At 34.9% G+C, this 115,343-nt stretch carries 99 protein-coding genes, 1 riboswitch and 1 other annotated feature (1 of these 101 running past the window's edge); of the genes, 27 read left to right on the forward strand and 72 right to left on the reverse strand.

Going from position 1 to position 115,343, the window contains the following annotated elements; translation table 11 throughout:
* The 3 genes from BLP68_RS07160 to BLP68_RS07170 all read right to left on the reverse strand — a co-directional run.
* The coding region (locus BLP68_RS07160) for a DUF4347 domain-containing protein (protein WP_143003068.1) at nt 1–2,274 on the reverse strand (2,274 nt) is incomplete at its 3' end.
* A gap of 95 nt (nt 2,275–2,369) precedes the next feature.
* On the reverse strand, nt 2,370–3,641 hold the full coding sequence (locus tag BLP68_RS07165) for a hypothetical protein (RefSeq protein ID WP_091541776.1): 1,272 nt from the start codon (nt 3,639–3,641) through the stop codon (nt 2,370–2,372).
* Nucleotides 3,642–3,753: 112 nt separating this feature from the next.
* Entirely contained in the window at nt 3,754–5,289 is a 1,536-nt protein-coding gene (locus BLP68_RS07170; protein WP_091541778.1) for a DEAD/DEAH box helicase, read from the reverse strand.
* Nucleotides 5,290–5,525: 236 nt separating this feature from the next.
* Here BLP68_RS07170 and BLP68_RS07175 point away from each other — a divergent pair, with 236 nt between their 5' ends.
* Nucleotides 5,526–6,146 carry a glycerol-3-phosphate acyltransferase gene (locus tag BLP68_RS07175; RefSeq protein WP_091541780.1) on the forward strand — a complete coding sequence of 207 codons (621 nt, stop codon included), beginning with the start codon at nt 5,526–5,528 and terminating at the stop codon, nt 6,144–6,146.
* A 64-nt stretch (nt 6,147–6,210) separates the two neighbouring features.
* On the opposite strand, the gene kynU is transcribed toward BLP68_RS07175, so the two are convergent.
* Complete coding sequence (kynU, locus tag BLP68_RS07180; RefSeq protein WP_091541782.1) at nt 6,211–7,494, reverse strand: kynureninase; 1,284 nt, start codon at nt 7,492–7,494, stop codon at nt 6,211–6,213.
* 139 nt (nt 7,495–7,633) lie between these two features.
* Between kynU and BLP68_RS07185 the strand changes: the two genes are divergently transcribed.
* Together BLP68_RS07185 and BLP68_RS07190 are read left to right on the forward strand one after the other, a co-directional pair.
* Nucleotides 7,634–7,897 (forward strand): YciI family protein, encoded by a 264-nt coding sequence (locus BLP68_RS07185; protein ID WP_091541785.1) that lies wholly within the window; start codon nt 7,634–7,636, stop codon nt 7,895–7,897.
* A gap of 153 nt (nt 7,898–8,050) precedes the next feature.
* Nucleotides 8,051–8,665: a hypothetical protein gene (locus BLP68_RS07190; RefSeq protein WP_176758906.1), complete on the forward strand. Its 615-nt coding sequence runs from the start codon at nt 8,051–8,053 to the stop codon at nt 8,663–8,665.
* A gap of 39 nt (nt 8,666–8,704) precedes the next feature.
* Here the strand turns inward: BLP68_RS07190 and BLP68_RS07195 are convergent, their stop codons facing one another.
* The 11 genes from BLP68_RS07195 to gltB all read right to left on the reverse strand — a co-directional run bounded on the left by BLP68_RS07195 (nt 8,705) and on the right by gltB (nt 24,278).
* On the reverse strand, nt 8,705–10,243 hold the full coding sequence (locus BLP68_RS07195) for a bifunctional GNAT family N-acetyltransferase/carbon-nitrogen hydrolase family protein (RefSeq protein WP_091541788.1): 1,539 nt from the start codon (nt 10,241–10,243) through the stop codon (nt 8,705–8,707).
* Between the two features lie 134 nt (nt 10,244–10,377).
* Nucleotides 10,378–11,007 (reverse strand): thiamine phosphate synthase, encoded by a 630-nt coding sequence (gene thiE / locus BLP68_RS07200; protein WP_091541791.1) that lies wholly within the window; start codon nt 11,005–11,007, stop codon nt 10,378–10,380.
* The gene (gene thiM, locus BLP68_RS07205; RefSeq protein WP_091541793.1) at nt 10,997–11,809 is read right to left on the reverse strand and encodes a hydroxyethylthiazole kinase; all 813 of its coding nucleotides are present in this window, start codon (nt 11,807–11,809) and stop codon (nt 10,997–10,999) included. Before thiM ends, thiE begins: the two co-directional genes overlap by 11 nt.
* Before the next feature lie 23 nt (nt 11,810–11,832).
* Complete coding sequence (gene thiD / locus BLP68_RS07210; protein ID WP_091541795.1) at nt 11,833–12,636, reverse strand: bifunctional hydroxymethylpyrimidine kinase/phosphomethylpyrimidine kinase; 804 nt, start codon at nt 12,634–12,636, stop codon at nt 11,833–11,835.
* An 11-nt stretch (nt 12,637–12,647) separates the two neighbouring features.
* Complete coding sequence (thiW, locus tag BLP68_RS07215; protein WP_330389106.1) at nt 12,648–13,145, reverse strand: energy coupling factor transporter S component ThiW; 498 nt, start codon at nt 13,143–13,145, stop codon at nt 12,648–12,650.
* A gap of 90 nt (nt 13,146–13,235) precedes the next feature.
* Nucleotides 13,236–13,349: riboswitch (TPP riboswitch) on the reverse strand.
* A 49-nt stretch (nt 13,350–13,398) separates the two neighbouring features.
* Nucleotides 13,399–16,200, reverse strand: coding sequence for an MSEP-CTERM sorting domain-containing protein (locus BLP68_RS07220; protein WP_091541798.1), 2,802 nt, complete (start codon nt 16,198–16,200; stop codon nt 13,399–13,401).
* Entirely contained in the window at nt 16,184–16,705 is a 522-nt protein-coding gene (gene xrtK / locus BLP68_RS07225; protein WP_091541800.1) for an exosortase K, read from the reverse strand. The genes BLP68_RS07220 and xrtK overlap by 17 nt, the downstream gene beginning before the upstream one ends.
* Nucleotides 16,706–16,943: 238 nt before the next feature.
* The gene (locus BLP68_RS07230) at nt 16,944–17,558 is read right to left on the reverse strand and encodes a DUF3298 and DUF4163 domain-containing protein (protein ID WP_091541802.1); all 615 of its coding nucleotides are present in this window, start codon (nt 17,556–17,558) and stop codon (nt 16,944–16,946) included.
* 67 nt (nt 17,559–17,625) lie between these two features.
* Complete coding sequence (gene trpB, locus BLP68_RS07235) at nt 17,626–18,801, reverse strand: tryptophan synthase subunit beta (protein ID WP_091541804.1); 1,176 nt, start codon at nt 18,799–18,801, stop codon at nt 17,626–17,628.
* Nucleotides 18,802–18,916: 115 nt separating this feature from the next.
* Nucleotides 18,917–19,149: a binding site (T-box leader), on the reverse strand.
* Between the two features lie 99 nt (nt 19,150–19,248).
* Entirely contained in the window at nt 19,249–19,404 is a 156-nt protein-coding gene (locus BLP68_RS21675; RefSeq protein WP_176758907.1) for a hypothetical protein, read from the reverse strand.
* A gap of 383 nt (nt 19,405–19,787) precedes the next feature.
* A complete protein-coding gene (gene gltB, locus BLP68_RS07240; protein WP_091541806.1) occupies nt 19,788–24,278 on the reverse strand; it encodes a glutamate synthase large subunit in 4,491 nt (1,496 codons plus the stop codon).
* 450 nt (nt 24,279–24,728) lie between these two features.
* Here gltB and BLP68_RS07245 point away from each other — a divergent pair, with 450 nt between their 5' ends.
* From BLP68_RS07245 to ptsP, 8 genes are all read left to right on the forward strand, one after another.
* Nucleotides 24,729–25,820 carry a glucosaminidase domain-containing protein gene (locus BLP68_RS07245; RefSeq protein WP_091541808.1) on the forward strand — a complete coding sequence of 364 codons (1,092 nt, stop codon included), beginning with the start codon at nt 24,729–24,731 and terminating at the stop codon, nt 25,818–25,820.
* Between the two features lie 88 nt (nt 25,821–25,908).
* Nucleotides 25,909–26,070: an HPr family phosphocarrier protein gene (locus BLP68_RS22250; RefSeq protein ID WP_143003069.1), complete on the forward strand. Its 162-nt coding sequence runs from the start codon at nt 25,909–25,911 to the stop codon at nt 26,068–26,070.
* A complete protein-coding gene (locus BLP68_RS07250; protein WP_207647891.1) occupies nt 26,070–27,950 on the forward strand; it encodes a sigma 54-interacting transcriptional regulator in 1,881 nt (626 codons plus the stop codon). The genes BLP68_RS22250 and BLP68_RS07250 overlap by 1 nt, the downstream gene beginning before the upstream one ends.
* A gap of 380 nt (nt 27,951–28,330) precedes the next feature.
* Entirely contained in the window at nt 28,331–29,326 is a 996-nt protein-coding gene (gene dhaK / locus BLP68_RS07255) for a dihydroxyacetone kinase subunit DhaK (RefSeq protein ID WP_091541812.1), read from the forward strand.
* Nucleotides 29,327–29,381: 55 nt separating this feature from the next.
* The gene (gene dhaL / locus BLP68_RS07260; protein ID WP_207647892.1) at nt 29,382–30,017 is read left to right on the forward strand and encodes a dihydroxyacetone kinase subunit DhaL; all 636 of its coding nucleotides are present in this window, start codon (nt 29,382–29,384) and stop codon (nt 30,015–30,017) included.
* 4 nt (nt 30,018–30,021) lie between these two features.
* On the forward strand, nt 30,022–30,417 hold the full coding sequence (dhaM, locus tag BLP68_RS07265) for a dihydroxyacetone kinase phosphoryl donor subunit DhaM (protein ID WP_091541817.1): 396 nt from the start codon (nt 30,022–30,024) through the stop codon (nt 30,415–30,417).
* Nucleotides 30,418–30,444: 27 nt separating this feature from the next.
* Nucleotides 30,445–30,705, forward strand: a complete 261-nt coding sequence (locus BLP68_RS07270; RefSeq protein ID WP_091541819.1) for an HPr family phosphocarrier protein — start codon at nt 30,445–30,447, stop codon at nt 30,703–30,705.
* A gap of 12 nt (nt 30,706–30,717) precedes the next feature.
* Nucleotides 30,718–32,451 carry a phosphoenolpyruvate--protein phosphotransferase gene (gene ptsP, locus BLP68_RS07275; RefSeq protein WP_091541821.1) on the forward strand — a complete coding sequence of 578 codons (1,734 nt, stop codon included), beginning with the start codon at nt 30,718–30,720 and terminating at the stop codon, nt 32,449–32,451.
* Between the two features lie 38 nt (nt 32,452–32,489).
* Here the strand turns inward: ptsP and BLP68_RS07280 are convergent, their stop codons facing one another.
* The 9 genes from BLP68_RS07280 to BLP68_RS07320 form a co-directional block, all read right to left on the reverse strand.
* Nucleotides 32,490–33,410 (reverse strand): helix-turn-helix transcriptional regulator, encoded by a 921-nt coding sequence (locus BLP68_RS07280; RefSeq protein WP_091541823.1) that lies wholly within the window; start codon nt 33,408–33,410, stop codon nt 32,490–32,492.
* 56 nt (nt 33,411–33,466) lie between these two features.
* Nucleotides 33,467–34,228, reverse strand: coding sequence for an exodeoxyribonuclease III (locus BLP68_RS07285; RefSeq protein WP_091541826.1), 762 nt, complete (start codon nt 34,226–34,228; stop codon nt 33,467–33,469).
* A 118-nt stretch (nt 34,229–34,346) separates the two neighbouring features.
* Nucleotides 34,347–34,730: a RidA family protein gene (locus BLP68_RS07290; protein WP_176758908.1), complete on the reverse strand. Its 384-nt coding sequence runs from the start codon at nt 34,728–34,730 to the stop codon at nt 34,347–34,349.
* Nucleotides 34,731–35,005: 275 nt separating this feature from the next.
* Complete coding sequence (locus BLP68_RS07295; RefSeq protein WP_091541831.1) at nt 35,006–35,860, reverse strand: DUF2785 domain-containing protein; 855 nt, start codon at nt 35,858–35,860, stop codon at nt 35,006–35,008.
* A 52-nt stretch (nt 35,861–35,912) separates the two neighbouring features.
* Nucleotides 35,913–36,767 carry a nitroreductase family protein gene (locus tag BLP68_RS07300; protein ID WP_242876930.1) on the reverse strand — a complete coding sequence of 285 codons (855 nt, stop codon included), beginning with the start codon at nt 36,765–36,767 and terminating at the stop codon, nt 35,913–35,915.
* A gap of 18 nt (nt 36,768–36,785) precedes the next feature.
* Complete coding sequence (locus BLP68_RS07305) at nt 36,786–37,538, reverse strand: MBL fold metallo-hydrolase (RefSeq protein ID WP_091541834.1); 753 nt, start codon at nt 37,536–37,538, stop codon at nt 36,786–36,788.
* Between the two features lie 92 nt (nt 37,539–37,630).
* Nucleotides 37,631–38,536, reverse strand: coding sequence for an NAD(P)-dependent oxidoreductase (locus BLP68_RS07310; protein WP_091541836.1), 906 nt, complete (start codon nt 38,534–38,536; stop codon nt 37,631–37,633).
* A 186-nt stretch (nt 38,537–38,722) separates the two neighbouring features.
* The gene (locus BLP68_RS07315; protein ID WP_091541839.1) at nt 38,723–39,598 is read right to left on the reverse strand and encodes a DMT family transporter; all 876 of its coding nucleotides are present in this window, start codon (nt 39,596–39,598) and stop codon (nt 38,723–38,725) included.
* The gene (locus BLP68_RS07320; protein ID WP_091541840.1) at nt 39,595–40,794 is read right to left on the reverse strand and encodes an aminotransferase class III-fold pyridoxal phosphate-dependent enzyme; all 1,200 of its coding nucleotides are present in this window, start codon (nt 40,792–40,794) and stop codon (nt 39,595–39,597) included. The genes BLP68_RS07315 and BLP68_RS07320 overlap by 4 nt, the downstream gene beginning before the upstream one ends.
* Nucleotides 40,795–40,949: 155 nt before the next feature.
* Here BLP68_RS07320 and BLP68_RS07325 point away from each other — a divergent pair, with 155 nt between their 5' ends.
* Nucleotides 40,950–42,311, forward strand: a complete 1,362-nt coding sequence (locus BLP68_RS07325; protein WP_091541843.1) for an aminotransferase-like domain-containing protein — start codon at nt 40,950–40,952, stop codon at nt 42,309–42,311.
* A 61-nt stretch (nt 42,312–42,372) separates the two neighbouring features.
* Here BLP68_RS07325 and BLP68_RS07330 read toward each other — a convergent pair whose 3' ends face one another.
* The 5 genes from BLP68_RS07330 to BLP68_RS21680 all read right to left on the reverse strand — a co-directional run bounded on the left by BLP68_RS07330 (nt 42,373) and on the right by BLP68_RS21680 (nt 48,021).
* On the reverse strand, nt 42,373–43,596 hold the full coding sequence (locus BLP68_RS07330) for an MFS transporter (RefSeq protein WP_143003070.1): 1,224 nt from the start codon (nt 43,594–43,596) through the stop codon (nt 42,373–42,375).
* 23 nt (nt 43,597–43,619) lie between these two features.
* A complete protein-coding gene (locus BLP68_RS07335) occupies nt 43,620–44,069 on the reverse strand; it encodes a GNAT family N-acetyltransferase (protein WP_091541847.1) in 450 nt (149 codons plus the stop codon).
* Nucleotides 44,070–44,313: 244 nt separating this feature from the next.
* On the reverse strand, nt 44,314–46,938 hold the full coding sequence (locus tag BLP68_RS07340; protein WP_091541849.1) for an efflux RND transporter permease subunit: 2,625 nt from the start codon (nt 46,936–46,938) through the stop codon (nt 44,314–44,316).
* Between the two features lie 86 nt (nt 46,939–47,024).
* Nucleotides 47,025–47,606: a TetR/AcrR family transcriptional regulator gene (locus BLP68_RS07345; RefSeq protein WP_091541851.1), complete on the reverse strand. Its 582-nt coding sequence runs from the start codon at nt 47,604–47,606 to the stop codon at nt 47,025–47,027.
* A 238-nt stretch (nt 47,607–47,844) separates the two neighbouring features.
* Complete coding sequence (locus tag BLP68_RS21680; protein ID WP_176758909.1) at nt 47,845–48,021, reverse strand: hypothetical protein; 177 nt, start codon at nt 48,019–48,021, stop codon at nt 47,845–47,847.
* Between the two features lie 167 nt (nt 48,022–48,188).
* On the opposite strand from BLP68_RS21680, the gene BLP68_RS07350 reads away from it, so the two are divergent.
* The gene (locus tag BLP68_RS07350; RefSeq protein ID WP_091541854.1) at nt 48,189–49,379 is read left to right on the forward strand and encodes a coenzyme F420-0:L-glutamate ligase; all 1,191 of its coding nucleotides are present in this window, start codon (nt 48,189–48,191) and stop codon (nt 49,377–49,379) included.
* 64 nt (nt 49,380–49,443) lie between these two features.
* Here BLP68_RS07350 and BLP68_RS07355 read toward each other — a convergent pair whose 3' ends face one another.
* The 12 genes from BLP68_RS07355 to BLP68_RS07410 all read right to left on the reverse strand — a co-directional run bounded on the left by BLP68_RS07355 (nt 49,444) and on the right by BLP68_RS07410 (nt 64,195).
* Entirely contained in the window at nt 49,444–51,549 is a 2,106-nt protein-coding gene (locus tag BLP68_RS07355) for a sensor histidine kinase (RefSeq protein ID WP_242876931.1), read from the reverse strand.
* The gene (locus BLP68_RS07360; RefSeq protein ID WP_091541857.1) at nt 51,527–52,213 is read right to left on the reverse strand and encodes a response regulator transcription factor; all 687 of its coding nucleotides are present in this window, start codon (nt 52,211–52,213) and stop codon (nt 51,527–51,529) included. The genes BLP68_RS07355 and BLP68_RS07360 overlap by 23 nt, the downstream gene beginning before the upstream one ends.
* 811 nt (nt 52,214–53,024) lie before the next feature.
* Nucleotides 53,025–53,828 (reverse strand): TPM domain-containing protein, encoded by an 804-nt coding sequence (locus BLP68_RS07365; RefSeq protein ID WP_091541859.1) that lies wholly within the window; start codon nt 53,826–53,828, stop codon nt 53,025–53,027.
* Nucleotides 53,825–54,889, reverse strand: a complete 1,065-nt coding sequence (locus tag BLP68_RS07370) for a TFIIB-type zinc ribbon-containing protein (protein WP_091541862.1) — start codon at nt 54,887–54,889, stop codon at nt 53,825–53,827. Before BLP68_RS07370 ends, BLP68_RS07365 begins: the two co-directional genes overlap by 4 nt.
* Before the next feature lie 19 nt (nt 54,890–54,908).
* Nucleotides 54,909–56,246 (reverse strand): SPFH domain-containing protein, encoded by a 1,338-nt coding sequence (locus tag BLP68_RS07375; RefSeq protein WP_091541864.1) that lies wholly within the window; start codon nt 56,244–56,246, stop codon nt 54,909–54,911.
* Between the two features lie 21 nt (nt 56,247–56,267).
* Complete coding sequence (locus BLP68_RS07380) at nt 56,268–57,014, reverse strand: hypothetical protein (protein ID WP_091541867.1); 747 nt, start codon at nt 57,012–57,014, stop codon at nt 56,268–56,270.
* A gap of 465 nt (nt 57,015–57,479) precedes the next feature.
* The gene (locus BLP68_RS07385; protein WP_091541868.1) at nt 57,480–58,469 is read right to left on the reverse strand and encodes an N-acetylglucosamine kinase; all 990 of its coding nucleotides are present in this window, start codon (nt 58,467–58,469) and stop codon (nt 57,480–57,482) included.
* 41 nt (nt 58,470–58,510) lie between these two features.
* On the reverse strand, nt 58,511–59,773 hold the full coding sequence (locus BLP68_RS07390; RefSeq protein ID WP_091541871.1) for a Gfo/Idh/MocA family protein: 1,263 nt from the start codon (nt 59,771–59,773) through the stop codon (nt 58,511–58,513).
* Nucleotides 59,774–59,801: 28 nt separating this feature from the next.
* Complete coding sequence (locus BLP68_RS07395) at nt 59,802–60,635, reverse strand: carbohydrate ABC transporter permease (protein WP_091541873.1); 834 nt, start codon at nt 60,633–60,635, stop codon at nt 59,802–59,804.
* A 14-nt stretch (nt 60,636–60,649) separates the two neighbouring features.
* Nucleotides 60,650–61,621: a carbohydrate ABC transporter permease gene (locus BLP68_RS07400; RefSeq protein ID WP_091541876.1), complete on the reverse strand. Its 972-nt coding sequence runs from the start codon at nt 61,619–61,621 to the stop codon at nt 60,650–60,652.
* A gap of 68 nt (nt 61,622–61,689) precedes the next feature.
* Entirely contained in the window at nt 61,690–62,967 is a 1,278-nt protein-coding gene (locus tag BLP68_RS07405) for an ABC transporter substrate-binding protein (protein ID WP_091541878.1), read from the reverse strand.
* A 28-nt stretch (nt 62,968–62,995) separates the two neighbouring features.
* The gene (locus tag BLP68_RS07410; RefSeq protein ID WP_091541880.1) at nt 62,996–64,195 is read right to left on the reverse strand and encodes an SIS domain-containing protein; all 1,200 of its coding nucleotides are present in this window, start codon (nt 64,193–64,195) and stop codon (nt 62,996–62,998) included.
* 408 nt (nt 64,196–64,603) lie between these two features.
* On the opposite strand from BLP68_RS07410, the gene BLP68_RS07415 reads away from it, so the two are divergent.
* The 5 genes from BLP68_RS07415 to BLP68_RS07435 all read left to right on the forward strand — a co-directional run bounded on the left by BLP68_RS07415 (nt 64,604) and on the right by BLP68_RS07435 (nt 69,746).
* Nucleotides 64,604–65,332 carry a GntR family transcriptional regulator gene (locus tag BLP68_RS07415; protein WP_091541883.1) on the forward strand — a complete coding sequence of 243 codons (729 nt, stop codon included), beginning with the start codon at nt 64,604–64,606 and terminating at the stop codon, nt 65,330–65,332.
* Nucleotides 65,333–65,408: 76 nt separating this feature from the next.
* Nucleotides 65,409–66,563: an N-acetylglucosamine-6-phosphate deacetylase gene (gene nagA, locus BLP68_RS07420; RefSeq protein ID WP_091541885.1), complete on the forward strand. Its 1,155-nt coding sequence runs from the start codon at nt 65,409–65,411 to the stop codon at nt 66,561–66,563.
* A gap of 76 nt (nt 66,564–66,639) precedes the next feature.
* On the forward strand, nt 66,640–67,494 hold the full coding sequence (gene fba / locus BLP68_RS07425) for a class II fructose-1,6-bisphosphate aldolase (RefSeq protein ID WP_091541887.1): 855 nt from the start codon (nt 66,640–66,642) through the stop codon (nt 67,492–67,494).
* Between the two features lie 17 nt (nt 67,495–67,511).
* Complete coding sequence (locus tag BLP68_RS07430) at nt 67,512–68,438, forward strand: 1-phosphofructokinase family hexose kinase (protein ID WP_091541890.1); 927 nt, start codon at nt 67,512–67,514, stop codon at nt 68,436–68,438.
* A 345-nt stretch (nt 68,439–68,783) separates the two neighbouring features.
* Entirely contained in the window at nt 68,784–69,746 is a 963-nt protein-coding gene (locus BLP68_RS07435; RefSeq protein ID WP_091541891.1) for a M15 family metallopeptidase, read from the forward strand.
* A 795-nt stretch (nt 69,747–70,541) separates the two neighbouring features.
* Here BLP68_RS07435 and BLP68_RS07440 read toward each other — a convergent pair.
* From BLP68_RS07440 to BLP68_RS07470, 7 genes are all read right to left on the reverse strand, one after another.
* Nucleotides 70,542–71,318: a TIGR03943 family putative permease subunit gene (locus BLP68_RS07440; protein ID WP_091541894.1), complete on the reverse strand. Its 777-nt coding sequence runs from the start codon at nt 71,316–71,318 to the stop codon at nt 70,542–70,544.
* 11 nt (nt 71,319–71,329) lie between these two features.
* Nucleotides 71,330–72,541 carry a permease gene (locus tag BLP68_RS07445; RefSeq protein ID WP_242876932.1) on the reverse strand — a complete coding sequence of 404 codons (1,212 nt, stop codon included), beginning with the start codon at nt 72,539–72,541 and terminating at the stop codon, nt 71,330–71,332.
* A 197-nt stretch (nt 72,542–72,738) separates the two neighbouring features.
* Complete coding sequence (locus BLP68_RS07450; RefSeq protein ID WP_091541898.1) at nt 72,739–73,863, reverse strand: S-layer homology domain-containing protein; 1,125 nt, start codon at nt 73,861–73,863, stop codon at nt 72,739–72,741.
* 202 nt (nt 73,864–74,065) lie between these two features.
* Complete coding sequence (locus tag BLP68_RS07455) at nt 74,066–75,358, reverse strand: acyl-CoA reductase (RefSeq protein WP_091541900.1); 1,293 nt, start codon at nt 75,356–75,358, stop codon at nt 74,066–74,068.
* A gap of 1 nt (nt 75,359) precedes the next feature.
* Nucleotides 75,360–76,478 carry a LuxE/PaaK family acyltransferase gene (locus BLP68_RS07460; RefSeq protein WP_091541902.1) on the reverse strand — a complete coding sequence of 373 codons (1,119 nt, stop codon included), beginning with the start codon at nt 76,476–76,478 and terminating at the stop codon, nt 75,360–75,362.
* A 178-nt stretch (nt 76,479–76,656) separates the two neighbouring features.
* Nucleotides 76,657–79,053, reverse strand: coding sequence for an accessory Sec system translocase SecA2 (gene secA2, locus BLP68_RS07465; protein ID WP_091541904.1), 2,397 nt, complete (start codon nt 79,051–79,053; stop codon nt 76,657–76,659).
* A gap of 73 nt (nt 79,054–79,126) precedes the next feature.
* A complete protein-coding gene (locus tag BLP68_RS07470; protein ID WP_091541907.1) occupies nt 79,127–79,453 on the reverse strand; it encodes a hypothetical protein in 327 nt (108 codons plus the stop codon).
* Nucleotides 79,454–79,741: 288 nt separating this feature from the next.
* On the opposite strand from BLP68_RS07470, the gene BLP68_RS07475 reads away from it, so the two are divergent.
* Nucleotides 79,742–80,242, forward strand: coding sequence for a hypothetical protein (locus tag BLP68_RS07475; protein WP_091541909.1), 501 nt, complete (start codon nt 79,742–79,744; stop codon nt 80,240–80,242).
* 167 nt (nt 80,243–80,409) lie between these two features.
* On the opposite strand, the gene BLP68_RS07480 is transcribed toward BLP68_RS07475, so the two are convergent.
* The 9 genes from BLP68_RS07480 to BLP68_RS07520 all read right to left on the reverse strand — a co-directional run bounded on the left by BLP68_RS07480 (nt 80,410) and on the right by BLP68_RS07520 (nt 90,372).
* Nucleotides 80,410–81,330: a ribokinase gene (locus BLP68_RS07480; protein WP_091541912.1), complete on the reverse strand. Its 921-nt coding sequence runs from the start codon at nt 81,328–81,330 to the stop codon at nt 80,410–80,412.
* Between the two features lie 40 nt (nt 81,331–81,370).
* A complete protein-coding gene (locus tag BLP68_RS07485) occupies nt 81,371–82,354 on the reverse strand; it encodes an ADP-ribosylglycohydrolase family protein (protein WP_091541914.1) in 984 nt (327 codons plus the stop codon).
* A gap of 16 nt (nt 82,355–82,370) precedes the next feature.
* Nucleotides 82,371–84,467 carry an ADP-ribosylglycohydrolase family protein gene (locus BLP68_RS07490; RefSeq protein WP_091541916.1) on the reverse strand — a complete coding sequence of 699 codons (2,097 nt, stop codon included), beginning with the start codon at nt 84,465–84,467 and terminating at the stop codon, nt 82,371–82,373.
* A gap of 80 nt (nt 84,468–84,547) precedes the next feature.
* Nucleotides 84,548–86,035 carry an extracellular solute-binding protein gene (locus BLP68_RS07495; RefSeq protein ID WP_091541918.1) on the reverse strand — a complete coding sequence of 496 codons (1,488 nt, stop codon included), beginning with the start codon at nt 86,033–86,035 and terminating at the stop codon, nt 84,548–84,550.
* Between the two features lie 44 nt (nt 86,036–86,079).
* A complete protein-coding gene (locus BLP68_RS07500) occupies nt 86,080–86,967 on the reverse strand; it encodes a carbohydrate ABC transporter permease (protein WP_242876933.1) in 888 nt (295 codons plus the stop codon).
* Nucleotides 86,968–86,969: 2 nt separating this feature from the next.
* Nucleotides 86,970–87,965, reverse strand: a complete 996-nt coding sequence (locus tag BLP68_RS07505) for an ABC transporter permease (RefSeq protein ID WP_091541920.1) — start codon at nt 87,963–87,965, stop codon at nt 86,970–86,972.
* Nucleotides 87,966–87,979: 14 nt separating this feature from the next.
* Nucleotides 87,980–88,291 (reverse strand): DUF4387 domain-containing protein, encoded by a 312-nt coding sequence (locus tag BLP68_RS07510; RefSeq protein ID WP_091541922.1) that lies wholly within the window; start codon nt 88,289–88,291, stop codon nt 87,980–87,982.
* 11 nt (nt 88,292–88,302) lie between these two features.
* Nucleotides 88,303–89,667 (reverse strand): acyclic terpene utilization AtuA family protein, encoded by a 1,365-nt coding sequence (locus tag BLP68_RS07515; RefSeq protein ID WP_091541924.1) that lies wholly within the window; start codon nt 89,665–89,667, stop codon nt 88,303–88,305.
* A gap of 18 nt (nt 89,668–89,685) precedes the next feature.
* The gene (locus BLP68_RS07520; RefSeq protein ID WP_091541926.1) at nt 89,686–90,372 is read right to left on the reverse strand and encodes a FadR/GntR family transcriptional regulator; all 687 of its coding nucleotides are present in this window, start codon (nt 90,370–90,372) and stop codon (nt 89,686–89,688) included.
* 264 nt (nt 90,373–90,636) lie between these two features.
* Here BLP68_RS07520 and BLP68_RS07525 point away from each other — a divergent pair, with 264 nt between their 5' ends.
* The 5 genes from BLP68_RS07525 (at nt 90,637) to BLP68_RS07545 (ending at nt 95,431) form a co-directional block, all read left to right on the forward strand.
* Nucleotides 90,637–91,551 (forward strand): ABC transporter ATP-binding protein, encoded by a 915-nt coding sequence (locus BLP68_RS07525; RefSeq protein WP_091541929.1) that lies wholly within the window; start codon nt 90,637–90,639, stop codon nt 91,549–91,551.
* Nucleotides 91,551–93,155, forward strand: a complete 1,605-nt coding sequence (locus BLP68_RS07530; protein WP_091541931.1) for an ABC transporter permease — start codon at nt 91,551–91,553, stop codon at nt 93,153–93,155. The genes BLP68_RS07525 and BLP68_RS07530 overlap by 1 nt, the downstream gene beginning before the upstream one ends.
* A gap of 366 nt (nt 93,156–93,521) precedes the next feature.
* Entirely contained in the window at nt 93,522–94,400 is an 879-nt protein-coding gene (locus tag BLP68_RS07535; RefSeq protein ID WP_091541933.1) for an aldose 1-epimerase family protein, read from the forward strand.
* 175 nt (nt 94,401–94,575) lie between these two features.
* Complete coding sequence (locus tag BLP68_RS07540; protein WP_242876934.1) at nt 94,576–94,950, forward strand: hypothetical protein; 375 nt, start codon at nt 94,576–94,578, stop codon at nt 94,948–94,950.
* A gap of 55 nt (nt 94,951–95,005) precedes the next feature.
* A complete protein-coding gene (locus BLP68_RS07545; RefSeq protein ID WP_091541935.1) occupies nt 95,006–95,431 on the forward strand; it encodes a hypothetical protein in 426 nt (141 codons plus the stop codon).
* 126 nt (nt 95,432–95,557) lie between these two features.
* Here BLP68_RS07545 and BLP68_RS07550 read toward each other — a convergent pair whose 3' ends face one another.
* From BLP68_RS07550 to BLP68_RS21685, 4 genes are all read right to left on the reverse strand, one after another.
* Entirely contained in the window at nt 95,558–96,874 is a 1,317-nt protein-coding gene (locus BLP68_RS07550; RefSeq protein WP_091541937.1) for an L-cysteine desulfidase family protein, read from the reverse strand.
* 151 nt (nt 96,875–97,025) lie between these two features.
* A complete protein-coding gene (locus BLP68_RS07555; RefSeq protein ID WP_091541940.1) occupies nt 97,026–98,807 on the reverse strand; it encodes a sigma-54-dependent Fis family transcriptional regulator in 1,782 nt (593 codons plus the stop codon).
* Between the two features lie 214 nt (nt 98,808–99,021).
* Nucleotides 99,022–99,780, reverse strand: coding sequence for a phosphatase PAP2 family protein (locus BLP68_RS07560; RefSeq protein WP_176758910.1), 759 nt, complete (start codon nt 99,778–99,780; stop codon nt 99,022–99,024).
* A gap of 32 nt (nt 99,781–99,812) precedes the next feature.
* The gene (locus tag BLP68_RS21685; RefSeq protein ID WP_176758911.1) at nt 99,813–99,977 is read right to left on the reverse strand and encodes a hypothetical protein; all 165 of its coding nucleotides are present in this window, start codon (nt 99,975–99,977) and stop codon (nt 99,813–99,815) included.
* 248 nt (nt 99,978–100,225) lie between these two features.
* Here BLP68_RS21685 and BLP68_RS07565 point away from each other — a divergent pair, with 248 nt between their 5' ends.
* A complete protein-coding gene (locus tag BLP68_RS07565) occupies nt 100,226–100,441 on the forward strand; it encodes a DUF1657 domain-containing protein (RefSeq protein ID WP_242876935.1) in 216 nt (71 codons plus the stop codon).
* Between the two features lie 39 nt (nt 100,442–100,480).
* On the forward strand, nt 100,481–101,782 hold the full coding sequence (locus BLP68_RS07570) for a voltage-gated chloride channel family protein (RefSeq protein ID WP_091541947.1): 1,302 nt from the start codon (nt 100,481–100,483) through the stop codon (nt 101,780–101,782).
* 52 nt (nt 101,783–101,834) lie between these two features.
* Here BLP68_RS07570 and BLP68_RS07575 read toward each other — a convergent pair whose 3' ends face one another.
* From BLP68_RS07575 to ppsA, 9 genes are all read right to left on the reverse strand, one after another.
* Entirely contained in the window at nt 101,835–102,548 is a 714-nt protein-coding gene (locus BLP68_RS07575) for a YetF domain-containing protein (protein WP_091541949.1), read from the reverse strand.
* 179 nt (nt 102,549–102,727) lie between these two features.
* Nucleotides 102,728–103,789 carry a YfjL-like protein gene (locus BLP68_RS07580; protein ID WP_091541951.1) on the reverse strand — a complete coding sequence of 354 codons (1,062 nt, stop codon included), beginning with the start codon at nt 103,787–103,789 and terminating at the stop codon, nt 102,728–102,730.
* A 431-nt stretch (nt 103,790–104,220) separates the two neighbouring features.
* A complete protein-coding gene (locus tag BLP68_RS07585; protein ID WP_091541954.1) occupies nt 104,221–105,486 on the reverse strand; it encodes an ABC transporter permease in 1,266 nt (421 codons plus the stop codon).
* A gap of 12 nt (nt 105,487–105,498) precedes the next feature.
* Entirely contained in the window at nt 105,499–106,215 is a 717-nt protein-coding gene (locus BLP68_RS07590) for an ABC transporter ATP-binding protein (RefSeq protein WP_091541956.1), read from the reverse strand.
* 77 nt (nt 106,216–106,292) lie between these two features.
* On the reverse strand, nt 106,293–107,492 hold the full coding sequence (locus BLP68_RS07595) for an ABC transporter permease (protein WP_091541958.1): 1,200 nt from the start codon (nt 107,490–107,492) through the stop codon (nt 106,293–106,295).
* A 15-nt stretch (nt 107,493–107,507) separates the two neighbouring features.
* Nucleotides 107,508–107,828 carry a hypothetical protein gene (locus BLP68_RS07600; protein WP_091541961.1) on the reverse strand — a complete coding sequence of 107 codons (321 nt, stop codon included), beginning with the start codon at nt 107,826–107,828 and terminating at the stop codon, nt 107,508–107,510.
* A 33-nt stretch (nt 107,829–107,861) separates the two neighbouring features.
* Complete coding sequence (locus BLP68_RS07605) at nt 107,862–108,443, reverse strand: Fe-S-containing protein (RefSeq protein WP_091541963.1); 582 nt, start codon at nt 108,441–108,443, stop codon at nt 107,862–107,864.
* Nucleotides 108,444–108,832: 389 nt separating this feature from the next.
* Nucleotides 108,833–110,098, reverse strand: a complete 1,266-nt coding sequence (locus BLP68_RS07610; RefSeq protein ID WP_091541964.1) for an MFS transporter — start codon at nt 110,096–110,098, stop codon at nt 108,833–108,835.
* Between the two features lie 66 nt (nt 110,099–110,164).
* The gene (gene ppsA / locus BLP68_RS07615) at nt 110,165–112,786 is read right to left on the reverse strand and encodes a phosphoenolpyruvate synthase (protein WP_091541967.1); all 2,622 of its coding nucleotides are present in this window, start codon (nt 112,784–112,786) and stop codon (nt 110,165–110,167) included.
* Between the two features lie 146 nt (nt 112,787–112,932).
* On the opposite strand from ppsA, the gene BLP68_RS07620 reads away from it, so the two are divergent.
* Nucleotides 112,933–113,538: a TetR/AcrR family transcriptional regulator gene (locus tag BLP68_RS07620; RefSeq protein WP_091541970.1), complete on the forward strand. Its 606-nt coding sequence runs from the start codon at nt 112,933–112,935 to the stop codon at nt 113,536–113,538.
* A gap of 129 nt (nt 113,539–113,667) precedes the next feature.
* Here BLP68_RS07620 and BLP68_RS07625 read toward each other — a convergent pair whose 3' ends face one another.
* Nucleotides 113,668–114,882 (reverse strand): glycosyltransferase family 2 protein, encoded by a 1,215-nt coding sequence (locus BLP68_RS07625; protein WP_091541973.1) that lies wholly within the window; start codon nt 114,880–114,882, stop codon nt 113,668–113,670.
* A protein-coding gene (locus BLP68_RS07630; protein WP_091541975.1) for a hypothetical protein crosses the window boundary here: on the reverse strand, nt 114,879–115,343 show its 3' portion. It continues 291 nt past the right edge of the window; only the last 465 of its 756 coding nucleotides appear in the window; the start codon falls outside the window, past its right edge; its stop codon occupies nt 114,879–114,881. The genes BLP68_RS07625 and BLP68_RS07630 overlap by 4 nt, the downstream gene beginning before the upstream one ends.

Here is a 115,343-nt window from a genome sequence, read left to right on the forward strand (position 1 = left end):
CCTTGTGGCTGTTACTATTGCTGAACTGTTGTTTGTGCAGAGGTTACCATAGGTATCTCTTAGTTCTAGTATTGGCTGTTGGGCAAATTGTCCTCCGTTTACTGCTGGTGCTGTGATGTTTTGTGTAATGCTGATGTTTGTTGCTGTTCCATGGGTTGGAGTGATGGTTAATGTGTTGGTGTCTGGGGTGGTTACTCCGTCTATGCTAAGGCCTATGGTTTGCACTGATGCTCTGTTTAGTGCAAGGTTGGCTTGCGCTACTCCATCTGTAAAGGTTACTGATATTATTTGTCCTGCTCCTCCACTATTAGCATCTAATGGCGTGCCGTTAAAGGTTCCGTAACTGCCCTCTGGTGCTGCCTGTACTCCTGTGATGGTGACATCTTTTGCTCCGTTAAAATCAGTGTCTATAGAATCGTCGGATTTTTTTACCGTTAAAGTTATTTCATTATTTACTCCTGCTAATGGTGTTGTTGTGCTTGCACCAGCTGTTGCCGTGTGATTTCCTGCTGGGGCTGATACACTTAAACCAAAATCGTCACTTGTTCCAGTCAAGCTACTAATTTTCCTTAAATTACCATGTAATGTTACAATCATAAAATTGCCGGATGAATCAACAATAAATTTCTTTTCATCTATATTACCCTCAGCTAAAGCAGGAATAATAGTTTCAGTACCTGTAATCCATCCGCTTCCGTAATTTGCCATAGCGAAAAAATAGCTTTCTGACCAGTCTGCCGCCCATGAATCCATTAATAAATATATATTTGAGTTAACAACATATACACCTACTGGAGCAGTATCTCTCACATTATCAATATATACTTGTTCCCGCTGCCAACTTCCTGACTTATTTGTATGAAGATAAGAAGTAGCGGATATGAACTCCCAGGTATCTGGGTCTTCAAGCAGTTCATAATAAGTAAAGTATAAGACACCGGATCCATCACCCACCAAAGGAGAATAATAGTAGCTTTTTCCTTCTGCAACAGCGTCAACCAGCTTTTGTGCCAGAGGGAAGGAAGCATCCGCTATGCTCTTATGTGTATAATAATAATTGCCATAATAATCATTTTGGTTGTCTTCCCTGACATAAGAAACATGAACTATATCACTTCCATCGATGACAATACGAGGGTCGTGGATTTCATCCGTACCACCCATTGCATCCGATACGATAGAATTAATAACCCAAGAACCAGAATAATTAGTTGCATAATTTAAATAATTGCCTGTAGAATCCACATATTTATATACCATATGCACAGCACCAGTAGAATCTACAGCAATTGCTGGATCATCAAAGTTTCTAGCTCCACTAGGATGGCTATAGGCTTCTATTTCTGTATATTGCCAGCTTATACCATTATATACACCATATTTTATACCTCTATGACTGGTTACCCCTGAACCTTGATAATGCCTAAAAACTATATGTAGTTTATTATCCGAACTAACTACTAAATCAAGATCGTCAGAAAAACCTGTATCGCCAGTAGCAGCTGTCGTTATACCGGGCAAAGAGACCCAGTTTATACCGTCCCATTGTTTTACACCTATTTCTGTGCTACTTATCTTATGTGTAAGATAAATAGTCCCATCGGTGCCAACAGCCAGTCTGTTAAAAGCCCAAGTATTACTAGAATATGTATGGATTAAAGTTTCCTTTAAGTCTAAAAGAAATGGGTATGTATCTAAATTAGAAAACAACATGGTTCTTGTATCTATTATTTCAGACTGATATTCTAATATCCAATTCCCACCCCGTACTGCTGAACCTGTTGCATCCTCAGAAGCAGCAATATCTGCTCCTGTGATTCGTGCTACCTCTTCTACAAACTGTTTACCTGATTCCTCTTGTGCCACATTACAGCCATATAAAAGAATATCCCCCGTTTCTTTCAAGCTTTGTCCGATAGTCTCAAGTTCTTCTGAGTAGCTTTCCAAGGTTTTGGAACTCAATACAGCAGTTCCAACACGAATCTCACCGACATCTCCATGGGAAATAATGTGAATAGCATCTAAATCCCTCTTATTTTGCAGATACTCTGACATTTGTTCTATTCCATCCTTTTTGGCATCCAGTACCACAGCTTGAATCCCTTTAGGAATGGAATCCCTCAATATTTCGTAGTCCTGAAGTGCACCATCTATAAAGGCAATTTCGTCTGCAAAGCTACCATAGACAGTAATGGTACCAGTTGTCATTAAAGCAATTAACATGAGTATACAGAATGTTAATTTAAGTAAGATTTTTTTATTACAAATATCCATCTTATCAACTCCTCTTAAAGTGTAGATATAGCTTAAAACTTCTTGTTGCAAGTTATCTTTACTGTGAAAATATAATCTTTCTTTCCTCCGCAGAATCAGAAAGCCTTCTGCTTCTCTTCAATATTTCTACTTAGTGCAAGGCAGATATTCAAAATATCCTCCGAAGAAAAATTTTGCTGGAGTTTTTTCTTTAGCTTTTTATAGTATGAAAACCTAAGCATTGAATATTCTTCGATTTCTTTTATATATTTCTTGCTAAACATTTTTCTATTCTTTGAAATAGCTTCGAATATCATTATAAGACAGCTATCATGTATAACACCCTTTAATCTTTCTGCGTCACCTGTTGAAAAAATGTCCGAATCCATTAATATTTCTTCTATAAACCAAAATAATTTATTAGTAAGCTTATCTAAGGTAAATTTATTTACTAATTGACTGAAAATTGTAGAATGTTGATTTTCATAATCAGCCTTCATATCCTGTAAATCGTCAATAATTTGTAGGAAAACTCCATACCCGAATAGAAATTTTGCTTCCTTTTTCGAAAGCTGACCCTTTACCAAATAGCCATCAGCCAAAACTGAGGTTCCACCCTTTTCAAAGGTAGTACCTAAGATATCTCTTTCATAAGGGGTAGTCTCAGCTCTTTGCTGGCTTAAACTTTTTTCTTGAGCAGAATGAATTGACACAAGACTATCAAAAACCTGTTGATAATCTAATCTAGGAAATTGGCCTTCTATTTTTTTAACTAACTGGTATATACGCTCTTGGTTTTTACTTATAGCCCTTTCATTTTCGCCAGATAACCAACCTTTAAATTTCTTATTAAAGCTATGCTTATCATTAATGTGTACATCAGGATCATCTAAGTAATTATCACTGTATGGATATAACATACTATAGGCAAATACTGATGGAGTTAAATCAACCTCAATGTCAAACAAAATCTGCAAACTATTCATTATCCATACATTCCTAATGGCTTGAAAAACGTCATGAACATCTAGCTCTGGATCAAAGCTCCTTACTTCTCTAATAAATAAGTCTGTAATATTAGAGTAGCCTTTACTGGTAAAGAATTCTATTGTTTTATTCTCATAGCCAGCAACATTAAGCTCCAATTCATTTATTAAGGTGGTTATTCTATTGCTCCATGCATTTAATTGTCCTTCTTCCTTTGGCATTTCCTTTAATACCTTGAATAATTCTTTTCTGAAAACCTCTATTTTCTTTTCATTGTCCAGCTTATCTCTTAAACTAATTCGTTGTTGAAAAATTGGAAAATCCGACTTGGTTTCCCACCAAATAGATAAGTATTCCTGCTTCAAATCCCTTACTAGCTCTTTAATATCAAGACTTTCCATTCTATCACCATCCAATTGCCCTATATAGTTTTATGTAGTATTTTGTCTGCAATTAACCTACATTTTCTGATAATATTCTACATCTCTAAAGGAACTCCTCTATATAAAGGCTTTATTTTCTCTTTGTATTGGTCCTTCTTCCATTCTTTCGATTATCAAAGGGTTTTTTCTTTCCTTTGTCACCTTCAGAGTAAAATCCTTTATCCTTAGATGGCTTTCCTTGTTTTTCATATTTTTCTCCGCCATATTGCTTATCTCTTTTATCCTTAGAAGATTTATCAAAGCCTCTATTTTTATCTCTACTGGTTTTAAAATCTTTTTTATCGCTTTTATCCTCTTTATAGGGTTTTCTAAAGTCCTTTTTATCACCTTTATCCTCTTTATAGGGTTTTCTAAAGTCCTTTTTACCACTTTTGTCTTCTTTATAGGGCTTTTTATAATCTTTTTTTCCACCTTTACTGTCTCTGGTTGGCTTCTTATACTCGCCTTTATCTCTTTTGCTTACTGGTTTATTAAACTCTTCATTATCTACTGCATCTCCGAAACGCCGGCGTTTAATAGTCATACGTATTCCTTTTTCTATTTCCCCTAAGGTACCTCTGTCTTTTGGAGTTATAAAGGTAACTGCAACACCCACCTGTCCAGCACGACCTGTTCGTCCTATGCGATGTATATAGCTTTCAGTATCCTGTGCTATGTCATAGTTAAAGACATGGGTAACTCCCTCTATATCAAGTCCACGGGCAGCTACATCTGTTGCAATTAAAAGCTGTATTTTAGCTTTTCTAAAGGAATTCATTACCTTCTCTCGCTTCGCCTGGGTTAAGTCTCCATGTAGTTCATCACACTTATAGCCAAGATTATATAAGGCTTCATTTAAAGCTTTAGCTCTTCGCTTAGTACGACAAAAAATAATAGCCAGAAATGGTTCATACTCATCCAATACACTACATAAAGCATCCTGCTTTGATCTATCGGTAGTCTCTATTACTTCTTGCCTAATTTCCTTTAAGGTTATATTTTTACCCTCCACAGATACCTGAGTTGGATTATTCATATATTTATTGGCTAGTTTCCTAATTTCCTGTGGCATTGTTGCTGAGAAAAAAGCTGTTTGTCGCTCTTTTGGGGTGTGAAATACTATTTGTTCTACATCCTGTAAAAATCCCATATGAAGCATTTGATCTGCCTCATCTAATATAAGTATTTTTAATTTACTAAGATTAATACTTTTTCGTCTTATATGATCTAGTAACCTCCCAGGGGTACCTACTACTAAATGTGTACTTCCCTTTAATCTTCTTAATTGTTTTTCCACATCCTGCCCCCCATAAGCTGCCAGTAGATTTAATCCTTTTACAGAAGATAATTTCTTTGCTTCAGAGGTAATTTGTATTGCTAGCTCACGGGTGGGGGTAACTATAAGGGCTTGGACGTTATGATCATTTCGATCTATCATTTCCATAATTGGTAACAGAAAAGCAAGGGTTTTACCGGTTCCAGTTTGGGCTTGAGCTATTACATCTCTTCCAGATAATAATATCGGAATTGTTTGGGTCTGAATTGAGGTTGGTTCAGTTATACCATTTTCTATCAACTGTGTTTCATGCTCTTCACTAACTCCCAGTTTTGCAAATTTATTAGTCATATGCCTAACTCCTTTATTTTTTATTTTTCTTTCGTTTCAGTAGATTATGTATCTATATAAGATGTTTATTAACTTTAAATATTATTTAAAATTTTACCATTCTTATTTAGTATGCATTTTTTATTATATCCTAATGATACGTAATTTGATATAATTAAGACACCTGTGCCACAAAATTATCTTTGCTTATTATGATTGCTTACAAATGATATTTTACAAAAGTGAGGGATAATTTAATGTTTATCTATATTATCACAATTTTAGCAGGTTATATTCTGGGTTGCTTTCAATCCTCCTTCATTCTAAGCAAGGGTCTAAAGCAGGTAGATATCAGAAACTTAGGAAATGGTAATGCTGGTGCTTCAAATGCAGTTATTTCTTTAGGCTGGAAATTCGGTTTACTTGTAGCTCTACTGGATATTTTAAAAGCAATTATATCTTTATATCTAATCAAATATCTTTATTATGGGAATGTACCTTCTTCTCAGCTTACTTTTTTACTTTACTTAAATGGATTATTCGTTATTTTAGGTCATAACTATCCCTTTTTTATGGGATTTAAGGGCGGTAAAGGTACAGCCTCTTTAATAGGTATGCTTATGATGATAAATTTTTCTGTTGCTATAATATGTATTTTTATTATTTTTATAATTACGATTATTACCAATTATATAGCCCTCGGCACCATTGGACTGGTCATCTTTTTTGTTTTTTTAACCATCTATTTAGATTATGGTATTCCTTCGATAATTATATCTATTTTGATTGCAGCCATGAGTATTTATAAGCATCTTCCTAATGTGAAAAGGATTAGAGAGGGAAAAGAAATAGGCTTAAGGAAGGCCATGAAAAAATAATACTTTTTTATCAACTAAAAACAGCCAATTCAATTATAACCGTTGAATTGGCTGTAGGTGTTTTCTAAGCAATTACTCCCCTTTTATTTGAGTAGTTTTTATAAATCTCTTTGTCCATAACTTCCTTTATTACTGATACAACCTTCCATACCTCTTTATAGGATACATATAATGCCACTGGGGCTAATCTTATTATATTAGGATATCTAAAATCAGGCACTATCCCTAAATCCTTTAAGGCCTCATTAATTCTAATGGCCTCCTCATGCTCTAGGGCAACGTGTCCTCCTCTTTTGTTGTTTTCCCTTGGAGTCCCAATTTTAAATCCATATTTGTATAATTCATTATCTATTAGATACATAAGGTATCCAGTAAGATTAAGGGATTTTTCTCTTATCCTTTCTATCCCTATCTCGTTAAACATTTTTAATGAGCCCTCTAAAGGCGCCATACTTAAAATGTGCGAGGTTCCTATTTGCCAACCCCCAACATTGTTTGCTGACTCAAAATTATTAGATAAGTCAAATTGCTTTTCTTTAAAATAACCATACCAACCTGCCAGACCTGGTTCTTTATCAAAGTGACAACTGTTTATATACATGCTGGCAGCTCCACCAGGTCCATTGTTTACATATTTATAATTACACCAGAAAGCAAAGTCTACTCCCCATTCAGATAATTTATGGGGTATTGCACCAACAGAATGACAGCAGTCGAATCCAATAATGATTCCTCTTTTATGTGCCTCCTTAGTTAGATACTCCATATCTAAAAGCTGTCCACTTCTATACAATACTGAAGGAAGCATAATTAATGCAATTTCTTCACTCATGTTATTAACAATTTCATCCTCATCTATTGTTTTTTCATCCTTGCTTTCAACAATTACAAGGTACTCATTTGGGTCTAATCCCTTAAGCTTTAGCTGGCTTTCAATGGCATATCTATCTGATGGAAAGGTTAGTGAATCCATCAAAATTTTATTTCTTTTACCACTTGGTTGAAAGAAGGTAGATACTAGAGAATGGAGATTTACAGTTGTAGATGAATGAATTATTACCTCATCTTGGCGGGCTCCAACTAGTGCTGCCTGCAATTTACCTAGCTCTTCTGGGTAGTAAATCCATGGGATTTCAGCTTTAGACCAACCATTAATCCCGAAATTTTTCCACTCATCCATCACCCTCAATAGGGTTTTTTCAGCATCCTTTGACATTAACCCCAGTGAATTTCCATCCATGTATATTTCGTCTTTATTTAAGTAGAACCGATTTCTTGTATCCTTTAATGGATCTAAGCTATCTAATTTGTTAGCATATTCTTCCCCCAGCTCATATTTAAGCACCATCAGCAATTCCTCCATTCTAAAGAAGTTTTCTTCTTAAATAGATTATATACTAATAAACTTTTTCAATGCAAATACGTACTAATTTAATATAGCAAGAAAGTATAATACCATATATAATTAAAGAATAGGAGGTGAAATAATGATACTATATGCTGCAATTCTTGAAACTATCGACCCTGCAAAGGATGCTGAGTTACTTACTGTACACAAAGCATACTTACAAAAATATATTGATGATGGGAAAATTTATGCAAAGGGCCCCTTTACCGACCATTCAGGTGGTTTAGTTATATATAAGGTAGCTTCCTTTGATGAAGCAAAAACCCTGGCAGAAAACGATCCTGCTGTATTACACAAATCTCGCAAATTGACACTCCGGGAATGGCGAAGTAATATTGAGTAATAATGGCTAACTTACAATAAGTTACTTTATCCCCTCTATTTACTATCCTTGTAACTTAGAAAAGACTTTCATTAATTTAAATAATGAATTATAATTATAAAGCAGTGTATATTACAAGCTAGTGTTTACTTCAAGGAGTTGAAATATGAATATATGAGCACAAAATATATTTACCTAATATTTTCGAAAACTGGAACATGGCTTTCTAAGACCATTCATGCAGTTGATAAAACTAAATATGTTCATTCCTCCATTTCCTTTGATTGTAATTTTAATAGGATGTATTCCTTTGGAAGAACAAATCCAAGCAACCCATTTTCTGGTGGATTCGTGGAGGAAAGTCTTTTCGATGGTGTTTACAAGAGGTTTCCCTTTAGTAATTGTTTAATCTATCGAATTCCAGTAACAGAAGATCAGTATAATCTTATGTTAAATGAGGTTGAAGGCTTTATGAGGGAAAAGAAGAAATATAGATATAATTTTTTAGGCTTATTTGCCGTTTTGCTTAACAAGCCTTTTAAGAGAAAATATCATTATTTCTGTTCTCAATTTGTATCGGAGTTATTAATAAAAGGCAACATTTATAATTCAAATAGACCTCCAGAGCTTATAAAGACAAATGACTTGTTTTTCGTTGATAATGCAGAGGTTTTTTACGAAGGCTTTGTTTATGAATGTAAAAAGTTTAATGAAATATATCCTTTATCTGATAATTTTACTGCCGACGCAATAAACCTTACAACCCACGAAATACCTATTTCGATTTAAAATGCAAAACGTCGTTAACAGTTGTCAACGACGTTTTTTTTATTTTTCCTTAACCTTAATTTCATATAAGTCGGTTCTTCTATTTTTAAGTAGGGTTACCGTACCGGACCTTCTTGATCGTCTTAAAATCTCTAGATCTAGATCTCCCACAACTACCATCTCTATATTAGGACTACATTCTCCCATTATTCCATCCCTAGGAAAAGCAAAGTCTGAGGGGGTAAATATGGCTGATTGAGCATATTGTATATCCATATTTTCTACCTGTGTAAGATTCCCCACCGTTCCGGCAATAACAGTATACACCTGATTCTCAACAGCTCTAGCCTGTGCACAGTAGCGCACTCTTAAATACCCTTGTCTTTCATCAGTACAGAATGGGGTAAATATTATATTGGCACCCTTTTCAACCACCAACCTAGAAAGCTCAGGAAATTCAATGTCGTAGCATATAAGTATGGCAATTTTGCCACAATCAGTGTCAAACACACTAATCTCATTTCCTGGAGAAATCCCCCACCATTTTTTCTCATTTGGAGTTATATGGAGCTTATATTGTTTTTCAATTGTGCCATCTCTTCTAAAAAGATATGCTATATTATAAACTTCACCATCCTCCTCTACAAAATGAGAGCCTCCAATTATATTTACATTATACATTACAGCAAAATCAGTAAAAATTTGAATATAATCCTCTGTATAATCAGTAAGTCTTCTTATGGCAAGGCTAGGACTATCCTCTTCTAAAAACGAAAGTAGTTGAGTAGTAAAGATTTCCGGAAATACAACAAAATCTGATTTGTAATTGGAGGCAACATCTACGAAATACTCACATTGATTTTTAAATTCCTGAAAGGAATTTATTTTTTTCATCATATACTGAATGACACAGGTTCTCACTGGAAAGGCTGTTTTAAAGTGGCGTTTTGTAGTCGGCTGATAATCGATATTATTCCATTCCATTAAGGTAGCATATTGAAGAGAAGCCTTATCATCTGGTAGGTATTTTCTATTAATTCTCTTTAGTATAAATCCATTCCTTGCTTGAAAAGTAATAATGGGATCATAAATATTATGATTAATAACCTCCTTTACATATTCTTTAGGTGTCATATCCTTTGAATACTTATGATAATTGGGTATTCTTCCACCAATTATAATGCTTTTTAGATTTAATTTTTGGGCTAATTCCTTCCTAGCTTCATATAGCCTTCTTCCAATTTTCATATCTCTGTATTCTGGATGAACCATTACTTCAATTCCATATAGGTTATAGCCTTCATGGTCATGGTTTGTTATGTATCCTTTATCAGTTATCTCATCCCAAGTATGTTGGTCATCATACTCATCAAAATTTACAATAAGACTTGAACTTGAGCCTATTATTTTTCCATCATACTCTACACAAAATTGTCCCTCTGGAAAAATATCAACGTGGCTTTGTAGCTGCTCTATTTCCCAGGGTTTCATATTGGGAAAGCATAGTTTTTGCATATTTATGATATCTTCAAAATCTGCTTTTTCGATATTTCTAACTACTATTTTTTTTTCGAATTTTGATAAATCTAGATCAGACATTTCTTCACCCCTGTCCTTATATTTAAAAACCTCCTCCAACAAAGGATGAGGTTTCTTCACATGTATATATTTTTAAATACCCAAATTGTACCTGTTTAATAGATTTATTTTAGTATTCCCAACAAAAATATAACTTAAGCAAATCTTTTTCGTAGGCTTCTGGCAGACTCCATAATATTATTTTGACTTAAGATTGCCGATACAACAGCTACGCCATCTATTCCCGTAGACTTTACAGCATCAATATTTTCTTCGTTAATTCCACCTATTCCAACAACAGGTACTGCAATGGATTCTTTTATCCGCTTAATCTCCTCCAATGTTACCCTTCTAGTGTTTTCTTTTGTATCAGTTGGGAAAAGAGCACCAACTCCTATATAATCTGCCCCTTCCTTCTCTGCTATTTTTGCTTCCTCTATGGTTGCAGCCGAGACTCCAATAATTTTATTATCTCCCAATATGCTTCTAGCCACCCTTGGTGGTAAATCCTTCTGCCCTAAATGGATCCCATCGGCATCAACAGCCAAAGCTATGTCCATCCTATCATTTATAATTAAAGGAAGTTCATATTTCAATACAAGTTTTTTAACTTCTAAAGCTATTTCATAGAACTCTAGTGAAGAAGTATTTTTTTCCCTTAGCTGTATTAGAGTGACACCACCTAGTATTGCCTCCTCTATACTATCAATTAATAATCTTCCATTTAGTGCTATTCTATCAGTTACAAGATATAGTCCATAGTTAACCGTTTTTTTATCCTTCATATATTTTTTCTCCTTCATTTATTTGTTGGACAGAAAAATTGCCTATAGCATCCATTAACTTAACTCTGTAGCTACCAACACCCTCATCCACATTTTCTTCATAGGCCCTTTCTCCTGCTGCTCCCATAACCACAATTCCCAGCATAGCACCATATATAGGAATTTCCTTTGTTCCACAGCAAAGACCAATCAATGATGTAGTCATACAGCCAGTACCCGTAACTCTTGCCAGCATTTCATGTCCATGCTGGATGTAATAAACCTTTGTGCCATCAGAAACAATATCAGTAGCTCCAGTAATAGCTACTACACAACCTAACCTCTTTGAAAGTGATTGAGCAACTTCTCTTCCACCTGCCATAGTGTCATCTGTAGAATCAACACCTCGAGTTATAGCTTTAGTACCATTAATATTCATTATTTCAGACATATTCCCCCGTAAAACTGTTAGTTTAACCTCATCTATTATCCGTTTAACGGTTTCTGTTCTGAGGGTAGTGGCTCCCACCCCAACAGGATCTAAAATTACAGGAATATCTAGTGTGTTTGCCTTTTTCCCCGCTAAAATAAAGGATTCTATTGTTCTATTATTTAGTGTTCCGGTGTTTAATACAAGTGAAGATGCAATAGATACCATTTCCTCCACTTCTCTAGGATCGTCTGCCATAACAGGTGCCCCACCTATGGCCAAAACAGCATTTGCACAGTCATTTACCGTAACATAATTTGTAATGTGATGTACCAGGGGCTTATCAGATTTAATTTTTTCTAATATATGTGCAAAATTATGGATTAAGTTCATTTCATTACCTCCTCGCTTTACTATTAATCTATTAACCCGACTTTACTATATAGCTCATGAAAATGATGAGTTGGCCCTACCCCTTTACCAATAGAAAATGAATTTTGAATTGCTATGGTTATATACTCCTTAGCCTTTTCTATTGCTAAATTTATTGATAACCCTCTAGCAAGATTTGAAGCTATTGCAGAGGATAGTGTGCATCCGGTACCATGGGTGTTTTTTGTCTGTATTCTAGGAGAAGGATAATAATAAAAGTCGTCACCATCATATAGTAAATCTGTTGCTTCATCCTCCAAATGTCCCCCCTTAATCAGTATATATTGGGGACCCATTTTATGTATTAATAGAGCTGCCTTTTTCATATTCTCTATATTTTTAATCTCAACACCAGTTATAACCTCAGCCTCCATCAAGTTAGGTGTTACCACTGTAGCCAAGGGTAATAGATTATTTATTAATGCAGTTTTTGCTTCTGGTTGTAATAGATGATATCCACTTTTAGAAATCATTACGGGATCAACCACAATATTCTTTACGTAATATCTTTGTAGTGTCTCAGAAATAGTAGTTATAGTTTCGATTTTAGAAACCATCCCAATTTTAACTGCATCAACCTTAATATCATCGTATATAGCTTCAATTTGCTTTTTTATTAATTCTGCCGATATGTCTTCAACCGCAAAAACTCCTTGGGTATTTTGTGCTGTTACAGCAGTTATAACACTCATTCCATAAACACCATGGGCGGAAAAGGTTTTTAAATCGGCTTGAATTCCAGCTCCTCCACAGCTATCTGAGCCAGCAATAGTTAATACATTTTTCATATTCTTCCTCCCTAAATCTTATTATTAAAGAGACTTAATCTACTAATGAATTTAAAAATAACATAGCCTATAGCTACTCCTGCTATAGAGCTCATGACGAAGGGGCCTACAAAGAAAAATAATGCTGCTTCTCTTCCCAATAGATATTTTGCCACTGGATATGAAACTAATCCTCCAATAAGGCCCGTCCCCACTACTTCACCTGCTGCAGCCAGGGATATTTTTTTAGTTCTTTTATATAGTATTCCTGCCAATAATGCCCCTATCATACTTCCTGGAAAAGCCAGCAATGATCCAGTCCCTAGCAAATTCCTTAATAATGAAATAGTAAAGGCTACTGCAACAGCATATCCCGGACCAAATAGGGTAGCTGCCAATAAATTAATACCATGCTGTACAGGGAAAACCCTGGAAACCCCCACAGGTATATAAATCACATGTGCACTTGCAACACCTAAAGCCGTCAATAGGGCAGCACTAGTTAATCTTTTTATATTGATAATAATCACTCCTTCTAAAATACTTGTATATTTTTGTAGTTAAACATAAGCAAAAAAACACACATCCAAAGTAGGATATGTGTTTATGTCAAATCTTAAAATCATACATGTACACTTCCCTACGCTGGTATTATCCAGATCAGGTTAATAGGGATCAAAGACTTCTATGGGTCTTTATCTCAGTTGGCCTTTCCAACCCTCCCAGTGTTCTTTTAACTATTTAGTTTTAATCTATTGTATCAATATATTAACACAAATATGCTTAATAATCAATTTCTTTTGTTTTGTACCTCTTATAGAGAAGCATGGTCACAAGCATTAAAAATGCTATGATTATAATGGAAGGTTCATCCATTTCAGTTACATCGCCTATATCAATTGGCTTATCTGTAGCCAGTAATTGCTTTTGTTTTTCAAGCATTGCCTTTTCCTGAGCCTCAGTCTCAAGTACAATGAAGGAGGTCAACGGACTCATAACCTCACTTATTAAACTGCTCTTTACAATGGCTAATGTGTTCTCTGCATTCATTTCTGGTTTTAGAATTGACTGCATATACATGGCTTTTAACAGCACTCCATTTTCCCAGTCAGAGTTATTGGCAATATCTCCTGAAATTATTTCATCATGCTTTAGAATAATAATACTATCCTGAGAATCATCAGCTATGTAAAAGCTACCTTTATTATTTCCCCAAGTCAGGACTGGTGCCTCATGAATTCTATTTATCCCTTCTGCATAATCCATATCTGTGCTTAATAGTGAGTACCTATTAAGATTAACATTGCCATCTAATTGATAGTAATAGGCTCCCTCAGGTGCTGTAAACATAAAGTTTTCAAAATCCTTTGGTAAAATTGCCCTTGTCATTTGATCTGTAACTACTATAATAATAGGGTAGCTGTCACTATTGTTTATATAGTTTTCATAGAATATCCTCTTTACTGAATAATCTAAATGTAGCCCACCATTAACCCTTAAGCTTTTTAGATTATCCTCCCATCCTGCTCCATATGGAGTTTTTATCTCTTTATAATTAACTCCTATTATTTCTTTAACTGAATCTGATATATCAGCTTCAGTTATATAATTATTTACCCTACTAAAATATTCTTCCATCATGTTTTCATTTCCTCTTGAATAATCTATGAGGAAATAGTATTCAGGTATTCTTGTTATTTGTGTCATCTTTGCCTTGGCTTCTTTAGTAATATAAGCAAAGCTTTGATGTAAATCCATATCAAAAGGCATATCTTCTCTACTATAGTTAATATCATCTAATTCAACCAAATAACCATTTATATCTAGTTGAATGGGGTGCCTGTGGGTAATTTCTATACCAGTCTTCCTTCTTTCATTCCCTTCAAAGGGAAATACTTTAAATTCTATTAGGTTATCTCCTACATATGTTAATAGACCTGGGTCTTGTCTTACTGCTCTTACCTGCTGATACACCCAATTGGCAGCTCTTTTGTCGGCAATTAGTCCATACTTTTTTTCATCAAAGACATATAGGTAATAATCACTTATATAACTTCCTTCTGGAAGCTGAAATAAAGTAATATATTCACTTTGATCATTAGATAAATTTTGAAGCTCTAGGTGAACCCAGCTTTTATATGCCCCCTCCTCTACATCATAAAAGGTTTCTCCCTCTGCCTTTTGTAAAAGCACATTACCCGGCCATGCTCTAAAACCATTCTCCTGTAAAGTATTCTCTTCATATTCACCATAAAATATAGCTTCTAGCCTGTTTAATTTTTCATTGGATATTGATAAATTATCAAGTACATAGCTGTTATATATAGCCGATAAATAGGGGATACTTCTTCTCTGGCTAAATAGGCTAAAATCATTTTCATTCTGATACTTAATGTTATCTATTGCTCTTCTTATTCCATTTAAATTTAAATTTATCTCCGTAGTCTCATCATAGCTTCTCTGATAAACATAGCTTAGAGCATTATCGAGATGCTGTTTATCCTGGCTTATGGCTAAACCAAAAATACTAGGTATAACCATCATACCTACTAAAAAAAGTGTAATTAACATTCCATCCTTATACTTATTCCTTAAGTAATTATAATCATTCCACAGGGACCGCACATGCAGGAACATAAGCAATATTGGAACCAGCATCAGTACCCCTAAGCCAAAAAAGATTATCCCTATAATGGATACTGGTAAATAAGGTAAAAAAACTATAAAGAAATAACAGCTATAAACAATGGTGATGCTTTTCGCTATAAATATACCAATGCCAGCTTTACTATACTTCTCTGCAGGTAATCCTGTTAATACTCCTGTAACTACAGCTAAAACATAAAAGCTATAATGGGAGAAATCTCCAAACATATTATAGGTTCCTTGATTAAGCATTAGACCCAATACTCCACCAACAATAACAACAATAGATAGGTAGCTTTGCCAAGCTTGAAATTTATTTAGTAATATAAAATATAGTATTCGTATTAGCATAAAGAAAAAAATAACAATAGATACAGTAAAAATAATGTAAAATAAAGTTTCTATCCCCTGAAAAAATGAAGTAGTCCACATAATTCTAATAATTATATTAAAGAATATGTACCACCCAACAGGAATTCCAATTAATAATGCTATTTCTTTAGATAGATTATTCACTTTGTATTTTTCAGAAGTCCAATGTACTAGAATCAGCATCCCATAGCCTATACAGGGTGTAATTAATGTAAGAATAGTTAAGTATGGTGAAACACCAAAAAGCATCCAATTAGGTACTGAAGAAGGTACTAAGTCTAAATCATTAAAGAAATAACCAAATAAAAATACAAGATATGTTGCAAGCATTATAACAGCACTATAGTGATGTATGTCTTTTTTCCTATACCAGTTAATTAAACCATACATAGTGAAGGAGGCACCAGCTATTATCAAATACGCCGCCATAAGGATCCAAGTATTCATGGCTTGGGTGGTTAATTCTGTGCTAATAATGTTAAAAATTCTTGAAAAGGTTAATAGTAAAACTATATGAGGTATAGTAATAACAAAAAAAATCAGATAAGGCCTATATAATTTCTTCATATGTCTCCCCCAATTTCTTAATTAACTTTGTATAAATTATATGTGTAAGCAATAAAAAACCCAGATAAAAAAATACCCCTAAGGTTTGATGAACTATTGCTTCATATCTTGCCGGAAAAACTCCTAAATTCATAACAAAAACTGTAACTATTATCCTTGATCCATTTACGAATATAGTTAATAAATAAGAAAAAACTAAAAAATCAATTAGAGCGAGCCATTTAAGCTTAACTCCTTTAAGTTTAGATATAAATGAGAATACAAGCATCAAGAATGTCATTGAAAAGAAATTTACCCCGGAGCATGCTTTACTAATATTTATATGTAAATCGGGGCTAATAAAGCCAATCCCTTCATAATAAGTGAAGGTGGTGCTTAAAAACAATTCAAGGAATGCCACCACTGGTCTTAAGATAAAAAAAAGCCCTTCTACATTTCCAAACATTTGTAAAGCTTGGATTGCCAAAACAATTATTACTGTAACTATATAGAATAGAATATTCATAACCACAACTCCCACTACACTATTTACGCTTATATGTTACTATGGATTAGCAATTCAATACCTTATATTTTTTTATAATAATACCTTGCTATATATATATTTTATCAAATGTATAAGCTAAAGTATACTTATAAACTCTTTGTCTATAATTTGTTGAATATAGAGTTGAATAGTATAAAATGTAAAATGCTGAAGCTAATAAATATGAGCTTCAGCATTTTTTATTAGCTATAAAATTTTATAAATAATATAACATCCTATCTAAAATACTATCTTTTATTATAATATCACTAATATTATAAATTGGTATTGAAAAATAAGGCAAACCCACATAGTATGGTGATATTTCATAAAGCTGAAAGTATATTATAAGAGTCTTATCGGCAATGTAGTAATCCTGATCCATCCTTACACCTTTAAACTCACCCAGTAGTGGTATTTCTCTTTCTTTTATTTGTTTGTATACCATCTCTGAAAGCTTCTCTATGTAATGGCTATTGGGCTTAAATAGCTGATATAGCTTATAATAATCCCCTGTTTTCACATCAAAGCTAACTGATCTTACTACAGTAAAAGGATGTGCCCCTCCGAAATCGCCCAAAGCACTTAAGGTTATACTTAAGACGTTCCTTTCATTGGTTTTTATTTCATAAAACCCTGTTACATAGGTGGTACTATAGGGATTAATAACCTCAGATACCACCTGCAGCATTAAACTAGTTATTTTATAATTTATCTTTTGCTGTATAATTAAATCACTTAAACCGTACACCATTGGATAATAAAAGCTAATATTCGGAGTGACATAGTGTAATGTATGTACACTTACTGGCTTTTTAAATTCTGCTGACATATTCTTACCCATCCCTTCTTACCTTTTTTCTATAGTCTATTCGGTAAAAACGAGATGGTGCTATATCTTACCCCATCAGCTTCTTAACCTGCTCAACGTCCTTATCTCCTCTTCCAGATAGGTTAACGATTATTATTTCTTGCTTTGTAAGCTCCTTTGCCAGCTTTATTGCATAGGCAATAGCATGGGCACTTTCTAAGGCTGGAATAATTCCCTCTGTTTTTGATAGTTGGAAAAAAGCCTTTAATGCCTCTTTATCAGTTATTGATACATATTCCCCACGGCCAATTTCATTGTAATAGCTATGCTCTGGCCCTACCCCTGGATAATCAAGTCCTGCTGCTATGGAATGCACAGGAAGGGGCTCCCCGTATTTATCCTGTAGTGTATAGCATTTGAAGCCATGTATAACTCCTATTGATCCCATAGAGATAGAAGCAGCATGTTCTCCTGTTTCCAGTCCTTTTCCTGCTGGCTCAACCCCAATTATTTTAACCTTCTCATCATTTATAAATGGATGGAATAACCCGATCGCATTGCTTCCTCCTCCCACACAGGCTACAAGATAATCTGGTAATCTACCTTCTGCTTCTAAAATTTGTCGTCTTGCTTCTTGTCCGATTATACTTTGAAATTCCCTCACCATTGTAGGATAGGGATGCGGACCCACAGCAGAGCCCAATAGATAAAATGTATCAGATGCATTACAAATATAATCCTGCAATGCTGCATCAACAGCATCCTTTAAGGTTCTGGTTCCACCTTTAACTGGCACTACCTTTGCTCCTAGCATCTCCATCCTAAATACATTCAGTGCCTGTCTTTCGGTATCTATTTCACCCATATAAATGGTGCACTCAATATCAAATAACGCACACACTGTAGCCGTAGCTACCCCATGCTGTCCTGCCCCTGTCTCTGCAATAATTCTTCTTTTATTCATTCTCTTCGCCAGCAATACCTGCCCAATTGCATTATTGATTTTGTGAGCTCCTGTATGATTTAAATCTTCACGCTTTAAGTAGATTTTGGCACCATCTATTTCTTTACTTAATCTTTCTGCAAAGTAAAGAGGGTTTTCCCTGCCAATGTATTGTTTTTGATAGTATGCAAGCTCGGCTAAAAAGTCCTGGTCCTCAATATGTTTATAAAAGCTTTCCTCAACCTCCCCCAACGCCACCTTTAGTCCCTCCGGCACATATGCTCCTCCAAAGCTTCCAAAATACCCATCTCTTCTTTTCATTACAATTACCTCCTAGTTTAATTTAATAACAACAAACGAAAGACGCAGAGTGAGTAGAAGCTTTCATATAATGATCTCCAAAAACAAAAAATCCTCTACACATATATAAATATGTATAGAGGACGGATTTCCGCGTTGCCACCTCAATTGGTCATAGACCCACTCCTTCAGATACGGGCATACAACGCCGATATCCTATCTCTATAACGGGAGAAACCCGGGTTACCTACTATAACTTCAGCTTCCACTCATAAGTCCATTCAGTATACCTGCTGATATCGGGTTCTCACCATTGCCGATTCTCTGTAATCTTTCAGTAAACCTACTACTCTTATTCAACGCTTTCAAATTTATTGATTTACAAAAGTTTATAAAATAAAAACACTTTTGTCAATATATTTTTTAAATATTCTTAAAATACATCAAAAAAAATATACAAAACAGTTTCTAGTCATCTTCTATAGAAGTATTTTCTAAAACAAATGTCATTAATTCATTATTAAAAGGCAGGTTCTTATTAACAAAAATACTATAGCCTTCAACATTGTATATGTTATATTTGCCTACTTCAATTGGCTTTCCCACCCGAACCGATGGTTGCATGTAGAAAACTCAGCAGTTTTTTTTATTTTCTATATCAATTGTCAAGCTATTTTCTGATCTTTTGGACAAGAGTTTATGTAGCTTGCTGGAAATCATATTCATTCCCCTTTCTATTCAAGATTAATTCTACTCGCCCCATACATTATAATAATAAAGGGTGGAATGTGTGCTATTATTTTTTACAAAATACTTTGCTCCTGCTGTTGGCATCACTAAATTGGTTTGTATTATATGATATTGAATTGCATTCCATATTATTACATTGCTGGTATTTTATTAAAATATTTCGTATTAATAATGAGAATGCTTTTTTTCTAATGTATAAAAAATAATGTTGTTCACTGAAAACAACATTATTTTTATTTTACTATGAAGTTTTACAGCTAACCAATACACTCCATCTCACTTGAATAAAATGGGGAGCATATCTTTAAAAATTTATTTCCATAAAAATTCCAATTATTCAATATGTCTTTAGCTTTATTACTCTGTGTGTTTACATAATGTTTTGTAATTAGTTTTTGTAATGATTTTATTTCTTCCCTATTATTTAGACATTCAACTTCTATCATTTCATTATTAAACTTATCTTTAAAATCATTATCCTCATTTAACACATAGGCCACTCCACCACTCATTCCAGCTCCAAAATTCTTTCCAATTGATCCTAGAACAACAGCTATACCTCCCGTCATATATTCACAACCATGGTCCCCTATTCCCTCTACAATAGCAATTGCACCACTGTTACGAACGCAAAATCTTTGTCCCACTCTTCCTGCAATATATGACTCTCCTCCTGTTGCACCATAAAGTAAAGTATTTCCTGCAATTATATTTTCGCTAGAGTCATATGTGGCCATTTTAGGTGGAATAACTATAATTTTTCCACCTGAGAGTCCTTTACCCAAATAGTCATTTGCATCCCCCTCAAGTACAAGTGTTAGCCCTTTGATGGCAAAGGCACCAAAGCTTTGCCCCGCAGAGCCTTCTAAAAATATCTTAATTGTATCATCTGGCAAGCCTGCATCTCCATATCTAAGGGCAATTTCTCCGCTTAGCATGCTTCCAAAGGAACGATCTGTATTTCTTATTTTCAGCATATGTTCAATGCTCTTTCCAGATTTTAATGTCTCCTTTGAATCACATATAATCTTTCTGTCCAATATACTTTCTATATTATGTCTTTGATTTATTGTACACCTTCCTTCAATTCGTGAAGGTAGTTCAGGTTTATAAAGTATAGCTGACAAATCATAATCTATATGTGTGTCTTTATCCAGATGCTGTACCTCTAACACATCAACTCTTCCTATCATTTCTTCGATTGTCTTGAATCCAAGCTCTGCCATTATAGTACGGATCTCCATGGCAACAAAGTAAAAATAATTAATTAGATCTTCTGGCTTACCATCGAATTTTTGACGGAGGGCATACTCCTGAGTTGCGATACCTGCAGGGCACATATTCAAATGACATTGTCTACACATTTTACATCCACATGCTATTAATGGAGTAGTGGCAAATCCATATTCCTCAGCACCTAAGAGGGCTGCAATTATAACGTCCCGCCCGGTTTTCATTTTACCATCCACCTGTAGTTTTATCCTGCTTCTTAAATTATTTAGTAATAGAGTCTGTTGGGCTTCAGCTATCCCTAATTCCCACGGAAGTCCTACATATTTCATCGAGCTAAGTGGAGCTGCTCCAGTGCCACCGTCATGTCCACTAACCATAACAAAATCTGCATAGGCTTTTGCAACTCCAGCTACAACGGTTCCAACACCAATTTGAGATACTAATTTCACCCCTATCTTAGCCTTTGGATTTACATTCTTAAGGTCAAAGATTAGTTGGGATAAATCTTCTATTGAATATATATCATGGTGGGGTGGTGGTGATATTAAATCTATTCCAGGTGCTGAATGTCGTACCCTTGCGATTTCAGCAGTTACTTTATCTCCGGGCAAATGACCTCCTTCTCCTGGTTTAGCACCCTGAGCCATTTTAATTTCAATTTCATTACAATTTATTAGATAGTTGGTAGTAACTCCAAATCTACCTGAAGCAACCTGTTTTACTTTACTTTTTAGGTTTTTATCTAGCTGCATATCATATCTACTTGGGTCTTCACCGCCTTCTCCACAATTGGTTGCTAAACCAATCCTATTTCCTGCTATAGCTAAGGTTTCATGGGCTTCTGTACTTAATGAACCAAATGACATTGCCGAGATTCTGAATCGTTTAATAATGCTTTCAACTGTCTCTACCTCTTCTATAGATATGCTATTTCTTTTTTTGAAGTTTAATAATCCCCTGATTGTTGCAGTTTTTTCTGCCTCATTATTGACCATATCAGCATATTCGTTGTAGATTTTTAGGCTTTTATTTTTACTAGCTCCTCTTAATTTTTTAACCACCTCTGGATTAAGGGTATGAAATTCTCCTTCTTTATGCCATACTATTTCTCCACCTACATCTACTTTTCCCAATAGATGATATGCCGAAAACTGTCTTCCCAATATACCTTTAGATATGTCCTCTAGTCCTATTCCCGAAAGAACGGCAGGCGTATCTGTAAAATATTTATCAATGATACGTTGATTTAACCCAATGGCCTCGAATATTTGAGCTCCACTATAGCTCTGCAATGTAGAAATACCCATTCTTGATATAATTTTTAATAGCCCAGCACAAATTGCTTTGCTATAGTTATTAATGGCATCCTCTAGACTTATATTCTTTTTTTCTTTTTTATTATTTTCTACTATATGAGAGATTGTCTCAAATGCCATATAGGGGTTTATAGCTTTTGCACCGAATCCAACTAATAGAGCCATATGCATTGCATCCCTTGCATCTCCCGTTTCCATTATAATATCTACTGATGTTCTTTGCTTTGTTCTAACCAAGTGATGATGCACAGCCCCTAAAGCTAAAAGACTGGGTATTGGTGCATTATACATATCGATATTCCGGTCACTTAAAATAATAATATTATAACCAAGCTTTACATTTTCTTCAGCGCGCTTACATAAATAATCTAATGCTTCCCTCAATCCATTATCTATGTGGTCAGCTTGGAATACTATTGGAATGGTAATAGCCTTAAAGTCTTTTGTATTAAGTCTACGAATATACTCCAATTGACTATTCTTTAAAATTGGATGCTGAAGCTTAATGTACTTATTATCTACTTCAGTCTCAACCTTATCCAATAGCCTTCCATGACTCCCAATGAACTGAACTAAAGACATTACACCCGCCTCTCTTATGGGATCTATTGGAGGATTTGTAACCTGCGCAAATTTTTGCTTAAAATAATTAAAAATCATTTGAGGTTTTTGCGATAGAATTGCGATTGGTGTCTCAACACCCATCGAACCGATGGGCTCTTTAGCATTTTTAGCCATATATGCAATTACCTTATTGATTTCTTCTGTGGTATATCCAAAAACCAATTGATTTCTATGAAGGACTTCTTGGCTCATTACTTTAGTTTCATGGGATGCCTCTATATCCTTCATTGTCATTCTATTGCGCTCTACCCATTCTCTAAAGGGTTTTCTTGTAGAGGCTAAAGCTTTAATTTCATTATCGGATACTATTCGTCCTTCTTTTGTATTTACTAAGAGAATTTTCCCAGGCTGTAAACAACCCTTTTCCAATATTTTTTCTGGGGGAATATCCAGTACCCCTACCTCCGAGGCCATAATAACCATATCATCTTTAGTTATAATATATCTTGCAGGCCTTAAGCCATTTCTATCTACTGTTACTCCCACTTTAATTCCATCAGTAAATGCTATTGTGGCTGGTCCATCCCATGGCTCCATTACCCTAGCATGATATTCATAGAAGCTCCTTTTTTCTTTATCCATATACATATCATTTTGCCATGCTTCAGGAATAAGCATCATCATAGTGTTTTCTACAGAGTGCTGATTCTTTACAAAATACTCCAGGGCATTATCTAGTGAAGCCGAGTCACTTCCACCTGCCTCGATAATAGGCAAAATTTTAGTGTACTCTTCTCCAAATAAATTGGAGTGCATAACTCCCTCCCTTGCATTCATCCAATTTATATTTCCTCTTATTGTATTTATCTCTCCATTATGGGCGATATATCGAAAAGGCTGAGCCAGCTTCCAAGAAGGGAAAGTATTGGTGCTATATCTTTCATGAATAAGTGCTATAGAAGTCTTTACTCTCGCATCTAATAAATCAACATAGAATTCATCAAGCTTATGCCCTAATATTTGGCCTTTATATACTACAGTTGCAGTGGAGAGGGAGCAAATATAAAAGCCATCAGTGTAGGGTTTATTCTTTTTCATTATTATATTTTGTACCTGCTTTCGAAGAATAAAAAGCTTTCTTTCAAATGCGTCTAAGCTTTGCCCCCTTCTATCAATAAATATTTGAGCAACGACTGGGCGAGTGGCTCTGGCAGATTCGCCGCATGCATCTTCATTTATGGGAACTTCTCTCCATCCCAGTAAGGACTGACCTTCTTCCCTAATAATTCTTTCTAATACACCTTCACAAAACAGTCGTGCATTTGGTTCTCTTGGTAAAAAAATCATACCAACTGCGTAGTCGCCCATATTGGGTAATGTTATATTTATTTTATTTGCTTCCTTCTTCAAAAACTCATGGGGAATTTGAATTGAAATTCCTGAGCCATCTCCAGTGGCTGAATCTGCCCCTACAGCACCCCTATGACTTAAATTTTTTAAAATTTGCAACCCCTGATGTAGAATCTCATGGGTTCTATATCCGTTGATATTAACTATAAAGCCAACACCGCAGCTATCCTTTTCCATTGATGGATTATATAAGCCCTGTCTCTCTGGGTACATATTTGTATTCATAACTATTTTACATCCTCCCCCTAAATTATGTTATTTTAATACATGAATGTTAAGCATCGATTTCATTCATTTTATTGAATATTTAGTTTATTGTGCTGATGGTAATTTTATCATATTTATTTACTTAGTTCAATATTTATTCATTGCTTTTTTCATAATATTTTCTCATTTTTCAAGCTTTACAGGTGAAAACGTTATCATTTATTATATGATGAACTCACATATGTTTATTTGAACTCAATCATTGTTTTTTTATACAGTTTGTATTTTATGAAGCTTTATTGTATTCAAAATTCATTTATTCTGTTTTTTTAATTCTACCACCATTATTAATTTTTTTCTTATGCATTACTTCCTTCTATTTGAATAATAGAAAAAAATACTATTTTGATATATAATAAAGTCACAGATTAGAAATCAATTATAAACATATACTTAGGACGTGAGAAAGTGGAGGACTTTTCAAAGGAACTAAAGGCCTTAAAGATAATTTTAAAGGATGATATAATAAAGCTAAGGCAATATATTCATAAAAAATACCCTCATTATGATAACCATAAAAGGGCCCTTGTTTTGGGTAATGCCATACGGAGTATTGTTGATAAAAACCTTTCGGGGTTTCCACGCCAATATCGTTCATCTATACGGGAACGACTACTCTCCCAGTCACTTTTAACAGGCCAAGAGGGAATATTTTTATATGATGTTTTGCAGACTACACTATCAATGGATATTGAGGAGGATAGCTTTTTTGATGAAGTATCTACTTGGGTTAATTCCCATGTAACCACACCCATTGACAGTCACACAATAAAGGAGTATCATTTTAAGAAGCTTCAAGCACATACTTATGAAATTAATCCTTTATTCGATAGCAACACCTCTATCTTAATATCCAATACAGATGCTATCTACTGTAAGGAAATAGCTCCGTCTCCTGTTGCTGATGATTCCACCGCTATAGATCCTTCTAGCAAACATACGCTTAGATACGTACTTGCACTGTTTTTCTCTTTAATTATAATTGGTCAGCTGACTATTCCTATGCCTAAAGCAGATGAGCCTTCACCTTTAATTATTATAGAGGAGCCTATTACTTATGTATATTCTCATCTACCTGCCCACTTCTATTATAAAGAGATCGACACCACAAAGCTTAAACTGTATTTAAACACCCGCGACTCCTTGTTAGCTGAGGAACCTTATTTTTCTGCCATAATTGAAGTATCTAAGGAGTTTCAGCTTAATGCGCTCATATTATTCGCCATTGCAGGCCATGAACAGGGCTTCGTGCCAAAGAACCATCCCTCAGCAGAAAAAATTGCAAATAATCCATTTAATGTCTTCAATAGCTGGCAAAGTTATAATACAGATATCTACGATACCTCTGCTATAGCAGCCCGTACTATAATTAACTTATCCAAAGATCGGCCAGAAGAAATCGAGCCCTTTAAATGGATAAATAGAAGATATGCGGAGGATGAAAATTGGTGGATTGGAGTTACCTCCATATATAATCGATTAGAGCAGGAAGTGGAGTAAATAAACAATAAAATAAGCTTCAAAATCTGTGTAGATTTTATTTAAGCGGTACATATAGTACTATAGCAATAATAAGTGGGGGTTAAATATGAAATACTATAAAAATGTTATTGTTAATAATTACAAGGGAATACATACACGAGTTGCTGCCATTGTTGCCTATAAGGCAACCAAGATAAATAAAGCATACAGCGTGGACTTATTTATTCAAAAAAAAATACTGACAATAAAGTTCCCATTGCAAGCATGATGGCTCTAGCCTCTTTAACCATACGGTATCAAGACGAAGTCGTTGTAAGCTGTGAAGGTGGTGATGCTTGTAATTTTGCACTAGCTGAGATAGCTGCTTGTCTTGAGGGACAAATTGATATTGAAAAGGTAGACATCGATGAAATCGATCGTTTACTGGATAAAGCTACGATTACAGTTGATCAGTTAATTGAAAGCATATATGACGGTGTAATTGTTGTGAATGAAGATAATAGAATCATTCTATTCAATAGAGCTGCAGAAAAAATTATTGGAATTTCTCGTAATGAGGTTATCGGTTTAAAGGCTACGAAGGTTTTAGAAAATTCTAGACTTGGACAAGTACTTAAGACGGGTGAAAAAACAATAGGCGATAGACAAAATATAGGCAGCACTACTATAATTACTAATCGGTCTCCAATTATTATCGATGACAGAATTATTGGTGCAATTGCTACTTTTCAAGATATTACAGAAATTGAAGCATTATCAAGTAAACTGGATTCCACAATAAAAATAAAAGAAACCTTTGGTAATATCTTGGAATATGCCAGTGATGGAATATGTATGATAAATGAATTAGGTACCATTGTGTACCTGAATCCACAGTTTGAAAAAAGTTGGAATGTTACATTAAAGGACGCTTTAGGTGATAATATTAAGAGCACTCCTCTTAATATTAGCAGTATAATTAAGGCAGTTCAGTCTAAAAAGCCCCATATAGGGTTAATAGATCAAAGAGTTGATGGAGTTCAGATTTTAAGTAACACTACTCCAATCATGATAAATGGCGTTTTTAGAGGAGTTGTTATCTTTTCCAAGGAAGTAACAGAGCTACAGAAGCTATTGGAAAAATTAAATGATGCTGAGGCAAAAATTAAGTACTTTAGCGAGGAGCTTCAATGGAATCAGCGATTTCACGAGGCATTCGATATTATTATCGGAAAGAGCAAGGCTTTAAAGAATGTGTTAGATATCGCATATAAGGCATCTCAATCTAATGCTACAGTGTTAATCCATGGCGAAAGTGGTACTGGGAAAGGATTATTTGCTAAAGCCATATCTGATGCTAGCTTTAGAAAAAACAAACCCTTTATCAGATTAAATTGCACAACCATACCAGAAAATCTATTGGAAAGTGAACTCTTTGGCCATGTAAGGGGTGCTTTTACAGGCGCCATCAAGGATAAGCCTGGGAGGTTTGAATTAGCCAATGGTGGCACCATTTTCTTAGATGAAATTGGTGACATAAGCAAAGATATGCAGGTTAAGCTTTTAAGAGTGTTACAGGAAAGAGAGTTTGAGAGGGTTGGTGGAGATGAAACCCTAAAGATAGATGTTAGAATAATAGCAGCCACCAATAAAAACCTTGAAAAAATGGTAGAAGACGGAACCTTTAGGGAGGATTTATTTTATAGATTAAATGTAATACCTATAACCCTACCACCATTAAGGGAAAGACCCGAGGATATTCCTTTGCTGGTTAAGCATTTCGTTGAAAAAATATGTAAGAATGAGAAAAAGAAAGTTAAAAACATATCTAGTGATGTCTATTCAATCCTTCAGGCTTACCACTGGCCCGGTAACATAAGAGAATTAGAAAATATTATTGAACGGGCAATTGCCTTAAACGATGGAAATCTCTTGGATTCAAGCTGTTTACCTGATTATTTAGCTCTTCAGAAAAAGATTGAAAGCGAAGACCTTATTAATATAATAAATGATCAAATTGCACCACTTGAGGAATATGAAAAGGCTATTATAAAGGCTGCCTTGAAAAAATATAAATCATATAACAAGGCTGGAAAGGCACTAGGAATAACCCACAGAACTGTTTCTCTAAAGGCAAAAAAATATGGACTTAGCTTGCCACAGGGTTGATAAAATTTATCAGGTTATGATAAATTTTATCAACCTCTTTCACTATTCTTATAGTTATTAGATATATTTATATCATTGGTGAAGGTTATTCATCGAACTTTGGTAATATTTATCACAACAATTAACCCTTTTATTAATCTTATATATCTGCATAAACATAGTTAAGTAACCACTGAAAAACCTAGATAACTTAAATAAGCCAATTGCTCTTGGGGAAATTTTCAAACTTGTTATTTTATCTATTATTCATATTTGTCCTTCTTAGCTCATAATTTGGTATGAAGATTGCATCAACAATAAGTTAAAGGATATTTGTATTCTGCAACACAATTAATTTGTTGCTATTGCATCTATCAAAAAATAGTTGAGGAGGAAATGGTATGAAAAAAATTATCAATGACCCGAATCAAGTAGTAAATGAAATGTTGGAAGGTGTAGTTAAAGCTCATCCTGAGTACGTTAAAAGATTAGAAGGCTTCAATGTTCTAGTCAGAGCAAATAAACCTTCTTTTCCTAAGGTGGCTTTAGTCAGTGGTGGAGGAAGTGGACATGAGCCTTCCCATGGTGGGTTTGTAGGTGAGGGTATGCTTGATGGAGCTGTTGCAGGAGAAGTATTTACATCTCCCACTCCAGATCAAGTTTTTGAAGCAGTTAAAGCTGTTGATAATGGTGGAGGCGTTCTTTTAGTTGTTAAGAACTATACTGGCGATATACTAAACTTCGAGATGGCAAGTGAATTGGCTGCTGAAGAAGGAATTAAAGTAGAGAGTGTAGTGGTTAATGACGATGTAGCTGTTGAAAATAGCACATGGACAACCGGTAGAAGAGGTGTTGCCGGAACAGTGTTGGTTCATAAAATAGCAGGTGCTGCTGCTGAAAAGGGTAAATCCCTGGAAGAGGTTAAGGCCATAGCTGAAAAAGTGAATGCTAATGTTCGTTCTATGGGAATGAGCTTAACTCCTTGTACAGTACCTGCTGCAGGCAAGCCTGGCTTCCAATTGGCTGATGACGAGATGGAAGTTGGCTTAGGTATTCATGGCGAGCCAGGTACCCATAGGGCTAAAATAACCTCAGCAAAGGAAATTGTTAGTCATTTAATGGAAAAAATACTTAAGGATATTGATATCAATAGCGGAGAAGAAGTTGCAGTTTTAGTGAATGGCCTTGGCGGAACACCTCTTATGGAGCTTTACATTGTCAATAATGAAGTTGCCGAAATATTAAATGAAAAGGGCATAAAAATTTACAAAACTATAGTCGGAAACTATATGACATCTCTAGAAATGGCGGGCTTTTCTATATCAATACTTAAGCTAGATGAAGAACTAAAGGAATTGCTAGATAGCAAGGCAGATACTCCAGGCTTTAAACTTTAAAATTATAGGGATAGGTTCTCCTATCCCTAATCAAATCTGTTTAGGAGGGTATATAATGATAACCCAAGCTATGCTTATTGAAATATTGGAGAATATTTGTAAAACAATAGAAGAAAACATGAGTTACTTAACTGAATTGGATATTGCAATAGGAGACGGCGATCATGGCATTAATATGAATAAGGGCTTTACCGCAGTTTTAAACAAATTGCCCTCGTTACAGGATAAGGATTGTGGTGTTATCTTAAAAACAACCGCCATGACACTTATATCAACTGTTGGTGGCGCCTCCGGTCCACTTTATGGAACAGCATTTCTCAAGGCTTCTTCAGTAGTGAATGGCAAGATGGAAATTAATAATACTGACCTGTTGGAAATGTTTAATTCAGCTATTCAAGGCATAGTAAGTCGTGGCCATGCAAACAAAGGTGACAAAACAATGCTAGATGCTCTATACCCTGCCTATGATGCCCTTAAAGAAGCTATTGATAATAACAACACCCTAAAGGAAGCCCTTCAAGCTGCTACAGAAGCCGCATTGGGAGGCGTAGAATATACAAAGACCATTAAAGCCATAAGGGGAAGAGCCAGCTATCTTGGTGAAAGAAGCATAGGACATCAAGACCCTGGCGCAACCTCAAGCTATCTAATGCTAAACGCTGCTTATAATACTATAAATAAAAGGGGATAGTCACATGGTTGGAATTGTAATAGTATCACATAGTAGAAAAATTGCCCAAGGAGTAATTGAGCTTTGCAGTCAGATGATTCAAGATAATGTTCAAATAATTGCCGCTGGTGGAACAGCTGATGATAGTATTGGTACAGATACCAATTTAATAATGGAGTCAATCAAACAGGCAGATACGGGAGATGGTGTATTAGTACTTGTTGATTTAGGTAGTGCCATAATGAGTACAGAGTTAGCATTAGATTTTCTTGATGAAGATTTACGAAATCGTGTTTCAATAGCAGATGCTCCTTTGGTGGAGGGTAGTATTGCAGCAGTTGTTCAAGCTGGAATTGGCAGTAACTTGGCTGAGGTAAAAGCATCAGCTGAAGAAAGCAAACATATGGTGAAAATAACCTAATGATATGGACAGTAGGGAGGAGTCAGCATGATAAAAAGAGAGGTTGTCGTATATAACAAGGTTGGCATTCATGCAAGGCCAGCATCGCAGCTCGTTAAGCTTGCAACAAAATTTAAATCTGATATTCAAATAGAACATAAAGAAAGATTAATCAATGCAAAAAGCTTAATGATGCTATTGTCGGCAGGTATTAGATATGAAGATAAATTAATGGTTATCGCCGATGGCGATGATGCAAAAGAGGCTATTGATGAATTAGTACACTTTATAGAAACAAATGAAAATTAAGGAGCTGATATAATGAATACTGGTATTGGTGCATCATCTGGCATTGGAATTGGTAAAGCTTTATTGGTTTACGAACCGGAAATAGTCATTAATAATGATAAAATATATGGTCAAGAAGCTCAGGCCGAACTATTAAAAATCCAAGATGCTATATCAAAATCTATTAACCAATTGAAGGAAATAAAGAAAAAAAGCGAATTGAATAACAATCAAGAGGCTGCTGATATTATTGAGACCCATATCTCTCTATTAAATGATCCTGTCCTATTTGAAAGTATCGAAAGCAACGTAATTGAGAAAAATATGAACGGACCTTTAGCTGTTAATGAGGCTATAAACCAACAGGTGTTAATTTTTGATGCAATAGACGACCCTTATATAAAGGAACGGGCTAAGGACATACAAGATATAGGCAATAGAATAATTCATAACCTTCTTAATATAAATCCGCAGGAGATATTTCAATTGGAAGAAGCAGTAATATTGGTTGGCAAAGACATTACTCCAGCTCAAATGGCTTTAATAGATAAAACATATGTGCAGGGTATAGTTGCAGAAATAGGCGGAGAAACCTGTCACACTGCAATCCTGGCAAGGAATATGGAAATTCCAGCGGTTCTGGGAGTTAAAGGAATTTGCGATCTTATCCAAAAGGATGTCTTAATTGCTATAGATGGAACAAAGGGTACTGTTGAATATGATTTATCAGAGGAAACATTAATGGAATATAAAGAAAAAATACAGCAAGATGAACAGGCAAAAAAAGAGCTATCAATCTATAAGAATTGTGTAACTAGAACAAAAGATGGCAGACATGTAGAGTTGGGAGGCAATATTGGATTACCTCAAGATGTAAACTCAGTATTTGAATATGGAGCTGAAGGTATTGGTCTATTCAGAACAGAATTTTTGTTTATGGATACCCCCCACTTACCAAGCGAGGAAGTCCAATTTGATGCATATAGATCAGTTGTAGAAAAAATGGGAAGTAAACCTGTAATAATTAGAACTCTAGATATCGGTGGAGATAAAAATATACCATATTTAGATTTGCCAAAGGAGGAAAATCCTTTCTTAGGCTATAGAGCTATTCGTATTTGCTTCGATAGAATTGATATTTTTAAAAGTCAGTTAAGGGCAATACTTCGGGCAAGTGCCTATGGAAATGCTCGTATTATGTATCCCATGATTGCATCAGTTGAGGAGGTTATTCAAGCCAACGCTATTTTATCAGAGGTAAAATCCGATCTATTGGAAAATGATATTCCCTTCAATTCTAAAATCGAGGTTGGAGTTATGATTGAAATTCCTTCTGCTGCTATTACTGCTGATTTAATAATAAAGGAAGTAGATTTCTTTAGTATTGGTACCAATGATTTAACCCAGTATACTCTGGCGGCAGATAGAATGAATGATAAGGTTAGATATATATATAATAGCTTTCATCCATCCCTTTTGAGATTAATTAAAAATGTTATTGATACTTCCCACAGTCATGGTAAGTTTACAGGAATGTGTGGTGAGTTTGCCGGGAATCCCCTGGCAGCCATAATGCTTTTAGGCATGGGACTTGATGAATTTAGTATGAGCCCTTCATCAATACCTAAAATCAGACAAATTATTAACTCTGTTTCATATAGTGATGCACAGAAGATTTGTGATGAGGTAATGGAATTAAGCTCGCCAAATGAAATTGAGGCCCATCTAAAGGAACGTCTTTCAGAAATACTCAATTCTATAATATAAGCTTCAAATAAAGAAATACCAGGACTGACATCTACCTGTCAGTCCTGGTATTTCTTTAGTATATCCAACAAATAGTTTTTTAATTCTCCCCTTAAGTAGTCAGGCTCAATAACTTCACATTCCTTACCAAAGCTTAAAATATACTTTAGTAAACCCTCTTCATAGGGATATAATTCTTCTACAACATAATTATTCTCTTCATCCTGTGTTATGGATTTTTTGGGAAAATATTCGGAAAGTTGTAATCCTATTTTATTAGTAAACTTCATTACTACTTTAATACTCCTATTTTCATAGCCCTCTGTAAGTATTCTGTCTATAGTTTCGTTATCTATTTCTTTTTTATTAAAGCCTTCACCTAGCTTAATGTTCCTTATTCTAACCAGTTTGAAATTTCTCAAGTTGTTTCGAATTCTACAGAAGCCTGTTAGATACCATTCTCCATGGGAGTAGGTTATACGTATCGGTTCAACAGTTCTTTCTAAATACTCCATTTTTCTATTTACATAATCGAATATTAAGAGTCTGTTTTTTTCTATTGCTTTATTCATTAAGGATAGATATTCCTTAAGCTCCTCCTCCATACTAAAATGGGAAAGGTTTATGCTTAGCTTGTCATGCTTCAAATCTTCTTTGTTAAGGTGTTCAAATTTCATAACAATATCATTAAATTGCTGATTTCTACCAAATAGGATATTTATGCTATTCATCACCGTCATTAATGCTTGTACCTCTTCCTTATCAAAGAAAAGATTATCTAGGCTGTAATTTTCCATGATATAATAGCCTCCACCTTTTCCACCATATGAGGCTATAGGTATACCTGCTTCACATATTTTATCAATATCTCTATATATGGTCCTAAGAGAAACCTCAAAATGCTCTGCCAGATCCTTACCTGTAACAAGTCTTTTTTTTGCAATAATTAGTATAATTGAAAGCAATCTATCTACCCTCATTTTTTTGCTCCTTCATCTTTATTAGCTCAGTATTTATAGATTAAATATATAGTTAATCATTTTTCAAAGCAAATCTCCAAAACCACAGGACAATGGTCACTGCCCATAATATTATGATGTATTTGTGAATCCTTCAACCTATTGGTAAGTTTATCAGATACTACGAAATAATCAATTCTCCAGCCAGTATTTCTTTCCCTTGCTTTGCCAATATATGACCACCAAGTATAGGCTCCCTCCTGATCTGGATAAAAGAACCTATAGGAATCAACAAAGCCTTCATTGAGTAATTCTGTAATTTTGGCCCGTTCTTCATCAGTAAAGCCGGCACTTAACTTATTGGTTTTAGGATTTTTCAAATCTATTTCCTTATGGGCTACATTTAAGTCTCCACATAATATAACAGGCTTTTTAGAATCTAGTTCCTTAAGATATATTCTAAAGGCATCCTCCCATGTCATTCTGTAATCTAACCTTGCCAACCCTCTTTGAGAATTGGGTGTATATACGTTAACTAAGTAAAAGTCTTCAAATTCCAGGGTTATTACTCGTCCCTCCTGATCATGCTCTTCAATATTCAAACCATAATTAACAGATATAGGCTTAAGCTTTGAAAATATGGCTGTACCAGAATAGCCTTTTTTAACTGCATAGTTCCAATATTGATAGTATCCCTCTAAATCGATTTCTATCTGCCCCTCCTGTAGCTTTGTTTCTTGAAGGCAGAATATATCTGCGTCTGAATCCTTAAAATAATCCTTAAATCCTTTTCCTACACAAGCCCTTAGGCCATTAACATTCCACGATATGAGTTTCATCCGATTGCCTCCGTTACAGTAGTTTCACTGTTATTCTATAGTTATAATATAAGCCTTTGATCTTTTCAAAATAGCAGATTACTTAATAAACATCAAGTATTCACACTTCAATTTTTCCTTAAACTGCCTTTCGTGCTATCATTTCAATTTCCACCTGTGCATTTAAGGGAAGTGATGCTACACCAATGGTTGTTCGTGCCGGATACGGGGTTGAAAATTGACCCTCATATACTTCATTCATGGCCTTGAAGTTATCCATATTGGTAAGAAACACATTTACCTTTATAACATCTTGTGGTTGTAGTCCAGCAGCCTCCAGCACATTAAAGAGATTAATAAAGCATTGTTTAGTCTGAGCTGAAATATCCCCTTCGACCAATTTTCCGGTATTTGAATCTATGGGTGTTTGTCCTGAAAAATATACCGTTTCACCGGCCTCAACGGCATGGGAATATGGCCCAACAGCTACTGCTCCTTTGGCATTAATTGCTATTCTCGTCATAATAAAAGCTCCCTTCAGATTTTAATATATTTATCTCATATACCCTATGATAAAGCTTTAAATCCTAGACCCCCGAATTTTAACATACCCTTATCTCCTTTTGCCCCATATACAGGTTAGGCAATTGCATATATTAAATTCTACTATTTTTACATATATCCTTTCAAAAGCCTAATTGAAAAAATCTATGACACAAAACGAGTCAGAAATTAATCTGACTCATTAGCAAAATTTAATATTTATTCACAAATAGTATTTATATCTTCCATTGTAGGTTATTTACTGTATTCGTTAAACCTGCTATTAATACCATGAAGAACCGCCTCTATTTCACTAGTAAATGCACTCTGAGGATATTTAAATTTAACCCTAAAAAATAGGCTGCGAAGAAGGTTTTTAATATTTTCTTTGAAATAATGTGCCTCCGGATAATTACTAGGTATTTCAATATTCGCGAAGCTTCTTATCCATCCAATAACTTCAGAATCCTCAAGTTCTTTTCTTTCTATAACCTTTACAATAGCCGTTACTAGCCTTTCAGCCTCTTCATTAATATAAACATAGTTACTTATACTAACCTTTTCCTTAATTACCTCTAAAATTCCCATAAGCTGTTGCTTACTTAAATAGCTACAAACAGCCAATTCTCTAAGAGCATCCCCTGAATGCGCTATAGCATGGGCCCAGCCTTTTATGTTCACATGGCCTCGTAGATCCTTTTCATGTCTTATATAGTTAATAATTTTGTCATAAACACTGTCCATTTCCTCATGGCTAAGGAGATTTGCACCTAAACTGTTATGATAGTCAATTATCACTTGAAGCACAAGAATGGTGAAGGCCCTATTAAATACAGAATCATCCTCTTCTTCTCCTAGTTTATAAAACAAGTGTTTATCACTTAGGGATATATCTAACAGTCCCTTCAGCTCTTTCCCAGATAATTTTTCATCTCCAATCAAATGATAGAACCCGGTAAGTATTAAATCGTCCCTAAGCTCAGAGTCTGTTGACCCAATATTGCTCATCATGTCTAGTGCAAGCTCATATAAATTTATATCCTGTGGGAAAGTCCATTCATTACTGCTTATCTTCAAAAGCTGTTCCTTTAGTTGGTTCGTATTTTTCATTTATCTATTCCCCCCTAATTAAGAAATCCGTTTCTGTGTAACCTCCTTTTTATTATTTTATCCAGCTTATAATATATGTAATATTTGAAGCTAGTTTATCATTCTGTTGTATAAAACCCCATCTTCCCTTTTCTCCAAATTCCTTCATAGTTAACTCAAAATGACACATTGCTATGCCCATATCTATTCTTTGTATATTAAAGCCCAAGGCTTTACTATATCCTTTAGTGGAATCTAAATAGAAGTGGCAGCCATCCTCATTTATAAGAATTCTCCATGGTTGTTTATTGGATGCAGAAGGTGCCAATCTAATCATTTCAAGGGCTAAATAATACTGTCCAGCAGCTTCTTTTCTGAGTGGGCTATTGAAGCTTTTTTCAAAAAATAAGTCGGACCATTCTTTCCTATTATTGGAGCCAGCTGCTAATCGCATAAATGAATCAAGGATCCTTTTTCTCGAGGATGGATATCCTACGGGAGTTACAACAGGCAGTATTTCATTTTCTTTGAGGCCTATAATGTCTTCAAATCCGTTTCTTTTGAAGGTTCCACCAAGCCAACAGGTTCCCAGCTCTAAGGAAGTAGCATAAAGTATTAATTTCTCTAATGTATAGCCTACCTGCTCTAAATTATATTCTTTGTCTTCTGCTGCTGCCGCAAGGTATGCATTAGCTCCGCTAATAACTCCATAGGTCCCCACCTTATTTCCTGATTTTTCAATAGCTTCTAAATCATCAATTAATTCAAAGCGAACCTTTACATCAAAGGGTCCTTCAACCTCTTTACCATAGCTAATTAAGCTTTCTACCACTTTCTGCGGCAGTTTTTTTGCCTCATATGTTCTGACCGACCTTCGTTCTTTAATTATTTCCATTATTGACTTATCAAAAATTTGATTATTATTCACTTATATCCTCCCTTTTTACTATTCATACACAAAACGATGCCATTCTTTATGTAAAAATTCACGACTACAGTCCTTAACTGCTTCTTCATATGTAATTTTTCCGTTGTTGCTTAGTATAGCATTTAAGTACTTTTCTGTATTTATAATGATCTCTTCAATTTTTTCTTTGTCGGTTATGGTTGCTCCATGGGCTGGTATAAACGTATGTTCAGTATAATTCTTTAATTTTTTTATAGACTCCAATTGTGCTTTTACTCCTTCTTTTCCAGCAACACAGGGTAATAGTGGCTGGCCTTCGTTTGAAAACATTAGTTCATCACTTATATGCAAGTATTTATTGTTTATACTTACTAGAATACCACATATTGAATGACCAGGAAAAGGAATCATTTCAATATTATGATTACCAAACTTAATCACATATGGCTCTTTAACAGAGACGTCTGGGGTAAAGTATTTATGCTCTTCCTGGCTGGTCCACATTTCTAAAGTAGTTTTATACTCACTACTGCCATAGATTGTAGCTTTCGGCAACACCTTTAAACCATTCATATGATCGCTATGAAAATGACTTATTATTATACCTTCAATTACCTGATTTCTAGAGTTTAAATCCTCCAGTACTTCTAATGCTTGAAATTCATACCCAGTATCGATAAGCATAACCTTATTTTTATTTAGCAATACTACTATTTTGTTAGCAAAGTGCTTACCCTCTTCTGGATCAAATATATATTCTATTATTTCTTCTGTTAACTCATGTCTAATCATTTTTACTTCTCCTCCTAATATTATTGGATTCCATTTCCTATTAATTATATAATTTAAAGACTGACATCAGTATGTCAGTCTTTAAATTATATCTATAAGTAATTTTCGTTTAAGTATTTCTCTATATTCCTAAGCACCTTGAAGGATAGCCTCCCCTTTGCCTGCCTAGTCCAACCTGCTACCTTATCTGTGTAAATTACATTTTCATGGGTTTTTAGATCTTTATAATATTTTCCCATAGCAACTCTGTCAAATATAGCATAATTATCTTTACTACCTATCCATTCTGTGAAGGCCTCTACATCGAAGGTTGGTTCAAGTGAAGTATTTATCAAAATCTTACCATTTCCAAACAGCTTAAACCTTTCTGCATTTAATAATTGTGTATTTCTAGGTAAATGAGTAGATAAAATATCAACCTTATGTAATAACTCGTCCAAATCTAAATATTTCACGTCATCCTTTTCCAGATCAGTTTTTCTAGTTCTATTATAATAATAAACCTCCATACCAAAAGCCTTTGCTGCCTTGGCCAGCATAATTCCTAAAGTCCCCAACCCTATTATGCCAAGTTTTTGATCAGTTAGTTCTAACGTTTCGTCCTTCCATTGGTGTTTACCAAAGCCATGTAATAGCTTAACTAACTCAGAAATTATATACTCTATAACACCCTCGTCGCCATAATCCTTTACCCCTAATACAGTAATATCATGTTCTCTAGCTGCATTTATATCTACATTGGCACTTTTTTCATCATAAAGACTACAGCACATTCCAATATATCTTATAGTTGAACAAGCTTCTATTACTACCCTATTAATTGGTGTATTCCAAGAAACCAATACACAATCTGCATCATCTATTCTCGAAATTATTTCTTTATCATTATCAGGAAAGTCATTATAAAAAACAACCTCATCAGCCAACTGTTTTAGTCCCATTTTCACTTCATCTATTAATCCTGTATCATCTATAGCCACTATCTTTCTGAATTTCATTTGTTTAGCCTCCCATCAAGTGATTGGATTTTAATGCCATATTAATTTCTGTTTATAATATTTGATATACCACAATATTATATCAAAAACAAGCTTTCTAGTATACTAAGCGGATCCAAAATTTAATGCAGCTATCGTTATAATCATACTAACCTTCAATATTATACTGGAAGTATATCTTAAAATTTATTGGAGATTTTGTGATGGCTTATACTCTTGTTTTAAATTCACCTTTGTGATTTTTTGTTGATATATGCTTCTTGTTATTATGCTTAGTATTACAATTGATCCACCTAGAATTGCATATTTGCCTGGTGCTTCTCCAGCAAATACAAATACCCATATAGGATTCAGCAATGGCTCAATAATAGGTATTAATATGGCATCAACTGCCGATACGTGCCTAACTGCATTGACATATAATATATAGGAAATACCCAGTTGAAAAACTCCTAGAATAAGGATGGCTATTATACTAGTATTTGAGGGTGGAGCTGATAGCAAGATGAAGGGTAATCCAATAAAAAAGGTTATAATATTCCCCAATAGGGTTATTTCTATAGGTGAGTCCTCCTTTTTTATCTTGAGGAAAATAATCATTGCCGCCATAGCCATTCCACTTAAAACCGCCAATGTATTTCCAAGAATATTGCCGCTCTTTAAGCCCCCTATAAAAAACAATGTCATACCAAGAATTACTGCAATAATCGTTAACCAATCGGCTACATATGTTTTTTCCTTTAAAAACGCCTTTGCAAATAATATAACCCATATTGGCGCAGTGAATTGAAGTAATATTGCATTAGCTGAGGTTGTTAGCTTATTAGCTGCTATAAACAGTATTACTAGTAACCCATAGGATATTGCACCTAAAAGCTTTATCCTATCAATTGACCTTATTGGCCTTTTCAAATAAATAAGCATAATTATAGCTGCGATTCCACTCCGTGCACCAGCAATTGCTAAAGGATTCCATTCCACCAATTTAATCAGTAATCCTCCAGTACTCCATAAAACAGCGGTAATAACTAAATAAATAAGTGCTTTTTTTCTATCATTCATCTCAATATACCTTTATTCTTCTCAATTTTTTCTATTACATCCTCTAGCATATTACACATACTTGTTATTTCCTTCTGGGAAATTGTTAAGGCAGGTGAAAATCTAATTATGTTCCATTTAGGGACTGTTCCAATAAAGTAACCCTGATTAAGCATATTATCGGCTATTTTCTCCGCAGCATCACTATTAAACTCCATTGCAACTAATAGACCCCGGCCTCTAACTTCCTTTACTATGGTGCTAAAGCTTTGAATTTCTCTTAATTGACTTATAATGCTACAACCAACATCCTTTGATCGTTGTATTATATTATCTTCTGTCATAATATTCAAAACCTCAATTGCAACAGCACAGCCAAGAGGATCATTTTGATGAGACTGCACATACGTGAAATTCATTTCCTCTACCTTCTTTGCAGTTTCTAAATTCATTACAATACCACTAATAGGATAGCCGTTACCCAGTGACTTCCCTAATGCAACAATATCTGGTTTAATGTTATAATGATTATACCCAAACCACTCTCCAGTTCTTCCCAAACCAGTAGTAACTTCATTTGCAACAATTATACCTCCATATTTTTTTACCTCATTTACCAACATATTTACTAGCTTTTGGGGTGGAAAAAGAACCCTCCCCCCTAAGGCTGACTCCAGTACGAAGGTTGAAATATCACTAAAATCAATATTTTTCAGAATATCACATTTGGTTGTACAATGGTGGCTGCAGCAGCTATTGCACTGTAAAAAATCTACCTCTATCCACATTTTGTTGTCTCTTGGCCCACCAGCATTAGAAAAAGCAGATAAATATGAGGATGAAAATGTTAATAGCTTATTTCTCCTTGAAACAAGCTTTGCTAGTCTTATACTTAGTTCTACCGCCTCGCTTCCTGAGCTTAAAAAAACAGCCTTACCATCATCAAATTCTATTTTTTTTAGCAAAGAAACTGCCAGTACTTCTGCAATGTCACAGGTTAGCTTGTAATGTACATTCATAAGCTTACTGGCTTGATCTATTAAAATATTAGTTATCCTTTTATTGCTATGCCCTAGTGCTGTACACCACATACCTGCTTCAAAATCGATTAATCTTTTACCTTCTTTACAAAATAAATCCGTATTATTTCCTCGTATAATATCTGTTTTTTTAATGGAATGACATTTTAATATATGCTCTAAAGTTAATTCTTTCATTTTATTACCATCTCCACCTTTGACAATTACTATTTTTTCATTATACTTTAATTATATATACAAAAACATAAGGTACAATATTAAATAATAGCATCTGTACCGGTACAAAACATCTGTGTTTATATATTATAAGATTTCTGGAGGTGTGATAATAGATGATAAAGAAATATGAATTAATAGTAGAGGATATTGAAAAGCTAATCCACCTAAATGTTATAAAGCAGGGTGAAAGATTACCTTCCATTAGATCACTGGCAATTAAATATAGTTGTAATAAATCTACTGTAATAAGAGCCTATAAAGAGCTTGAAGCCAAACATAAGGTGTACGTAATTCCAAAGGGAGGCTTTTATGTAGTTGAAAAAAATAGTTCGATTTCATCTGAAATCCCCATCATAGATTTTTCACAAGCCATGCCAGACCCTAAACTTTTGCCCTACAAAGAATTTAATCATTGTATCAATAAAGCTATAGAAATATATAAAAGTAGTTTATTTTCATATAGTGACTCACAAGGCTTGGAGTCATTAAGAAAAATACTTGTGAAGGATTTTAGTCAACATCAAATTTTTACTTCTGCTGAAAAAATATATATTACCTCAGGAGCCCAGCAAGCCTTAACCATATTATCAAAAATGCCATTTCCTAACGGCAAAAAAAATATTTTGGTTGAACAACCTACCTACAGTCTAATACATGGGATAGTAGAATTAAATGGATCAAATTTGGTTGGAATATCAAGAAATTTAAAGGGTATCGACTTAGACGAATTAGAGTCAATTTTTATGAAGGGTGATATCAAGTTTTTCTATACCATTCCCCGCTTTCATAACCCTTTAGGAACAAGCTATTCAGAGGGGATGAAGAAAAAGATTGTAGATCTGGCAGAAAAATATGATGTTTACATCGTAGAAGATGATTATTTAGCTGATATTGAGACCAATAAAAAAGTATTGCCTCTTTACTATTATGATTTATCAGAAAAAGTAATTTATGTGAAGAGTTTTTCAAAGGCCTTTATGCCTGGTATAAGGGTTGGGGCTGTTGTCCTTCATTCAAAATTGATGAGTGAATTTTTCAAACATAAAAGAAGCATGGATTTAAATACATCTGTACTGTCACAAGGGGCTTTAGAAATCTTTATCAATAGTGGAATGTATGCAAAGCATATTAAAAAAACCCAATCTAAATACAAGGGTAAGATGGAGTATTTACGAAGAGCATTGAAGGATGTAAATAAAAATGGGGTGGAAATTTACACACCTGAAATGGGCTTCTATGCTTGGGTAAAATTTACTGAGGTATTCAATGTTAAAGCTCTAATAGAGACATTAAAGAGGAAAAATGTTTACTTGGCACCATCTGAAGAGTTTTATATTAGAGACAATGTAAAGGAAAATGGCTTTAGAGTTTGTATTTCAAAGCTTTCAGATGAACAGATTAGAAGTGGAATTGAAATCATATTTAATGAAATACAGAATATGAGAAAAATTACATGGAGAAGCTCTAAAAACTAAAAGGTTAAGTGGGAAAATCACACAATGCACCTACAAAAATACAGATGTATTTTGTTGTAATTTAACTTTGAAGATGGGTTATCTTGGCTTTTGGGTAATAATACATGTGATATCGAAGACTTAATAAGAATGCAAAAAAGCACAATACGCCTTGAAATATTAGCATGTTTTTTATTCCTATTACATCTGCCAGCCACCCAGATAAGGTGGTTGAAAATATTCCACTTAGTCCCATATATACTGCCATTGCTATCATCTGAGACATGGTTTTCAGCTTTGCAGGACTTATCTCATCAATCAAGTATTTAGAGATAAAAACAATAATTGAGAAGGTAACTATCTGAAAGCTGCCTAATGCAATAATTAATGAAATATTACTACTGAATGCCACAAGTATCATTCTAAAGGTTAAGGCGAATGATGAGAAAATCAATAGCTGACTTAGCTTATATCTTACCCTTAGTAGTTTTGCTAGAAAAAGTATCGGAATTTCACTGAAGGCGGCAACGAACAGATATAAGCCCACCTGAAACTTTGTCCCCCCATAGTTATTAATAATTATTTGAGAAAACATACCCACAGCCTGTAGGGCTGAAAATAATAAAAAGAATATAACCAGTAGTTGAATATACTGCTTATTAAAAAATAATTCCTTAATTTCTCTAGAGGTTATTGGCTCTAAAGGATTAACTCCATTGCTTTTACCCTTGGCATCCTGCATGTTTAAAAGGGTAAAGAATAGAACAACAGTACAAATAATATATATTATATATAAACTATGCCAACCTGTTTTATCAATTACTTTACCTACAAAGACCGCTGCTATACCCCAGCCTGCCGAACCCAGTGCTCTTATAGATCCAAAATTTTCTTTGATTTCACTACTGCTTTCTAAGACCCAGCTATCTCCAAGGGCCATAACAGATGACTGAAAAAATCCAATTATTGAAATTAAAATAATAATATATGTAATATTTTGGGATTGAAAGAAAAGAGCTACGCTACAACATAGTAAAATCATATATACAATGAAAATCTTTTTGATTGTATTTTTTATATCACATAAGTAGCCAGTGATAAACTGTCCTATTACCCCTGCAAAAATCATTAAGGATATAATAACTCCTATTTTTGTATTACTAATCTCTAAGCTATTAAGATACGGGACGGCAAAGGCCCAAAAAGTAGCTATAGTAAAATAAAAAATAAAATACATCTTTTGAAATTGTTTTAGGCTTGCACCCATATATACACCATCTTTCCTAAAGTAACAAATAGATTCCAAATGATTTTCATGCTCCGCCTAAGTTAATGGGATTGAAGATAGAGCATTTCAAGATGGGGTATTCCATCCTCTAAGTATACATCAGATATTACTTGAAAGCCTAAGCTCTCATAAAAGGCAAGTAAATATTCCTGAGCCGAGATTCTGATATTAGATTCTCCAAAATTAGATTCTATATATCTAATCGCCTTATGCATAAGCTCATTCACGATGCCTTTACCACGATAATCTTCTATTACAAGTACTCTTCCTATTGAGATCTCATCATAAGTAACTCCCTGAGGTAATACTCTTAAATAGGCAATTATACAATTATTATCCTTAAGAAAAAAATGTATTGCTTCTTGGTCCTTATCATCACATTCAAGGTAAGGGCAATTTTGTTCAACAACAAATACCTCCACTCTTCTTTTTAATATTTCATATATCTCTTCATTGGTTAATTCATTAAATTTCTTTATATACCATTCCATTGAAGGCACCTCTTTAGCTCTATAATTTAACTATAATTTAGTATTTATATCTACACCGCAAAGTTTCATTTTTAGTAATATTATATTTTCTATATTTTTCTTAATTTCCCTTTATTTCATAGCTAAATTATAGTCTATTTTAACTATAACTGTCGATAGGATTTTAAAAGCAGCAAAATGAGTCAGATATCCTGACTCATTAGCCAATATAATTTTTGAAGTATATAACCCTTCACTTCAGCTATTATTGGTTTGAAGGCTGCACTATTTTTCTTATGTCCTTACGATAGAGTACTAAGTATAATGCTGGTAGTAATGTTAATGTTAGCACCAAGCACAGTGACATTCCTACTATTGTTAACAGACCAAAGCTGGATAGACCTGGATGATTGGTAAAATAGAGACTTCCAAAGCCTATAAGGGTAGTAATAGTGGTCATCATTATAGCTTTACCGGTATGTGTTAATATATATGGAATATCTTTATCCTGTGAGGTTTTTATTCTGTGAAGCAAATGAACTCCACTATCAACACCAATTCCGATAAGCACAGGAAATGCTATAACACTAAATATATTTAAATCTGTTTTAAATATCGGCACAATACCTAAGGTCATAAATATAGTTAATAGTAATGGAATTAATATAATAAACGCATCTTTAATGCTCCTAAACATGATAAGCAAAATTATAAATAATGATGTAATACAAAATAAGCTAATTTTAAGAATATCCTTCTTTACATATATAGTTACTTCATTCATTATTGCAGGCATTCCAACGGGATTTCTTCCCGAAGCATCTTTTATAGCACTTGCAATAGTATTATAGTTTTCGCTTTCCCAAATGTTTTTGTTTGGAATAGCTTCAACACTTAACTTACCATCCTTCCCAACAAAATTAGATTTTAAGCTATCAGGCAATTGCTCTATTGTTAGTTTCTCTGCCCCCAGTTGTAGCTCTCCAATAGCCTCATTATCCATAAATGACAGCTCTTTCATAATACTCCTTAATGTCATTAAAGATGTATCCCCTTCAATGGAATCTATAATCTCCTCTATCCTCCTATAGCCCTCCGAATCAGTAGCTATACCATTTCTGTTGGCAGCATCCTTTATGTTTTGAAAGCCTCCTATTATCTCCATAGGTGTTGATGGATACTCGTTATCCTTCCTGTGGTTGAGGCCCTCATTTAATTGATTAATAACATTTATTTTATAATCCTGCTCCTGAGGCATATATTCCAGTATCGAATCTAGCCTTTTTATACCATCTTCATTACTGAACTTTGCAATTACCAACATCAATTCTTCTATGCTGTCAACCATAAAAATTAGTGATGTAGGATTATAGTCAAATTCCTCTTCTACAACCTCTAACCAGGTTAAGCTCTCCATATCCTGAGGATATATTTTTGACATGTCTGTCTTAATTTCAGTATTTAATACATTCCCTAAAAGTGATAATGCTACAATACCCACTATAATTACAAGTACTAATGGTCTTTTTTCAACAGTTTTACCAATGGGCATAAGGAATGTATATCCCGACTCCTTTATGGGTTTATGGGTACTCTTTTTAATATCCATAAGTAGTATAATTGTAGGCATAAGGAAAATCATTGTTATGCATAAAATAAATATACCCATTCCCGAAATTACTCCCATTTGAGTAAATGCCTTAAACTCTGCTATAAGAAACGTTAGAAAGGCTATTGCTGTTGTTGTAGCTCCAACCAGCATACCAGAGCTTGTTTCTTTTATAGTAATCGTTACTGCATCCCTAACAGTCCTTCCTGCTCCTCTTTCTTCTAAATATCTAGAAATTATGTGTACTGCAAAATCTATTCCTAATCCAAGAAGCAGTACAGCAAAGCTAATGGAGAACATATTTAAATTTTTATATGCTAAATATGCAAAGGCTGTGGCTAATAATGCCCCCAATAGCAGAGGAAATCCTGCTGCCAAAGGAAGTATTAATCGCCTAAAGGACAGTACAATAAATAATATAATTAGAATAAATGTAATGAAGGCAGTAGAGAAGAATCCATTAAACATTGTATTATCAGCCTCATTATCTTGAACAAATGCTCCTCCAGTAATTCCCACCTCCACATTATAATTTCCTGCATCCTTAGTATGGGAAATAAAGCCTTCTAAGCGATTAAAGAATATAACTCTATCCTTCATAAAGTTTTCCATAGCTATGTTAGGCTTAATTACCATTAGATAGGTATTCATGCTATCATTGACTATATATTTACTATCTTCTTGAATTTCTAAAAGTTCACCAAATATCAGGGCAGAAAACAATTCTTTTTCTTCATGTTCACTTAGGTCATAATTGGAGCTAAGCAATTTTGCATATAAATTAAATAGCTTTTCCTTGCTTTCTTCATCTGCATTATCAAGTCTCTCAGTAAAAAGATTAGAGAAAGAAGCAAAATCTTTATTCCTAAGGAAATTAGATAGACTACTATTATAGTCATTCAAATCGGATTCTAAATTTCTATAATATTTACTGTCAATATATAAATGAAAGTATTCATCCAGTGTATCCATTTCCACCTTATACAGCACATTACTTACAGTTTTCTCAAGCATTAGCCTTTCCCCTAATTCCTCAATATAGGCTTCTGCTTGATTTGAATCCCCCCTTACAACCACCAGCACATTATCCTGAGAATCAAAGGCTTCTTCATACTCCATACTGGCTTTAAGACTTTCGCTGTTGGCTGGTAGCATTCCCTCCATATTTGAATCCATCCCAATTTTCGATGCAATTAGTAATGCTATAACAAAGCAGGTAATGCTGAAAACAAATATATGCTTATATCTTTTTATTATGAAGCTTGATAGTATTGTGAACATTTATACGTACCTCCATTTCTTATTTTAGGGCGCAGAAAAACAAGGTCCTTTCATTAAAAGGACTTTAATGAATTATGTTAGAAGCCTTACCTTAAAATATCTCTAACTATTACCTTTAGTTCTTCCTTAACTACATTTATTTCATCGGGATAGTTATAAAGAAATGCACTTTCAAGTAGCTGGTGGGATGTTTGAAATATAAGCTTAGAATATAATTCAGGTGATTTATTTCCAATTAGCTTTTTATCTGTAGCATTTTTTAACCACTTTTCAACGGTAGAGACCAAAAACCATTCAGTATCTTGCCCTCCAGTAAAGTTGATTATTTCAAGTATATTGGCACTATGAAGTAATTTCATAATTTGAGGGTTTTCCTCCATATAAAAAACCATAGTATCAATTATTTTATCTATATCTTCAATTTTAGGATCCTCGATATCCAATAGAGATATGTACTCATTAAAGGTTCCTAATACTCCTTCAATGATTTTGTGTAGTATTTCCTCCTTGGTTTCAAAATAAAGATAAAATGTGCCTTGAGCAACCCCTGCAGCTTTAACTATCTCTCTTACTGCTGTTTTTTCAAAACCCTTCTCGCAGAAAAGTGCCTCGGCAGATTCAATCAATTTTCTCTTGGTTGCTTCACTTCTACTTTTTTGACTAGTCATACTTATCACACCCTCATATTGTGACTACTGATCATATTTTTATATTAGCACCTTAAAAATATCAATTCAATATACAAATGGCCTAAAAAAGTCAGTTGCATTTTTTGCATCATGAAAATGTATACTGATGAAATTTCTCGGATTTGGGGCACAATAAAACCTAGCCACCGATGGGTATACCGAGTACTGGTTGCTAGGTTTTTGTAGTGCCAAGCCTCTGCTACATATTTCTGTTTTTTTAATCCCTCTTGGATTTATTTTTTTTGCTCGTAATTAATTTTTCATTATTTTTCATTTCTTCATTATCAATCGCGCCGATCTCTCCAGCAAGCTCATAGCTCATTGCATTGAAGAAATTTTCATCAACATGACCTTTAACAGGATTCTTAATTTTTGCTGGTCTTCTAATTTTCATTAAATTTTCACCTCTTATTTATCTTGTATCCTTTATTTATTTTAATTCGAGGTAATATATGGTTTTTATATCATTTTATATTTTTTTGCCTATACTAAAAAAATAATGTATAGTACTATTATAGAGCATGTACATATTATAAAGTTTAAAATAAGGAGCGAAAATGAATGGAAAGATTAGTAGGAACAGTTGTTAGAGGCCTACGGGCACCAATTATTAATAAGGGTGACAACATTTCAGAAATAGTTATTAATAGCCTTTTTAAGGCTTCTCAGTATGAAGGATTTACAATAAATGATAGGGATGTAATTGCCGTTACCGAATCAGTAGTTGCTCGAGCTCAAGGTAATTACGCAAGTATCGATGCAATTTCGAAGGATGTAAGTTCTAAGTTTGGTGAGGATACCATTGGAGTAATATTTCCAATTTTAAGTCGTAATCGTTTTGCTATTTGTTTACGCGGTATAGCTAAGGGAGCAAAAAAAATTGTATTAATGTTAAGCTATCCAGCCGATGAGGTTGGAAATCATTTAATTGATATCGAGATGCTTGATGAAAAGAGTGTTAACCCTTGGATAGATGTTTTAAGTGAAAAACAATTCCGAGAATACTTTGGCTATATTAAACATCCCTTTACTGGTATAGATTATATTGATTATTACAAAACCTTAATTGAAGAATATGGTGTTGAATGTGAAATTATCTTCTCTAACAACCCTAAAACCATATTAGATTATACAAAAAATGTACTTACCTGTGACATTCATACAAGACATAGAACAAAGAAAATACTTTTATCAGGTGGTGCAAATAAAGTCTATAGCCTAGCTGATATCTTATCATTACCTATAGATGGTAGTGGCTACAATGAAGCCTATGGTCTTTTAGGGTCTAACAAAGCTACTGAAGAAAGTGTTAAACTATTTCCAAGAGATTGCCAGCCCATTGTTGATAAAATACAATCTACCATTAAGGAAAAAACCGGTAAAACCATTGAAGTAATGATTTATGGGGATGGCGCATTTAAAGATCCAGTGGGTAAAATTTGGGAGCTTGCTGACCCTGTTGTTTCTCCTGCATACACCTCTGGCCTTGAAGGTACTCCCAATGAAGTTAAGCTTAAATACCTTGCCGATAATAACTTTGCTAATTTAAAGGGAGAAGCACAAAAAGAAGCTATTTCTCAATATATTAACAATAAGAATGCAAACCTTACGGGTGCAATGGAGGCTCAAGGGACTACCCCGAGAAGGCTTACGGACCTATTGGGTTCTCTTTGTGATTTAACCTCCGGAAGTGGTGATAAAGGTACACCTATTATATATATTCAAGGATATTTTGATAACTATACAAAGTAGTAAAAACTCCTCCTATTAGATGTACTATTTTCTTACAGGAGGAGTTTTTAAGCTATTACTTAAATTATGCCTTTGGAAAGGTAACTATCAATTTGAATAGATCTCCATCAATACTAATTTCTAGTTTTCCTTTTTGAAGCTCTATAAAGCTTTTTGCAATTGCCAGCCCCAAACCTGAACCTTCAGCATTTCGAGATCTATCACCCCTTGTAAAGCGTTCAGTAATTTCTGAAGCATCAAAGTTCATCTCATAATTAGATATATTTCTGAATACAAATCGGACTTCCTTTATATTCTCTTCTATATTAATGTATACCCTTGAATTGGCCATTGAATATTTCAGTGTATTACTCATAATATTTTCAAATATCCTATAGGTTCTTTTACCATCCAGCTCACATATAATTTTGTCATCTGGAGCATCAGTTTTGATGCTTAATGAGCTGGAAACAATTTTTTCTTCAAGCTCACCTAATGTTTGTCTAAATAATGCTATTACATCTACCCTTTCTAAGTTAAGGTCAATACTTCCACTATTGGCTTTACTTGCCTCAAATAAGTCCTCAATTAAAAGTTGTAATCTTTTAGACTTTTTATCCAGTATCTCTATATATTCCCTGTGAGTATTTGGACTTATGCCTTCATCCTTTAATAAATCAACATAGGTAATTATTGATGTAAGAGGTGTTTTCAGGTCATGAGACACATTTGAGATTAGCTCGGCCTTCATTCTTTCGCTTTTTATTTCTTTATCGACAGCTAGCTTGAATCCTTCTTTAATATTATTTAAGTTTTTAGATATTGGGCTAAGTATACCAATATCTTCCTCTAACTCTATATCAAAATTGCCTTCTGCCAGCTGACTACTGGCATCGGTTAGAGCCTTAGCCTTGTTGATTACTTTCAATAGATATTCAAACAAGAATATACTATAAATTACAGCCAAAATATAACCCAAGGTTCCTAATGCTGCAATAACCCATAGGACCATTAGATTTATTCCTAAAATCAAAACCAACTTTTTCCGAATATCACTATTACTACTAACATACATCAGGTCTTTTAATGATTCCTTAAATCTATTAAAGAAATACATACATATCTTCCCAATAATACTATTATGAATCACGCCTTCCATAAAACCTATATGGTATATATATTTGATATAAATAATAGTTAGATAACACAGTAAGAAAAAAGCAAAGGTTATGGGTATTCCTAAAAGATAAAAATATATACTGGCATCATATATTACCTCTATAATGTCAACTGCCCCCAGTATTATTATCCCCGGGCCGCTTACAAATAGAAAACCTAACCAAAGCAAAACCTTGACCTCTAAAAACATTTTATTAAATATTGTCGAAATAAATAGCGTGTTTTGATATGAATAGGGTACTGCAAATGCAATTATAGTTAAAAGGATGAAAGCTACAGCTCCTATAGCTAATATTAATAATAAATTGTCATGCATTGCATAAGACCGTTTCAAGCTTCGTGTAAAAATATCATTATGACTTTCAAAATCCTCTGGTACAATATAGGTAATCTCAAGGTTTGCATATTCTACCTTTATTTCATCATTATAAATAAAGTTAATTAAGAAGGCCTCCTTATTAAACTGTTTTGAAGCTTCTATCTTAGTAGGATTACCCTCATCATCAAATAGTACATTCAAGTAAAATTGACTGTTTACTATTTCCTCCTGCAAGTTATTATCTGTTATATTGTTTATATTACTTATGTTTATATCTTTATCGTTATTTCTTATAAAATATTTAATGCTTGTAATATTTTCATAGCTAGAGTTATACCAGTCATTACCCTGTATCTTAGTTTGATTTAAATAATTTGTTAGATTGGCTAATGTTGATGTAAAGTCGTAGCTTTGGAAATAGCTTTCTGTGTTTTGTCCTTCAGAGAACATATAGTCCTTTATTGGTACATAGCTACCTACTGCTAGCACTGTAAACATAATTAGTACTAGTATTGTTATCAAGGAAACAGGAATATAATTTTTCCCTTTGTTTTCAATTACCAATTTTTTGGATTCTGTACATTCGGTACTTTGAGTTTGATGATTTTCTTCTAGCTTCTTATCAACAAAAGATTCCGATTTATCTATTTCTTCTTTATTGCCCTCTATATTATTGTTGGAATTTGTATCCAATCCCCCACACCACCTTTAAATATTTTGGTTCCTTTGGATTAATCTCAATTTTTTCTCGTATTCTTCTTATATGAACAGTTACTGTATCAGGATTATAGGCTGGCTCCTTCCAAACCCTTTCATATATTTCTTCTATTGAAAACACTCTATTGGGGTTCTTCATGAGGAGGTGAAGTATCTTATACTCCAATGGAGTAATTTTTATTGCTTCTCCATCCACAAGTAAAGCTTTACTATCATTATTGAGCTCAATTCCTCCTATTTTTATCGAGTTATCATCTGGCAGCATAATGCTGGAATAGTTTGTATATCTTCTAAGATTTGAATTAACCCTCGCCAGTAATTCCAATGGATTAAATGGTTTAGTAATATAGTCATCAGCCCCAACATTTAACCCCCATATTTTATCCATGTCCTCAGATTTTGCAGACAGCATAATAATAGGTACTGGGCTTTTTTCTCTAATCTTTATTGTGGCACTTGTACCATCTAGTTTTGGCATCATAATATCCATCAGCACTAAATGGATATCTTCTTTTTGAAAAATTTCTAATGCTTCTTCCCCATCGTATGCTTTAAAAACATTATAATTCTGATTTCTTAAATACACTTCAATAGCATCGGTTATTTCTTTCTCGTCATCGACAACAAGTATATTGTACATTTTTAACATCACTCCTAGGCCTTTGGGAGATATCTCATATAGCTATAATAGCACATACTTTCTAAGAATCTACTACTATAATTCTTACAAATTTCTTAAGAACATATAATTTATCATAAATAATATAATCCATGAATCCTACATAAATACATGATAACTTGCGGTAATTATGAGTTAATATAGTGAATATGAATGATTATGAGTTCAAGAGTATCTATAAAGATAAATTTCTACATATTGCTGACAAGTTATATCTTAAATCATGACAATTTTCCACATTAAGACAATGGTAAAATACCATTGAAAGGTTTATATGTGCTGAAGAAATAGATTCAGAGTTTGATGGGAAAACATTTAAGTTTATTCTAGAAAAATCAGTACTAGAAAAGAGAGATATTGAGGCTACGATAATAAAGTATGATAAAAAAATTTCATTAACTTCATCTATTAAATAATCAGTTGAGGAGGTGTAATTATAGAAACAGATAAGAGTAAATTACACTTATTGAAGCTATTTTATTCATTTGTGCTTCTAGTTCCAATCATATTATCTGACCCCTTAGAATATAGATTAATTTTCCGTATGATTTGGGTTGTTATATGTGTATATTTTATTCAACCTATAATTTTTAAAAAATCAGGCAGGTAATCGATACACCCATAGCTGTTGATTTTAGTGTGTACTACCGCTATTTTATACGGTATTTTAACATTATAGGAATATTATCTGTAGAAACCATATAGCTTAAACCAATATAAAAATCCCCATATAATAGCCAAAGGCTATACATGGGGATTTTACCTAATTTATTTAAAATTTCCGTCCACGCCCTCCATGGCTTTTACCGCTGCTGGAGCGATGGACAGTGGATTTACCTGAAGATATTGTCGACTTATTGGTATTAGTTTTTATTGTTACATGGGTAACACGAGTATTTATAAGTCGATCTTGACTATTGATAAAATTTATTGAGCTATTAGCTAAATAGGTGCCTTCATTGGTGCTGATTTTACCCTTGTTATTCAGAACCATAACACCAACTGATATTCCACCTATTATAAGGGAAATAAAGAGATACATCACTATTCTCTTTCCCAGATCCCCTTCACTATCGTGTGTATATTGATTTGTCTGTATTCCCATATTAAAGTAGTATTCAACTTCCTTAAAAAAAGCATCTACTGCCTCCACATAATTACCATTAGCAAGATGAGTAAACATTTCGTCTATTATGGAGTCTAATCTGTCATCGGTAAAATACTTAATTGCCAAACCAGTAGTTGAAATGTATACCTCTCTATCATCCATGTTAATAAGAAGCAGCAAGCCATCGTCATCTATACCATAGCCAAAGCCGTTTTCATCATAAAAGTCGTCTGCATATTGACGGGAGGTCTTACCTTTATTATCATCTGTTGTAACAATAACAATATCTAGCTTTAATCTTTCACTGAGATCAATTGCTTTTTCTTCCAATGCCTCCATCTCAGAAGCTAAAAATATCCCTGCCTCATCATATACCTTTGGTATTGTAGCTAAAGAACTGAATGAAGATAAAAGAATTGCCATTAAGATTACGCTTAGTATAAGAATACTTTTATGACTTCTTCTCATATGAGCATGCCTCCTAATAACAGAATTGCAAATACACTTCCGGATATTATACTAAAATAAGCAGCCATCCTAGCTTTGCTAAGGGGAAGACTCCCTGCAACCTTACCCGTCTGTCCGTTCATTGCAAATATGTATTTTTTACCCTTGTAGTCATAGGTAAATATCCATGCAGGTAATAGCACATAGGTTGCCTTTGATTTATATATATCTACATTACAATTCTTTACCGATACACTACTGTATCCCTTTATGGCATCCCGAAGCAGTTTATCAGTATATTTTTGAACACGGTCTGATATTCTTCCATAAACATCATTTTGATCCTTATCATACTTTTCTGCCAAATAACCAGATAAATACGACATTGAAAAATCCTCCATTTGACTGTAGTCAAAGGGTTCTAACGTCTCCATCAGCTGGTCGTCTATTTTTTTTGAACCGTCTGCCGGTATCTTACCAAAACATGCTGTTCCAGCTCTGACAACATCATAATATTTTGTTTCGGTATATTTTTTATTGCCACTTACCCACGTTCTAATATTTCTTCCTTCTGCAGTCATTTTTCCTCTTATGTCACAATCAAATAACCAAAATGGAACATATATTCCAGATAATAACTCCAATTGGGAGGCTGAAGTAAAATCCTTTGAAAGAAGCGGTTTCTTTTTACACCAATTTATAAAGGTTGTGGTGGCAGAATCCCTCTTGAATTTAAAAGGCAGTACTTTAGCAGGTCGATATTTCCCTGATAATTGCCCTGGCAAAATGGCAGGGCTATGACAGTAATAACAAAAAGTAGCTGCTGTAACATCATCCGTCACGATTTCAGCACCACAACTAGTACAGCTATACATTCTTGCTTTATTATTAAATTCCATATCTTCTTTAGGCAATTGCTCTTCTATTGAAGAGTCATTATCTGATATTACACTGTCCTCTAGGCTTTTAATGGTTTCATTGTTAAAGTCGCTCAGACAAAACTCACACTTCCAGCTTTGTGTATCAGCATTAAATTCAAGTGCTCCTCCACAGTTAGGGCATTTATGGGTAAAGGTTGCCAAATATTTTCACCTCCGTGTTTTACTTTTTTATATCCTCTTCATTGAAGGAGTCTCCACACTCTGGGCAGAACTTAGGCAAATTAGCAGCATCTGGTTCAAATCCACATTTGTTACAACGATATTCCTTAGGTGCCTCTGGAGCCTTTTGTCCACAGTTCCCACAGAACTTTCCAGTATTGTCCTTACCACATTTGCATGTCCATGAACCATTCTGACTTTTGGGCTTGGCTTCACCGCATTCTATACAGAAACGTCCAGCATTAACATGATTACAGCTGCACTTCCATTCTTCCTTTAAAGCTTCTCCACCAGTAGTGGCTATTTTCTCTCTTTCTTGCTGTTGTTGCTTTTGTTGCTGCTCCATCTGATATTGATTGGTCTGTGATGCAGCCCCCATAAATCCACCTGTTGATTGCATACCCATACCAACCCCCATAAAGCCTGCCATAGCACCACCAGAATTGGAACCGGCTGCTTCCAACCCTCTAGCCACAGACCCTTGAACATAGCCTTCTCTAATGGTGGCATCTTGAAGCATTGCACCTTGATTCCTCATATTTATAAGCTTTTTAGACTCTTCATCATAGGAAATACTGGCAATTCCTACTGACTGTATCTGCATGCCACGCATTTGACTCCAATCGCTATCTAATACAGTTGACATATATTTTGCCAGTTCCATACTTCTTGAAGTAACAAGGGAAATACGGATTCCATCTCCAGACATCTGGTTGATGGCAGCCTGGAGTGCTGTTAGAAACTCTGATAAGTATTGTTCATTTATATCGTTGATTTCTACCTGTGACTTGTTTCGTGGAATTGCTTCCATAAAAAATTTAAGGGGATCTACAATCTTTATTGAATAACTTCCATGGGCCCTTAAAAATAATTCAGCATTATAGAAATTGTCGAAATAGTTAATAGGGTTCCGGGTTCCAAATTTAATCCCCTTTACCTCCTGAAGATTTATGTAATAAACCTTCTGGGCAGTTGGTGTAACCCCTCCAAATCTAAAACGGTTAAAGGATTCCATTAATGTGTCCTGGAATTGACCATTGAGTAATGAAGGAAGGGCAGCATTGTTTACTTTGTAATACCCTTCTTCTGCTGTGAAGTCAACTATTTTACCTCCATCAACCAGCATCATAAACTGATTGGGATACACATGGATGATGGATCCATTTGAAATTGTCGTATCGGTGCCTTTACGATTTTGATTGCGTTTATCATTTGGCCTAACCTTTACTCCACCTGTCATAACTGTTGTGTCACTCATCGATTCTGGTTCAATAACCTCCAGCCATTGATCCGCTAGTCCTCCTTCGATGCTATTAATTGCTGCTCTTATAATACCCATACTACACCCCCAATTTTTTTTTTATATTTCTTTATACATGTTTAAAAACCACGTATGTATACTTATTTCTTTAATACCAGCTCCACAATATTCGCAATATTTCTTTCCTAAGCCTTTAACAGGACCGCCGCAGCTGGGACAAGTAAGTCCAAGGGCTGTAGTAGTTTGTCCTGCCTCCTTTACCTTTCCAATATCCTGTATATATACAAGATTCACATTATATTTTACCTGTATTTTTAAGTCTTTTCGTCCACTTATAACTGTATCATTTTTAAGTCTATATTTGTAATATTCCATCGCCATTTGAAAAACGATAATACATTTTCCAGCTTCCTTTTCATATTTGTTGATTTCTGTCTGATGAATTATAACATCATCATACCTCTCTATAACATTTTGTGACTTTAGGTCGCGGATATAGGTTAATACTTGTTTTTTCAAATCTTCCGAGGCATTTAAAACCAAGTCAATATCTTGATTTTCAATGGCATTAAATACAGATTTCATCATATTTTCTGTTCTCTGGGTAAATTCGAAGAGATTAAACTCTGGAAAGTCCTTAATAATTAATGGCAAGTAAACTTTAGTCATACTGGATACTGACTTAGGCGTGCTGGCCAATTGTTTCTCTTGAAGCTTCAAGCCAGTACTTAATGAACCTATTCCAAAGAACATACGTAACCGCCTGCGGATCTTTCTACGTATTAAATAGCTTTTAACTATAACCCATAGGAAAATAATGATTAAAATAACCTCAAATGTACTCATAGTCTCTACCCTCCTTAGCCTCACCAGCTTAAGCTCTTCATTAAATATTAGTTATGTGATTTATTTTATGCTTAACGTTTTATTTTAAGTATATTTGATGGATATTTTAAAGACACTAAATATATATAATTTTACCAAATAAATCCCTTGCTTTCAATAAATTGCTAAAGTATTATTAAAATATTGAATGTTTATGACAAATAGTTCTATCTAGACATCAAAAAACTGATGAAAAACATCTTTATCAGTTTTGCTTTTTTAGCCATAAATCGAATCCTACTGATGATTTATTAATTTTGCATCCACCAAATTTACTTTACAGTTTAAATATGGGCTCGATGTAATTATTAATGGTATTGAAAGTATTTGTTATACCAAACCATTTATGAAACAAATAGGCTATATTACTGTTTTTCGTAATATAGCCTAAGTGATTTTCAGAATCCTCTTGTTTTAAAATACTAGTTAATATATATTCATGTGTTTTTCTATTCGCTGTAGTTTATTCAACTTTTCAGTAACAATTCTATTTTCTATGTGCCATAAAGCATATAATGAAGCTCCAGTTACTGGTCTTAGCTTTGCTTCTTGAATAAATAGTCTTTTGTCTAAATTAGTTAACAAATCTCTTAACGGTTCCATTAGATACTTTTTTGCTTCAAATACCCCACCTGAATAAGTAACAGGAATTAATGTCTCTTGATTAAAATATAGCATGTTTAATATAGCCTTTACCAACAGGCTGTATTCCGCTGCTGCTGCTTCAAAGGCTTCTTGCGCATATATATCTTTCTCTGCCCCTTTATATAAAAGCATTGATAATGAAGCCACTTTTTCTCGTTTCATTTCATACTTTTTACAGATGAAATCAATAATTTCAAAATCAGAATTCAGTGATAACTCTTCTTTGAATATACTATATAATGCTCCCTTAGTTAATCTACCATCTGCTTCTTTTGTAAAAATTTCGATAGCCTTTTTACCTAACCAATAGGCTGAGCCCTCATCTCCACAGAAATCGCCCCATCCACCAGCTCTAGCAGTTTTTCCATGATGATCTTTACCAAAGGCAATTGAACCAGTTCCACCCACAAGATGTATTCCTGCTTCTATGGCAGTGGATGCTGCCCATCCCACCTCTACATCATTGACGCAAATAAAGGGAGATGGAGCTAGGATATTTCTCACTGAATTTCTTAAATATTCAGCATCCTCGTCAGATTCTCCGTACCCTGGAAGCCCTAAAACTGAAAAGCTTAACTCTTTTATTTGGATACCTGCCTGTTTACATACAGAAAGTATTCCTTCTTGTAGTATACTTTGAAAGTGATCCTTGGAGGTTTGCATGTAATGACATGAAACTGATTTATAATATCCAATTATTGTGTAATCTTCACTTATAATCATATAAGAGGTTTTACTTCCGCCTCCATCTATACCTAGATAGTACTTCATCTTTTGGCCTCCTAAACACTATTTACTGTTGCTTTTAATGTTTATCTAAGCTTGTTCATAAGTTCATCATTTAAATCCTTAAGTGCTATAGATTTGCCTGATAGTCTTGATTTTTCTGCAGCAAAGGACATTAAATGACTCTCTACTGATTTATCTGCTGAGGTTAAAGCGCTTCCACTTCCATCTTTGATTAAGGAGACAAAATCATCCATCAGCCTATGATCTCCGCCACCATGTCCTCCTGAAACAATGGTAGGCAGAATAATTTTCTTTTCTTGTGAACCAAATAATTGTATCTCTATTTCATTCCTACTGTCATCGGCTCTAATTTCGCCCCTAGTTCCCATAATTTTTATTGTTCTATGAACCTTATTAGTAAAGGCACTTAAATTAAAGGTGGCAGTAACACCATTATTAAAATTCATAATAGTCACCTGATGATCACAAACATCATTATCGCATTTATAAACACATCTTCCATATGGCCCTATTTCTAAAGCCTTAAGGATTGCTTCCTTACTTTGAATATCACTGGCAACTGTAGAGGGCCATCTTCCAATGCTATTAAGATATTGCTTCTTTGCTGAATAAATACAACTTTCTTCTACAGAGCAATTAATACATCTTTCCCCGGAACTAGCTGGAGCATTGTCCCTGCTGAAATAGGATAATTCACCAAAGGAAGAAATAGACTTACAGCTATCACCAACGAGATATAAAATGATATCCATATCGTGGCATGATTTGGCTAAAATAATAGGACTGCTTTCCTTTGAGTTACGCCAATTTCCCCTTACAAAGCTATGGGCCATGTGGAAATATCCAATATTTTCATTATGCTGAATAGACATTACTTTACCAATTTCCCCAGCTTCAATAACTTCTTTGATCTTACTGAAAAATGCAGTGTATCTTAAAACATGACAAATCATAAAAACCCTTTGCTTTTCTTTTGCCAACATCCCAAGCTCTACACATTCTAATGAATTATTAGACATAGGCTTTTCTAAAAGTACATGATAGCCAAGGTTTAAAGCTTTTTTAGTTGGTTCATAGTGCATATCATCTGGGGTAGCTATAATAACAGCATCACAAAATTTTTCCTCCTGTAACAGGTACTCCCATGATTCATATATTTTATCGTTGTTGATATTATGCCTTTCAGCAAATTGTTTTCGTTTTATATCATTAGATTCTGCAACTGCTACAAATTCAATGTTTTGAGGAAATTGAGCAGCATATTCGCCATATACATCTTTTCCTCTTTGTCCTGCTCCAATTAAAGCAACTTTTATCTTATTCATTTAACAGCTCCTCCTTATGAAATTAATGTTAACCCTTAGACCCAGTTGAAGCAATTCCTTCTATAAATTGCTTTTGGAATAATAAAAACACTACAATCATAGGCCATATTGCCAGTACAGCTCCTGCCATGCTCACTGGATAATTGGTATGATGCTGACCTGCTAAGGATGCCAAACCAGCAGACAGAGTCATTTTTTCTATAGATGTATTAACAATCAATGGCCACATCAATTGATTCCAGCTGGCCAAAATACATGTTATTGCCAAGGCTGTTAATCCTGGTTTTACTAGAGGGAGCATTATATTTTTATATATTTGGAAATGATTACATCCATCCAATATAGCTGCCTCTTCTAATTCCTTTGGAATTTGCATAAAAAATTGTCTCATTAAAAATGTACCAAAGGCACTAAATAATCCCGGTATAATTAAAGCTCTAAGGGTATTTAAGAGTTTAAATCTAGCCATAATCATAAACTGTGGCAGTAAAAAAGACTGAGATGGAATCATCAAAACTGACAGCATTATTATAAAAATTGCCTTTTTACCTGGAAATTCTATTCTTGCAAAGGCGTAACCCGCCATAGAACAAAGTATTAATTGCCCTATCGTCCTCACTGCTGTATATACAATGGTATTATAATAAAACCTCAAGAAGGGTAATCGCTGCTGTACCTCTACATAATTTTTCCATTGTGGACTATCTGGAAGTATAACAGGTGGAATCTGTGTCGATTCACCAAGGGTCTTCAAAGAGGTTAAAATCATCCATATGAAGGGTGTAATTGTTATAACTACCCCTGTAATTAGCACAAAATGTATCCAAAAATGATGATTTTTCTGTCTTTTTTTATATGACATGTGTACCCTCCATTCTACTCATAATGTACCCACTTCTTTTGAAGCGCCATCTGTACAACTGTAAATATCAAAATAATAGCAAATATTAATACTGCTATGGCAGCAGCGTATCCTTTATCATGCCATTCAAATGCGTGCCTATAGAAAAGGTAAACTATGGTTTTTGTCTTATCAATAGCCATGCTTTCTTTACCAATCATCAAAAATATCAGTTCAAATGTCTGAAAGGCGTTGATTAGAGACATTACTACAACAAAAAATATAGTAGGGCTTAAAACTGGTAAAGTAATTGAAAAAAACTGTTTTACAGGGCCTGCACCATCTATTGAGGCGGCTTCATAGTAATTTTTAGAAATTCCTTGCAGCCCTGCCAGCAGAATGATCATATTAAAGCCTATTCCCATCCAAACAGATACTATAACCAGTGCAAACATTGCAAACCTTGGATCAGCTATCCATGCTGGTCCAGTTATGCCTATTAAACTAAGCAAATAATTAATTAATCCAATTCTTCCATTAAAAAGCCATCTCCAAACCATTGCTACTGCAGCTGGCATAGTTACAGCAGGAAGGAAGTATAAAGTTCTATAGATACCAATTCCTTTTATTTTTGAATTGAGTAACGTAGCAACTAAAATAGATATACCTACAGTCAAGGGGACAACCAGCATAGTGTATTTAAATGTATTTATTAGTGTCTGATAAACCTCAGGATCACTTATCAGTCTTGAATAGTTGTCTAGGCCGATAAAGTTATATCTTCCAAATGCACCTAGATTAGTAAAGCTATAATAAAGGTTTTGGAAAAAGGCACCTATGTAGAAAACTCCTAACCCAGCAACAGTAGGGAAAATTAATAGGTATGCCCAAAAATAATTCTTTAATCTATTTTTACTAAAATTATTCCTTTTAAAATTTCCTATATAGTCTAATATTTTTAGTTTATTAATCTTCTCATTCGAATTAAGTTTTTTACCTGCTTCCATAGATAACCCTCCTGCTTATTTTATATTGGTCATGGGCGACTTAAACTATAGTCGCCCATAACTATATACTATCTTTCTTGTGAAAGTAATTTATCCATTTCTTGGGTTATCGTTTTGCATGCGTCTTCTACAGCTATCTCTCCTGACCAAACGTTTCTTAATGTATCCCTCTCCATCTCAGTCCATCTATTATCCCTTGAAGCTGGGTACATAACCGAATAATCTAATTGATCAACAAATGCGTTTAAGTTAATTTGCGGATATGAATTTATCCATATATCCAAAGCATCAAAATGTGCTGGAATAACTACACCTGATCTTGCCCATATTTCATTTGCTTCTTTACTTCCTAAAAATTTAACTAGCTCCCAAGCAGCTTCTGGATGCTTTGTATTTGCATTAATTGCATTAGTTAATCCATGTATTATAGATGCTCTCTTATCAATCATAGGCATAATTACAAGGTCAATATTATCTTTTATGTTTTCGTTTTCCATAAATCTTTTAACATTCCATGATGCAGCATAAACCATTGCAACACTTCCTGATTCAAATAAGTCTATTACAGGAGTATCGACTAATTCTTCAATTGTTGGAGAAATTCCTTCTTCTATTAAGTCTCTCCAAAGCTGAATTCCTTTTATTCCACCTGGAGTATCATGTCCAGACTTTCCTCGATCGGGTGAAATAACAAATCCACCGGATTGGTGTATGGTATTATATATACCTTGCTGTGTAGAGGTTTGAAGACTTGTTCCGTATATTCCCTTTTCCTTATCTGTCAGTTTTCTAGCAGCTTCCACCATATCATCCCATGTCCATTCATCTGTAGGATATGGAACTCCTGCATCATCGAAAATATTCTTATTATACCACAATGCTGTTAAATCGAAGTCCTTAGGTATACCGTATAGGCTGTTTTCATAGGTATATAGCTCAATTAATCCCTTTGGATATTTAGTAAGATCTACATTATCGGTCTTGGCCTTTTCATGGATTGGCAGTAGCATTCCATTGGAAGCATATTTGATAAAGTTAGGTCCATTCATCCAAAACAAATCTGGCAACACTCCGCCTGTGGCTGCTGTTTCTAATTTTGTCCAATATTGACCGAATGGCGTTAATTGAACATCAACCTTTATATGAGGATTTGTTTTTTGAAATTCACTAATAATTTCTTGTAAAACTGGTTCCTGAAATGTATCCCATAGTGCAAAGGTTAAAGTAACTTCTTCTTTTTCATCTTTGGTATCGTTTGCTATAGGTTGCGTACTTTCTTTTCCACATCCAGTAATACTAAAAGCCATCATAACACATAAAGACATGATTAATATTTTTTTTAACATTTTATAACCCCCTTAATAATCCTACTTTTTAACTTACTGGTCTTAAATTGAATGGATATATAACCACACCCTTGACTACTCTATTTACCGTACCACTGGGGCAAGGATTGTCAGGTGTTATTCCTAATGTAATCGCTTTTTGAAAAGCAAGCATCTGGGCAATTAAAACATTTGGAAATAATAGAATTACATCATCAATTTCTTTTTCTATTCCTTCACCTATAAAAATAGTTAAGTCTGCCAAAGACCTTACTTCCTCATCATCTATAGGAGTGAAGCAAATTAACTTCTGAGCTTTGTTTTCAGAAGCCATCTCCTTTAAAAGATCAAGCTCATACTGTCTTGTATATGCATCACTAGATATACAGAATACAACAACTGTTTCTTCATTTACTACAGATTTTGGTCCATGTCTAAAGCCTAAGGCGGAATTAGAATCAGTATTAACACTGCCGGCAGTTAACTCAAGCATTTTTAAAGATGCCTCTTGTGCCAAGCCCTTTAAGCATGAGGAGCCTAAATAAATGCCTCTGTTAAAGTTACTCTGGGCTAAATCTTTTATTGCCTCATTAATTGAATTGGTTTTCATCATTTTCTTGCCATGTGCGGCTATCTTTTCTACCAAACTCTTATATTCCTCTAGTTTCGGTTCGGAGAAAATCAGCAGAGATGAAAGTACCATTGTAGTGAAGCTTCCAGTCATGGCAAAACCTTTGTCATTTGAGTCTTCTGGCATTAGAACCAATAAAGCCTTTTGATTACCTCTAGTTTGTTTTGCAAGCTCTCCATTAGGGTTGCAGGTAATAACCAATTGATATAGATTCTTTACAATCTTTTCTGCCAGCTGTACGGTTGCAACACTTTCCGGACTATTTCCTGACCTTGCACAAGAAATAAGTAATGTTGGAATATCAGAGAATAAATAGTTGTCAGGGTTAGTAACCAGGTCAGTTGTTGCAATTGATTCTACATTACATCCCATCTTTCTTGATAAATAGGGTGTAACTGCATCTCCTACAAATGCTGAGCTGCCTGCTCCTGTAAAGATAATTCTTATTCCCTTTTCTTTATTTATTTTTTCCATAAAGGCTGATATTTCATCTCGCTGCCTTACAATAAGCTGATAGGTTTCCAGCCATAAATCTGGTTGCTGCAGTATTTCTTTAGCTGTCAAATCACCTCCTAATCCTTTTAATTTTGGTATATCATACCCTAAAAAAGAAATCATTTTGTGTCCTCCTTAGCATTACAGCTTACTTGGGTAATGTCGTTGTCATGTTATGTTGTCATTACCTCTTGAATTAAAAAATTTTGCATAGCCTAATGTGGTATTGTTATTGTATGTGGTACGTACCTTTTATGGAAGAATATCATATTTCTAAATTTCTGTCAATTATTTTTGTTTGTATTTTTTTACTCCCTCATTGTATTTCATTTATTATATTTATGAGAAATATTAACTAATTAACAAGGTAATATCAATCATATGCACAAATTATTTCTCTTTATTAGTTATAAATATTAGTTCTTATATAAATTTATTGTTTGACAAAAAAAATTATATGATTTAATATTATATTAGCGTGGTACGTACCACCAATTATTACCTAATAAATTTTAGAAAAGGTGTGAGTCCATGAAAACTATTGATAAAAATAGTAGACTACCTCTTTACTATCAATTAATGGATTTGTTAATAGAACAGATTGAAAACGGTGAATTAAAACAAGGTGATAAGCTGCTTTCTGAAAGGGAGCTTTGTGAACAATATGATATAAGCCGCTCAACGGTTCGCTTGGCCATTCAGGAGTTAGAAAGAGAGGGGTATATATATAAGCAGCATGGAATCGGCACCTTTGTTTCTAACGAAAAATTTAAGCAGGATCTTTTAAGGTTTTATAGCTTTACAGAAGAAATGAAAAAAATAGGTAAAGTTCCTTTATCAAAAGTAATAGACTTTGAAATTATTCATTGTGATAATAGAATAGCTCGTAAAATGAATACCAATATGGGAGAAAAAATGTACAAATTTAGAAGGCTTAGATTAGCCAATAACGAGCCCATGATGATTGAAACAAGCTATGTCCCCTTTGATCGATTCCCAGGTATTACAGGAGATGATTTGGAAAATCAAGCAATGTATGATATTTTTATACATAAATTTAATGCTTCTTTTACAATGGCAGAGGAAACCTTTAAACCAGTTGTCACAAATGAAGAGGAAGCTGCATATCTTCAAATAGATACCAGTGTACCTAGCTTAATGATAGAACGAACCACCTATGAAGAGGATCACATTATTGAATATACAGTTGGAATTGCAAGAGGTGATCGTTTTAAATATAGAGTAATTCTAAAAAAGTAGAAACTTTTTTAGAATTTTTTTCCCGCTACTGGTACTTACATCATTACATCATTATAATAGATTGGAGTTTAGTAAAATGTTATATACTTTAAAAGCTTCTCAAATATATACAGAAGACAAAATTATGGATAATTGCCACTTATTAATTGACGATGATATTATCTTCTCTATTGATGTACAGCATCATTGTGATGATTCTACTTTGATAGATGTCTCTAAATATAAGATAATACCCGGTCTAATTGATCTACACATCCATGGTTGTTATGGCTATGACTCAATGGATTCAAGTGTAGATGCTTTAAAAATCATATCAAATGAACTAGTAAAATATGGAGTTACATCTTTTTTACCCACCACAGTTACATCACAATGGGAGAAAATTAAAGCAACTGTCCATAATATAAGGCTTGCGATGGATATGGATTTGTCTGGAGCATTAATTCTTGGTGGGTATATTGAAGGACCATTTATATCAAAGGAGCAAAAAGGAGCTCACCCTGAAGGTTCTATAATGAAAATAAATTTAAATATTATTGAGGAAATAGTAAGAGAAAATCCTGACACCATAAAAATCCTTACACTTGCACCTGAATTAACAGAGGTACCAGAGCTAATACGTTATTTAAAAACAAATAACATAAATATTTCTTTAGGTCATACTAACGCCACCTTTGATGAGACCATAAAGGCTATTGATCTCGGTGCAGATCTTGCAGTTCATACCTTTAATGGTATGAGGGCTTTACATCACAGGGAACCTGGTGTAGTTGGCGCAGTCCTTATTAATGATTCTATCTTTAGTGAGTTAATAGCTGATAACATTCATGTTCACCCAGCAGTAATGAAGATTCTGGTAAAGGTTAAAGGTTCTGATAAAGTCATTTTGGTTAGTGATAGTATGAGGGCTACTGGTCTACCGGATGGTATCTATAGCTTAGGGGATATGCAGGTAACAGTAAAAAACTCCATAGCTAAAACAAGTAATGGCTCTTTAGCTGGAAGTACCCTCAAATTAATAGATGGAGTAAAGAACATGATTAAAACCGTTGGCATAGATCCTTTACAAGCTGTTCATATGGCTTCATTAAACCCAGCTAAATACTTGAAACTAGATAAATCTTTAGGAAGTATTGCCCCAGGTAAAAAGGCTAATTTAACAATAATTGATGATGATTTCAAGGTTATTGCCACTATTATTAATGGAAAAATAGTCTATCAAACTTGGTAAATACTCTATTTTAAGAGTTCTCACCAATGTCTTTATAATTTAAATTATTAAAAAAGTTTATCAAGGAGGTTTAACCATGTCATTTGTATCTAGCAAGTTTATGTTATTAGATGCACAAAAGAGAAAATATGCAGTACCAGCCTTCAATATACACAATCTCGAAACAATACAGGTTGTTGTTAATGTAGCTTCAGAATTAAATTCTCCAGTTATTTTGGCAGCTACCCCTAGTACGGTAAAATACGCAGAGGAAGAATTATTATTTGCCATTGGCAAAGCTGCAGCTAAAAAGCATGCCATTCCTATTGCCCTTCACCTAGATCACTCAGAGGATATTGATTACATCAAAAAATGCATTGATTTAGGCTATCAATCGGTTATGATTGATGCATCTCATCATGCATATGATGAAAATGTACAAATAACAAAGGAAATAGTAGATTATGCCCATAAGCGTGGTGTTACTGTAGAAGCAGAGCTAGGAAGACTAGGCGGATGTGAGGAAGATTTGGTTGTTGAAGAAAAAGATGCCTTCTACACTGATCCTTCTGCTGCACTAGACTTTGTTGAAAAAACATCTATAGACTCTTTAGCAGTTGCTATAGGGACTGCCCATGGCCTTTATAAGTCTGAGCCTAAGCTAGATTTTCAACGCTTAGAAGATATATCAAAGCTTGTTAATATTCCCCTTGTCCTTCATGGAGCCTCCGGGGTACCTGAAGATATGGTAAGAAGGTCGATTGAGCTTGGTATTTGTAAAGTAAATATTGCAACGGAGCTGAAAATACCATTTTCTACTGCAGTAAGGAACCATCTAACTACTCACTTAGATGAGTCTGATCCAAGAAAATATTTAATACCTGGCAAGGCTGCAATGGAAAGGGTTGTTATAGAAAAGATAAAAATGTGTGGAAGTGCTGGTAAAGCTTAATAAGGGAGTGGATGTAAATGATTGCAACAATAACCTTGAATCCCTCAATTGATAGAAACTACATTGTTGATGATTTTGAAATTGATAGTGTCCATAGAAGTAATGAGTATACAATTACTGCTGGTGGTAAGGGTGTAAATGTAGCTAAAGTTGTCCAGTGTCTGATGGAACCAGTAATGGCTACAGGATTTCTTGGTGGTCATAGTGGAGCCTTTATAATAGATACATTAATGGCTTTAGGTATTTTAACTGATTTTATTAATATATCTGGTGAAACAAGAAATTGCATTTCAATTATTTCGAAAAACTGCCAAACTGAAATATTAGAGAAGGGTCCAATAATACTTGGGGGGGAGCTTGAAGCACTATATAAGAAATATGATGATATCTTAGATAAAGCTGAAATTATCTGTGCTTCTGGTAGTATTCCCAATAATTTGCCCAATGATATATATGCATCACTGGCTAAAAAAGCTAAATTGAAGAAAAAATTATTCTTTTTAGATACCAGTGGTAGTGGATTGATTCAAGGCTTAAATGGCCAGCCCTTTCTAATTAAACCAAATCTATCAGAATTGGAAGCAATAGCACAAGAAACCCTCTCTACAGAAGAATCCATAATTAGAGCTGCTAAAAAACTATCCGATAGAGGTATTGAATTTATAGTTATATCACTGGCTGAAAGGGGTGCTATTGTTCTACATAAGCAGAAGATTTATAGAGTGTACATTCCTAAAGTAAAGGTTATTAACCCTGTTGGCTCTGGTGATTCTATGGTGGCTGGCTTTGCCGTTGCTCTGCAAAGAAAATATGATATCAAAAGCATCATTGCCTTTGGGGCTGCCTGTGGAACTGCCAACGCATTAGAAAAGGAAACTGGAAAAGTACAGGAACGTATAGTATTAAAACTTATGAAAGAAATCAATATAATAGAAATACCTTAGTCAAACTCCCCCTTTAGATAGTCTGAGATGAGTAGGTTACCTCTTGTCTCAGACAACAATGTACTAGACACTGCTTTCAGTATTTAGCCTCAAATAATATCATCGGTTACTCTTTTCTATTACCACGAATTCCAAATATTAATCCATAATATATTCTTAACATGCCCACTATTCTTATATAGCCACTGGTGTACTTTTCATTTTTTCTCCCATACTGTTAATATGTTCTATATTTATTCTAATATTGTATTGGTTTAACAATACAGTATTAAAAACTATGCAACAAACCTAACTAACAGAATAAACATAAAAGAGATACTAAAAAGTTCTGAAGGTGGGTGTAGGATGAAAAAGTACATAAAAATACTATTATTAATTCTTATTAGTGTATTATTGGTAAAAGAGGTATATGATTTAAGAAAATCAGCTGTGAAAGGATATACTATTTCAAAAAGAGAGTATATCAAAACATTAAAACAGGATATTTTTTCACTTATGATGGCTTATCCAGAATATATTCTAGATATAGAAGTGGAAGATGACAATCAAGTATATCTTATATTAAAATCTGGCACACGTTTATTATATAATGATGGAAATGAAAAAACAGCTTCAGAAAAGCTGCATAACCCCGACCTGCAGGATATGCTGGAGGAAAGATACGTCCTTGGGTCGGTGGATGCTCTAATGTCCAAAGAATACAATCCTGGTCGAATAAGGGTCTATCCTCTATTAAGGGAGGTTTATGGAGCTAATCAGGGAGAAATAGAAAAAAATCTTGTAGGGATAAAGTTAAGCAATGGCCACCATAGATTTAATGATAATAATTCAGCTGCATACTATTTAAAGAAAGCAATGGCAGAATTAGACCAGCTTATAAAAGATCGTCCTGAGTTTTGGGGATATATTTATCCCATAGGAGGTACATATAATTATAGATATATATCTAAAACAAATATGCTAAGTCCCCATTCCTTTGGTATAACCATAGATTTAGCTATTCATAAAGATGATTATTGGCAGTGGACCACAAGGAAGGAAGGGGAAAAGCGCTTATTAAGCTACCCTATTGAAATAGTTGATATAATGGAGAGTAATTATTTTATTTGGGGCGGTAAATGGGGTTATTTTGATATATTACATTTTGAATATAGACCAGAAATAATAATAAAGTCGTTATATTTTCCTGATGGAGGGAAAGACCTCTGGTATGAAGGTCTTCCTGTAGAGGATGCAGCTGTAAATAGAATAATATTGTTAATTGAAGAAAGACTCCAGTATTATCTTTCCGATGGTGTAGATAGCTAATTTTAATAATTAGCTATTTTTTTATTTTATCTTTCTTTAACCTAATCTAAGCAACCTCCCCAGAATTAGGTTTGCCTTCCTTATTCTTAATAGAGTTTTATTGGAACAGATCAAAAAAAATGTCGTCTAATCGAGAGTATAAAAAAAAGGAGGTCTACTAATGACTAAAAAAAGCTTTGGGAGAAAACAGTAGAATACCTTTCTTCATTCCATATCATTCCGTCAATAGATATATTGAAGGAGCAAGTATATGTAGAAATACAATGGGAAAAACCATGCTTACTTCTAGTGAAATTGCATAAATATTTTGAATATGCCTCAACTATATGATATATTTGTTTTATAGAATTAAAGTGACGTTGTATAATCAACCTTTATCTAGTCCATAGAACAAATATCTTTCAGTTACTATAAACACATTAAATGTCTTTTTAAATTATTACAGAAAAAGCGAGGTGTTCCTATGCAGGAGGCTAAAAGTAAATTAATTGGTTCTGGTGCCATTCTAAGTGCACTGCTATCCAGTATGTGCTGAGTCGGTCCATTAATAATTATGTCGCTCGGGTTAAGTGGCATCGGTTTATCTTATATATCTTTCCTTATACCTTATCAAAATTATTTTAGAGGTTTTGCTATCATCTCTCTATTAGTTTCACATTATCGGTTAGCTAACCACCCAGTAAACAAGAAAACTGAAACCTTTATATGGGTAGTTACTGTTATAGTGATTATATCTCTTTTATCACCTATCGCCCTTCGATTTTTAATATAAAAAAAACCAGAAATCTGGTTTTTTTATTGCCCTATATACTTTGAAGGATAAACGTAAAGTTCGGTAGGTCTTTCTATTTCTTTTATTGTATCGACTTTTATAATTGGTGCCACATAACTTTGCCCAAGCCAATCATCATAGAACTCTGTTTTTTCTATTATCCCTTCTATTTCTACCCACTGGAATTTCTCAAAGTCATCAATACCTTCCCATTCTGCCAGTAGTCCTTTTACTAATGTGTCAGCTGCACAGCAAACCATAAGCATTCTAGCTACAACGAATGTACTTGTGGGATAAGTATCTTGTTTTTCTATAAAACCTGATATTCTAACTCTTTGTCCCACGTAATCATCGACACTATTTTTCATATGACTTAAAGCTCCATCAAAAATATCTGGTGTAATATCTAGGATTTCTTCTGTTCTAAAACCTTTAGATTCGTCAATTGTTTTTCTAAAAAGAGATGTATTATTGCTTTGTGTATTGGCAACAGATATTCCTCTCTTTAAAGCGACCTCTTCATTTAAGCCTTGTGGAGCTATTGTAGTCCCTATTAATAAAGGTAGAATAAACATAATATAACCTATTTTTATTTTGCTACTATTACTCCTTCTAGTAAGCTTTTTAACTTGAAATATTGTTAATAGTATAAAAACTAGTAGCGCTGCTATTACAAATTTAATCATCCGGGGATGAACGAAATATAGGATTTCTGCAGTCATTAATAAATTATATATATAGTAGCTAAATCCTATAAGAATACCAAACCAAATCGCTTCATTTATATTTATCTTCTTCAATTAACTCACCTCTACAATCCAATTAAGTTTATGATTAATGCAAATCCAAAACAAATAATACTAGTAATTATAATTAGCTTTATTACAAATTTAGCTTTAAACCCTTCCAGCAACATTAGGGTATTTTTCACATCAATCATTGGCCCAAAAATCATGAAGGCAACAATTGAACCTGAAGTAAATTGTCCTACAAAGGTCCTCGCTATAAAAGCATCAGCTTCAGAGCAAAGGGATAATACAAATGCTAATATCATCATTACAACAATAGATATAATTTGCCCTTGGCCAATAGTAATTAAAAAGCTTCTAGCTACCATTGTTTGAACAATTGATGATAGAAAGGCCCCTAAAATAAGAAATCGCCCTACTGCATATAGTTCAGCACTGGTATGTTCAATAATTTCTTTAACCTTTCCTACTACTTTAGCTTTCATAGATATGTCTTTAGTTTGATGATGCCCATGATCATGTCCACATCCACATGCAAGATCAAGAAATTGTAGATCTTCCTCATGCTCATCTCCACATCCACATTCTAAATGGAAATGTATATCTATTTCCTTCTGGCCACTACATCCACATGCCTCTTGATGGCTGTGATGATGTTCTTCTTCATGTTCATGTCCACATCCACAGGTTATTTCTTCTCCTATAGAAAGTTCCCTTAATTGATTGTCATCTTTATAGAGGAGACTAACCACAAACCCTATAATCATTGCTCCTATCATGCCTAAAAGGCCACGGAGAATAACAATTTGCATAGACCCAGAAAAAGCATAGTATGTAGATAATAATACCACAGGATTCATAATGGCAACCGACATTAAAAATGTTATGCCAATATGCAGAGGTACACCCTTTTTTATTAGTCTTCTTGTAATAGGCACATTTGCGCATTCGCAAACTGGAAAAATTATTCCCATTAATGATGCAGCGAAAATCCCTACAAATTTGTTTTTGGGTATAATTTTTGCTATCATTTCTTCTGATACAAATATTTGTATAATAGAAGAAATAAAAACACCCAGCATCACAAAGGGAATAGCCTCCAATATAATACTAATAAAGATAGTTGTAAAGCTCTCCATTACATTTCTATCAATAACGAAACCCTCATTAAATGAATTGATTACAAGTAAAAATACTAATCCTACCACACCAATAATCAGAGTTGGTTGTAACCAATTTAGCTTTTTTGCCTTCTTTTGATTTATAATGGTCAAAATTCTCCCCCTTTCAACTGTCTTACATTTAGCCATTAGAATGTAACTTATTATTATTAGTTAGTGTAGTTGCACATGAATTGCATTTTCATGTATCATTTTATATTTTTCTCAATTTTATGTCAATTCATTTTTATTGAGGATATAAAAAGAGCCATAGATTTCTCTAGGCTCCCATATATCCTAATAATAAAGTCCTATTTAACAAAAGTAAGTGAGTCTTCCTCCGTAAGCAATCCAAATCCTAGCTTATTCGGTCCCGTTTCAATCAATGGCTTAAAGGTTATTGAATTATTTTCTACTGTATAGTAAAACTCAATGTCCTCTAATAAAGTATCTCGTATACTATAGGTTTTTTCTATGTGTTCATAGAAGTTATCGTTGTAAATATTTTCTGAAACGCTTCCTCCCACAATATCGTATAATAATATTTTATTATCACCGGTACTCTTATATTTCCCTTCACTACTGGCTGCAACTCCATAGGTTGAACTGGTAAACCCAGAGCCTGTACTTACTACAATAGCCATTCTAAAGCTAAATGTACCATCCTTCTCAAATTCAATTTCATAGAAGGATTGTCCATTTACACCGGCATCAAAATGATATCTCCACTGACCTAATAAGTTTGCTGGTATTGATGTCTCAGTAATTATGTTCTTTGAGTACTGCTGAAAAGCCCTTACGCTCATGGCAATTGCCTGCTCTCGGGTTGTTATTGCATAACCAGATGCTTTTTGCTCTGGAGTAATTGGCTTTGGCATAAATTTACCATCTGTTCCTTTTATTATTCCAGTCTTGCTCATAAATTTTACATGCTCTAATGCCCAAGGAGAAATATCCTTCTCATCAGTAAAGGTTGGAGCATCTGATATAGAAAAGTCTCCCTCTGGTTCTATTATTCTAATGGTTCGACTTAGCATCGTTGCAATTTGTTCACGGTCGGTTGATTCTTTTGGTGAAAATGTGCTGGCAGACGTGCCAGTGGTTATCCCTAGATTATATGCTTTAAGTATTTCTGGGTTTTTTGTATCTGTAAAAGGGTTTGTTGAGGCAGGTGAAGCTTTTTTATTTGTTGCTTTTTCATATAGCAGTACAGCCAACTCTGCAAATTCCTCACGGGTAATAGACTTTCTCAAATCTACTTCCTTAAGGGATGCCGGAATTAACCCATAGCTATCGGCCTTACTAATCTCAGCCTCTGCCCAGGGTGATACAATATATGACTTAGTCCCTTGTTGAGAATATGCCGTCACAGATAACGGAATAACATTGAATATTAGAACAAGTATACAGATAAGGGCTATTTCTTTTCTTCTCATATACACATCTCTCCTTTTTAATATTCTGAATGTTTAAGCCTATAGAATTAACCCTTCTTAACTAGTAGTCCTACTGGAATGAATTACAACAGATATCTAAGTTTTTCCTATATTGCTTATTTGGTATAATTATACTCCATAACACCGTTGGATTAAATCTATTTTAATTTCTCTTTTTAGACAAAAAACACCCCTACATGTATTACCTTCCATATCTCCGATTTACCTTCCTTATATAACGTCCTAGAGCATATATTCCATCATGTGGTTCACCAGTATAATGTATAGACATATGCCCACAGGTTGTAATTCTACATATCCCTGCAGCGTAAAAAATATCGGATAATTCATTAATGTCTTCATTTCTACAGCTTAATCCCACCGTTTGCAAATGACCCTTATGTACTCTTAACAAGCCCAATAAACCCTCTCGTTTTATTGGCATCACCCAGATATTTCGATATAAAGGGGCTGGCTTTAATTCAGCATTATAATCAATCATAACGCTAAATTGCTTCTTTTCATCTATAATTAATCTCTTTTTTTCTAAAAGTTCTTCCATCTTAATAAGTTCATGAGTCCAGGTAATTTGTGCCTGTACATCAAATGCTCTAACTGCTGAAGGGTATTCTTCTGCCACATTGGCAATATGCTTTGATAGTCTATGGGCAAAATCGTTTAATTCATCAGTATTATCCGTTTCATAAAATACACACTGTGGAGAGCTACAATAAAGCTGATCGGTTAAGCAAATATCTTTTGCTAATCCAACTAAAGCTTCTTCCTCATTATCGTTCTTTGAAAAATATGCAAAGCTCAATCGATGGCCCCATTCAATTATAGGTAATGATGGAGGTGCAAGTAGTCTGACGGCACCAATTGCTTCATCAGAGCCCCATACGGCAACCCCATTGGCTACGTCAATAAGCTTGCTAATAACTTCTTTATTTCTTGAGGATACGTCTAGTACATATATATATGGTTTTAAACGAGGTTCTATTTCAATTAGTCCCATAAGTAGCTTTGAGGATATACCCTCTTCATTTTCTGGTAGCTTCAGAATGTTTATATTTCCTGTTAAAAGTCCTTCTATAACACTAAAGGCTGAAAGACCAAGTGTATTTCCTGCTCCAATATGCATAATCACTCCAAGTGGTTGATTCTTCTCCTCTATTCCTTCATTAATCCTTTTCCACTCAAAAGGATTTTCGCCAAGCTCTATATTCACTTTTTTTGCAAGGGCCTCTCTACCTAAGCTATCAATAGTTACTTTAACATAGTCCTCTGCTGCCCACTTAGGCACCCCTAATAACAAAAGCTGTTGAACAACTTCCTGTTGATTGATTTTCTTTGATAATCTATGTGCCGCTTCAATTACTACATTAGGCATTAATGGCTCAAGCAATAAATCTTTCTCAATGTCCTGCTTTAGTTGGTTAAGTTTTTCAATAAACTCTCCCTTTAAAATAGGTTCTCCCCTATAAATATTCTCCATCTTATTCTCCTTTCATATACTCGGAAGCAGCAACAGCACAGCTTCTAGCCTTTGATGTTCCCATTCTTCCAATAATTTCGAAATAAGGAGTAACAATTCCACATCCGCAATCCTTTCCGTCTTTTAATACTGCCATATCACCCATTACAATAGAAGATATAGGCATAGAGGATACTAATGGACTTATAAAACTTAAGAATCCAGGCTGATTAAATCCAAGTGGCTCTAAGGATTTCACATCTCTGATAATAACTCTGCTCCATATGGGCACATGCATATGGTGATTTTCACATTCAGGATAGGCAACGCTGTGTTCAACAGCACTATAAAAGTCACGACAATTTTTTGATGGTATACCAAGGAATTCTTCAACCATTTGATACAATTCTTTTTTATCTATCATAATATCATCGAATTTTTTCCATCCACCACCTGTCAATACTAAGGATCTTTTATTGAGCCTAAGTGGCTTGATACCCGAATCCTTCATCATTTTTAAAAGCATGTATAGATACGAAGGGAATCCCATTATTCGTACTGGTAGTTTTTGTTTATTAAATCGTTTAAGTGCATTTATAATGCCAAAGTAGTCAACTTCATAACGATCTCCCATGGCCCTCAAGGCAAATACCTTTTCCTTTGCAGGTGCAAACCGGGTCATTCCCATAGCAACTTTTGTATTTCCCATTTCATTACCTTCCTTTGGTTCATAACCCAGCATAAGATAATTAGTAGGAATAAGTGAAATTAGCCCATGATATTTCATTGCCTTAATGGCCATTTTAGTACCTAGCTTTATTGAATCTGAGTCTAGAAATATTTGGCTTTTTTGCCCCTCTGTACCCGATGATGTGGCATGAACCTCAATATCATCTTTATTTATACTTAATACTTCATGATATTTAAAAAAATGTGCAGGTATTGCAGGTATTTTTTTGCAGTCGTCAACTGACTTAATGCATTCAACATAAAACCTTTTAGCTTCTAAAAACCTTTGGTAAAGTTGGCAATGGCTACTATGATGCTGAATGGATTCCTTCATTGCTTCACAGAATAGGTCATTACTTCCCTCTTGATCGTAGATGTTATTATAAGCAAATAACTTTTCTCTTGCTGTCATGGTTTCCCCCCTTTTTTATACTGAATTATTTTCACTTCTTAACTTAATTCCCATTGTATATATTAAGTCTGTATCTGCTTCAATAAGCTGATTAGTCAGTAGATATTACTATATGTTTAATTTCTTTATTATTCCATATAATCCTTCCTATTTATGGGTTATAAATTATTCAGAATGATTATGGCATTTTAACCAGTTTTTTAATTCTTTTTAGAAGCACCTCATAGATGGACCTTAGAGAAAAAAGAGTCCCCTTTACATAGTGTTTTGTTGATTTTATTAGAAAAGGCAGTCTACTAAATTTATCTGGATTATCACTAACAAGATAAGTCCATGTGGAAGAAGGCCCCTTTAACCCTTCTTGTTGTAGATCAATACCTTCACTTGTAATATTAACCCTAGTAAATGTCTGAATTATTTCTGCTTCTATACCATCCATCATTTCTTTAAAGGCTTCAATTGTAGCAACATGGAACTTATGAAGTGGATCTTCCCCTCCTATGACTACTAGGTGTATTCCTTCTCTAATATATGAAACATAATCTAGATATTCAGCCCAGCTTTTGTTAATATGAAAAAGAGTGATTTGTTTTTCCACCTTATTCAAAACATCCCTTCCCACGAAATCAACATTATTTAGATATAATTCTGGACATTTATTTGACAATAAGGTTAGTGGTACTCTATCCATTAATATATCATACCGCTTTTCCCAAATGATTCTTCTTTGTTCTTCTATTATATAAGAATATTTCCACAGTTGTCTTCTTATATCAGAGTTGTAGCCCTCTGCAATCCTCTGCCCTCCGTCGAGTTTTCTTAGAACGCCTATGTCAGCTATAAGAGAATTTTGGTTTTGAGGATAATACTTATCAGAAATCAGCTCATCAATTTCATATTTTTTAATAAAGTCATCCTCTAGACTAATGAAAAATCTACTTTCTCCAGGATCACCTTGTCTACCAGCTCTACCCCTCAATTGATTATCTATTCTAGAACTCTCATGGCGCCCTGTTCCTATTACATATAATCCCCCTTTTGCAGCAACTTTTTCCTTGTCAGACTCCTTCTCTCCTCCAAGCTTAATATCTACACCTCTACCTGCCAAATTTGTAGACACTGTAACAGCCCCATAGCTGCCTGCTTCTGCTATGATTTTAGCTTCATGGAAATCATTTTTTGCGTTTAATACATTACATTTTATTCCTTTATCATGGAGGGCTTCCGATAACTTTTCAGATTCTTCTACACTGCAGGCTGCAATCAATATTGGTTGGCCAGTAGAGTTTACCCTTAATATCTCAGAAATTAATGCCCTCTCCTTAGCTTCCTCATGTGTAAATACCAAATCTGGATGGTCCTTCCGAATACAAGGCCTATTTGTCGGTATTACAGCTACCTCCAACCGATACATCTCAGCAAATTCATTTATTGCTGCTACTGCTGTTCCCGTCATTCCTGCCAATCTTGGGTACAACCGCAGAAAGTATTGTAAGGCTATGGAGCCCATTATCATCCCTTTAGATTTAGATATAAGTCCTTCCTTTGCTTCAACAGCTCCATGAAGATTATCAGGCCAGTGTCGTTTGTCGGCAACTCTACCAGTTAATTCATCTATAATTTCAATTTTACCTTTACGTACTATATAGTCTACTTCTTTCTTAAGTAATTTTTCAGCATATAGTACACAGTTTAGTTTTGTAAGGAGCTGTAGATTTTCTGGTGCATATAGATTCCCACAGCCTGTTAGCTTTTCAACCTTCATTTGTCCTTTTTCAGTTAGTGAAATATTATTATTGTATTGATCTGTTTCATAATCAATATTTACCCTTAACCCTTTAACCAGCTTAGCTAAATAGTTATAATTATCGCCATCCTCTGGTACACTTCCTGCAATAACCAAGGGAATACGGGCTTCATCAATCAATATAGAGTCTGCTTCATCAACTATGGCATAGTTGAAGGGTCTATGGGTAAGCTCATCTACTTCTGTGGCAAGGAAATCCCTTAAATAATCAAAGCCTGCTTCCTTTGCAGTAACATAGGTTATATCCATTAAATATGCTTCTTTTCTTTCTTCAATACTCATATTTTCCTTTATATACCCACAGCTTAATCCTAAAAAATCATAAACTGGCCCCATCCACTTTGCATCTCTTTCTGCCAAATAATCATTAAAGGTTAGTATATGAACACCCTTTCCCGTCAGAGCGTTTAAATAGGCTGGCATTACTGCTGAAAGGGTTTTTCCTTCTCCCGTCTGCATTTCAATTATCCTACCTTGATGAAGGGCTATTGCTGCAATAATCTGCACATCATATGGCTTCATTCCTATAACACGATTTGAAGCCTCCCTTGCTAGGGCATATGCTTCAACAATTAATTCTTCTAAAGGAATACCTGCTTTTGCCTTATCCCTTAAATTTTCCGATGTTTTTTTCAAGTACAAATCGCTTTTGATTTTATAGCTTACTCCACTTATTTCTTCTGCAAGTTTTCTATAGGGCTCAATATTATAAATTTCTTTGTTTTTAATATTTTTTATTATATTATTAATCTTTAACTTTTTTTGCATAACAAAAAACCTCCCATAAGTATAATTTAACAAGGGTAAAACCTTTAAAAGGATGTTGAAAAGGCTTGTTAGATTATACTAATGGTAAGGTTTTTGAGTTCAAGGATACATTTTTTATTATAGTAAATAGGAGAAACAATAGAATTATAATATTCAGAGATATTACTAAATGGTTAGATATTGATGTAAGAGACAATGCAGAAACAATACAGATACTTAGCATCATGGTTATACTTGCATCAGAATATACTATATCCTTATTAAAAAGATTTTGATAGGCTAAAATTCCACATAGGTAAGAAGCCCTGTGGTACCCGAAGGTGATACCCCCTTGAAGGGTTAATATTAAAAGCTTAAAAATATAGGTTGTAGATACTAAAGCAAGTAATATTAATAGCATGTAAAGGACTCCTTAATTGCTTCTATTATACTATAATTATTAGTTTTATAAAAGTGTAAACCTACCCTCGCTTATATTTATAGTTTATAAACATTGGTGGACTTTGTATATTTACGTATTATAAAACTCTATGCTTTTAACCGATCTTGTAGTTTGGAAATCGAAGGGACGGTTCGGGACCAGTGAAAAAGTCCCTTTGCTCTCAAAATATCTTATTAGTCATTGAGTAGCTTGCATAAAATCCTTTAGTTATGCCAAAATACTCTATATGAATTAAGGAGTGAGGATATGATTTTAGAAAATTTTATTGATTTTTTAGATACCTACAACCTTCCATGGCTAATATTAGCAATACTGTCTTGGATAGTTATTTATTTTACTTGTTCTTTTAATCAATTCCTTCATGGCCTTCCTGTTGCTTTATGGACCATGACAATTGGTGGAATTTTAGAACACTTTTTTATAAATGAAAAATTTTGGCAGCAACGATATATTTTAGTTCAATTAGGTGAGCTGGATTTATTTGTTTTAATAGGGCCATTTTTTACAATAGGTTTGTTACTCATAAGATTTTTACCTAGAAGCCCTTGGGGAAAATTCCTTCTTATCTTTATGTTTTCTATGTTGTCAACAGTTATAGAGCTTCTTTCTGTAAAGCTGGGGTTTTTGGAATATCACCCTGAAAAATGGGGAATACTCTATTCTCTAGTGGCCTATTATTTAGGTTTAATGTCGGCATTAGGTTTCTATTATATTTTTTATAATAAAACTACCTTAAAGTCAAGCTAGCACTAATTCTTTCTTCTATTCAGTCTCTTTAATTAGAATTACTTCTAAATTTAAGGACTTTAAACAAAAGCCACTTTTCTCTAAAAAGTGGCTTCTATTTACATATGGGATCACAGTATTATTGGCTGTGAGTTTTAAATATATAAAAAGTTTATATTTCGGAAAGTTTATATTAACTTTAAGACCTTTTTATTCATCTGATGCTTAATAAACTCCTCAACCTCTTGAAGTGTAGGTATTGAGCATGCGGCCCCTAATCTCGATACAGCTATTGCTGCAGCAGCAGAAGAATATTTTAGTGATTCTCTTATATCTATTCCTTTAACAGCCGAAGCTATAAAATATCCAGTAAATGTATCCCCTGCAGCAGTTGTATCTACTACAACTGTATCGAAAATTCCATGGTTTTCACGCCGATCCTTATCAGCATATGTAACTCCGCCTTCTCCCAAGGTCAGTACAATTTTCATTTCGGGATACCTTTTTAATAAAATTTCAGTAATATTGTCAGCATTTCTTCCTCCCGTTAATTGCTCTCCTTCGACTTCATTTAATATAAGTACATCAACATAATGCAAGGGATATTCATATAGCTTTTGATTAGCAGGCGAAGGATTGAAGTATATCTTCATTCCTTTTTTGTATGCCTTCTCCATAATATATTCCACAGAAGAAATCTCATTTTGTAATAATATAATATCTCCACTGCTAAAGCTATTCAATACTCCGTCAACAAACTTGTTATTTATCTGTTGATTTGCTCCACCATAAAGCACAATGCAATTCTGTCCATTTTTATCCACCTGTATTATAGCATGCCCGCTAGGTCCTGGCAGTTTTTCTATATGATCTATATTTACTCCAACCATATTAAGTAAACCTATAAACATATCTTCGTTAGCACTACCAATAGCCCCTGCGTGAAATGGCGTTGCTCCTGCTTTAGCCAAAGCTATAGATTGATTTAATCCTTTTCCTCCAGTTGTAATTACAAGATTATTTGAGGAAATAGTCTCTCCTGGCAAAACAAAATTCTCTACTTCATATATATAATCTACATTCAGTGAACCAAAATTTAATATTTTCATTAAATTCACCTCAGCCTTGTATTATTTTCATGTATTAGTCTTAAATCAAATCAGCAAGCTCCTCACCAATCTTTATCAAATCAACGCCTTTAGTAAAGGTTAGACATGTACCCGAAGGAAAACGTGTCTTCTCTACCCAGTGGGCAGGAATTTCCTTTACACCATATTTTGCACCTAATATAGCTCCAGCAACTGCACCTATAGTATCTGCATCACGTGCAAAGTTACCAGCTAAAATAGCTCCCTTTTTAAAATCACTGTGGGCCATCTTTAAGCAGGCGAAGGCAGCTGGAATAGCTTCTGCAGTAGTTGCCCATGCGCTTGTACGGAGAGCATCATGCAGGGGCATCCATACATCGATTATAGAGCCGTTTGCCTTCTCTACAATATCAAAGGCTGTATTCATTGATGCATACAGCCATGAATCTTTAGGAATAACCTTCATAGCAGCATCAATTATTTCCTCCATAGTGCCATTTACCATAGCAATGGAAACAGCTGCAGCAACAGCCTGTGCTCCCCAGACACCGTCTCCATAATGGCTTATGGAAGCATCTATTTCTGCCATTGTTGCAGCAGCCTCAGGGTCACCTGCACAGATAATGCCAACAGGTGCAATACGCATTGCTGAACCATCACTCATATGGAAAGTACTGAATTTACCGGACTCTGGTGGTCTAATTCCACGTCGCAGGTTAATGGCAGCGGAAACTTCACTAGCCCCACCACGCTTAAACTCATCCTGTACCACAACATCTTCAAACCATCCCTTAACAACATCCTCAGTTGTCAGCTTACCTCTACAGCCTATAATTATCTTTGCTGTTAATAATGCAAACTCTGTATCATCAGTGCTCCAGGATGCACCACTGTTTAAGTCGGTGGTAAACCCATAATTTTCACGATTGCTTTGCGTTCTGGCGGCATCACCTAGTGAATCACCAATAGCAAGGCCACAGATGCATCCAACCGCCTTCTCCCTAGCAAGGTCTTTATTAGCTCTTAAATCAGCTGTTGTAATCATATCTTTCCTCCTTTTATTATAACTCTTCTATAGTTAGATTTCCGAAGCTACTTCTTCCAATCTCATACATAGCGTAGCCTGCCATTCCATAGGCATGTGTGTTGTCATACACTTGCAACAGCTGCTTACCATCTACAGAAAATGTCAGCAATTCACCCTTCACTGTCAATTCCACCGAGTATTCCCTATCATATTCCCAATGGAAGGAACAGGTGGCCAATATTCTCATTCCATTATTATTACAAAATATTGCCACACTCTTATCTATGAATCCTGCGTAATAGCCCCTCAATGCACCCTGTACTCTGGCTGAAATTAGATGACTCTTTCCCGTATGTGGGGTGATTCTCCCTAAAATTCTTACGTCCGTCATAAAATAATTTCCTGTCATGGCCTCTGCATGCTGAAGACACATTGCCTCCATAACCCCATGAGCTATCTCCCACGCCCCGTGATTATGGGAAAATGGAGTAATAGAAGCAAATTCTTTCTTCTGTTTCGTAATATCTATTGTATAACTGGCCTTACCGGTTATAGAGAAATCATCAATATATAAACAACCAAAATCTCTGTTTTTTTCAGGAGAATTAGCCTCAAATAATAATCCAACTTCATCCACCATTGCACCATCTAATTGTGGAATTGTAAAGGTTATGTTCTTCCATCCTGCATCTTTGATAACAATACCCTCCAGTAAAATATCCTCCTTGGTGTAGGTGTTACGGACATAGGGGTTTAAAATAATACTCTCACCACTGTAGCGATCAACATAAACCATCATGGAAACCCTTTGACCAGGGTAGGCTGTTGGAGAAAATACCGGCATATATCTTTCATCATCAAAATCTTCTCGCCGATAAAAGGGCTTATAATAAATTTTGCACTTCTGTCCTCTGGACATACGGTCAAAAAGTATTTCTGCCGAACCGCTGCCGCTGTATGCATGCTCTGTAGAATGCCTTAATGAGCAGCCTATATTATTGGAAAGTCTTAAATTGTGGGTGGAGCCTGGTAAATCAAAATCAAAACAAATCTCACCCGTCTTCACACTTTTTACTAAATACTCTGGTGCTGATTCACCCGCCAGCCTATAGCCTAGTAGAGCAATTTCCTTAACATAGGTGGGTATATCCAAAATATTTAGATAACCGGAAATACCCGAAAGTACAACACTATCGTTTATTGGATTACGATAATGGGGTGCTATGGCCTCAAGTCCACAGGCTACACCCATAATGGTACCTACATTTCCTGCATTACAGTCGGTGTCCCAGCCACACATTGTTGTAATCTCTACGCTTCGGTTAAAATCTTTTCCGTATAGCATTGCAAGTACACATACCCCTGCATTTGGTATTATATGGCATATCCCTTGATATTTGTCATATCCCCAGTTGTCCTGTAAGTATTGAAGACAAAGTCGAAAATCTTCAGGATTTTCTTTGTGAAACTGACGTACGGCATTTACTACTTTTGCGTAGGTACAATCTGTTGGAATCTGTGAAAGTCCTGCGTCTATCAGTTCATCTACATCTGCAGTGTTATATGCAGCTGCTATACATGCTGCAATAAAGGCTGCACCATATATACCATTACCATCATGTGATACACTGGCTGCTATCGATGCATATTCTGCAGCTCTTTCTATATTGCCAGGAAACACAAGTCCCCAGGTGTCGATAAAAATTTGTCCACCAATCTGTTCAGCCATTATAATTCCATTAGTTGCTGCTGAGCCAGATTTTGGAGCAGGAATACCTGTCTTAAGATTAAGGTAGGCGGTGTGTTCAGTACTGACACCATAGCCTCCCCACCAAAACATACCAACGCCTTCTCTAGTGTAATTAAGCCATGCATTTGCTACATCCTGCGGAGTCAGCTGTCGATCCTTTGCATCATCATACAATGCACGAAGAAAAAACACCGGCCCGTTCACATCATCATCAGCAGCAAAGTTCTTAAAGTCCTTCACATATCCAGTAATATTGCCATAGAACCGCTGAATGCGCTCACTGGTCCATGCAGTGGGCTCAACCGGTGCCCCCAACCGTATTCCTATGTTCATTCCAAGAAAACCTGCATAGGTTTTTTCTAAATAGTTGTATTGAATCATATCGCACCTCACATAATTATTTGTTTCTTAGTAGTGTGTCGCCCTGTAAATCTATTACAGGGCGAGGTTCCATCAATATGCTATTTAAGTACTTCTGCTAAATAGGTGCTGATTTCATCACCACCTGCAGCATTCCATTTTGCTACGAATTCATCAAAGCTGTCAATGCTCCTAGTCCCTCTTATAATGTCGGTTGAGTACTCTATATAAAGTTTATCCATAGCATCTTTTAAAGGAAGTAGCTCGTTGGGTAGAACCACATTAACATCACTATAGTAGTATTTTGCTGCATTATCAAGGGATGCAACTGCAGGATCAGTAAGAATTTCACCTGTGATGTTGGAGATGTCCAGCCCTACCAATGTTGGCCAGAAGCGTGCCCACCACTCAGGAAATCTTTCGGTTAATGTAATTTTTCCATCGATTTCGGTATAATGTATGTCCTTTAAGCCTAATTTATCAAGCCTTCTACCCTCTTCTCCTGCCATATATTCCAGCACTGCCCAAGCTGCTTCCTTAACTTTGGAATCTGCATTAATTGCAAAGCCTCTAGACTCTTTAGTGACATCTATAGACTGATAGGCTTGGGACAATCCTTTAGCAGGGGGAAGAACTATAAGTTCAGCTGTTTGTCCATTTGTTTGAATCATTTTATTATTGTATACATTGACTACATCTCCTGCAGTACCAGAAACAAAACCTGATTTACCCTCATAAAATGCTTGTTCCATTGTATCCCATTGTTTTGTGATGTATTCTTTATCTAATAGACCTTCTTTATATAACCTTGCATAATATTCCAGCTTATTCTTCTCGAACTCTGTAGCCTTAGAGTAAACGTATTTTCCATCCACCTTCATTATAGTACTAGTTACACCAAATGCATGGTTAAACACGCTGTCTAGCTTGGCGATGGTTCCATCAGTGGTAATTGGGTATTCACTAAGTCCCTTATCCTTCATTTCTTTAAACATTGCATAATAGTTGTCGGGGGTTGGATTTACCAGCAGCTCTTTACTTTCCAGCGAGTTAAACCAGTCGCTTCTCATAACAGGAATTTGCACTCTAGCTGGAGCTAACCACAACAAATAGGGATAGTTTTTAATTGATTCTCTGTTATGACTTTGCATAATTGCTTTTACATTGGTTGAATTATTGATGTAAGGTGTAAGATCTTCAAGCATACCCTCCTGTGCGATGGGAAGATCTCCCCCTTGAAAGTATATGATATCAGGTGAAACCTGACCAGTTCTAAAGGCTATAGGAACTACATCAGCATATTTACCTGCTGGAGCCTCTAAAATTTCTAGCTTTATGTAATTACCTTCAGCAGCCATTCCTGCTTCGATTTCTTCCACCAGCTTTTGAACGTTTTCTTCAGTGGGCACAACATCCTTGCAGAGGTAAGTAACCTTCACTGGATTATCCACAGTACCAATATTTGATGTATCTACCAAGGCTGTGTCATCAGGTGTTGCCACTGTTGGAGTTTCCTCCTTAGAACCACAGCCTGCAAATAATGTAATACTTATTAGTAATACTAGGGTCAAGCTGATTAACCTTTTCATTTAAAAATCCTCCTTATTTTTCTTCTACTTTATTTTGTATCTATTTATTCTTTTACTCCTCCACCCATAACATCCTTTGCATAATATCTAAGAACAATTGGATAAAGTAATAGAATCGGTATAATTGCCACAATAATGGTGGCACCCTTAAGGGCTGCATAATCTATTCGGGCTAGATCATTATAATTAAAAAGGTTCTGCTGTCCTACAATTGAAGTAGTGTCTCCCAATACAACAAACTGCCTCAAAATCACCTGAAATAAAGTGTCCTTAGCCTTGACAAGGTAAATGCTCGCTTTAAAAAATTCATTCCACCGCAGTACTGCATAGAACATAGTTATTGTTGCTATACCTGACTTTGCCAAAGGAAACACTATTGAAAAGAGTATACGCATATGGCTTGCGCCATCAAGTTCAGCCGCCTCGAAAACAGAGGCTGGAATATCCTCAAAATAACGCATCATAATAATGAGATAGTAAACATTAACTGCTGTAACCAGTATAACTGACCATTTACTCCCCATTAGCCCAAGTTTTTGTACAACCAAATACTCTGGTACTAGACCTGGTTCAAAGAGCATCATAAAAATGAGAAACACCATTATAGCCTTTTTAAACATCAATTTAGGTCTTGTAAGCACATATGCTGCAGAGGTGGTGAGTATTATATTGATTGCAGTACCTACTACTGTGACAAAGATAGAGTTTCTAAAGGCAGACATAAGTGCTGGATGATTGAATACAATACGATAGTTAATTAAACTAAAATCCTTTGGAATAATCTCAAGCCCGCTCATTTTAACTGATGCTTCTGGGCTGGACAGGGAGCGTGCCAGGATATTAAGGAGAGGGACAATCATTGTAAGTGTTATTGCTCCTAAAATCAACATAAGAATGATCTGGCCAAAGGTAATTTTTCTGTTTCGTTTCAACCTTACCACACTCCCTTTCCAGTAAATTTTTTAGAAATTAAATGGGTTGTCAGTACAAGAAATACACCTACGACTCCTTTAATCAAGCTTACAGCTGTTGATAGTGAATACTGTGCATTTTGAATACCTACCCGGTAGATATAGGTATCTAAAATATCAGTGGTACTTAATACAGCATCATTGGAGAAGTTAAGCACCTGATCGAAGCCCGCATTGAGAAAGAAGCCTAGGTTCAAAATAAACACTGTAACCATTGGAGTTACAAGGGCGGGCAATATTATATATCTAATGATACTTAAGCGATTTGCACCATCAATCTCTGCAGCCTCATACAAGCTTGGCGGAATACTAAGAATGGCCGTGTAGTAAAAGATAGAATCCCAACCAATGCTTCTCCATGCCTCCGACAACATTAAAATCCAACGTATTTTTGTTTTATCCGTCATAAAATCTATGGATGGCAGATTAAAAATTCCCAGGATCTGATTCACTGAACCAGTGGATGGCGCCAGTGCTGCAATCCAGATTCCAGCTATTACAACCCATGATAAAAAGTGAGGCATATATGATACCACCTGCACATATTTTCTAAAACCCGCTACCCTCAGCTCATTGAGTATGATGGCAAATAATACGAAAAAAGGGAACAAAAGAACAAATTTCATAAAGCTTATTATTAGAGTATTACTCAAAATATCCATAAAGGCTGAGGTTCTGAAAATCATTCGGAAGTACTTCAACCCCACAAATACCCATGGACTTCGGGCTTTATATTCGTAAAAGGCCAGCCTCATCCCCATAATTGGCCAAAGTCGAAATATCAGAAAATATAATATTGTAGGCGTTAGAATAATATATAGCATAAAGTCAGTCCTTAGACGCCTCCATACTAGGCTGTGCTTCAGCTTTTCTTTATAAAAAGCTCTAGTTTCTTTTACACTAGTGAACCCTCTTCTTCCCTTTATCTTAGGAGGTTCTCTCTTTTCTTTTACATTCATAACAATCCTCCTCTTTATGGAATGACAATATCCATCAGCGGGGCATGCTGTTGCGCACCGTACACATCACGATCACGGAAGGTACCTGATGAAACAGTTCTGTTGTATGTAATCTTAATGCCAAAGGCTTTTTCAAAAAAAATAATATTGCTTATGTCTTTCGGTTCTAAATTATATAGCTGACAAATGGTTTCAACATTTATAACTCCACTCTTTACAACTCTGTTATAGTACTCAGGATTATCAAACAGTATATCTAATGTAATTTCGAAGGGACCACTATTTTTGCTTCTTAGTATTTTAGCTAAATCTATAAGTTTGTTCATATTGGCATCTCCTATTTATTTCTGTATTCAATGGGAAATAACACTTTTCCATTCTCCGTTTCCATAAGATGGTATACTGAAAATTCGTATACTGCACCAAACTCCACATCACTTGGTGCAAAAGGAAACGCCAGATTACCCGCTGTAGATTTTCTTCCATCGTATCCATAGTGCATAAAGGTGGAACGAACTGAGCTGCACAATGCAGAAGCGTCACTTTGGGTTCTAGCAATAACCTCAAACACTACTCCCAGTTCATGAGAGATAGTATTATTTGTTTCTAAGCTTCCCATCACTCCGTTTTTGCCGTAGTTGTAAAAGTTGATCTCATATTGATCTTGGGGGATTTCCTGGTATTGTTCCATTACACTGTTTTTCACCAATTCTTCTACCTCTTCTATCTTTTCCACAAGAATGGGATCTCGGACGCCTGCCACAACAAAGCTTCTATAGGCTACCCTGCGGGCACCCTCCAGCTTCACTTCATAAACTGGTGTACTGCTTATTCTACTGCCACTTACACGAACCCGCCCTTTACCGACATCGATAAAGTCACAGTCCTCTAACTCTAGAACAATACCAGGGCCATGTAAAATAAAAGGATGATCCTTCTCATAAAAGGTATGGGCTGCTACACTTACAGGTGTACATTTGCGCTGCGGATTTGTTGAGTACACCTCAAAGTTATCATTATAAAGGACACCCATCATACAATCTTTTGTAGTGCCTGGCTCACAGCATAGAGCGCCACATTCCAATACCTTACCCATGTGATATGCCAAGGCCTTATCAAAACCATGGAATATACCTACAGCCGCAAAAGGTGCCGGGTCATAGGCTCTACCGCAAACAATCAACTGTGCACCACATCCCAATGCTTCTAAAATAGGCTCTGTACCCATCTGTGCAACAATACTGGTGGTTTCCTTTAAAGCCTTATCAGTAAGAACTGGTACTGTATTTCCTAAGGGGATAACCTTGTCCTGCCTCATATGCTGCTGAATAATATCCTTTGGAATATCTGCCCAAATGACAGCTTGTTTAAGTGGAGAAAGCTTACCTTCAGTAATAATTTCATCTATTATATCGAGAGTCCATTCTACATGTGCTCTTGCACCGCTTCCACCTGCCGAGCCAATAATCACTGGAATGTTATTTTTAAAACCAGCCGTGATTATAAACTCCAAATCCTTCTTACAGGCCTTACGGCTTACAATTGCAGTACTGGCCCCCAATTTATGGGGTCCTGCATCTGTGGAGCCTGCATCCACGACAATAGCATCAGGCTTCTCTTTCATTCCATTTGCAAAGGATTCTGGAGGAAATCCATATCCCAAAATACCACAGGGTGACAGAATTTTAATATGCTTTTTCATTTTCCCTACTCCTTATGCTTATTTCATACTCTCAATTTTTTTATCCACCATCCTCATATGATGGAGTACTGCTTTCCTTGCTGCAGCCTTATCCCTGTTAGCAATGGCAGTAGCAATGGCAAGATGCTCTTCAGCAATTTGATTGCGTCTCTCTTGATCACGATGGCTCCTATTGGCAATCTCACTGATTAAATCGTAATAGGTATCAATAAAGTTCATAAAGAAGATGTTTCTGGATGCCTGTGCCAGCTTATAATGGAAGTAATGATCCATATTATGCTGAATTTCTTCGTTATCTGCAACCCCAAGTACATCAAATAGCTCTTCAATCTCTTCATCACCTGCCCGCTCAATAACTCGTTCAATCATCTTCAATTCAAGTGTTTCTCTAAAATCTAACAAATCGCTATAGGTAGCTTTTTTCAGCAATTCATCCACCGATTCATTCATTAGCTTATTCTGAGCATCATCCTGAATATAAGTACCGTCTTTGGGTTTTCTACGTATATATCCCTGAGATTGCAAACGGGTTAATGCCTCCCTCAGTATTCCCCTGCTCACCCCAAATTGCTCAGATAAAATTGTTTCATTCGGTAGCTTGTCTCCTGGCTTTAAGCTGCCTTCCCGTATCATATTAATAATCTGATTGACAATCTTATCCGAAAGTCTATCATGACTTACACGCGTAATATCCATACCTACCATCTAACCACCCCTTCATAATATATTGTTATATTGTTATATGGTTTAATTGTTTAACAATTTAACTATATACTAGCACTAATACAAAATATTTGCAATACTCTTTTTTTTATAACCATAAAATTTGCTTTCTTAAGTGAAATTTTTCCTAAATCTAGACCCTAAGTAGTAATTTTTTAATAAACTAAAAATATTACTAGGTTTATAATCTATGCATATCCAGCTCTTTTAAAGAAAATAATTTATATATAAGGGAGTGGTTGCATAATGACGGTTTTAAGAACAACTAATTTAACGAAAAGATTTGGTAAATTTACTGCTTTAAATGGAGTTAACATAGAAGTCAGCAGGGGAGAAGTTTATGGCTTTATCGGTCCAAATGGTGCGGGTAAGTCCACCACAATCCGTGTATTACTGGGTATCTTAAAGGCAAGTGGGGGTGAAGCGAAGATTTTTGATAAAGACGCCTGGAGTGATGCCGTTGATATTCACAAGCAAATTGCCTATGTACCTGGTGATGTAAATCTATGGTCAAACCTCACCGGTGGTGAAATTATCGATTTATTTGTAAAGCTACGGGGTTCCAATAACAAAAGCCGCCGAGAAGAGCTCATCGAGAAATTTGACTTAGATCCATCCAAAAAATGCAGAACCTATTCAAAGGGCAACCGGCAAAAAGTTGCATTAATTGCTGCTTTTTCGTCAGAAGCAGATCTTTATATTTTAGATGAACCAACATCAGGTCTTGATCCATTGATGGAAAAAATCTTTCAGGAATGTGTAATGGATGCAAAAATATCAGGAAAAAGTGTTTTACTTTCCAGTCATATTTTGTCTGAAGTGGAAAGATTGTGTGATAGGATTGGAATCATTCGTCAGGGTAAAATTATTGAAACAGGTACCTTAAGTGAGCTACGTCATTTAACAAGAACAAGTTTACTTGTTGAAACTAAACAACCAATTAAGTCATTAAGTGAAATAATAGGTGTTCACGATATTGAAAAAAAGGGGCAAGCCCTTTCATTCCAGGTAGATAGTGAAGAATTAGGTAATATCATTAAATATGTAAGTCAATTTGAAATTATGCGGCTAGAGAGCGCACCACCTAAATTAGAAGATTTATTTATGCGCCATTATGAAGGTGTCGGGGAAAATACCAATAAAGGGAGAGATGAGTCATAATGTCAAAGGAGTTGTATTATAATACTGGAAAGATTGCTGGCTTAATAGTGGGTCGTGACCGTATCCGCATTCCAATTTGGTTGATTTCTATAACTCTTATGACAATTATCACTGCCACCACCTTCCCAGGTTTATATCCTACATCACAGGAAAGACAGATAATTGCAGAAACAATGCTAAACCCTGCAATGACTGCAATGCTAGGACCTGGATTTGGATTAGATAACTATACTTTTGGAGCGATGCTGGCCCATCAAATGTTGCTTTTCACTGCTATAGCTGTGGCAATCATGAGTATCTTACTTGTTACCCGCCATACACGTACTGATGAAGAGGGAGGCCGTATCGAAATGATTCGGTCTCTCCCCGTTGGCCGTTTATCAAATTTAAGTGCAGCCACCTACGTTTTATTTGGAACGAATGTGCTCTTAGCCATCATCATAGGTTTGTCATTATACGCTCTAGGTATTGAAAGTATAGATTTGGAAGGCTCACTATTATATGGAGCTGCATTAGGTGCAACAGGTATTTTTTTCACGGCCGTCACTGCATTATTTGCCCAGCTTTCAGAAAATTCTCGAGGAACCATTGGATTCTCCTTTTCATTATTAGGAGTCTCTTATCTTATTCGTGCAGTTGGCGACATCAGCAACGAAGCTCTTTCTTGGTTTTCACCCCTAGGTTGGATTTTACGTACTGAAGTGTACGTTAATAATTACTGGTGGCCCATTTTACTAACAGTAGGTATAGCACTTGCTCTTTTGGCCCTTGCTCTTTACTTAAATGCAATCCGAGATTTAGAATCTGGTTTATTACCTGCAAAGCCTGGCAGAAAAACCGCTTCATCCTTTTTACAAAGTCCCCTTGGTCTAGCAATAAGACTTCAAAGTACAGGTATAATTGCCTGGGCAATTGGTATGTTCATTTTAGGTTCTTCTTATGGATCGGTGTTAGGTGATTTAGAGGCCTTTTTTGAAGGTAACGAAATGATGCGGGAGTTATTATCTCCTATCGAAGGCTTTTCGTTGACGGCACAATATTTAACTATGTTGATGACAGTTATCTCCATAATTTGTACGATTCCATCTCTTATGATGATTTTAAAGCTAAAGGGCGAGGAGAAAAAAAATCATACAGAGCATTTACTGGCCCGAGCAGTATCCCGTACACGAATAATGGGAAGCTATTTTCTTATTTCTATTGTTTTTGGATTTTTAAGTCTGTTACTGGCTGTATTAGGTCTATGGTCTGCTGGAACAGGAGTAATGGAAAATCCGATTCCTTTTGGAACACTCTTCAATGCTGCAATGGTTTATTTACCAGCAATGTGGATTATGATAGGTGTAGCATTATTACTTATTGGGTTTGTACCGAGGGCAACGGGTTTAACCTGGCTATACCTAGGTTATTCATTCTTTGTAGTATACCTGGGTGGATTACTTCAATTTCCCGATTATATGGGTAGGTTATCACCCTTCGGTAATATTCCAAAAGTACCAATTGAAGATCTTGATTTCACCAAATTCTTTGTATTGACTGCTATTTCACTTGTCCTTTTTGTTTTTGGATTTATGGGGTACAATGCCAGGGATATACAGGGATAAAAGGGTTATCATGACCATGCACCAAAATACTATTATTGGCAATTAACTACAATTATATCAAATAGGGTTATTCATCCGCGATTGATGACCTTCTTCATATGTAACCTTTTCATAATCCTACCATAAGGCTGTAGCCATCCCCTGTTTGAAAGTCTTCAATATCAACAACATTTATTAGTTGTTTTTTTACGTTTGTATGTAAATGATTTATATTCTAAGAAACGAAAAATTTATTACAGCAGTGTATAGGAGATCAACAACACTATGTGGAATATTTTAATTATGTAATTGAAAATATGTCTCCAAAAAACATATAGGATTTTAGAAGCAAAAATACGAGGATAAAATGTAAGGGGAGAGGATGATATGAGAAAAGAAATACTGGAGAATGAACACCTTTTGGTTGAGGTGGATGAAAATGGCGCTGAACTTACAAACCTGTTTTCAAAGACTAGTAATAATAACGTATTATGGAGTGGAGATAAGAAATATTGGGGTAGAGTAGCTCCAGTGTTGTTTCCCATTGTTGGTAAACTTAGAAATGATGAGATAAAGATTGATGGGCAGAAAAGAAATATACACCAGCATGGATTTGCAAGGGATAGTAAATTTGAAATTGTAGAAAAAACCAATGATAAGCTTGTTTATCATTTAAAGCAAAATCCTGAATTAAAAAACATATATCCATATGAATTTCAATTGATCATAAGTTATATAATTAAAAACAACTCTTTAATTGTAGGCTGGAATGTAAAGAACAATGATATTAAAGCAATGTATTTTTCAATAGGAGGGCATCCTGCATTCAGTGTTCCTCATAATTGCAAAGAAGAATTAAATAGTTACAGATTGGTTTTAAAGGGAAATGATAAGATCTATGAATATATTATGAACCCGCCCTTTATCAAGGGTAGGAAATATATCGATAATCCCAATGAGCTTACTATTGATAGTAGCTTGTTTACAAATGATGCAATAATCTATAGTGGATTGGAAATGATCTCTTTGTATAATATAAATGGTGGAAATAGAATAAGTGTTGAATTTCAAGGCTTTCCATACGTAGGTATATGGTCAAAATCCTCAGCTTCAAAGGATTCAATGGCACCATTTGTATGTATAGAACCATGGTATGGTATAGCCGATTTTGAGAATGGCGCTGACCTCATAGAAAAGAAGGCGGGTATTCAGAAACTTTCTGCCTCCCAGGAGTTTTTTACCTCTTACAAAATTATAATAGAATAATTACTTCTTTATTATTACAAATTTAGCTTAGAGTATTTTTTATTTCATTTTTTTATAGATCCAATATTTTATATATTGTTGGTATCAAATTTAATAAATGAATCATAATCTATCCAACAAAAGCTAAATTAACCTTTAAAGATATTCTCTATAATATAAAAGCAGGTGACCAGATATGCCAAAACTGACTTCCATGATGATAGTTAGAAATGAAGCTAACAGTAATAGAATAATTATGGGAGGGGCAGAACGTTATCAGGTAGATATCTGTAAATTGTTGAGAGACTTAGGACTTAATGTAGAGGTCTGGCAAATTGGAGATAACTGGACTAAGGAATTCGATGGAGTTAAGATACGTGGTATTCCAAGCAATAAAACAGAGGTTAATACTTTTCCTGAATTAAATATGGCTTTCTATGAAAACTCCATGTCCTTTGATTATGCTATATATTTCATTCTCTCTTTGGCCTATCCTATAGTCCAAAAAAAAAGCATTGCCATAAGCCACGGAGTATACTGGGATTGGCCGGGATTTCACACCTGCACATAATATACTTGTTGTTATTAAGGAATGTGTTCATTTTAACATTTTACAGCAGCTCTCCATGTTAGTCCCTACTTTTACCATGTCATCAGAACACCTTCCATCAGTTGAATTAATCCCATCAAATATTGAATGTATAAAAACTAAAAGATTACTTGATTCATGCTACAAGTTAGAGGATAATATCCTTATAATAAATATTCCACGGGAGCCTAAAAAAATTATTTCCTGTAATATAAAAAATATAAAGCTTAAGAAAAATCTAATTCCTTCTCAATTAGACGACCGCTTTTTAGCCATAGCTATTTATAGCTATACAATTGAAATAACATATATTGACTATAAGAAAAGAACTATTATATTTAAGCAATTATGCCCTCGTTATCAACGTGCATTTTTAAACAATACTTCCGGCCAGCTTGAAGTAAATTTAAATATTGAATGTATCCACTCAAGTATATATACTACAATACTTCCTTCAAATTAATAGGCTTATACTCATTCGCATTTATCGATTTACTATATGGTAGTTTTGAAAAATAATCGAAAAGGGGCTGTCGGGAAATAGCCCTCTAATAATAAGATAGTTACTTACATATGTTTTATCATCCAATTATAAAAATTTTAAGTTCTTAACCGTTCTTGCAGCTTGCATCCCCTGCATAACCTGGAGAATTACTTCATCAGCACCATTCATACCTTCAGATAGTATTTTTAAATTTTTAATGGTATCCTCTACAGTCTCTGCTATTATTCCATTCCCTGCAGGAATAACTTGATTATCTATAGCTAGAAGGGCTGCTTGTATGGCAGATGATACAGACGTCGAAAGCTTTAAAGCACATCCTACCTTTGCACCATCACATACCATTCCACTAATATCTCCTAAAACATTCTTTATAACGCCTTCTATATGACTTGTCTTTCCCCCCATTAACCAGGTTATTGCTACTGCTGCCCCGGTTCCTGCAGCAACCCCACATCCACATAAAACAGATAATCTACCAATATAATTCTTGATATAGCTGTTTATAATGTGACTCATGGCCAAAGCCTTAGCAAGCTTTTCATCAGGTACATTAAATTTCCAATTATAGGCTACAATTGGTAGTATAGCAGTTAATCCGTTATTGCCACTGCCGTTACTGCTCATCACTGGTAGCTTTAAACCAGACATTCGCACATCCGAGGCTGCTGCCGTTAACATCTTTGCATTATTCATAAAATCATCAGATAATATACCCTTTCTTATATTTTTATAAAGAGTATATCCTACTCCCATTCCTATATTTTTTTGTAATCCTTCCATTGCTACCTTTTCATTCATATATAAGCCCTCCAGCATGAAAGCAATTGACTTGTGGGGTATTTTTTCTATAGCCTCCACAATGGAACTTATTTTCATCTTATATAGGCTGTTATCATTTTCCATACCCTCGTCATTCTCCATCAGTCGGTCTTCTATTATATGACCTTGTCTTTCTAGGTAGACGAAATTATTATGCTTTCCCTTTATTATTACTCTAGCTGAGTCCTTTGCTGAATAAAGGATTACTTCTATATAAACTTTTTCATTGGTATTCTTTATATTTAGTTTTACTTTCCCAGAATCCAACAAAGCTTTAGCAAGCTCTATTTCTTTCTTTTCAATGCCTTCCAACAGTTGTAATCCCTTTTCACATGATCCTCCCACAAAACCCAGTGCTGCTGCTATAGGAAGCCCCACCTCCTTTGTAGGTGGTACTCCAACGGCTAGGCCATTTTTGAAAATATTGGGACTAACCAGCACTTCTATACTGGCTATTTCTTTATCATTTAATAATTCTTTGGCCTTTGCACAGGCTAAGGCTACTGCCACCGGCTCTGTACACCCTATAGCAGGTACTACCTCCATCTTTAATATGTCAACAATTAAATCTTCCAGTTTCATATTCTCTCCCCCATTCACTGCGATATTATATAATGTATATACGCAAAAACTATGCCAATGGTAGAGGTATTGAAATACAAGGATTTTGACATTTTAAATTCTCAAAATGAGATTGTTCAATATAAAAACAGTCTCAAAATGAGATTTATAATCATTCTGAGACTGTTTTTATATTATATTCTTTTATTTTTCTATATAAGGTTGCTCTGCTTAGCCCTAAGGCCTCAGCAGCGTCAGCGATATTATGTTTCTTGCTACTGAAATATGAAACTGCTTTTTGTATCTCTCTTTTTTCCAGTTCCTTTATTGAAGTAATAGAGCACTCATTGGTTATATTTGATGGCATATCTCTATTAATTAATCTCTTCGGTAAATCCGCCTTTGTAATTACACTACCATTACACATATTAACAGCATATTCAATAGTATTTTCTAATTCCCTTACATTTCCAGGCCAATTATATTTCATGAAGATTTCTAGAGACATGGAATCTATTTCTCTAATATTCTTTCGTAATTTACTGTTACACTTTTTTAGTAGATAATCCACCAAAGTAGAAATATCTTCTTTTCTTTGTCGCAGGGATGGAATTTGCAAAGGAATGACGTTTATTCTATAGAATAGATCCTGACGGAATTCACCCTCCAACACCTTCTTTTCTAATTCCTTGTTGGATGCTGCAATGACTCTTACATCAATTGGGATTAACTCTTTTCCACCGATTTTTTCTATCATCTGCTCTTGCAAAACCCTTAGCAGCTTAGTCTGTAGATGAAGAGGCATTTCTCCAATTTCATCCAAAAAAATAGTTCCTCTGGTTGCCAGCAAGAATTTTCCTGCCTTGCCTCCCCTCTTAGCTCCAGTAAAGGCTCCCTCTTCATATCCAAAAAGTTCACTTTCAAGTAGCTGCTCTGGAATAGCAGCACAGTTGATTGGAATAAAAGGTGCCTTGGCTCTATCACTGTTAAAGTGAATTGCTCTGGCAAATAATTCCTTACCGGTTCCACTTTCTCCTTGTATCAGAATAGTTGAAGTTGATTGACTAGCCTTTTTCGCTTCCAGCTTAACTTCCTTAAAAATCACGCTCTCCCCAATTATTTCATCAAAGTCAGTAGAAATTGTCCCCGTAGAAATGTCATTAACGGTACTTAACACATCCGAAAGCTTACTAAAAATAAACACAATACCAAAGCTTTCATTATTAATACTAATTGGATTTGTATCAAAAACCCCTCTAAGATGGTATTTCCCTTTTTTATAGGCGAATTCCTTATTTTTCACTTTATACTCTTGATTAATAAGAGATTCAAAGGTGGCAAGCCCAATAAAGTCCTTTATATTAGTTTTCATAATTTCTTCTTCTTTAACTTGAAAGAGCTTAAGGGCACTTTGATTGTAGCGCAATATTCTCCCCTCCTCATCTACGGCTAAAATCCCCTTATTAACTGAATTCAAAACAATTTCCATTTCCTTAGCTAAAATTTCTAGTTTATCTGTACTGTTCTGCTCCAATAGCTTTGAAGATATTAGATCTGCCATTTTATTTAAAAATACAATTAAATTGTTTTGATTATATAAAATTTCATCCCTCTGCTTTTCTTCAAAGGCTATTAATCCTATTACTCCAATAACCTCATTGTTAATCTTAATGGGACAGCACACCTCTGCATATTCCTTACAATTATTTGCATCGGAACATTGTAGGCATACAGCATGTTGCCCAGCATTTTCTATAATAAAGCTTTCACCTTTTTTAATAGCTACTCCAAATACTGAATTTTCATTTACTCGTTCTCCTATCCCTTCACGATATGAGCCTGTGCCTGCAACCCTAATATATTGACTATCTACAACCGTCACATCCACTTTAATTACACTTGCTATAGCCTCAGAGATATTTTGAACATTAGAAGCAATCCTCATTAAACCCATAAGCAATCATCCCTTTTAGTTTTATAGGTGGTTTCTTATTTACCATTATTGTATCAGAGATATTAGTTTTTAACCATAACTGGATTGTCAATCACTTGAAATTTAAATAAATTAAACAATTGTTTAAAGATATACCTACTAAAATAATCATGCTAATACCCCACAACAATAAAAATACTTAGCTTTATTGTTGTGGGGTATATATAGGGTTAGTCTAAATAGGATTATTATCTTTAAAATCCAAAGGTACTAGAGGGAAATCGCAAAGTCTCACCCTAGATGGATATGGTATAACCTGATGATATGGTGGCGGGTTTAGATTAGCCCGTAGGTCATGAATTGATGGTACATCAACCGGCTGGTTATTTCCATCACGCTGACGCTTTATACTATCCACAATTAGCCGTCCAATATGCCTTCCAAGTCGCAGCCCTTCCCTCAAATCTGAAGGAAAGTGTACTCCACCGTAAAGCCGTGAAATAGAGTTTTCTTCTGCTAATTTCTTTAACTGCCCAGCCTCTGTTGGAAAAAAGTAGCTCAGTATAACCTCTGCAGTACCTGATATAACAGAATGACCTGATGGATATGCCGGGAAAACAGGTGTGCAAATTACCGTAATTAGCTTCTGATCCAATTGAATAGGTCGAGGAATATTCCAAAGATATTTGTAGTGCCAAGTAATTGCAAAGGCATCGTTAATTGCAGCCTGAACTACTGCAAGCACCCGTGCTGCATGGGCTGGGCTAATGTCATAGGTATCCAGCAGCCTATCAATAATAGGTGTCCATTGTTTAGTAGCAGGTCCATCCCCCCAATATTCAGCTATTTCTTTTTGATGCCTTGTAATTTCACTTAATGTTTTTCTTACAACCGATAGTTCATTACAGAAATCGATATTATCTGGATGTTCTAGATCAAATCGAATAACTTTGCCGTCTATTCCTATAAATCTGCCATTTCTACTTCTTTTCAAGAAGAATAATGGCCATGACCCAGCCGTTGGATCTATTCCTTTTGGTGGTCCCTTTTCTCCTGGATAAGGCAGCTGGCACCATTTTTTTGTAGCTTTCTCATTGGTATTTTGTTCTTATTAACTATTGTGTTTTGAATGTTTTGGTTGTTAAATCTTATGTATTCAACTGCAGTACTTGAATATATTAATCTATCCATAATTCCCCTCCATTATTGGTAAATTCTAATTTATACAATATATGAAGGAAAAACTTCCTAGGTTACCTAAATCTTAAAACTCTTACAATTTGTATATTTGTATATATCCTATCTTGTTTGTAGTTTCTGCTATCTATTATAAATGTGCTTTCAATTATAGTACTGGGATAAGGCAACATAATGTGTGAAATTTTTAAGAATAGTTTGGTTAAACTAATTTTAGCTTGTTATGAAATAAAAAACAGGAGGTGACTCTGTTGACAGTTCAAAGCGATTTAGAAAAGGTCATTGCATATTGTGAAGCTGTAAAGGGAAGTTATGCCGTAATGGCACACTCAACAGAAGATCAACAGGCAAAGGATATGTTTAACAGTATGAAGGCTGATATAGATAAGCATATGGCATTTCTTAGCGGTAGATTAGAGTACCTGAGCCTAAATAATGAGTTGTATAGACAAAACTAGTTTTTGATAGAAGGCAGTAAATACAAGGAGACCTACTATATGGCAAGCTTAATTAGTAAATTTTTTAATACCACAACAAGAATTAGACATAAGACCTTTATTTTAACCCTTTCCAGCTGGGTGTTATGGGGGAGCATTATAGGCATAATCGTTGGTTCTACTTCAGCTCTTCTAATAAACTTCAATGATTTTCTTACAGAGGTGAGGGAAGCTAATCCAGTCACCTTATTTTTCCTTCCCATTGGTGGTATAGTTATAGGTTATATTTATATGTACTACGGTAAAGGTTCCCGCAAAGGCAACGATTTGATTCTAGAGCATATTCATCATGAACAAGGCAAAATTCCCCTAAGGATGGGTCCTATAGTATTCCTCTGTACCTTCATTACTCATCTTCTTGGTGGCTCTACAGGAAGAGAAGGTGCTGCCATCCAAATGGGTGCCAGTATATCTGAAGGTGTAAATAGGCTATTCAAGGTCAACAAAATTGACCGAAGCATTCTAATTATAAGTGGAATAAGTGGTGGTTTTGGCTCTGCCTTTGGTACACCCTTAGCAGGAACACTTTTTGGCATGGAGGCTATAGTTATAGGAAAAACCAAATATGAAGCCTTAATTCCTTGCTTAGTTGCTAGCTTTGTAGGCCATTATGTAGCAACAGCATGGGGAATTGAACACGAACATTTTATTATTAAAAGTGTACCAGATATTAATACAATTAACCTGTTGAAAATTATTGGCTTATCCATTATTTTCAGTTTTACCAGTGTTATGTATAGTCAATTAAGACATGAGGTAAAGCGCTTATCAGATAAATACATGAAAAACCTAATGCTGAGAGCCTTTGTTGGAGGGATCATCATTATAGTATTGACCTATACAATAGGCTCTAGGGATTATCTTGGTCGTGGTTTACCAATGGTTGAAAGGGCTTTTGATGGGCATGTGCCCCCTTTATCTTTTTTAGCTAAACTGGTGTTTACTGCAATCACAATGGGGACTGGCTTCAGGGGTGGTGAAGTAATCCCACTCTTCTTTATGGGAGCAACCTTAGGAAATACCCTATCTAGCGTAGTAGGATTACCACCCTCATTTCTTGCGGCATTGGGGATGATCGCAGTGTTTTCAGGAGCTACTAATACTCCTGTCTCTGCCTTTATACTTAGTATGGAGATGTTTGAGGGGAAAGGTATTACATATTTCTTTATAGCCTGTCTAATCAGCTTTATATTTTCAGGACATCATGGAATTTATGCTTCACAAAAAATTTATGAGCCTAAAAGTAGAATGTTAAATCTTCCTGCGGGAAAAACCATTAAGTCTATTGAGGAGGAAAAATGAAAATTTCAGCTATAAGCTGAGCTTTTATTTTACAACATTGACTTTTTATCTTTTATAGAATTCGAAAATCCTTCATAAAGTTATTAGATTCAGTAGCTTTAGATATCGATAATTTTCCTTCTGTATTAATTTCAGCATAAAATACTTCATCAAAGCTATTAATATTATTCATTTTCAATTGATTTAATAGCCATTCTTTGTTTTGATTAAGCTTTTGTAAATTCTCTTCATAAGCCATTCCATCAACAACAAGGGGCAGTGTTAGGCCTTTATTAATTACGCCAATTTTCATATCACTAGGGGTTACGGGCTGCAGTTGTGATTTTTTCATTACACTAACATTCCCACTATCTTCTACAATGGCATATTCAACTTCATTGATATCAAAAATCCCCTTTTCCCGTAAAAACATTAATATATTTTCTATTGAATATTTTACTTTTCCCATATTTGACTTAATAAATTGTCCCTTCTGTATAATTACAATCGGCTCAAAGGTAACCTTCCCTCCGAACCAGCGGTTTTTAATTGTAAAACTACTTATCAAATATTGTATTCCAATCAGTAGTGTTATAGCATAAGCCGTTGGTATATGGGGAACCTTAGGATCAGCAATATCTGCCCCCACTACGTTGCCCAGTATAATTATAGTCAAAAAATCAAATACAGGAAGCTCTCCGATTTTTCTTCTTCCAGTCATTAATATGAGAAATAATAACAATCCCATAATAGTAATAATTCTTAAGGTAATATTTACATATTCCATTAAGGCAAGCTCCTTCCAGCATTTTTTTCCATGTTGACTTTATTATTCCAAATCAACTATATAAAATGCGCTTAAGGAATTGATTATATATGGCGATCATAAATTTTAGTTTTATATAGAAGCTAAAAATGCACATATATTTTGAGCTAAGATAATCCAGAAGATATTATAGAGTTTTGTTATCTTTTGTTGTAATCTACTATTTCTGTTATTTCCACTAAGTCTCTTAAATTATCTATTTTTATTTCTTGTGTGATAACTATGTTGTATGCCGTGTTACCATCTGGTAAAAATGATTCTATATTAATTTCAGTATAAGGCCAACCTATATCTTGAAGCACTGTTAATATCTTATATGCCTCTTTGCTAAAGGCTTCCTTACTTTCATAGCTTTGAAGTATTGGAAGTTCTCCGTGCTTTTCTTGGTAAGCTTGCCTGTCTTCAACTGCATTAGGTTCCATAGTAATACTCACATAAATTGGTTCTTCGCCCAAATACATGGATCTTGGTGTATATTTGTTATAGGGTAGCTCTATGGATATTGATAAGCTTCTAATGTCGGATATTGGAATATCAGTTTTTTGTTTAATCATACTCATTAATATTTGTTTAGCATCATGGGCCTGCTTTTCTTCTATTCTGAAATGATAATCGTCACCTATACCACCACTTCTATAGTAGGTAATATCCCCTTTATTTCTAAAATCCTCAGTACTTCGTACCCTTGCAGTATAATCATTCATTTTCAACCCGTAGCCAATACTCTCTATTTCTAATTTCCCCTCATAAGTTTCCATTATATATGTTTTTATGCGATTCTGTGCTTTTAAAAATCCTATTGGATTTCCATAGATATCAAAGTGCATTAGAATTCCGCCATATACTAGAATTAATCCAAAAACAAAAATAATAATTTGCTTAATTCCTCTGAAACTCTTCAATTGCTTAATAGAGTATGCTAATAGCAATCCTCCACTAATCTCAACTAAACTAACTGGCAAAACAAATATTATAAAGCTTCCTCTATCACCAGCTACCTCTAATATTATATGCATTAATATTGCACCAATGTATATGGTCCAAGGTCTAACTCCTATGAAATACATTACAAAAGAACCAATTATTATAATGGGTATAGTTGATAACATACTATTGCTTAACATCATTATGCTAACCAATATTATTGTTAACATTACGCCACCCTCGGCTTTAATATAATTCAATGAAAATTTTTCCTCCATCTTTATCCCCCTCAATGGTTATTTCAAGATAAAAAAACTATTTATCTACTAAATAACTACTCTCTTCTCTTTGCTTATTATTGATTTCATCGTGTTTAATCCCCTTTTTTTAATTCAACCGCCTATACTGATAGCCATTATATATAAGTATACAAATTATGTAAAGGAAAGTCTAATAAACTATAAACCCCCTTATTATGTAGCAAGAATTTTATTGCCACACAAAAAAGAGACGCCTAATGGCGTCCGAGGTTGTTGAAAAAGTCAACAATATCCAGACTGATGAAAAAGTCACAGATTCGAGGCGCAATAAAACCTAGCGACTGCAACGTATACGTAATACGTAAGGGTGCTGGGTTTTTGCAGCAACGAAGAAGATGGGGGTTTTTCATCAGTCTGAGACGCCTAATGGCGTCCATCTTATTTAATATTTAAATAAAGCGTAATGCTTCAACAGGATCCTGCTTTGCTGCTTGATACGCAGGATAGATACTGGATATCAAGCCAATTGCTATCGCCAGTCCTGTGGCAATCAGTAGAAGATCAAACCTCCAAGGTACTATGATATCCATGCCGGCAAAGATAGGCCCTGCATATCGAGCTATAAGCATTCCTCCAATGAAACCTATTAACCCTCCAACAACACTTATTAAGAGGCCCTCCATCATGATTATTTTTGCAATATGGTATTTACGAAAACCTAGGGCACGGAATACTCCAATCTCTCGTGTTCGCTCCCTAACTGAGTTTGACATGGTAAGGCTTACCACTAGCATACCCACCAGGAGTACTAGTAAAGATATAGCCATACCGAAACGTACAAGTCGTACCAACATCTCATCTCTTCTCAGGGTCTCCTGTCGAAGGCTGGTTATATGAGTATGGGGTAGTGCTTGATTTAATTCTGAAAGCAATGCTTCTTCAGAACCACTCATATAGTCAACAGCCATTTCTATTATGGTTATTTCACCGGGACGTCCCAATATCTCCTGAGCCACCGGAATATTCATAAAGATCTGCTGATCTTCTGCAGATCCACTTTCCGCAAGAATACCGTAAACCTCCATTTCAAGTCCCGAAAGGGTAATCAAGTCACCCTCCACCAACTTCAACGAAGCTGCAACAGCAGAACCCATCAGTACTTGACCATCAGAAATGTTAAGCTGCTCCAAGTCCTGCCTAGAAAGATCAATGTTTTCAAACTCCATCTTTTTTCCGTCTTCAGTTTCTATAGCCTCCACCTGGGCTTCTTCTATCTGAAATCCATACTGCTGATCTTGAACTCGTAGCCAGGGCTTCACCTGAAATTCCTGGGATAGGTTGGCACCCACCAATATAACCTTATGGGGTCCATGCTGATACATTCCCATCAGTTTAGGCGCAACAACCCTAATCATATTATTAGAGCTTAGTTCATCTAATTTACTCACATCCTCTGTGGACAACTGCTCTACATCATACATGATCTCTGGAAGGGTAATCCCACCGTATGAAAAAGTTAATCCACCAGCATCTGGTGTAATAACAACATTAACTCCAAATTCAGTAACCTGTCGGGTCATCTCGGTTTTCATTGTCTCTACTACACCATAGACTGACACTATGGTGGCTATACCAATTGCCAAACCTAAAAGTACAAAGAACATTTTAGCCTTCCGTCGACGGAGATTATTTAATGTTATATGATAAAGCTGCATTTTATCCCTCCGTTACTGTCTTTTATTAGAAACTACTTGAACTAAATCATCTTGCTCCATTGATAACCTTCCATCCTTCATCATAATGGTACGACCCATATATCGTGTATTTTCTGGATTATGGGTAACCATAAGAATTGTTAATCCCTCTTGATTTAACTGTTGAAAGAGCTCCATTATTTCATCTCCTGTTTTTGTATCAAGACTACCGGTAGGCTCATCAGCCAATATAAGAGGCGGAGCATTGACAATAGCCCTTGCAATTGCTACCCTCTCCTGTTCCCCTCCAGAAAGCTGATTTGGCAACCGTTTCATTTTGTCAGCAAGTCCTACACGGTTAAGTGACTCTACTGCCATTTCTCGCTTTTCTTTACTGGAGCGTTTAGTCGTAGTTAAGGGTAACATTGCATTCTCCAGGGCTGTCAGGTAAGGAATTAGTTGAAACTGCTGAAAAACGAATCCCAGATATTCCCGTCTGAAGTCTGCTCTTTTTTCCTGGGATAGTTTATAAATATCTATTCCATCAATCTCAATTATTCCAGAAGTTGGAGGGTTTAAGGCTCCAATTATTGATAGTAAAGTGCTTTTCCCAGAGCCCGATTGACCCATTACACTTACAGATTCACCTTTTTCTATATCCAGTGTTACAGCTTTTATGGCTTCAACTTCATCCCCCATAGATTTATATACTTTCTTTATATCTCTCAACGAGATCATAATCTCAGACATACTTTTGCCTCCTCAAAATATCTGTATAATTCTTTCTAATATTACATAATTAAAGATTTATAATTACTCATAGATTACTAGATAAAACGTAGGGCCTCAGCTGGATCAAGCTGTGCAGCCTTCATGGCTGGATATACACTAACTAGCATTGTCAACCCTGTAGATAAAAGTATGGCAGGCAAAAGGAGTTGAAATTGCATTGGAATAGCTCCCTGCAGCTGAGCTAAATATGGTCCTGCATACATTGCAGCAAAGCTACCTGAAAAGAAGCCTACTAAGCCTCCCAGTATACTGATCATTCCTGCCTCCATAAATATAATTTTCAAAATATCGGAGCGTCGAAACCCAATAGCTCTAAAAATTCCTATTTCTCTAGTCCTTTCATTAACAGAAGAAAGCATGGTGGTTAAAACCACCAAAGCTGCAATCAGCAAAACCATACCTGAGAGAGCATATCCGAAAACTGAGAACTGCTCAATTGTTTCTTCTCTAAAAAGAGCAGCTTGACGCATAGGAATCACTCGACTATTGGGTAAAGCATCCTCTAGTCCCATGGCTATTTCTTCTATAGGACATGCATTACAATATGCGGAGATCTCGATCATAGACAACTCCTGCGGCCTGTTAAGCAAGTCCTGCACAACCTCTAGGTTTGCATAAATCAACCCGTCTTCTTCACTTCCCAACTGATTTAAAATACCAAATACTTGGAAAGGCCGATTATTTATAATTAGCTGTTCCCCTACTGCCACCCCTAATGTTGTGGCAGCAGAGCTACCAACCACTATTCCATCCTCTGGTATATCAAGCAGTGCCAAGTCTCCTACCGATTCTCCTGGTTCTAAGTTTGCTTGTTGCTGCAGTGAAAACCAAGGTTTTTGTATGAACTCCTGTCTTCCTTCCACTCCAACGATTAAGGCCTTCTGATTCCCTGCATCAACTGCCCCTACTAGTTTAGGGGAAACTATGTTAATGTATTCCTGCACAGAAGAATCATAAATTTTTGGAATATCCTCAATGGTAAGCTTCTCTACATCAAAGGTTAAATCAGAAACAACAGTACTACTATAGTGCATTTCCATACCCTCCGACCTAGGAAGAATAATGGCATTTGCACCAAATTCATCAATCCTATCTCCTAACTCTAGATGCATAGCTTGAATTATATTCAGAAATCCCACTACAGTGGAAACTCCTACTACTAACCCCAGCATTAAAAAAATCATTTTAACTTTTCTTCTTCTTAAATTATTTAAAGCGATTTGAAATAAATTCATTGACTCACCCCAGTTCTATTCCAGCTCATACATTTGACCATTGAAGTAGCTCATTCTCATTACTTGGGTACCCTCATTGTAAATATGAATTTCTTTATGGCAACCAAAGTTCTTTACTCTTGCTTCTATATCTTCATTTTCAGCCTGTTCTGGGTATTTCTCAAAATAATATTCTAAGGCTATATCCCCCAGGCTGTTGCCTCCAGTCCTGATTCCATCTGTTCTTCCTGTAAAACCAAATCTATTGATTCCCACAAGAAATATCAATACAATAACAGCTATACCAATATATCTCCATACTTTATTTTCATCCTGATGGTCTTTGTTGTTACTCACTACTTTACCTCCTCCTTTTTTCAAAATACGAAATTAAGCACGGCTCCTCCAGTTCAATACGCTATCTAAATCGATAATGATGATACCGTCTTCAATAGTTGGGTTCATATTCACAGGAGGATATGACCCACATGCTACAGAGCCTGATATAAATTCATGATTTTCAATGTTATAGGTGGTTCTGCAGGCATCACATACTAAAGTTTCCCCAGCAAGAGAAAATGTCCTCCCTCGACAAGGCTCGCACATACTACTACCTACAAAGATACGTCCAGAAGGTGTTATATAAGCCATCAATGGAACTAACTCATTCTGATTGTTTTCTATTTCAAAGGATATAATATTATTTTGGTCTACCTCATCAAGTGATATTCTAATCTGCCCATCTTCAATAATTGGTTCCACTGGAGTCATGGAGATAAATTCCCCTATATATGAACGAGCAGGTGCTACTGCGTTACCAAAATACTCCCCTTCCACCTGACCACCAGAACCTAACACAACAAATAATATAACTGCTACCACAAGGATACCTATACCTCCTAAAATTAGAGGTAATTTGCTTTTTTCAGTTTTTGTGAATTGCTCCTTTTTACTTAGCATCTTCTTTGACATATTTACGCCTCCAAATCTATTTATTAAACCTATTTACATAATTAAATATGACTCATAATTTTAGCCTTTGTTTAATTCTCGCCCCCTTAGCACATTTTTTACACATGTATTATTTACTACAGATGTGTGTGTCATTTAACACAATAAATATCTTCTTATGATAATATCGTATTTCCTGTAGGAATGGTTTTATGAACAGACTCTATTCACATCATTAGCTTGAAATAAAAAGCTTAATAAACATCCCCATATCCTATAAAGCAATTTTTATGCCAAAACTAAACTCCTTTAAATAATAATTGTTTTTAATAAGCTGGCTAAACAGCAACTGCCCCTTCTAATTATTTATCAGAAGGGGCAGTTGCTAATTTTTATGGGTGTATTTCTAATCACTTTTCTTTAATTTTTTCATTGTTTAATGAGGCTAAAAATCCTATGGAAAGCAGCAGCATCATTAAAGTAGCCACCAGTACCACCCAATGCATTGAAACTTTCTCAAGGACAAATCCATATACTAATGCACCTAACGGAATTCCCCCTCTAGAAATCATACTTACCAAAGAAAATACCCTTGACATGTATTGGTTGGGGGTTTCTTTTTGTATATATGCCTGTACTGGGATAGCTATAAACATATTAGCTGTACTAAATAGACATAAAACTACTGCCAATGAAGCAAAGTATTGGGTTGTGTTATTTCCTAATGTAGCTAGAGTTCTTGGAAGCATCAATAATGCATACATTAGCATTGTCAATATTAGCAATCCTGCTCCTCCCATCAAGGGACTTCTTACCTTTGCATCCTTTCCATAGAGTATACCTATTGTTAGACTTCCCAATAGTGCTCCGAATACAATTATCATTTGCAAGTAACCATATTGTACATCAGAGTAATCTAAACTGGTTTTAAAAAACAATGGTAGTATTACACTAAAGAATGGTTGTACTACTAAATAGACAACTAAAAAGAAAAGGCATAGCCTACTAATGATTTTATTAGATAAAATAAATCTAATACCCTCCGATAAATCATCCAGAATCCCCCTTATGCCTCCAGCTACTTCTCGCTTAGAATGTTTATATTTTATAAGCATCTCGGTGATTCCTGATAACAAAAATGAAATTCCATTGACAAAAAATACTATCGTAATGCCAAAGTTAGCATAAAGGGCAGCTCCAATTACAGGCCCCAGCATAACTGATGCACTCCTTGTTGATGCTACTGTAGAGTTTCCTCTGGTCAATTCATCTTTAGCAACCAATTGAGGCAGCATTCCCCTTGTAGCCGGTTCAAATAATCCATTTAACAAAGATATAATTACCTGCACTATCAGCAGCAGAGAAATTCTCATCAAATTCATATAAGATATTAACCCTAAAGACAAAATCACTCCTGCACTTATAAAGTCTGTTATCACCATAATTTTTTTTCTATTAAGCCTATCACCCAGAACACCTGCAAATGGATAAACAAAAAGGGCAGGGAGAAGGGACAAAAATGAAAATAATCCTATGGTGGCTGCCGTGCCACCAGCATCTATTATATATAGTGGCATTATCATCATTTGAATACTTGTTCCCGTATCGGATACCATCCTACCAAGAAGAAATAATGTAAAGTTAGTATTTAAAGCCTTGTTTTCTTTTATAGGCATGGTTTTCCTCCAGTCTAAGGGCCCCATTTTAAATAGTCATTGTTATAATGTAATGACAGTTTATCGTTATAGCAATTCTACATATCCCTCAGTTCCATTTATTCGAATTCGCTGTCCATCTTTTATTAATTTTGTGGCATTCTCCACCCCTACAACTCCAGGTATACCATATTCCCGAGTAACAACTGCACCATGGGTCATCAGTCCACCTACTTCAGTAACTAACCCTTTGACAGATACAAACAAAGGTGTCCAGCTAGGGTCTGTATATGTTGTAACCAGAATGTCCCCTTCTTCTATATTGGCGTCCTCAAGTTTCAAAACAACCCGTGCTCTTCCTTCTATGACACCTGATGACACAGCCACACCCGCCAAAGCACCCTCCGGAATATTACCATTATTATATTCTCCCGTTATAATTTCCCCCTCTGAGGTCATTACTCTAGGTGGTGTTAATTTTTCATAGATCTCGTAGTCAGCTTTTCGTTTATTTATAATACTATAGTCTAGTCGATTTGTTCTAATAACCTCATGAAGTTCATCAAAGTATAGATAAAAAATGTCCTCAGGTTCCTTTATAAGTCCCTTTTGAACCAGTAGGGATACTTCCTTCAATAGTGCAGTCTTATATATTTGGAAACGCTTTATGAAGGAATACTTTGGATATTCTCTGAAGCCTATAAAGTTTCGTAGCATACTGAACATCTTTTTTGCTTTTTTAGCCTTTCTCTTTCCACCAGGCAATTGCTCCAAACGGTTTAAAAGATCCCTTTCCTTCCCTTCTGCCTCTAATAGACCTTGTTGAAATATAATACTGCTTGAATTAAGCTCAGAGCTATTTATTGTACTGATGATCATAGGAATGAGAGCAGTCGGCTTCTCTCTCCAGCGGGGCTTTGTAATGTCTATTTCTCCAGCACAACGCATACCATATAATTTTAGATATTCTTCTATTGCATCCTTTACTACAACGCCGCCTTTTAGCTTGGATAGATCCTGAAAAAAGGTATCATCTTTAGCATCTTTAAAGTACTCTATTACCTCTGGATACTTAGCAACTATGCAAGATACATCTAGAAGTGCCAACCCCATTTCTGAAGTAACATTATTTTTTACAGATTTGGAAAGGATATCTACAACATTCTTTTCACCTAACCATTTTTCCATTTTTGAATTAACCCAGTTAGTTACCAAGCCTCCGATGGCCATCATACTCATGTTCCCGGGTCCTGTTAGGGTAGCTTTTAAATCTTTAGTATCCTGTAAAATAAATTTCAACAACTCATCACCTGATAACTTTTTAATCCTCTCCTCCATCTCAAGTATCAGTTTTTCGTTATATGCGATTAGTTCTTCAATAATTATAGGATTATTTTCTCTATATGTTTTTATAATCGGTGGTATCCACGATAGAATTCCTGAGCTCATATTTATAGACCCTTTTCCTCGAGGTAGTGTCTTAACAAAATCCTTTCGTTTCATTAAGTTTACAAGGGCATTCTTCATTAAAATATCAGCCTTGCCGGTACTAGTAATCAAAACCTTCCTTCCTATTGGCGAGGCTAGATCATAGGTTCCATCTATAAAAAGCCTTCCACCGGCAGCATTTAAGTTTTCACCAAACCAAAATGACAACATTTTGCAGAAGGACATACCCAATGGCTTAATATCTTCTGTCATCATCTGCAGATGACCCATAGATGCATATACTCTGTTCTTTCCGTCGTTTTCTGGTATTGGGTAGAGGGTTGTAATTGGCCTGCTTTGAACAATATAGAACTCTCCATTAAATAAGCACCATTCGATATCTTGAGGACGTTTAAAATATTTCTCTATTCTTCTCCCTATATCATTAAGTCGTAAAATTTCCTCATCTGTCAGAGTTTGCACATTTTGCTGTTGTGGCTGAATTTCCCTCTCTTCAGTCCCTCCACCTTGTAGGGAATAAATGGCTATTTTTTTAGTGGCTACCTTTTTCTCAAGGATATTTTCCTCTCGCACTTTGTAGTTATCAGCATTCACTAAGCCCGAAACTAAGGCTTCTCCAAGTCCAAAGCTTGCATCTATAGATACCACCTTTCTATTACCTGTTATAGGATCGGCTGTAAACATTATTCCAGAGGCTTCGGGGAAAATCATTTTCTGAACAACAACTGAAAGATACACCTTTCGATGCTCAAACCTATTCTGTATACGATAGGTTACAGCACGGTCTGTATATAGTGAAGCCCAGCACCTTCTTATATGCTCCAGAATTGAATCTATACCCAGTATGTTTAAATAGGTATCCTGCTGTCCAGCAAATGATGCCAATGGCAAATCTTCTGCTGTAGCGCTGGAACGAACAGCATAAGGATGTTTTTCTCCAAGCTTTTCTATTTCTAAGCTTATAGCCATTACAATATCCTTGGGAATTTCTGTCCCTTCAATAACCAAACGAATTTTCTTGCTGACCTGGGCAATTTTTTCACTATCCTTCAGGCTTAACAGCGACAATTGATCCATCAATGAATCTAATTCTTTATTATCTTCAACTATTTTTTTATAGGCTTCTGTAGTAACACAAATTCCCTCCGGCACTATTATTCCTGCAATTTTTGAAAGTTCTCCTAAATTAGCACCTTTTCCTCCTACTTCTGGTAGATTTGTACCATTTATTTGTTTAAATGATAATACATATTCTTTCATAAATATCACCTCTTTCTATATATTATGAACTATTTTTATTTATATATTACATAATATATAAAATTAGTTTTTTTGTCAATAAGTTATGAAGTTATTTAATTGATATATTTCATAATTTATAGTAAACTATTATAGAGGTGAATATAATGGATGGTTTTGAACGTCGCAAGGAAAGAAAAAAAGAAAATATTTGTCAAGCAGCCTTCGATCTGTTTTCTGTGTATGGGGTTAAAAAGGTCAGTATTGCTGAAATAGCAAAGCAGGCAAAGGTATCTCAAGTAACTATTTATAACTACTTTGGCAGTAAGGATGAGCTGTTAAGAGACGTAATTACAGTCTTTATGAATAAGAGCTTGAAGGAGGCTACAGATATTATTGAAGCCAACCTCCCTTTCCCCGAAAAGCTTGAACTCTTTCTGGCTGAAAAACCAGAAGCTTTATCTGCCTTGAATTCAGATTTTCTTAAATCAATGATGTCTGAAGACCCTATTCTGAGACAGATGGCTAAGGATTTTGCTGATAATAAGTTTATCCCTTTAATGATGAAGCTGTTTGAAAACGGAAGAGAAGAAGGTTATATTAAGCATAATATTTCCAATGAAGCTATTTTAATCTATATTAATATGTTTAGAGAGGGTAAGAGATCAGATGCATTCTTAGATATTGGGGTAAGTAAACATTTATTTAAAGAACTGATCACCCTATTTTTCTATGGAGTTCTTGGTAATCCCTTAAACAATAATATTAACTAAAATTCAAAAGAAAAACCCTCCTATGACATTCTTTAATACCGTTAGGAGGGTTTGTTAATAAATTTTTTATACTAATTATAGAAATTTACAGAATAAAAAAGAGCATTTTAAATGATTATGGGTTACCCGCTAAAATCGAATTGTTTTATCCCATGAGATAACCTTCTTCTGTTTCTTTGCTTTTATATAGAAGAATAGACTCCTGAAAAAGAGAAATATGAAGAGCTGACAATAGGTAAAATATGATATAAACCCTACAGCCATATTTATTGGAGATACTGTTTTTTCAACCACCTGTGCACTAAAGACCTGAGAAGTATAAACAAGATAAGACATATACCAAATAAGTAAAAAAGGTAGCTGTATGTTAGAATTAAAAAATCCCAAGAGTCCCGCAATAAACCATCCATGGGAAAGCATTAAAAATGTTAAGAATACAATATATACTAAAACCTGTTGTAGACTATGTACCAACATTTTACCCTTAAAATTATCTATAGAGCTAAACATTTTTTCTAATAGATATAAATTACCATGCAACCACCTTGTTCGCTGCTTGATCAGAACTTTTATCTCTTCTGGCTCTTGTTCCCAGGTAATTGCTTCAGGTACTATTGGCAGTAGCTGACCTATGTTGGTGATTCTTAATGTCAGCTCTGCATCCTCAGCTAAGGCAAAAACATCATAATTCCCTACTTTGTCTATGGTTGAGCGTTTTACCAGCATATTTGTTCCTGTTAATGAGCCTGTATTAAACAAAACCCATCTTCCAGATTGCATTAATAACTGAAATACTTGAAACTCTAATGAGATCATACGAGTTAGTAAGTTTTTATTTTCATTTATTGTTCTTACGTACCCTACAGCGCCTGCAGAATTAGGTATCTTTACTGCTGCTTCCACCAGTAACCTTAAGGACTGTACCTCTGGTTGGTTGTCGGCATCATAGACGACAAAATACAGTGAATTAGAAATACTAAGTCCGTAGTTTAAAACTCTTGATTTCCCTCGGGGCTCTCCTTTGGGGACTTTAATATGGTGCAGATTATTATATGCTTTAGCAAAGGCTTCAGCAATTATTCCTGTATCATCTTTAGAATTATCATTTAATAGATAAATCTGAACTTCACCGGGATAATCCAATTTAATTATTGCATCTAGAGTCTTTTGAATAACCTTTCCTTCGTTGTGGGCGGGGATTAATATATCTACACTTGGGTAAGTATCCAATACTTTTGATTCCCTGGCCTTGGTTCGATAATACAATCCGTAAATTGTAAGTATTGAGTAATATAGTATAATAACTAAAAAAACAATAGTGTTAATCAAAAATAGATATCTCATATATTCATCACCTTATTATCAACTATTCCAATATACTCTACTTTAATAAGAAGGTCACTTTCCTTTAGATTAACTTTTGATCTTACAATGCTTAAATAACGATTTAAAGCTATGGTCATCCCTTCATTATCTGTATTTTGAAGTAACAAAACAAAGGTATTATCATCATATTTACCAACTAAATCATACTCACTTCTAAAGACTGTTAACGCTATATCTGTTAAAGTACTAAATATGGATTTTTGTATAATGGGATCAATTTCTTCTAATGAAAAATACAGTTGATAACCTTCTTCTCCCCGTCTAGCCATGGCCATTTTTATTAAATTGCTTCTTTTTTCAAATTCCTGTTTTGTTAGTAGTCTTGTGTAGCCAACAAAAGCTTCTAGCTCATTAATTCTTTGACTCAATTTCCAATTTTCCTGCTCTAACCTTCCTGTAAGGTATGTTGAGCTATATAT

Source organism: Alkaliphilus peptidifermentans DSM 18978 (assembly GCF_900101495.1).
GTDB lineage: Bacteria > Bacillota > Clostridia > Peptostreptococcales > Natronincolaceae > Alkaliphilus_C > Alkaliphilus_C peptidifermentans.

Coding starts and splice junctions, on each gene's coding strand:
- BLP68_RS07165 (WP_091541776.1), bottom strand. CDS start 3,641: ATGGAAAGTCTTGATATTAAAGAGCTAGTAAGGGATTTGAAGCAGGAA.
- BLP68_RS07170 (WP_091541778.1), bottom strand. CDS start 5,289: ATGACTAATAAATTTGCAAAACTGGGAGTTAGTGAAGAGCATGAAACA.
- BLP68_RS07175 (WP_091541780.1), top strand. CDS start 5,526: ATGTTTATCTATATTATCACAATTTTAGCAGGTTATATTCTGGGTTGC.
- kynU (WP_091541782.1), bottom strand. CDS start 7,494: ATGGTGCTTAAATATGAGCTGGGGGAAGAATATGCTAACAAATTAGAT.
- BLP68_RS07185 (WP_091541785.1), top strand. CDS start 7,634: ATGATACTATATGCTGCAATTCTTGAAACTATCGACCCTGCAAAGGAT.
- BLP68_RS07190 (WP_176758906.1), top strand. CDS start 8,051: ATGAGCACAAAATATATTTACCTAATATTTTCGAAAACTGGAACATGG.
- BLP68_RS07195 (WP_091541788.1), bottom strand. CDS start 10,243: ATGTCTGATCTAGATTTATCAAAATTCGAAAAAAAAATAGTAGTTAGA.
- thiE (WP_091541791.1), bottom strand. CDS start 11,007: ATGAAGGATAAAAAAACGGTTAACTATGGACTATATCTTGTAACTGAT.
- thiM (WP_091541793.1), bottom strand. CDS start 11,809: ATGAACTTAATCCATAATTTTGCACATATATTAGAAAAAATTAAATCT.
- thiD (WP_091541795.1), bottom strand. CDS start 12,636: ATGAAAAATGTATTAACTATTGCTGGCTCAGATAGCTGTGGAGGAGCT.
- BLP68_RS07220 (WP_091541798.1), bottom strand. CDS start 16,200: ATGAAGAAATTATATAGGCCTTATCTGATTTTTTTTGTTATTACTATA.
- xrtK (WP_091541800.1), bottom strand. CDS start 16,705: ATGAATATTCTATTCTATATAGTTACAGTAATAATTGTTTTGGCAATC.
- BLP68_RS07230 (WP_091541802.1), bottom strand. CDS start 17,558: ATGTCAGCAGAATTTAAAAAGCCAGTAAGTGTACATACATTACACTAT.
- trpB (WP_091541804.1), bottom strand. CDS start 18,801: ATGAAAAGAAGAGATGGGTATTTTGGAAGCTTTGGAGGAGCATATGTG.
- BLP68_RS21675 (WP_176758907.1), bottom strand. CDS start 19,404: ATGCAACCATCGGTTCGGGTGGGAAAGCCAATTGAAGTAGGCAAATAT.
- gltB (WP_091541806.1), bottom strand. CDS start 24,278: ATGAATACAAATATGTACCCAGAGAGACAGGGCTTATATAATCCATCA.
- BLP68_RS22250 (WP_143003069.1), top strand. CDS start 25,909: ATGAAATACTATAAAAATGTTATTGTTAATAATTACAAGGGAATACAT.
- BLP68_RS07250 (WP_207647891.1), top strand. CDS start 26,070: ATGGCTCTAGCCTCTTTAACCATACGGTATCAAGACGAAGTCGTTGTA.
- dhaK (WP_091541812.1), top strand. CDS start 28,331: ATGAAAAAAATTATCAATGACCCGAATCAAGTAGTAAATGAAATGTTG.
- dhaL (WP_207647892.1), top strand. CDS start 29,382: ATGATAACCCAAGCTATGCTTATTGAAATATTGGAGAATATTTGTAAA.
- dhaM (WP_091541817.1), top strand. CDS start 30,022: ATGGTTGGAATTGTAATAGTATCACATAGTAGAAAAATTGCCCAAGGA.
- BLP68_RS07270 (WP_091541819.1), top strand. CDS start 30,445: ATGATAAAAAGAGAGGTTGTCGTATATAACAAGGTTGGCATTCATGCA.
- ptsP (WP_091541821.1), top strand. CDS start 30,718: ATGAATACTGGTATTGGTGCATCATCTGGCATTGGAATTGGTAAAGCT.
- BLP68_RS07280 (WP_091541823.1), bottom strand. CDS start 33,410: ATGAGGGTAGATAGATTGCTTTCAATTATACTAATTATTGCAAAAAAA.
- BLP68_RS07285 (WP_091541826.1), bottom strand. CDS start 34,228: ATGAAACTCATATCGTGGAATGTTAATGGCCTAAGGGCTTGTGTAGGA.
- BLP68_RS07290 (WP_176758908.1), bottom strand. CDS start 34,730: ATGACGAGAATAGCAATTAATGCCAAAGGAGCAGTAGCTGTTGGGCCA.
- BLP68_RS07295 (WP_091541831.1), bottom strand. CDS start 35,860: ATGAAAAATACGAACCAACTAAAGGAACAGCTTTTGAAGATAAGCAGT.
- BLP68_RS07305 (WP_091541834.1), bottom strand. CDS start 37,538: ATGATTAGACATGAGTTAACAGAAGAAATAATAGAATATATATTTGAT.
- BLP68_RS07310 (WP_091541836.1), bottom strand. CDS start 38,536: ATGAAATTCAGAAAGATAGTGGCTATAGATGATACAGGATTAATAGAT.
- BLP68_RS07315 (WP_091541839.1), bottom strand. CDS start 39,598: ATGAATGATAGAAAAAAAGCACTTATTTATTTAGTTATTACCGCTGTT.
- BLP68_RS07320 (WP_091541840.1), bottom strand. CDS start 40,794: ATGAAAGAATTAACTTTAGAGCATATATTAAAATGTCATTCCATTAAA.
- BLP68_RS07325 (WP_091541843.1), top strand. CDS start 40,950: ATGATAAAGAAATATGAATTAATAGTAGAGGATATTGAAAAGCTAATC.
- BLP68_RS07335 (WP_091541847.1), bottom strand. CDS start 44,069: ATGGAATGGTATATAAAGAAATTTAATGAATTAACCAATGAAGAGATA.
- BLP68_RS07340 (WP_091541849.1), bottom strand. CDS start 46,938: ATGTTCACAATACTATCAAGCTTCATAATAAAAAGATATAAGCATATA.
- BLP68_RS07345 (WP_091541851.1), bottom strand. CDS start 47,606: ATGACTAGTCAAAAAAGTAGAAGTGAAGCAACCAAGAGAAAATTGATT.
- BLP68_RS21680 (WP_176758909.1), bottom strand. CDS start 48,021: ATGAAAATTAGAAGACCAGCAAAAATTAAGAATCCTGTTAAAGGTCAT.
- BLP68_RS07350 (WP_091541854.1), top strand. CDS start 48,189: ATGGAAAGATTAGTAGGAACAGTTGTTAGAGGCCTACGGGCACCAATT.
- BLP68_RS07360 (WP_091541857.1), bottom strand. CDS start 52,213: ATGTACAATATACTTGTTGTCGATGACGAGAAAGAAATAACCGATGCT.
- BLP68_RS07365 (WP_091541859.1), bottom strand. CDS start 53,828: ATGAGAAGAAGTCATAAAAGTATTCTTATACTAAGCGTAATCTTAATG.
- BLP68_RS07375 (WP_091541864.1), bottom strand. CDS start 56,246: ATGGGTATTATAAGAGCAGCAATTAATAGCATCGAAGGAGGACTAGCG.
- BLP68_RS07380 (WP_091541867.1), bottom strand. CDS start 57,014: ATGAGTACATTTGAGGTTATTTTAATCATTATTTTCCTATGGGTTATA.
- BLP68_RS07385 (WP_091541868.1), bottom strand. CDS start 58,469: ATGAAGTACTATCTAGGTATAGATGGAGGCGGAAGTAAAACCTCTTAT.
- BLP68_RS07390 (WP_091541871.1), bottom strand. CDS start 59,773: ATGAATAAGATAAAAGTTGCTTTAATTGGAGCAGGACAAAGAGGAAAA.
- BLP68_RS07395 (WP_091541873.1), bottom strand. CDS start 60,635: ATGTCATATAAAAAAAGACAGAAAAATCATCATTTTTGGATACATTTT.
- BLP68_RS07400 (WP_091541876.1), bottom strand. CDS start 61,621: ATGGAAGCAGGTAAAAAACTTAATTCGAATGAGAAGATTAATAAACTA.
- BLP68_RS07405 (WP_091541878.1), bottom strand. CDS start 62,967: ATGTTAAAAAAAATATTAATCATGTCTTTATGTGTTATGATGGCTTTT.
- BLP68_RS07410 (WP_091541880.1), bottom strand. CDS start 64,195: ATGATTTCTTTTTTAGGGTATGATATACCAAAATTAAAAGGATTAGGA.
- BLP68_RS07415 (WP_091541883.1), top strand. CDS start 64,604: ATGAAAACTATTGATAAAAATAGTAGACTACCTCTTTACTATCAATTA.
- nagA (WP_091541885.1), top strand. CDS start 65,409: ATGTTATATACTTTAAAAGCTTCTCAAATATATACAGAAGACAAAATT.
- fba (WP_091541887.1), top strand. CDS start 66,640: ATGTCATTTGTATCTAGCAAGTTTATGTTATTAGATGCACAAAAGAGA.
- BLP68_RS07430 (WP_091541890.1), top strand. CDS start 67,512: ATGATTGCAACAATAACCTTGAATCCCTCAATTGATAGAAACTACATT.
- BLP68_RS07435 (WP_091541891.1), top strand. CDS start 68,784: ATGAAAAAGTACATAAAAATACTATTATTAATTCTTATTAGTGTATTA.
- BLP68_RS07450 (WP_091541898.1), bottom strand. CDS start 73,863: ATGAGAAGAAAAGAAATAGCCCTTATCTGTATACTTGTTCTAATATTC.
- BLP68_RS07455 (WP_091541900.1), bottom strand. CDS start 75,358: ATGGAGAATATTTATAGGGGAGAACCTATTTTAAAGGGAGAGTTTATT.
- BLP68_RS07460 (WP_091541902.1), bottom strand. CDS start 76,478: ATGACAGCAAGAGAAAAGTTATTTGCTTATAATAACATCTACGATCAA.
- secA2 (WP_091541904.1), bottom strand. CDS start 79,053: ATGCAAAAAAAGTTAAAGATTAATAATATAATAAAAAATATTAAAAAC.
- BLP68_RS07470 (WP_091541907.1), bottom strand. CDS start 79,453: ATGCTATTAATATTACTTGCTTTAGTATCTACAACCTATATTTTTAAG.
- BLP68_RS07475 (WP_091541909.1), top strand. CDS start 79,742: ATGATTTTAGAAAATTTTATTGATTTTTTAGATACCTACAACCTTCCA.
- BLP68_RS07480 (WP_091541912.1), bottom strand. CDS start 81,330: ATGAAAATATTAAATTTTGGTTCACTGAATGTAGATTATATATATGAA.
- BLP68_RS07485 (WP_091541914.1), bottom strand. CDS start 82,354: ATGATTACAACAGCTGATTTAAGAGCTAATAAAGACCTTGCTAGGGAG.
- BLP68_RS07490 (WP_091541916.1), bottom strand. CDS start 84,467: ATGATTCAATACAACTATTTAGAAAAAACCTATGCAGGTTTTCTTGGA.
- BLP68_RS07495 (WP_091541918.1), bottom strand. CDS start 86,035: ATGAAAAGGTTAATCAGCTTGACCCTAGTATTACTAATAAGTATTACA.
- BLP68_RS07505 (WP_091541920.1), bottom strand. CDS start 87,965: ATGAATGTAAAAGAAAAGAGAGAACCTCCTAAGATAAAGGGAAGAAGA.
- BLP68_RS07510 (WP_091541922.1), bottom strand. CDS start 88,291: ATGAACAAACTTATAGATTTAGCTAAAATACTAAGAAGCAAAAATAGT.
- BLP68_RS07515 (WP_091541924.1), bottom strand. CDS start 89,667: ATGAAAAAGCATATTAAAATTCTGTCACCCTGTGGTATTTTGGGATAT.
- BLP68_RS07520 (WP_091541926.1), bottom strand. CDS start 90,372: ATGGTAGGTATGGATATTACGCGTGTAAGTCATGATAGACTTTCGGAT.
- BLP68_RS07525 (WP_091541929.1), top strand. CDS start 90,637: ATGACGGTTTTAAGAACAACTAATTTAACGAAAAGATTTGGTAAATTT.
- BLP68_RS07530 (WP_091541931.1), top strand. CDS start 91,551: ATGTCAAAGGAGTTGTATTATAATACTGGAAAGATTGCTGGCTTAATA.
- BLP68_RS07535 (WP_091541933.1), top strand. CDS start 93,522: ATGAGAAAAGAAATACTGGAGAATGAACACCTTTTGGTTGAGGTGGAT.
- BLP68_RS07540 (WP_242876934.1), top strand. CDS start 94,576: ATGCCAAAACTGACTTCCATGATGATAGTTAGAAATGAAGCTAACAGT.
- BLP68_RS07545 (WP_091541935.1), top strand. CDS start 95,006: ATGTTAGTCCCTACTTTTACCATGTCATCAGAACACCTTCCATCAGTT.
- BLP68_RS07550 (WP_091541937.1), bottom strand. CDS start 96,874: ATGAAACTGGAAGATTTAATTGTTGACATATTAAAGATGGAGGTAGTA.
- BLP68_RS07555 (WP_091541940.1), bottom strand. CDS start 98,807: ATGGGTTTAATGAGGATTGCTTCTAATGTTCAAAATATCTCTGAGGCT.
- BLP68_RS21685 (WP_176758911.1), bottom strand. CDS start 99,977: ATGGATAGATTAATATATTCAAGTACTGCAGTTGAATACATAAGATTT.
- BLP68_RS07570 (WP_091541947.1), top strand. CDS start 100,481: ATGGCAAGCTTAATTAGTAAATTTTTTAATACCACAACAAGAATTAGA.
- BLP68_RS07575 (WP_091541949.1), bottom strand. CDS start 102,548: ATGGAATATGTAAATATTACCTTAAGAATTATTACTATTATGGGATTG.
- BLP68_RS07580 (WP_091541951.1), bottom strand. CDS start 103,789: ATGGAGGAAAAATTTTCATTGAATTATATTAAAGCCGAGGGTGGCGTA.
- BLP68_RS07585 (WP_091541954.1), bottom strand. CDS start 105,486: ATGCAGCTTTATCATATAACATTAAATAATCTCCGTCGACGGAAGGCT.
- BLP68_RS07590 (WP_091541956.1), bottom strand. CDS start 106,215: ATGTCTGAGATTATGATCTCGTTGAGAGATATAAAGAAAGTATATAAA.
- BLP68_RS07595 (WP_091541958.1), bottom strand. CDS start 107,492: ATGAATTTATTTCAAATCGCTTTAAATAATTTAAGAAGAAGAAAAGTT.
- BLP68_RS07605 (WP_091541963.1), bottom strand. CDS start 108,443: ATGTCAAAGAAGATGCTAAGTAAAAAGGAGCAATTCACAAAAACTGAA.
- BLP68_RS07610 (WP_091541964.1), bottom strand. CDS start 110,098: ATGCCTATAAAAGAAAACAAGGCTTTAAATACTAACTTTACATTATTT.
- ppsA (WP_091541967.1), bottom strand. CDS start 112,786: ATGAAAGAATATGTATTATCATTTAAACAAATAAATGGTACAAATCTA.
- BLP68_RS07620 (WP_091541970.1), top strand. CDS start 112,933: ATGGATGGTTTTGAACGTCGCAAGGAAAGAAAAAAAGAAAATATTTGT.
- BLP68_RS07625 (WP_091541973.1), bottom strand. CDS start 114,882: ATGAGATATCTATTTTTGATTAACACTATTGTTTTTTTAGTTATTATA.